At 64.4% G+C, this 110223-nt stretch carries 114 protein-coding genes, 1 tRNA gene and 3 pseudogenes (2 of these 118 running past the window's edge); 58 read left to right on the forward strand and 60 right to left on the reverse strand.

Going from position 1 to position 110223, the window contains the following annotated elements:
* Positions 1–491: the 5' end (the start) of an amidase gene (locus ABIA90_RS17650; protein WP_354117960.1), read on the reverse strand. 754 nt of this gene lie to the left of the window's left edge; the window shows 491 of its 1245 coding nt (coding positions 1–491); the start codon lies at positions 489–491; its stop codon lies off the left edge, out of view.
* 312 nt (positions 492–803) lie between these two features.
* Here ABIA90_RS17650 and ABIA90_RS17655 point away from each other — a divergent pair, with 312 nt between their 5' ends.
* Positions 804–1229 (forward strand): DoxX family protein, encoded by a 426-nt coding sequence (locus ABIA90_RS17655; RefSeq protein ID WP_063982811.1) that lies wholly within the window; start codon positions 804–806, stop codon positions 1227–1229.
* A 106-nt stretch (positions 1230–1335) separates the two neighbouring features.
* Positions 1336–2478, forward strand: a complete 1143-nt coding sequence (dprA, locus tag ABIA90_RS17660; RefSeq protein WP_354117959.1) for a DNA-processing protein DprA — start codon at positions 1336–1338, stop codon at positions 2476–2478.
* Here dprA and ABIA90_RS17665 read toward each other — a convergent pair.
* Positions 2475–2885 carry a winged helix-turn-helix transcriptional regulator gene (locus tag ABIA90_RS17665; RefSeq protein WP_028152772.1) on the reverse strand — a complete coding sequence of 137 codons (411 nt, stop codon included), beginning with the start codon at positions 2883–2885 and terminating at the stop codon, positions 2475–2477. The two genes, dprA and ABIA90_RS17665, sit on opposite strands and share 4 nt — an antisense overlap.
* An 84-nt stretch (positions 2886–2969) precedes the next feature.
* Between ABIA90_RS17665 and ABIA90_RS17670 the strand changes: the two genes are divergently transcribed.
* A complete protein-coding gene (locus tag ABIA90_RS17670; protein WP_014494708.1) occupies positions 2970–3578 on the forward strand; it encodes an FMN-dependent NADH-azoreductase in 609 nt (202 codons plus the stop codon).
* Between the two features lie 58 nt (positions 3579–3636).
* Here ABIA90_RS17670 and ABIA90_RS17675 read toward each other — a convergent pair whose 3' ends face one another.
* Positions 3637–3819 (reverse strand): hypothetical protein, encoded by a 183-nt coding sequence (locus ABIA90_RS17675; RefSeq protein WP_071917406.1) that lies wholly within the window; start codon positions 3817–3819, stop codon positions 3637–3639.
* Between the two features lie 174 nt (positions 3820–3993).
* A pseudogene (locus ABIA90_RS17680) lies at positions 3994–4760 on the reverse strand (SDR family NAD(P)-dependent oxidoreductase).
* Between the two features lie 123 nt (positions 4761–4883).
* Here ABIA90_RS17680 and ABIA90_RS17685 point away from each other — a divergent pair.
* Positions 4884–5351: a winged helix-turn-helix transcriptional regulator gene (locus tag ABIA90_RS17685; RefSeq protein ID WP_071913095.1), complete on the forward strand. Its 468-nt coding sequence runs from the start codon at positions 4884–4886 to the stop codon at positions 5349–5351.
* A 169-nt stretch (positions 5352–5520) separates the two neighbouring features.
* Entirely contained in the window at positions 5521–6075 is a 555-nt protein-coding gene (locus tag ABIA90_RS17690) for a flavodoxin family protein (protein ID WP_354117958.1), read from the forward strand.
* 246 nt (positions 6076–6321) lie between these two features.
* Here the strand turns inward: ABIA90_RS17690 and ABIA90_RS17695 are convergent, their stop codons facing one another.
* Positions 6322–6561, reverse strand: a complete 240-nt coding sequence (locus ABIA90_RS17695) for a hypothetical protein (RefSeq protein WP_247310066.1) — start codon at positions 6559–6561, stop codon at positions 6322–6324.
* Between the two features lie 226 nt (positions 6562–6787).
* Between ABIA90_RS17695 and topA the strand changes: the two genes are divergently transcribed.
* From topA to ABIA90_RS17715, 4 genes are read left to right on the forward strand one after another with little or no spacing between them, the layout of a single operon-like run.
* Positions 6788–9535, forward strand: a complete 2748-nt coding sequence (gene topA, locus ABIA90_RS17700; protein WP_354117957.1) for a type I DNA topoisomerase — start codon at positions 6788–6790, stop codon at positions 9533–9535.
* Positions 9536–9554: 19 nt separating this feature from the next.
* Positions 9555–11912 carry a ribonuclease R gene (gene rnr, locus ABIA90_RS17705; RefSeq protein WP_354117956.1) on the forward strand — a complete coding sequence of 786 codons (2358 nt, stop codon included), beginning with the start codon at positions 9555–9557 and terminating at the stop codon, positions 11910–11912.
* Complete coding sequence (locus ABIA90_RS17710; RefSeq protein ID WP_166097101.1) at positions 11906–12346, forward strand: DUF983 domain-containing protein; 441 nt, start codon at positions 11906–11908, stop codon at positions 12344–12346. Before rnr ends, ABIA90_RS17710 begins: the two co-directional genes overlap by 7 nt.
* A 32-nt stretch (positions 12347–12378) precedes the next feature.
* A complete protein-coding gene (locus tag ABIA90_RS17715; protein ID WP_354096582.1) occupies positions 12379–13128 on the forward strand; it encodes an NUDIX hydrolase in 750 nt (249 codons plus the stop codon).
* Between the two features lie 27 nt (positions 13129–13155).
* On the opposite strand, the gene ABIA90_RS17720 is transcribed toward ABIA90_RS17715, so the two are convergent.
* Complete coding sequence (locus ABIA90_RS17720; RefSeq protein ID WP_354117955.1) at positions 13156–14514, reverse strand: metallophosphoesterase family protein; 1359 nt, start codon at positions 14512–14514, stop codon at positions 13156–13158.
* A gap of 76 nt (positions 14515–14590) precedes the next feature.
* Complete coding sequence (locus ABIA90_RS17725) at positions 14591–15133, reverse strand: hypothetical protein (protein WP_354117954.1); 543 nt, start codon at positions 15131–15133, stop codon at positions 14591–14593.
* A 161-nt stretch (positions 15134–15294) separates the two neighbouring features.
* Here ABIA90_RS17725 and ABIA90_RS17730 point away from each other — a divergent pair, with 161 nt between their 5' ends.
* From ABIA90_RS17730 to ABIA90_RS17745, 4 genes are all read left to right on the forward strand, one after another.
* Complete coding sequence (locus ABIA90_RS17730) at positions 15295–16632, forward strand: amidohydrolase (RefSeq protein ID WP_354117953.1); 1338 nt, start codon at positions 15295–15297, stop codon at positions 16630–16632.
* A 207-nt stretch (positions 16633–16839) separates the two neighbouring features.
* Complete coding sequence (locus tag ABIA90_RS17735; protein ID WP_354117952.1) at positions 16840–18165, forward strand: LLM class flavin-dependent oxidoreductase; 1326 nt, start codon at positions 16840–16842, stop codon at positions 18163–18165.
* A gap of 207 nt (positions 18166–18372) precedes the next feature.
* Positions 18373–18540 carry a 50S ribosomal protein L33 gene (gene rpmG, locus ABIA90_RS17740; protein WP_007603295.1) on the forward strand — a complete coding sequence of 56 codons (168 nt, stop codon included), beginning with the start codon at positions 18373–18375 and terminating at the stop codon, positions 18538–18540.
* A 1201-nt stretch (positions 18541–19741) separates the two neighbouring features.
* Positions 19742–20068, forward strand: a complete 327-nt coding sequence (locus ABIA90_RS17745) for a BA14K family protein (protein WP_063982797.1) — start codon at positions 19742–19744, stop codon at positions 20066–20068.
* Positions 20069–20453: 385 nt separating this feature from the next.
* Here the strand turns inward: ABIA90_RS17745 and ABIA90_RS17750 are convergent, their stop codons facing one another.
* On the reverse strand, positions 20454–21332 hold the full coding sequence (locus ABIA90_RS17750) for a hypothetical protein (RefSeq protein ID WP_354117951.1): 879 nt from the start codon (positions 21330–21332) through the stop codon (positions 20454–20456).
* 434 nt (positions 21333–21766) lie between these two features.
* Here ABIA90_RS17750 and ABIA90_RS17755 point away from each other — a divergent pair.
* The 3 genes and pseudogenes from ABIA90_RS17755 to ABIA90_RS17765 form a co-directional block, all read left to right on the forward strand.
* Positions 21767–22311 (forward strand): annotated as a pseudogene (locus ABIA90_RS17755) (SDR family NAD(P)-dependent oxidoreductase); the annotation flags it as partial.
* Between the two features lie 36 nt (positions 22312–22347).
* The gene (locus ABIA90_RS17760) at positions 22348–22620 is read left to right on the forward strand and encodes a hypothetical protein (RefSeq protein WP_354118385.1); all 273 of its coding nucleotides are present in this window, start codon (positions 22348–22350) and stop codon (positions 22618–22620) included.
* 350 nt (positions 22621–22970) lie between these two features.
* On the forward strand, positions 22971–24101 hold the full coding sequence (locus tag ABIA90_RS17765) for a L,D-transpeptidase family protein (RefSeq protein ID WP_354117950.1): 1131 nt from the start codon (positions 22971–22973) through the stop codon (positions 24099–24101).
* A 41-nt stretch (positions 24102–24142) separates the two neighbouring features.
* On the opposite strand, the gene ABIA90_RS17770 is transcribed toward ABIA90_RS17765, so the two are convergent.
* The gene (locus tag ABIA90_RS17770) at positions 24143–24499 is read right to left on the reverse strand and encodes a hypothetical protein (protein ID WP_223154002.1); all 357 of its coding nucleotides are present in this window, start codon (positions 24497–24499) and stop codon (positions 24143–24145) included.
* 812 nt (positions 24500–25311) lie between these two features.
* Between ABIA90_RS17770 and ABIA90_RS17775 the strand changes: the two genes are divergently transcribed.
* A complete protein-coding gene (locus ABIA90_RS17775) occupies positions 25312–25719 on the forward strand; it encodes a hypothetical protein (protein ID WP_135217314.1) in 408 nt (135 codons plus the stop codon).
* 189 nt (positions 25720–25908) lie between these two features.
* Here ABIA90_RS17775 and ABIA90_RS17780 read toward each other — a convergent pair whose 3' ends face one another.
* On the reverse strand, positions 25909–27147 hold the full coding sequence (locus ABIA90_RS17780) for an MFS transporter (RefSeq protein WP_354117949.1): 1239 nt from the start codon (positions 27145–27147) through the stop codon (positions 25909–25911).
* A 129-nt stretch (positions 27148–27276) separates the two neighbouring features.
* On the opposite strand from ABIA90_RS17780, the gene ABIA90_RS17785 reads away from it, so the two are divergent.
* Positions 27277–27885, forward strand: coding sequence for a TetR/AcrR family transcriptional regulator (locus tag ABIA90_RS17785; protein WP_354117948.1), 609 nt, complete (start codon positions 27277–27279; stop codon positions 27883–27885).
* A 311-nt stretch (positions 27886–28196) separates the two neighbouring features.
* Here the strand turns inward: ABIA90_RS17785 and ABIA90_RS17790 are convergent, their stop codons facing one another.
* Together ABIA90_RS17790 and ABIA90_RS17795 are read right to left on the reverse strand one after the other, a co-directional pair.
* On the reverse strand, positions 28197–29570 hold the full coding sequence (locus tag ABIA90_RS17790; RefSeq protein ID WP_028150565.1) for a PleD family two-component system response regulator: 1374 nt from the start codon (positions 29568–29570) through the stop codon (positions 28197–28199).
* A 14-nt stretch (positions 29571–29584) separates the two neighbouring features.
* Positions 29585–29950 carry a response regulator gene (locus tag ABIA90_RS17795; RefSeq protein WP_008566616.1) on the reverse strand — a complete coding sequence of 122 codons (366 nt, stop codon included), beginning with the start codon at positions 29948–29950 and terminating at the stop codon, positions 29585–29587.
* Positions 29951–30178: 228 nt separating this feature from the next.
* Between ABIA90_RS17795 and ABIA90_RS17800 the strand changes: the two genes are divergently transcribed.
* A complete protein-coding gene (locus ABIA90_RS17800) occupies positions 30179–30490 on the forward strand; it encodes a DUF3572 domain-containing protein (RefSeq protein ID WP_028150563.1) in 312 nt (103 codons plus the stop codon).
* Entirely contained in the window at positions 30487–31779 is a 1293-nt protein-coding gene (locus ABIA90_RS17805; protein WP_354117947.1) for a DNA polymerase IV, read from the forward strand. Before ABIA90_RS17800 ends, ABIA90_RS17805 begins: the two co-directional genes overlap by 4 nt.
* Before the next feature lie 16 nt (positions 31780–31795).
* On the opposite strand, the gene ABIA90_RS17810 is transcribed toward ABIA90_RS17805, so the two are convergent.
* Positions 31796–31951 (reverse strand): hypothetical protein, encoded by a 156-nt coding sequence (locus ABIA90_RS17810; RefSeq protein ID WP_193375984.1) that lies wholly within the window; start codon positions 31949–31951, stop codon positions 31796–31798.
* 202 nt (positions 31952–32153) lie between these two features.
* On the opposite strand from ABIA90_RS17810, the gene ABIA90_RS17815 reads away from it, so the two are divergent.
* Positions 32154–32555 carry an ACT domain-containing protein gene (locus ABIA90_RS17815; RefSeq protein ID WP_354078247.1) on the forward strand — a complete coding sequence of 134 codons (402 nt, stop codon included), beginning with the start codon at positions 32154–32156 and terminating at the stop codon, positions 32553–32555.
* 89 nt (positions 32556–32644) lie between these two features.
* Here ABIA90_RS17815 and ABIA90_RS17820 read toward each other — a convergent pair whose 3' ends face one another.
* Both ABIA90_RS17820 and ABIA90_RS17825 read right to left on the reverse strand, forming a co-directional pair.
* A complete protein-coding gene (locus ABIA90_RS17820) occupies positions 32645–33046 on the reverse strand; it encodes a RidA family protein (RefSeq protein WP_014494674.1) in 402 nt (133 codons plus the stop codon).
* 72 nt (positions 33047–33118) lie between these two features.
* On the reverse strand, positions 33119–33964 hold the full coding sequence (locus tag ABIA90_RS17825; RefSeq protein WP_354117946.1) for a cell envelope integrity EipB family protein: 846 nt from the start codon (positions 33962–33964) through the stop codon (positions 33119–33121).
* A 233-nt stretch (positions 33965–34197) separates the two neighbouring features.
* Between ABIA90_RS17825 and ABIA90_RS17830 the strand changes: the two genes are divergently transcribed.
* The 4 genes from ABIA90_RS17830 (at position 34198) to ABIA90_RS17845 (ending at position 37367) form a co-directional block, all read left to right on the forward strand.
* The gene (locus ABIA90_RS17830; protein WP_354117945.1) at positions 34198–34665 is read left to right on the forward strand and encodes a RidA family protein; all 468 of its coding nucleotides are present in this window, start codon (positions 34198–34200) and stop codon (positions 34663–34665) included.
* A gap of 16 nt (positions 34666–34681) precedes the next feature.
* Positions 34682–35428 carry a glycerophosphodiester phosphodiesterase gene (locus ABIA90_RS17835; protein ID WP_354117944.1) on the forward strand — a complete coding sequence of 249 codons (747 nt, stop codon included), beginning with the start codon at positions 34682–34684 and terminating at the stop codon, positions 35426–35428.
* Between the two features lie 217 nt (positions 35429–35645).
* Positions 35646–36887, forward strand: coding sequence for a GNAT family N-acetyltransferase (locus tag ABIA90_RS17840; protein WP_354117943.1), 1242 nt, complete (start codon positions 35646–35648; stop codon positions 36885–36887).
* A 51-nt stretch (positions 36888–36938) separates the two neighbouring features.
* Positions 36939–37367, forward strand: coding sequence for an HIT domain-containing protein (locus ABIA90_RS17845; protein ID WP_063982784.1), 429 nt, complete (start codon positions 36939–36941; stop codon positions 37365–37367).
* A gap of 120 nt (positions 37368–37487) precedes the next feature.
* Here ABIA90_RS17845 and tsaA read toward each other — a convergent pair whose 3' ends face one another.
* The 4 genes from tsaA to ABIA90_RS17865 all read right to left on the reverse strand — a co-directional run bounded on the left by tsaA (position 37488) and on the right by ABIA90_RS17865 (position 40229).
* Positions 37488–37979 carry a tRNA (N6-threonylcarbamoyladenosine(37)-N6)-methyltransferase TrmO gene (gene tsaA / locus ABIA90_RS17850; protein ID WP_014494668.1) on the reverse strand — a complete coding sequence of 164 codons (492 nt, stop codon included), beginning with the start codon at positions 37977–37979 and terminating at the stop codon, positions 37488–37490.
* Positions 37980–38010: 31 nt separating this feature from the next.
* Entirely contained in the window at positions 38011–38361 is a 351-nt protein-coding gene (locus ABIA90_RS17855; RefSeq protein ID WP_063982782.1) for an AzlD domain-containing protein, read from the reverse strand.
* A complete protein-coding gene (locus ABIA90_RS17860) occupies positions 38358–39098 on the reverse strand; it encodes an AzlC family ABC transporter permease (RefSeq protein WP_248878315.1) in 741 nt (246 codons plus the stop codon). Before ABIA90_RS17860 ends, ABIA90_RS17855 begins: the two co-directional genes overlap by 4 nt.
* A gap of 108 nt (positions 39099–39206) precedes the next feature.
* Positions 39207–40229, reverse strand: a complete 1023-nt coding sequence (locus ABIA90_RS17865) for a lytic transglycosylase domain-containing protein (protein ID WP_283016778.1) — start codon at positions 40227–40229, stop codon at positions 39207–39209.
* Positions 40230–40268: 39 nt separating this feature from the next.
* Here ABIA90_RS17865 and ABIA90_RS17870 point away from each other — a divergent pair, with 39 nt between their 5' ends.
* On the forward strand, positions 40269–41285 hold the full coding sequence (locus ABIA90_RS17870; protein WP_354117942.1) for a TRAP transporter substrate-binding protein: 1017 nt from the start codon (positions 40269–40271) through the stop codon (positions 41283–41285).
* A gap of 81 nt (positions 41286–41366) precedes the next feature.
* Here ABIA90_RS17870 and ABIA90_RS17875 read toward each other — a convergent pair whose 3' ends face one another.
* From ABIA90_RS17875 to ABIA90_RS17900, 6 genes are all read right to left on the reverse strand, one after another.
* Positions 41367–41561, reverse strand: a complete 195-nt coding sequence (locus ABIA90_RS17875) for a hypothetical protein (protein WP_063982779.1) — start codon at positions 41559–41561, stop codon at positions 41367–41369.
* A gap of 42 nt (positions 41562–41603) precedes the next feature.
* Positions 41604–41846: a hypothetical protein gene (locus ABIA90_RS17880; RefSeq protein ID WP_063982778.1), complete on the reverse strand. Its 243-nt coding sequence runs from the start codon at positions 41844–41846 to the stop codon at positions 41604–41606.
* A 59-nt stretch (positions 41847–41905) separates the two neighbouring features.
* The gene (locus tag ABIA90_RS17885) at positions 41906–43204 is read right to left on the reverse strand and encodes a glycoside hydrolase family 130 protein (RefSeq protein WP_166097119.1); all 1299 of its coding nucleotides are present in this window, start codon (positions 43202–43204) and stop codon (positions 41906–41908) included.
* 34 nt (positions 43205–43238) lie between these two features.
* A complete protein-coding gene (locus ABIA90_RS17890; RefSeq protein ID WP_354117941.1) occupies positions 43239–45524 on the reverse strand; it encodes a glycosyltransferase family 4 protein in 2286 nt (761 codons plus the stop codon).
* Between the two features lie 108 nt (positions 45525–45632).
* Positions 45633–45887 (reverse strand): type VI secretion system-associated protein TagO, encoded by a 255-nt coding sequence (locus tag ABIA90_RS17895; protein WP_354117940.1) that lies wholly within the window; start codon positions 45885–45887, stop codon positions 45633–45635.
* 56 nt (positions 45888–45943) lie between these two features.
* A complete protein-coding gene (locus ABIA90_RS17900) occupies positions 45944–46138 on the reverse strand; it encodes a hypothetical protein (RefSeq protein WP_063982774.1) in 195 nt (64 codons plus the stop codon).
* Positions 46139–46433: 295 nt separating this feature from the next.
* Here ABIA90_RS17900 and ABIA90_RS17905 point away from each other — a divergent pair, with 295 nt between their 5' ends.
* A complete protein-coding gene (locus tag ABIA90_RS17905; protein ID WP_354117939.1) occupies positions 46434–47072 on the forward strand; it encodes an HAD family hydrolase in 639 nt (212 codons plus the stop codon).
* On the opposite strand, the gene ABIA90_RS17910 is transcribed toward ABIA90_RS17905, so the two are convergent.
* Both ABIA90_RS17910 and ABIA90_RS17915 read right to left on the reverse strand, forming a co-directional pair.
* Positions 47069–48109 carry a phenylacetaldoxime dehydratase family protein gene (locus ABIA90_RS17910; RefSeq protein WP_354117938.1) on the reverse strand — a complete coding sequence of 347 codons (1041 nt, stop codon included), beginning with the start codon at positions 48107–48109 and terminating at the stop codon, positions 47069–47071. The genes ABIA90_RS17905 and ABIA90_RS17910 overlap by 4 nt on opposite strands.
* Before the next feature lie 28 nt (positions 48110–48137).
* Complete coding sequence (locus ABIA90_RS17915; protein ID WP_354117937.1) at positions 48138–49154, reverse strand: carbon-nitrogen hydrolase family protein; 1017 nt, start codon at positions 49152–49154, stop codon at positions 48138–48140.
* A 196-nt stretch (positions 49155–49350) separates the two neighbouring features.
* On the opposite strand from ABIA90_RS17915, the gene ABIA90_RS17920 reads away from it, so the two are divergent.
* The 5 genes and pseudogenes from ABIA90_RS17920 (at position 49351) to ABIA90_RS17940 (ending at position 53970) form a co-directional block, all read left to right on the forward strand.
* Entirely contained in the window at positions 49351–50307 is a 957-nt protein-coding gene (locus tag ABIA90_RS17920; RefSeq protein ID WP_135216955.1) for an AraC-like ligand-binding domain-containing protein, read from the forward strand.
* Positions 50308–50406: 99 nt separating this feature from the next.
* On the forward strand, positions 50407–50643 hold the full coding sequence (locus tag ABIA90_RS17925) for a hypothetical protein (RefSeq protein ID WP_259257235.1): 237 nt from the start codon (positions 50407–50409) through the stop codon (positions 50641–50643).
* 116 nt (positions 50644–50759) lie between these two features.
* On the forward strand, positions 50760–51785 hold the full coding sequence (locus ABIA90_RS17930; protein WP_354117936.1) for an aldo/keto reductase: 1026 nt from the start codon (positions 50760–50762) through the stop codon (positions 51783–51785).
* A 183-nt stretch (positions 51786–51968) separates the two neighbouring features.
* Positions 51969–53390 (forward strand): MFS transporter, encoded by a 1422-nt coding sequence (locus ABIA90_RS17935; protein ID WP_354117935.1) that lies wholly within the window; start codon positions 51969–51971, stop codon positions 53388–53390.
* 122 nt (positions 53391–53512) lie between these two features.
* A pseudogene (locus ABIA90_RS17940) lies at positions 53513–53970 on the forward strand (PEGA domain-containing protein).
* Positions 53971–54041: 71 nt separating this feature from the next.
* Here ABIA90_RS17940 and clpA read toward each other — a convergent pair.
* A complete protein-coding gene (gene clpA, locus ABIA90_RS17945) occupies positions 54042–56456 on the reverse strand; it encodes an ATP-dependent Clp protease ATP-binding subunit ClpA (protein ID WP_014494656.1) in 2415 nt (804 codons plus the stop codon).
* A 291-nt stretch (positions 56457–56747) separates the two neighbouring features.
* Positions 56748–57080, reverse strand: coding sequence for an ATP-dependent Clp protease adapter ClpS (gene clpS / locus ABIA90_RS17950; RefSeq protein ID WP_014494655.1), 333 nt, complete (start codon positions 57078–57080; stop codon positions 56748–56750).
* A 450-nt stretch (positions 57081–57530) separates the two neighbouring features.
* Here clpS and ABIA90_RS17955 point away from each other — a divergent pair, with 450 nt between their 5' ends.
* A complete protein-coding gene (locus ABIA90_RS17955; RefSeq protein ID WP_354117934.1) occupies positions 57531–57788 on the forward strand; it encodes a hypothetical protein in 258 nt (85 codons plus the stop codon).
* A gap of 144 nt (positions 57789–57932) precedes the next feature.
* Here the strand turns inward: ABIA90_RS17955 and ABIA90_RS17960 are convergent, their stop codons facing one another.
* Entirely contained in the window at positions 57933–58271 is a 339-nt protein-coding gene (locus tag ABIA90_RS17960) for a phasin family protein (protein WP_014494653.1), read from the reverse strand.
* A 389-nt stretch (positions 58272–58660) separates the two neighbouring features.
* On the opposite strand from ABIA90_RS17960, the gene ABIA90_RS17965 reads away from it, so the two are divergent.
* Positions 58661–60511: a serine hydrolase gene (locus ABIA90_RS17965; protein WP_354117933.1), complete on the forward strand. Its 1851-nt coding sequence runs from the start codon at positions 58661–58663 to the stop codon at positions 60509–60511.
* A 218-nt stretch (positions 60512–60729) separates the two neighbouring features.
* Here ABIA90_RS17965 and ABIA90_RS17970 read toward each other — a convergent pair whose 3' ends face one another.
* The 4 genes from ABIA90_RS17970 to ABIA90_RS17985 form a co-directional block, all read right to left on the reverse strand.
* Positions 60730–61455: a DnaJ domain-containing protein gene (locus ABIA90_RS17970; protein WP_063982763.1), complete on the reverse strand. Its 726-nt coding sequence runs from the start codon at positions 61453–61455 to the stop codon at positions 60730–60732.
* Between the two features lie 59 nt (positions 61456–61514).
* Positions 61515–62258: a vWA domain-containing protein gene (locus tag ABIA90_RS17975; RefSeq protein ID WP_354117932.1), complete on the reverse strand. Its 744-nt coding sequence runs from the start codon at positions 62256–62258 to the stop codon at positions 61515–61517.
* Between the two features lie 144 nt (positions 62259–62402).
* Entirely contained in the window at positions 62403–63263 is an 861-nt protein-coding gene (locus ABIA90_RS17980) for an alpha/beta fold hydrolase (RefSeq protein ID WP_071913021.1), read from the reverse strand.
* 342 nt (positions 63264–63605) lie between these two features.
* Positions 63606–64529: a division plane positioning ATPase MipZ gene (locus tag ABIA90_RS17985; RefSeq protein ID WP_063982760.1), complete on the reverse strand. Its 924-nt coding sequence runs from the start codon at positions 64527–64529 to the stop codon at positions 63606–63608.
* Positions 64530–64809: 280 nt separating this feature from the next.
* Between ABIA90_RS17985 and panC the strand changes: the two genes are divergently transcribed.
* Together panC and ABIA90_RS17995 are read left to right on the forward strand one after the other, a co-directional pair.
* Positions 64810–65661, forward strand: coding sequence for a pantoate--beta-alanine ligase (gene panC / locus ABIA90_RS17990; protein WP_354117931.1), 852 nt, complete (start codon positions 64810–64812; stop codon positions 65659–65661).
* 95 nt (positions 65662–65756) lie between these two features.
* Entirely contained in the window at positions 65757–66488 is a 732-nt protein-coding gene (locus tag ABIA90_RS17995) for a COG3904 family protein (RefSeq protein ID WP_354118362.1), read from the forward strand.
* Positions 66489–66497: 9 nt separating this feature from the next.
* Here ABIA90_RS17995 and ABIA90_RS18000 read toward each other — a convergent pair whose 3' ends face one another.
* The 5 genes from ABIA90_RS18000 to ABIA90_RS18020 form a co-directional block, all read right to left on the reverse strand.
* Entirely contained in the window at positions 66498–66938 is a 441-nt protein-coding gene (locus tag ABIA90_RS18000; protein WP_028150535.1) for a DUF1489 family protein, read from the reverse strand.
* A gap of 43 nt (positions 66939–66981) precedes the next feature.
* A complete protein-coding gene (locus ABIA90_RS18005; RefSeq protein ID WP_354115482.1) occupies positions 66982–67974 on the reverse strand; it encodes a hypothetical protein in 993 nt (330 codons plus the stop codon).
* 159 nt (positions 67975–68133) lie between these two features.
* A complete protein-coding gene (locus ABIA90_RS18010; RefSeq protein WP_014494643.1) occupies positions 68134–68325 on the reverse strand; it encodes a hypothetical protein in 192 nt (63 codons plus the stop codon).
* A gap of 205 nt (positions 68326–68530) precedes the next feature.
* Complete coding sequence (locus tag ABIA90_RS18015) at positions 68531–68899, reverse strand: YidB family protein (RefSeq protein WP_354117930.1); 369 nt, start codon at positions 68897–68899, stop codon at positions 68531–68533.
* 89 nt (positions 68900–68988) lie between these two features.
* Positions 68989–69651 carry a glutathione S-transferase family protein gene (locus tag ABIA90_RS18020; protein WP_354117929.1) on the reverse strand — a complete coding sequence of 221 codons (663 nt, stop codon included), beginning with the start codon at positions 69649–69651 and terminating at the stop codon, positions 68989–68991.
* 130 nt (positions 69652–69781) lie between these two features.
* On the opposite strand from ABIA90_RS18020, the gene ABIA90_RS18025 reads away from it, so the two are divergent.
* Positions 69782–70498 carry a DUF599 domain-containing protein gene (locus tag ABIA90_RS18025; RefSeq protein WP_166097134.1) on the forward strand — a complete coding sequence of 239 codons (717 nt, stop codon included), beginning with the start codon at positions 69782–69784 and terminating at the stop codon, positions 70496–70498.
* 521 nt (positions 70499–71019) lie between these two features.
* On the opposite strand, the gene ABIA90_RS18030 is transcribed toward ABIA90_RS18025, so the two are convergent.
* Complete coding sequence (locus ABIA90_RS18030; RefSeq protein ID WP_161495942.1) at positions 71020–71169, reverse strand: hypothetical protein; 150 nt, start codon at positions 71167–71169, stop codon at positions 71020–71022.
* Between ABIA90_RS18030 and ABIA90_RS18035 the strand changes: the two genes are divergently transcribed.
* Positions 71159–71557 (forward strand): hypothetical protein, encoded by a 399-nt coding sequence (locus tag ABIA90_RS18035; RefSeq protein WP_354117928.1) that lies wholly within the window; start codon positions 71159–71161, stop codon positions 71555–71557. The two genes, ABIA90_RS18030 and ABIA90_RS18035, sit on opposite strands and share 11 nt — an antisense overlap.
* A gap of 245 nt (positions 71558–71802) precedes the next feature.
* Here ABIA90_RS18035 and tolA read toward each other — a convergent pair whose 3' ends face one another.
* The 4 genes from tolA to mgtE all read right to left on the reverse strand — a co-directional run bounded on the left by tolA (position 71803) and on the right by mgtE (position 75784).
* The gene (gene tolA, locus ABIA90_RS18040; protein ID WP_354117927.1) at positions 71803–72786 is read right to left on the reverse strand and encodes a cell envelope integrity protein TolA; all 984 of its coding nucleotides are present in this window, start codon (positions 72784–72786) and stop codon (positions 71803–71805) included.
* 49 nt (positions 72787–72835) lie between these two features.
* Positions 72836–73654 (reverse strand): aldo/keto reductase, encoded by an 819-nt coding sequence (locus ABIA90_RS18045; protein WP_354117926.1) that lies wholly within the window; start codon positions 73652–73654, stop codon positions 72836–72838.
* A gap of 145 nt (positions 73655–73799) precedes the next feature.
* On the reverse strand, positions 73800–74135 hold the full coding sequence (locus ABIA90_RS18050) for a helix-turn-helix domain-containing protein (RefSeq protein ID WP_354117925.1): 336 nt from the start codon (positions 74133–74135) through the stop codon (positions 73800–73802).
* Positions 74136–74362: 227 nt separating this feature from the next.
* Entirely contained in the window at positions 74363–75784 is a 1422-nt protein-coding gene (gene mgtE / locus ABIA90_RS18055; protein WP_028150524.1) for a magnesium transporter, read from the reverse strand.
* Positions 75785–75866: 82 nt separating this feature from the next.
* Here mgtE and ABIA90_RS18060 point away from each other — a divergent pair, with 82 nt between their 5' ends.
* Positions 75867–76673: a polysaccharide deacetylase family protein gene (locus tag ABIA90_RS18060; protein ID WP_354117924.1), complete on the forward strand. Its 807-nt coding sequence runs from the start codon at positions 75867–75869 to the stop codon at positions 76671–76673.
* 161 nt (positions 76674–76834) lie between these two features.
* Positions 76835–78148, forward strand: a complete 1314-nt coding sequence (locus ABIA90_RS18065; RefSeq protein ID WP_354117923.1) for a polysaccharide deacetylase family protein — start codon at positions 76835–76837, stop codon at positions 78146–78148.
* Positions 78149–78151: 3 nt separating this feature from the next.
* On the opposite strand, the gene ABIA90_RS18070 is transcribed toward ABIA90_RS18065, so the two are convergent.
* Positions 78152–78526 carry a hypothetical protein gene (locus tag ABIA90_RS18070; protein WP_014494631.1) on the reverse strand — a complete coding sequence of 125 codons (375 nt, stop codon included), beginning with the start codon at positions 78524–78526 and terminating at the stop codon, positions 78152–78154.
* A gap of 215 nt (positions 78527–78741) precedes the next feature.
* Between ABIA90_RS18070 and ABIA90_RS18075 the strand changes: the two genes are divergently transcribed.
* From ABIA90_RS18075 to ABIA90_RS18085, 3 genes are all read left to right on the forward strand, one after another.
* Positions 78742–78999: a hypothetical protein gene (locus tag ABIA90_RS18075; protein ID WP_174770120.1), complete on the forward strand. Its 258-nt coding sequence runs from the start codon at positions 78742–78744 to the stop codon at positions 78997–78999.
* A gap of 225 nt (positions 79000–79224) precedes the next feature.
* Positions 79225–80439: a zinc metallochaperone GTPase ZigA gene (gene zigA, locus ABIA90_RS18080; RefSeq protein WP_354117922.1), complete on the forward strand. Its 1215-nt coding sequence runs from the start codon at positions 79225–79227 to the stop codon at positions 80437–80439.
* Positions 80436–80621 (forward strand): hypothetical protein, encoded by a 186-nt coding sequence (locus ABIA90_RS18085; RefSeq protein WP_049826125.1) that lies wholly within the window; start codon positions 80436–80438, stop codon positions 80619–80621. Before zigA ends, ABIA90_RS18085 begins: the two co-directional genes overlap by 4 nt.
* Before the next feature lie 45 nt (positions 80622–80666).
* On the opposite strand, the gene ABIA90_RS18090 is transcribed toward ABIA90_RS18085, so the two are convergent.
* Complete coding sequence (locus ABIA90_RS18090; RefSeq protein WP_354117921.1) at positions 80667–81842, reverse strand: lipase family protein; 1176 nt, start codon at positions 81840–81842, stop codon at positions 80667–80669.
* A 781-nt stretch (positions 81843–82623) separates the two neighbouring features.
* On the opposite strand from ABIA90_RS18090, the gene ABIA90_RS18095 reads away from it, so the two are divergent.
* Together ABIA90_RS18095 and ABIA90_RS18100 are read left to right on the forward strand one after the other, a co-directional pair.
* Positions 82624–83253, forward strand: coding sequence for a DUF1326 domain-containing protein (locus ABIA90_RS18095; protein ID WP_063982744.1), 630 nt, complete (start codon positions 82624–82626; stop codon positions 83251–83253).
* 49 nt (positions 83254–83302) lie between these two features.
* Positions 83303–84124 carry a DUF2182 domain-containing protein gene (locus ABIA90_RS18100; protein WP_354117920.1) on the forward strand — a complete coding sequence of 274 codons (822 nt, stop codon included), beginning with the start codon at positions 83303–83305 and terminating at the stop codon, positions 84122–84124.
* A gap of 155 nt (positions 84125–84279) precedes the next feature.
* On the opposite strand, the gene ABIA90_RS18105 is transcribed toward ABIA90_RS18100, so the two are convergent.
* A tRNA-Leu gene (locus tag ABIA90_RS18105) sits at positions 84280–84364 on the reverse strand.
* A gap of 196 nt (positions 84365–84560) precedes the next feature.
* Positions 84561–84803, reverse strand: a complete 243-nt coding sequence (locus ABIA90_RS18110) for a FliM/FliN family flagellar motor switch protein (protein ID WP_015685538.1) — start codon at positions 84801–84803, stop codon at positions 84561–84563.
* Positions 84804–84885: 82 nt separating this feature from the next.
* Between ABIA90_RS18110 and lipB the strand changes: the two genes are divergently transcribed.
* Entirely contained in the window at positions 84886–85623 is a 738-nt protein-coding gene (gene lipB, locus ABIA90_RS18115) for a lipoyl(octanoyl) transferase LipB (protein ID WP_354117919.1), read from the forward strand.
* Between the two features lie 199 nt (positions 85624–85822).
* Positions 85823–86536 (forward strand): DNA helicase, encoded by a 714-nt coding sequence (locus tag ABIA90_RS18120; RefSeq protein ID WP_354117918.1) that lies wholly within the window; start codon positions 85823–85825, stop codon positions 86534–86536.
* Positions 86537–86581: 45 nt separating this feature from the next.
* On the opposite strand, the gene ABIA90_RS18125 is transcribed toward ABIA90_RS18120, so the two are convergent.
* Positions 86582–87004 carry a tautomerase family protein gene (locus tag ABIA90_RS18125; RefSeq protein ID WP_039147641.1) on the reverse strand — a complete coding sequence of 141 codons (423 nt, stop codon included), beginning with the start codon at positions 87002–87004 and terminating at the stop codon, positions 86582–86584.
* Positions 87005–87117: 113 nt separating this feature from the next.
* On the opposite strand from ABIA90_RS18125, the gene ABIA90_RS18130 reads away from it, so the two are divergent.
* Positions 87118–87969, forward strand: coding sequence for a LysR family transcriptional regulator (locus ABIA90_RS18130; protein WP_354117917.1), 852 nt, complete (start codon positions 87118–87120; stop codon positions 87967–87969).
* On the opposite strand, the gene ABIA90_RS18135 is transcribed toward ABIA90_RS18130, so the two are convergent.
* From ABIA90_RS18135 to ABIA90_RS18150, 4 genes are read right to left on the reverse strand one after another with little or no spacing between them, the layout of a single operon-like run.
* Complete coding sequence (locus ABIA90_RS18135) at positions 87966–88397, reverse strand: hypothetical protein (protein WP_354117916.1); 432 nt, start codon at positions 88395–88397, stop codon at positions 87966–87968. The two genes, ABIA90_RS18130 and ABIA90_RS18135, sit on opposite strands and share 4 nt — an antisense overlap.
* A gap of 9 nt (positions 88398–88406) precedes the next feature.
* Entirely contained in the window at positions 88407–89843 is a 1437-nt protein-coding gene (locus ABIA90_RS18140; RefSeq protein WP_354117915.1) for a TIGR01777 family oxidoreductase, read from the reverse strand.
* Positions 89840–90505, reverse strand: coding sequence for a DUF4166 domain-containing protein (locus ABIA90_RS18145; RefSeq protein WP_354117914.1), 666 nt, complete (start codon positions 90503–90505; stop codon positions 89840–89842). The genes ABIA90_RS18140 and ABIA90_RS18145 overlap by 4 nt, the downstream gene beginning before the upstream one ends.
* A 16-nt stretch (positions 90506–90521) precedes the next feature.
* The gene (locus ABIA90_RS18150) at positions 90522–91079 is read right to left on the reverse strand and encodes a GbsR/MarR family transcriptional regulator (RefSeq protein ID WP_028153219.1); all 558 of its coding nucleotides are present in this window, start codon (positions 91077–91079) and stop codon (positions 90522–90524) included.
* Positions 91080–91230: 151 nt separating this feature from the next.
* Between ABIA90_RS18150 and ABIA90_RS18155 the strand changes: the two genes are divergently transcribed.
* Positions 91231–92751, forward strand: coding sequence for a PAS domain-containing hybrid sensor histidine kinase/response regulator family protein (locus tag ABIA90_RS18155; protein WP_354117913.1), 1521 nt, complete (start codon positions 91231–91233; stop codon positions 92749–92751).
* A gap of 67 nt (positions 92752–92818) precedes the next feature.
* Here ABIA90_RS18155 and ABIA90_RS18160 read toward each other — a convergent pair whose 3' ends face one another.
* The 4 genes from ABIA90_RS18160 to ABIA90_RS18175 form a co-directional block, all read right to left on the reverse strand.
* The gene (locus ABIA90_RS18160; protein WP_014494616.1) at positions 92819–93118 is read right to left on the reverse strand and encodes an acylphosphatase; all 300 of its coding nucleotides are present in this window, start codon (positions 93116–93118) and stop codon (positions 92819–92821) included.
* The gene (locus ABIA90_RS18165; protein ID WP_354117912.1) at positions 93115–93981 is read right to left on the reverse strand and encodes an isocitrate lyase/PEP mutase family protein; all 867 of its coding nucleotides are present in this window, start codon (positions 93979–93981) and stop codon (positions 93115–93117) included. Before ABIA90_RS18165 ends, ABIA90_RS18160 begins: the two co-directional genes overlap by 4 nt.
* Before the next feature lie 157 nt (positions 93982–94138).
* On the reverse strand, positions 94139–96154 hold the full coding sequence (locus ABIA90_RS18170; protein WP_354117911.1) for an acetyl-CoA carboxylase biotin carboxylase subunit: 2016 nt from the start codon (positions 96152–96154) through the stop codon (positions 94139–94141).
* A 175-nt stretch (positions 96155–96329) separates the two neighbouring features.
* Entirely contained in the window at positions 96330–97400 is a 1071-nt protein-coding gene (locus ABIA90_RS18175) for a zinc-binding metallopeptidase family protein (RefSeq protein WP_354117910.1), read from the reverse strand.
* A gap of 214 nt (positions 97401–97614) precedes the next feature.
* Here ABIA90_RS18175 and ABIA90_RS18180 point away from each other — a divergent pair, with 214 nt between their 5' ends.
* The 5 genes from ABIA90_RS18180 to ABIA90_RS18200 all read left to right on the forward strand — a co-directional run bounded on the left by ABIA90_RS18180 (position 97615) and on the right by ABIA90_RS18200 (position 103504).
* The gene (locus ABIA90_RS18180; RefSeq protein ID WP_354117909.1) at positions 97615–100092 is read left to right on the forward strand and encodes a PAS domain-containing hybrid sensor histidine kinase/response regulator; all 2478 of its coding nucleotides are present in this window, start codon (positions 97615–97617) and stop codon (positions 100090–100092) included.
* Positions 100093–100102: 10 nt separating this feature from the next.
* A complete protein-coding gene (locus ABIA90_RS18185) occupies positions 100103–100543 on the forward strand; it encodes an EamA family transporter (RefSeq protein ID WP_085405512.1) in 441 nt (146 codons plus the stop codon).
* Between the two features lie 68 nt (positions 100544–100611).
* The gene (locus tag ABIA90_RS18190; protein ID WP_354117908.1) at positions 100612–101898 is read left to right on the forward strand and encodes an MFS transporter; all 1287 of its coding nucleotides are present in this window, start codon (positions 100612–100614) and stop codon (positions 101896–101898) included.
* Positions 101899–101923: 25 nt separating this feature from the next.
* Positions 101924–103174, forward strand: a complete 1251-nt coding sequence (locus ABIA90_RS18195; RefSeq protein WP_354117907.1) for an arsenic transporter — start codon at positions 101924–101926, stop codon at positions 103172–103174.
* A gap of 96 nt (positions 103175–103270) precedes the next feature.
* Positions 103271–103504: a hypothetical protein gene (locus tag ABIA90_RS18200; protein ID WP_354117906.1), complete on the forward strand. Its 234-nt coding sequence runs from the start codon at positions 103271–103273 to the stop codon at positions 103502–103504.
* Positions 103505–103550: 46 nt separating this feature from the next.
* On the opposite strand, the gene ABIA90_RS18205 is transcribed toward ABIA90_RS18200, so the two are convergent.
* Both ABIA90_RS18205 and ABIA90_RS18210 read right to left on the reverse strand, forming a co-directional pair.
* On the reverse strand, positions 103551–104915 hold the full coding sequence (locus ABIA90_RS18205) for an MFS transporter (RefSeq protein WP_063982669.1): 1365 nt from the start codon (positions 104913–104915) through the stop codon (positions 103551–103553).
* 25 nt (positions 104916–104940) lie between these two features.
* On the reverse strand, positions 104941–105708 hold the full coding sequence (locus tag ABIA90_RS18210) for a GntR family transcriptional regulator (RefSeq protein WP_028152288.1): 768 nt from the start codon (positions 105706–105708) through the stop codon (positions 104941–104943).
* Between the two features lie 174 nt (positions 105709–105882).
* Between ABIA90_RS18210 and ABIA90_RS18215 the strand changes: the two genes are divergently transcribed.
* From ABIA90_RS18215 to ABIA90_RS18225, 3 genes are read left to right on the forward strand one after another with little or no spacing between them, the layout of a single operon-like run.
* A complete protein-coding gene (locus tag ABIA90_RS18215) occupies positions 105883–107082 on the forward strand; it encodes a mandelate racemase/muconate lactonizing enzyme family protein (protein ID WP_166342234.1) in 1200 nt (399 codons plus the stop codon).
* A gap of 12 nt (positions 107083–107094) precedes the next feature.
* Positions 107095–107862 carry an SDR family oxidoreductase gene (locus ABIA90_RS18220; protein ID WP_354117905.1) on the forward strand — a complete coding sequence of 256 codons (768 nt, stop codon included), beginning with the start codon at positions 107095–107097 and terminating at the stop codon, positions 107860–107862.
* Between the two features lie 25 nt (positions 107863–107887).
* Positions 107888–108919: an L-idonate 5-dehydrogenase gene (locus ABIA90_RS18225; RefSeq protein ID WP_354117904.1), complete on the forward strand. Its 1032-nt coding sequence runs from the start codon at positions 107888–107890 to the stop codon at positions 108917–108919.
* A 14-nt stretch (positions 108920–108933) separates the two neighbouring features.
* Here ABIA90_RS18225 and ABIA90_RS18230 read toward each other — a convergent pair whose 3' ends face one another.
* On the reverse strand, positions 108934–109800 hold the full coding sequence (locus tag ABIA90_RS18230) for a DUF3280 domain-containing protein (protein ID WP_283016808.1): 867 nt from the start codon (positions 109798–109800) through the stop codon (positions 108934–108936).
* 188 nt (positions 109801–109988) lie between these two features.
* Here ABIA90_RS18230 and ABIA90_RS18235 point away from each other — a divergent pair, with 188 nt between their 5' ends.
* On the forward strand, positions 109989–110223 hold the 5' end (the start) of the coding sequence (locus ABIA90_RS18235; RefSeq protein WP_354117903.1) for a HAMP domain-containing sensor histidine kinase. Its footprint extends 1151 nt past the window's final position; 235 of the gene's 1386 nt are visible here — the first part of the coding sequence; it begins with the start codon at positions 109989–109991; the stop codon falls past the right edge of the window.

Below are 110223 nucleotides of genomic sequence, written 5' to 3' on the forward strand. Positions count from 1 at the left end.
CCGCAATAGGCGGCGGGCCGGATCACCGATCCGCCGGTCTGGGTGCCCAGCGCTAGCGGAATCATGCCGGCGCCGACGGCCGCGGCCGAGCCCGAGGACGAGCCGCCCGGCGTATGGCCGAGATTGTGTGGATTGAGCGTCGGGGTCGGATCGCGCGAGGCGAACGCCGTGGTGGTGGTCTTGCCGATGATGGTGGCGCCTGCCCGCTTCAGCATCATCACGACCGGCGCGTCCGAGCGCGGCTGCCAGCCGCGATAGATCTCCGAGCCCATCTCGGTCGGCATGTTGGCGGTGTCGATGATGTCCTTGATGCCGACGGCGATGCCGCGCAGCGGGCCGGAGGCTTGCGCCTTCGCGGATTTGTCGTGACGGACGAAGGCGTGGACGTCCTTCTCCCTGGCCTCGATCGCCGCGTGCGACTGGGCGATGGCGTCATCGGGCGAAAGCTCGCCCGCTTCGATGCGGCGCTGGAGGTCGGCGAGTGAGATCATGGCAATACCCTTCTTATTGCCATCGCTTTTAGCATCGGGACGAGGTCGCGCAAGCGCGCGTGGACGCGGTCGATCCATGCGTGCAGTCGACCGGGACCAGCGGCTCGACCAGAGCATCCGCGTCCGCGGGCGCCGCGCCGATGAGATCAAAAATGGAAACAGTATCTTTCAATTATTTCTATTTTTATCGCGATTCAATCGAGCCAGTGTGAGGTCACAACGCAGGGCCCTGCGGCGCGCACTCTCTTACGAACCACAAACGCCTGGTGCGTCACCGCCGTCGGACCTCAACCAAGCACAGGAGCGATGACCATGGATACGACCCGTTATGCTTCCCTCGTTGGCCGCCTGCTGATCGGCCTCCCGTTTGCAATGAGTGGCTTCAGCAAGCTCACCGCTTATGGTGCGACGACCGCTTACATCGCCGCTGCGGGATTGCCGGTGCCCCCGTTGGCATATGCGATCGCAGTTCTCGTCGAGCTCGGTGGCGGTCTCCTGCTGATCGCGGGCTATCAAGCCCGCTCGGTCGCGCTGGCGCTCGCCATATTCTCGCTGGCCGCGGCAGTCTCGTTCCACAACAACTTTGCCGACCAGAATCAGATGATCCACTTCCTCAAGAACGTGATGATGGCAGGCGGCCTGCTCCAGATCTTTGCCTTCGGTGCCGGTGCGCTCAGCCTTGACGCTCGCGTCTCGCGGAGCGGCGTCGCTGTCGCTCAGGCGGCCCACGCGCGTTGAATCGACGACCTTGCGGAAGACCCGTCGACCACGTCGGGTCTTCCGGCAGCGCCTTTGAAGCCCGATCAAGCGCACGCAACTGTTGCCCACGCCCTCAGGTTGTTCCATGCTGCTCCCACAAGGAGACGCCGTGGACGCCATCAATCCGAGCGTGGAGCTGACCGAGGCTGAACGGATCGACCGCCTGCGGTTGATCCGCTCCGACAATGTCGGGCCGCGCACCTTCCGTTCGCTGGTCGATCATTTCGGCACGGCGCGCGCCGCGCTGGAGCGGCTGCCCGATCTGGCGCGTCGCGGCGGCGCGGCCCGTTCCGGGCGCATCTGTAGTGCCGATGAGGCGAAGGCCGAGCTCGCCGCGAGCCGCAAGTTCGGCATCGCCTGGCTCGCGCCCGGCGAGGACGGCTATCCGGCGCGGCTCGCCACGCTCGACGATGCGCCGCCGCTGCTCGCCGTGCGCGGCGACACCACGACGCTGATGCGTCCGATGATCGCGATCGTCGGCTCGCGCAATGCCTCTGGCGCGGGACTGAAATTCGCCGGTCAGTTGGCCCGTGAGCTTGGCGAAGCTGGCTTCATCGTCATCTCGGGGCTCGCCCGCGGCGTCGATCAGGCCGCGCACCGCGCCAGTGTCGAGAGCGGCACCATCGCGGTGCTCGCCGGCGGACATGACTGCATCTATCCGCCCGAACATGGCGACCTGCTCGCCTCTATCCTCGATCACGCGGGCGCTGCGATCTCGGAGATGCCGCTCGGCCATGAGCCGCGCGCCCGCGACTTCCCCCGCCGCAACCGGCTGATCTCGGGCGCAGCCCTCGGCGTGGTCGTGGTCGAGGCGGCGCATCGCTCGGGCTCGCTGATCACCGCGCGCATGGCGGCAGAACAGGGCCGCGAGGTGTTCGCAGTGCCCGGCTCGCCGCTCGACCCGCGCGCCGCCGGCACCAACGATTTGATCAAGCAGGGCGCAACGCTCGTCACCGAAGCGTCCGACATCGTCAACGCAGTCGCACCGATCATGGAGCGTCCGTTGATGCATCCGGCGAGCGAGCCCGACAGCGAACCGTTCGAGAGCGATCCGCAATCACACGACCGCGACCAGATCACCGGCCTGCTGGGCCCCGTCCCTATCTCGATCGACGATCTCGTGCGGATGTCCGGCGCATCGCCCGCGATCGTGCGCACCGTGTTGCTGGAGCTCGAGCTTGCGGGGCGGCTCGAACGCCACGGCGGCGGTCTCGTCTCTCTTCTCTAGGTGTCGTTGCGCTCATCGAACCGCGTGCGTGCCGCCGCGATCTGCGCCTGGTGCTCCTTCGCCCATAGCCCAAGCGCCATCACGGGCTGCTGGAGCCCGCGGCCAAGATCGGTCAGCTCATAGTCCACGCGCGGCGGAATGGTCGGGAAGATCGTGCGCGTGACCAAGCCGTCGCGCTCCAGCCCGCGCAACGTCAGCGTCAGCATCCGCTGCGAGATGCCGTTGATCATCCGCTTCAGCTCGTTGAAGCGCTTGGGCCCGTCGCTCAGCATCATGATGACGAACACGCTCCATTTGTCGCCGACGCGCGCCAGGATCGAGGCGACCCCGCGGCAGTCCGCGTGGTCGCGATCCGGCATCTGGGGAGCAGGAAAATCGGTGTGTGCAGGTCTCAAAGATGTGCCCATGGCTCAAAAAAGTGCGTTCTTGCGGGGAATTTGACAGTCACTCATGTAGTGCGGGTTACAAATCTATACCATAGGTGAACCCCAATGAAACTCCTCCATATCGACTCCAGCGTGCTCGGCCCCCACTCCGTCTCACGGCAGGTTTCCGCCGCCATCGTCGACCGTCTCAGGCAGGCGACGCCGTCGCTCGACCTCGTCTACCGCGATTTGACGCAGATTCCGCTCGCCCACCTCTCCGGCTCGCACCTTGCGGCCGCGCAAGGCGCGCCGGCGCCGGCGGAACTCGGTCCCGACCTGGCCGCGAGCGCGGCCGTGCTCAACGAGTTCCTCGATGCCGATATCGTCGTGATCGGCGCGCCCATGTACAATTTTACGATCCCGAGCCAGCTCAAGGCCTGGATCGACCGCGTCCTGGTGGCGGGGAAAACGTTCAAATACGACGCGAACGGCCCGCAGGGCCTTGCCGGCAACAAGCGCGTGATCGTGGCGATCTCGCGCGGCGGCTATTACGGCCCGGGCACGCCGGCCGCCTCGCTCGAGCACCTCGAAACCTATTTGCGTGGCGTGTTCGCGTTCATGGGCATCACGAGCCCCGAATTCATCGTCGCCGACGGCATCCAGGTTGGCCCTGAGCATCGTGAGAAAGCGCTGGCCGGAGCGCTTCAGGCTGCCACCAGCCTGCAGGCGGCGTAAGACTTACGCCGACACCAGCCGCTGCCGGAGCCCGGCGGCGGCTGAGAATTCGACAGCGCTAAAACCAGGCGCCCTGAACGCCAAGAATGACGGCGACGAGCGAAATGAAAAGCCCGATGCCTGAGAAAAGTGCCACCCCGATGAACTCGGACGTATCGGAGTGCTTGGCTGGAATGGCGGAATGTTCGGTGTAAATACGTGGTTCTGAAATCGACGAAGAAATGCGAGCTGCTTTTGACATCGCGGGCTCCCTGAAAGTGAGTCTTATGACCCTGCCCGCAAAAGGGTCTTGGCAGCGCAAGCGAAGGTTCAACGCCTCACGGAAGGTTCAGAGGAATACAGCCACCGAGGTGCAGGAACCGGCCGGCGCAACCGATGTCGTCGCGCCGACCGATTCAATTTTCGCAAACGTTGATCAGCCGCGATAGATCGGTGCGCCCGCGGGAGAGGCAACCGCGCCACCATCGACGAAGATCTCCTGGCCCTGGATGTGCCCGGCATCGTCGGAGGCGAGGAACAGGACCGTCTTCGAGATGTGATCCGGTTCAGCAATGCGGCCGAGCGGCGTGGATAGTCCAAGGCGCTTCTCGAACGCCTTCTCCGCTTCAGGCGTTGCGATCGCGGCGCCCCAGATCGGCGTGCGGGTCGCGCCGGGCGCAACGACGTTGACGCGGATGCCGCGCGGCGACAGTTCCGAGGCCATGATCCGCGCTAGCGCGCGCACGCCGGCCTTGGCGGCCCCGTAAGCGGAGTAGCCGGGAACGCCGAGCACGGAGATCACCGAACCGTTGAGGATGATCGAGGCGTTGTCGTTGATATAGGGCAGTGCCGACTGCACCGTGAAGAACACGCCCGTGAGGTTGGTGCTGATCACCTTCTCAAAGACGTCGTCGAGCCCAGCGGCGTGCTGCCGGGGATGCCGGCATTGGCGAACACGATATCGAGCTTGCCGAATTTTTCGGTGCCCTTCTTGATCGCCGCTTCAGTCGCGGCGACGTCGGTCGCGTCCGCAACCAGCGCGATCCCGTTCGGCCCGAGTTCCTTTGCTGCGGCCTCCAGCGTCTCCTTGTTGCGCCCGGTGATGATCACCTTCGCGCCCTCGGCCACGAACAGCTTTGCCGTTGCCAATCCAATTCCGCTGTTGCCGCCGGTGATGAGTGCCGTCTTGCCGCTCAGTCTCATGCTCGCCTCTCCAGTAGTTTCATTATGAAACCGTATTGCAATCTAGGCGAATGGTTTTATGATGCAACCACACAAGCGCGTGATTGGCGCCGACATCGTGCGAATGTGAGGAGACCTCAGACGATGGTGAAACGAACGAGTTTTGAGGGTGACGGCTGCCCGGTCGCGCGGTCGCTGGAGGCGATCGGCGACTGGTGGACGCTGCTGATCATCCGCGAAGCGATGCTTGGTGTGCGCCGCTTTGGCGAGTTTCAGGGCAAGCTCGGCATGGCCAAGAACATCTTGTCGGCGCGGCTGCGCTCAATGCTCGAACACGGCATCCTGGCGACCGCCCCCGCCTCCGACGGCAGCGCCTACCAGGAGTATGTGCTGACGCCGAAGGGACTTGGCCTCTTCCCGATCCTGGTCGCGCTCCGGCAATGGAGCGAGGAGTTCGACGACACGCCCGAGGAGATCGACACCGTCATGGTCGATCGCGTCAAAGGCCGCCCGGTGAAGAAGCTCGAGCTGCACGCCGAGGATGGACGGTTGCTCAGCCTGGCCGACATCACGCTGAAGCCCCGACCGGCACCGCGGCGGCGGTCGGCCTGATCGCGGCACGCTGCCACCACACCGTCATTGCGAGCGCAGCGAGGCAATCCAGAGTTTCACCACGGAGGGATTCTGGATTGCTTCGCTGCGCTCGCAATGACTGCGTGGGGGACTTGTACAAAATATCGACGGCGTCAAAGATGGCTGAACACCCCAAAGTGGCACCGCCATGCCCCTGCTCGCTATCGTCTATTTTTCCATCTCCGGCACCACTGAGAAGCTGGCGCATGCGTTGGCGCGCGGAGCGGATGGCATGGCAGACGTCGCGCTTTGCCGCATCACAGGCGACGACATCGTGTCAGGCCGGTTTCAGAATGAGCGATTGCTGGAGACGATTGACCGCGCCGACGCGGTAGCATTCGGCAGCCCAACCTACATGGGCGGACCAGCGGCTCAATTCAAAGCCTTTGCAGATGCTTCAAGTGATCGATGGAGCCAGCAAAGATGGGCCAACAAGATCGCAGCCGGGTTCACCACGGGCGCCTGCGCAAGCGGCGATCAACTCCACACATTGACCTACTTCTCCATTCTGGCCGCGCAGCACGGCATGCTCTGGTACGGACTGGATATTCCGGGTGGGGAGGATCTGAGTGGCCGGAATCGTTTAGGCAGCCAGCTTGGCCTGGCGACACACTTGGTCGACGCCTCGTTACCGCAAAGCGACCTCAGCACGGCCGAATATCTCGGCCGGCGACTGGCCAAGATGGCAAGCCGTAACGGCTAACCGCACCGGTCACTGAGCGCAGCGAAGCAATCCAGAGTTTCACCGCGGAGGGATTCTGGATTGCTTCGCTGCGCTCGCAATGACGACGTTGATGCGGCGCGCCTCCATATATCGCCGTCACCCTGAGGTGGCCGCTTCTTCAGCGGCCCTCGAAGGGCGACGGCCCGGCTGCAGCATCTCGGCCGCTCATCCTTCGAGGCTCTCTACGCGAGCACCTCAGGATGACGGATTGGATGGTGAGCGCCGCTACGACAGCTTGCGCTTGCTCCGCAGCCGCAGGTGCTCGTCGGCCTCCAGCTTGGTCATCCCCAGGAGATAATGCAGCACATCGAGCTTGTGGCGCTCGGCGAGCTTGCGCAACGCCCCGACCTGCTCGGCGATGAAGGCGACGGCCTCTTCGACGCCGCCCTCCCCTGGTTCCTCACCGCGCGAGCCTCCCGCCACGCCTGACGCGGCGCGCGCCCGTTTCTTTCCTGGCTTAGTCACCAGACCCCACCCGAATCCATGCCCCGGGCGACTCTACGCCGACATTGACCGCAACTCCAAGGTGGTATTTTGCAACTTTCTCGATATGAAACTTTTCCCATTTGGGGTGCTTTCAACACCCCTCGATTTGACAGCGAGGGCCTCACCACCCATGTTCGGGTCGAAACGGCCGATCCGAATCTCATCGAAAGCGGCTCGTAATTTCCCCGTAAGCTACTGGAACTACATGAATATCGTCATTGTGGAGTCGCCGGCGAAAGCCAAGACGATCAACAAGTATCTGGGCTCGTCCTACGAGGTTCTGGCCTCGTTCGGCCATGTCCGCGACCTCCCGGCGAAGAACGGTTCCGTCGATCCGGACGCAAATTTCAAGATGATCTGGGAGGTCGACCCCAAGGCGGCCGGCCGGCTCAACGATATCGCCAAGTCCCTGAAGAACGCCGACCGCCTGATTCTGGCGACCGACCCTGATCGCGAGGGCGAGGCCATCTCCTGGCACGTGCTGGAGGTGTTGAAGGAAAAGCGCGCGCTGAAGGATCAGAAGATCGAGCGCGTGGTGTTCAACGCCATCACCAAGCAGGCCGTCACGGACGCGATGAAGAATCCGCGCCAGATCGACGGCGCGCTGGTCGACGCCTACATGGCGCGCCGTGCGCTGGACTATCTGGTCGGCTTCACCCTCTCCCCCGTGCTCTGGCGCAAGCTGCCGGGCGCCCGCTCGGCGGGCCGCGTGCAGTCGGTGGCGCTGCGGCTGGTCTGCGACCGCGAACTGGAGATCGAGAAGTTCGTCGCGCGCGAATACTGGTCGTTGATCGCGACCCTGCTGACGCCCCGCGGCGACGCCTTCGAGGCGCGCCTCGTCGGCGCCGACGGCAAGAAGATCCAGCGTCTCGACATCGGCACCGGTGCGGAAGCCGAAGACTTCAAGAAGGCGCTGGAAGCGGCCGCCTACGCCGTGACCGCGGTCGATGCCAAGCCGGCCCGGCGCAATCCGCAGGCGCCCTTCACCACCTCGACGCTGCAGCAGGAAGCCAGCCGCAAATACGGCTTTGCGCCGGCGCACACGATGCGCATCGCGCAGCGCCTTTATGAGGGCATCGACATCGGCGGCGAGACCACCGGACTCATTACTTATATGCGTACCGACGGCGTGCAGATCGATCCGTCCGCGATCACCCAGGCGCGCAAGGTGATCGGCGAGGATTACGGCAACGCCTATGTGCCGGAGGCCCCGCGCCAGTACCAGGCCAAGGCCAAGAACGCCCAGGAAGCGCACGAAGCGATCCGCCCGACCGACATGTCGCGCCGCCCCGACAGCATGAGCCGCAAGCTCGATGCCGACCAGGCCCGACTCTATGAGCTGATCTGGAAGCGCACCATCGCGAGCCAGATGGAATCTGCCGAGCTCGAGCGCACCACCGTCGACATCACCGCGAAGGCAGGCTCCCGCACGCTGGAGCTGCGGGCGACGGGTCAGGTCGTCAAGTTCGACGGCTTCCTCGCGCTCTACCAGGAAGGCCGCGACGACGAGGAAGACGACGATTCGCGCCGCCTGCCCGCCATGAGTGCGGGCGACGGCTTGAAGCGGCAGTCGCTCGCCGTCACCCAGCATTTCACCGAGCCGCCGCCGCGCTTCTCGGAGGCCTCGCTGGTCAAGCGCATGGAAGAGCTCGGCATCGGCCGTCCCTCGACCTATGCCTCGATCCTCCAGGTCCTGAAGGACCGCGGCTACGTCAAGCTGGAGAAGAAGCGCCTGCACGGCGAGGACAAGGGCCGCGTCGTGGTCGCCTTCCTCGAAAGCTTCTTCAGCCGCTACGTCGAATATGACTTCACCGCCAATCTGGAGGAGCAGCTCGACCGCATCTCCAACAACGAGATCTCCTGGCAGCAGGTGCTGAAGGATTTCTGGACCGGCTTCATCGGTGCCGTCGACGAGATCAAGGATCTGCGCGTCGCCCAGGTGCTCGATGTGCTCGACGACATGCTGGGCCAGCACATCTATCCGCCCCGCGCCGATGGCGGCGATATCAGGCAGTGCCCAAGCTGCGGCAACGGCCGGCTCAATCTCAAGGCCGGCAAGTTCGGCGCCTTCGTCGGCTGCTCGAACTATCCGGAATGCCGCTACACCCGCCAGCTCGCCGCCGACAGCGAGACCACCGCCGACCGTTCCCTCGGCCAGGACCCCGACACCGGTCGCGATGTCTGGGTCAAGGCCGGCCGCTTTGGGCCCTACATCCAGCTCGGCGAGCAGAAGGATTATGAGGAAGGCGAGAAGCCGAAGCGCGCGGGCATCCCGAAGGGCACCTCGCCGGGCGATGTCGAGCTCGAGCTTGCGCTGAAGCTGTTGTCGCTGCCGCGCGAGATCGGCAAGCATCCGGAGACCGGTCAGCCGATCACGGCAGGACTCGGCCGCTTCGGGCCGTTCGTGAAGCACGAGAAGACCTACGCCAGCCTGGAGAGCGGCGACGAGGTCTTCGATATCGGCCTCAACCGCGCGGTGACGCTGATCGCGGAAAAGATCGCCAAGGGCCCGAGCCGCCGCTTCGGCGCCGACCCCGGCAAGGCGATCGGCGATCATCCGACGCTGGGCACCGTCACGGTGAAGAGCGGCCGTTACGGCGCCTATGTCACGGCAGGCGGCGTCAACGCGACGATCCCGGCCGAGTTCGAAAAGGACACCGTCACGTTGCCGCAGGCGATCGCGTTGATCGACGAGCGCGCGGCCAAGGGCGGCGGCAAGACCAAGGCGAAGGAAGCCGCGAAGCCGGCCAAGGCCAAGAAGGCTGCGGCGAAGGCCACCGACGGCGATGACGCCGCGCCGAAGCCGAAGAAACCGGCCGCGAAGAAGGCGGCCAAACCCAAATCCGAATCCACCAGCAAGGCGCGCGCCGCCGTGTCGTCGACCGCAAAAACGTCGCCGACCAAGGCCGCCGCCCCCAAGGCTCCGGCCAAGAAGAGTGCCGGCAAGACCTAGATCAAGAATTAGAGGTTAAGTGAAACGCAAGAATGACCATGGCTTTCCCGACCGGAGCGCCATCGTCGCCTTCATCAAGGCAAATCCCGGAAAGGTCGGGACCCGCGAAATTGCGCGCGAGTTCGGCCTGAAGAACGCCGATCGCATCGAGCTCAAGCGCATGCTGCGCGAGCTCGCCGACGACGGCACCATCAAGAAAAAACGCCACAAGGTTTCCGAGCCGGACGCGCTCCCGTCGACGCTGGTCGCCGACATCACCGGCCGCGACAGTGACGGCGAGCTGATCGCCTCCCCCACCGAATGGGACGAGGTCGAAAGCGGCGAACCGCCAAAAATCCTCATCGTCATGCCGCGCCGGCCAAAGCCCGGCACCGCGGCCGGTGTCGGCGATCGCGCGCTGCTGCGCGTCGAGCGCTCGGACGAGAACGAAGGTCCGGCCTATCGCGGCCACATCATCAAGGTCTTCGACAAGACGAAGAGCCGCATCCTCGGCGTGTTCCGCGAGCTTCCCGAAGGCGGCGGACGGCTGGTCCCGGTCGACAAGAAGTCCGCCGACCGCGAGCTGAACATCGCCGCGGCCGACACGCACGGCGCCCGGGACGGCGACCTCGTCAGTGTCGATATCGTCCGCACCCGCAGCTTTGGGCTGGCCTCGGGCCGGGTCAAGGAGAAGCTCGGCTCGGTCAAGTCGGAGAAGGCGATCAGCCTGATCGCGATCTACGCGCACGACATCCCCCTGCAGTTCCGGCCCGCGGCAGAGCGTGAAGCCGAAGCGGCAGAGCCGGCCAATCTGAAGGGACGTGAAGACTGGCGCGACGTGCCGCTCGTCACCATCGACCCGCCGGATGCGAAGGATCACGACGACGCGGTGCATGCGCAGCCCGATCCTGATCCGAACAACAGGGGCGGCTTCATCGTCGATGTCGCCATTGCCGATGTGAGCTTCTACGTGCGGCCGGGCACCGCGCTCGACCGCGACGCGCTCGATCGCGGCAACTCGGTGTATTTCCCGGACCGCGTTGTGCCGATGCTGCCCGAGCGCATCTCCAACAATCTCTGCTCGCTGGTGCCGGGCGAGCCGCGCGGCGCGCTCGCGGTGCGCATGGTGCTCGGCCCCGACGGGCGCAAGCGCTCGCACAGCTTCCACCGCATCCTGATGCGCTCGGCGGCGAAGCTGAACTATGCGCAGGCGCAGGCCGCGATCGACGGCCGGCCCGACGACACCACCGGACCCCTGCTCGATCCGATCCTGAGGCCGCTCTATGCCGCCTATGCCTGCGCCAAGCGCGCCCGCGACGAACGCGATCCGCTCAATCTCGATCTGCCCGAGCGCAAGATCCTCCTGAAGAGCGACGGCACGGTCGATCGCGTCGTCGTGCCTGAACGTCTCGACGCGCACAAGCTGATCGAGGAGTTCATGATCCTCGCCAACGTCGCGGCAGCCGAGATGCTGGAGAAGAAGTCTCTCCCGCTGATCTACCGCGTGCATGACGAGCCGACGCTGGAGAAGGTCCACGCACTCGCGGAGTTTCTGGAGACGCTGGACGTTCCGTTCGCGAAAGGCGGCGCACTGCGGCCCGCTTTGTTCAACCGCGTGCTGGCGCAGCTCGAAGGCCACGACCACTTCCCGCTGGTGAGCGAGGTCGTGCTGCGCGCCCAGGCCCAGGCCGAATATTCCGCTGAGAATTACGGTCATTTCGGCCTGAACCTGCGCCGCTACGCGCATTTCACCTCGCCGATCCGCCGCTATGCCGACCTCGTCGTGCATCGCGCGCTGGTCCGCGCGCTCGGCCTCGGCGAAGGCGCCCTGCCCGACAGCGAGACGCCGGAAAGCCTTGGCGAGGTCGCAGCCCATATCTCGGTGACCGAGCGGCGCGCGATGAAGGCGGAGCGCGAGACCGTCGACCGGCTGATCGCCCATCACCTCGCCGACCGCATCGGCGCGAGCTTCCAGGGCCGCGTCTCCGGCGTCACCCGCGCCGGCCTGTTCGTCAAGCTCGCCGAGACCGGCGCCGACGGCCTGATCCCGATCCGATCCCTCGGCACGGAATATTTCAACTATGACGAGAGCCGACACGCGCTCGTCGGCACGCGCAGCGGCACCATGCATCAGCTGGGTGACGTCGTTGACGTCCGTCTGATAGAAGCAGCTCCCATCGCAGGCGCGCTACGCTTCGAGCTGCTGTCGTCGACCGGCGAGACCGCGCCGCGCGGCCGCAGGCCATCCGGTCCGCAACGCCGCCCCTCGTTCAAGGCGCATCCCGGACGCAGTCCGGATAAAAAACGCAAGCCGCCGAAGCAAAAGTCCGGCAAACCCAAGAAGGGCAAGGGCAAGAACAAAGGAAAAGGCGGGGGTCAGAAGGGCAAGGCATGGTGACGACGAGCACGGCCCCAAAGACCTGGACGCGCGAAACCGGTCTCGTCGAGAAGCGCGACGTCTGGACGGCCATGAAGCGCGGCTTTCGCGGCCGCTGCCCGCGCTGCGGCGAGGGAAAGCTGTTCCGCGCCTTCCTGAAGACGGCGGACAATTGCGCGGTCTGCGGCCTCGACTTCACGCCGCATCGCGCCGACGATCTGCCGGCCTATCTCGTGATCGTCATCGTCGGCCACATCGTGGTGCCCACGATCCTCTGGATCGAGACCAACTACACCACGCCGGTCTGGCTCAGCTTCGCGGCCTATCTGCCCTTCACCTTCGTCGCCTCGCTCGCGCTGCTCCAGCCGGTCAAGGGAGCTGTGGTCGGCTTGCAATGGGCTCTGCGCATGCACGGCTTTGACGACAACCCTCCGGATGGTATTCCGCCGGTCTAAGCAAATAATCAAAAAGCGGTTTGGGTGAGGACATGACGGATACGTCGCAGGGAGCCGAGAAGGCCAAGATCCACGAGGGCAAGGAAGCCGACCACCATCCCTATTTCCGCCCCCGCGATGCTGCGACGCTGATCCTGGTCGATCGCAGCGGCAGCATTCCAAAAGTCCTGGTCGGCAAGCGCCACGACAAGGTGGTGTTCATGCCCGGAAAGTTCGTCTTCCCCGGCGGTCGTGTCGACAAGGACGATTACCGCGTGCCGTGTGCTGCACCCATCACCGCCGAGCTGGAAGCCAATCTCGCCAAGGGCAGCCCGAAGACCCCGGCCTCGCGCGCAAAGTCGCTTGCGATTGCCGCAATCCGCGAGGCCTGCGAGGAGACCGGCCTCTGCCTCGGACGCAAGGCCGAGGGAAAAGCAAAACTCGAGGGTGCCTGGAAGCCGTTCGCGGATGCGGGCCTGCTGCCCGACCCCTCCAGCCTGTTCCTGATCGCACGCGCGATCACCCCGCCCGGCCGCGTCAAGCGCTTCGATACCCGCTTCTTCACCGCGGATGCCTCCGCGATCACCCACCGCGTCGAGGGGGTGATCCATGCGGATGCCGAGCTGGTCGAGCTGGTCTGGGTCGAACTCGGCTCAAAGCCGCTCGCCGATCTGCATCCGATGACACGCAACGTGCTCAACGAGCTCGACACCCGGCTTGCCACCGGCCCGCTCCGCCACGATGCCCCGGTGCCGTTCTTCCATTTCTACGGCGGCAAGATGCAGAAGGATATCTTGGGCTGATCCGGCCACCGAACTCTCCAGGCTCGTTCACGCGATCAGCAAACTCAGCGCGGCACCTCTGAAGGCGCGGTCTTCGCTGCCACCTTGTCCGTGGCCGATCGCCCATTGCTGCGGCCACACAAGCTGCTCCAACCCTCGCGCCGTCGCAGAGGTGAAGGACGACCAACGCGTGGAATCGTGACGACGATACAAGAGACCGCCCGGGCCCATGTCCGGGTAGATCGCGACGTGAATATCGAAACCCTCGCCCGCCGGAAGATCAGGTCCAAACCAATAGGTTGGGCTTCGCCCCGGCTCACGAGCAACGATGGCTGTCAGGGTTTGCCTCGGTCCCCGAAGCCCAAGCCAGAACGGCGCGATCGAACCCGGCGCGAAAGCCGTGAAAATCGTCTGGGCCGCTGCGACATCGGTCGCAGCACTTTGCCCCACGAGCCTCAGCTCGATCCGGCGCCCGCTTTCCACACGTCCGCTAAACGGTGCTTCGACATCTCCGGGCCGCAGCTCTCTCCATTTGGCGGGATCAGGATCCGGTAGCGGCCATTCCATCGTCTCCCTGACAACGCCGTCGATATCGAGCACCTGATAACGCAGGCCTTCCTCGTCAAGCGCGGCCTGAATGCAATGCAGATACTCGACGCCTTCCGGCATCCTGTGAGCCGTTCCCGCGCCGGCAGTGCAGATCTGCAGGACACCGCGATGCGCCTGGACATCGAAGGCGAGGATGTGGCTGCACAGATAGGCGAGCACGTTTTCGTTCACCAGGATGTCCCAGAACGGGCGAGCATATTCGTGGCCGATCTCGCGCTGATACGTCCCGGTAAAGCCGTTGACGGGAAACACCGGATGATGACCAAGGACGAGCTTGTGTCGGGCGTCGCCATGCGCTCTGAGCGTTGTTTCGAGCCACGCGAGCTCGACATGGCCCTCACCTCCCAGGCCGCTCCAGAGCGTGTTGACGAACACCATCAGGAGGTCGCCGCGCCGTGCGAAGTAGGAGAGGCCCGCCTGTCCCGGCGGGCCATTTTTCGGCAGCTCGAGCACTGCGCGAAACACCGCCTCGCTCATCAAATCATAGGTCGTGTGGTTGCCGGTTGTGTGCCACATCGGAATGGCCGCACGGTCGAGCCATGCCATTTCCGTATCCAGCCAATAGCGCCACTGCGCGCGGAGCGCGTCCGGATCCGGCGTCAGTCCGATGATTTCATCGCCCGGGAAGAGCACGAATTCAGGCTGCGGCCTCAGGCGTTGAACGACCGCATTGACCGAGGCGAAGGTCTTTTCGTGCAATCCGCCCGGCACGCCCGAACAGGAGTCGCCATACAACAGGAATTGGTGGCCCTTGCCGCGCGGTCGAAGCGCGGGAATGGAGTTATTCGCTGAGGTCATGGCCTTCCATTGCGGTGTTCGGCCGCGAGGATGGCAATTTCCGCAACGGGTAGCAACAGGCCGTGGCTGGACCTAATCAGGAATCATCAGGCTCGGTGCCGACATAATCGCGGGCCGGCAGTTTGAGGACGCGGCCGATCTCGCTTGCGAGCTTGTCCGCCTCCTCGCGCCTGGAGAAGCTCTGAAGCGTGATCGGCTCGGTGCCCCTGTTGCCGCAGAGATTGACGTCGTAGGTCGTCAGATCCGCATCATAGTCGTCGGTGATGCTGACGAAGTGATAGTCGGCGAGATCGCGCTGGCTGCGGATATTGAGCGGGCCGAACTGCCTGGTGATGACGATCAAGCGCAGCGTCTCGTTGAGCACGACGAAAGTGCGGTACGTCAGCAGGATCATTCCGGGGATGCCGACGAGCAGTCCCAACCCCGTGAACACCAGCACCGGCACGAGATCATCGGCGAGCCGGCCGAATCCGGAAAAATCCTGGCGCAGGCCGAGGCCGACATTCCACAAGAGATAACCGCTCGCGGCCAGCAGCGGCAGCGACAGCAGGCGGCCGACCCAGGGCATGGGCCGGTCGATGCGAACGGTGCCGCCGTCCACGGTCATTGCGCCTGCCATGTCGGGTCTCCTCACGAGGTCATGGCTTGGTCGAAGCGAGAGGCGGATTGGTTCGAAGAGACGCCCCGATGCGCCGGTGCCGTTCTTCCATTTCTATCGCGGCAAGATGCGACGAGATGTGCTAGGTGAGGGAATGGGCGCTTAAACGACTGGAGAATCGGATGACGCGGTTCGTAAGGCCTCTGCTCGCTTCCGTGGCGTTGTGCGGCCTGCTCTCCCCGCCCGCCCATGCGGAGCTCGACGTCGCCAGATTGAAGCAAACGATCGAGACCTCCTTCGAGAGCGAATACCCGAAGCTCGACGCGCTCTACAAGGACATCCACGCCCATCCCGAGGTTGCCTACCAGGAAGTGAAGACCGCGGCGAAACTCGCCGCCGAGATGCGTGCGATTGGCTTTGAGGTCACCGAGCACGTCGGAAAGACCGGCCTTGTTGCCATCTACAGGAACGGCGACGGTCCCACCATCATGGTTCGCACCGAGCTCGACGCGCTGCCGATGGAGGAGAAGACCGGCCTGCCCTATGCCAGCCGCGACAAGCAGATCTGGCAGGGCCGCGAGACATTCGTCGCCCATAGCTGCGGCCATGACATCCACATGGCGAGCTGGGTCGGCACAGCGACGACCCTGGTCGGCATAAAGGACCAGTGGCACGGTACGTTGATGTTCATCGCGCAGCCCGCCGAGGAAGAGGTCACGGGCGCAAAGGCGATGATCGACGATGGCCTGTTCACCCGCTTTCCGAAGCCCGACGCGGGTTTTGCCCTGCACGACGGCAGTGGAGCCTACGGCTCCGTGACCTATAGGGTCGGGGTCGGATCGTCGAACGTTGACGGTCTCTTCATCAGATTCGTTGGCCGCGGCGGCCATGGCGCGATACCGCAGGCGACCATCGATCCCGTGATGATGGCATCCCGCTTCGTCGTCGACGTGCAGAGCGTGATCAGCCGCGAAAAGGACCCGACCGAATTCGGCCTTGTCACCATCGGCGCGATCCACGCCGGCACCGCCGGCAACATCATTCCCGACGAGGCCAGGGTGATCGGCACGATCCGCAGCTTCAAGCCGCAGGTGCGCGCCAGGATGCTGGCTGGGATCGAGCGGACGGCGAAGGCGGTGGCGGCGATGGCGGATGCGCCAGCGCCCGAAATCCATCTCGACGAGGGGACCAAGGCGGTGATGAACGATGCCGCTGTCGTCGGCCAGGCCGAGCGGGTGCTGAAAGTGGCCTTCGGCGACAAGTTCAACGTCAGCCCGGCAAACACGACCAGCGAGGACTATTCAGAATATGTCAACGCCGGCGTGCCTTCGATGTTCTTCAACATCGGCGTCTATGAGCCCGACCGCGTCGCCGCCGCGCGTAACGGCAGCGGCCCGCCGCTTCCCGGCAACCACTCGCCGCAATTCGCCCCGGTGCCGAAACCGACCATCCGGACCGGCGTCACCGCGATGACGCTCGCCGTGCTGAGCGCCTTCGATCAAAGGGCGCGGGGGCAGTAGCTTCCTCGCATCAGTGTCTGCGGCTTGATGGGCTTCTCAGATGCGCAATTGCGCATCTGTGCTCACCGCTCCGCGCGGCGCCCCGGAATGACGCGAACGTGCTGAGAGTCGATCAAAAAACGAAAAAATCTTCCTGCCTCCCCCAATGGCGGAGTCCCCAGGCGTCCCTATGTCTTCCCCAACGACACCTAGAACGGATACGGGGCGATGGCACAACGGCAACTCAAGCTTGGCGCGTTCATGCGCCCGATCAGCATCCACACCGGCGCCTGGCGCTATCCGGGAGCCTGGCCGGACGCCAATTTCAACTTCGGCCATATCAAGACGCTGATCCAGAAGCTCGAGGCCGGCAAGTTCGACGCCTTCTTCATGGCCGATCACCTCGCCGTGCTGAACATGCCGGTCAACGCACTTAAGCGCAGCCACACCGTGACCTCGTTCGAGCCGTTCACGCTGCTGTCGGCATTGTCCGCCGTCACCGAGCGCATCGGCCTGATCGCGACGGGCTCGACGACGTTTGACGAGCCCTACCACGTGGCGCGGCGCTTCGCCTCGCTCGACCATCTCAGCGGCGGGCGCGCGGGCTGGAACATCGTCACCACCTCGAATCCGGACGCGGCGCTGAATTTCGGCCTCGACGACCACATGGAGCATGCCGAGCGCTACAAGCGCGCCCGCGAGTTCTACGACGTGGTCACGGGCCTCTGGGATTCCTTCGCCGACGACGCCTTCGTGCGCGACGTCGAAAGCGGCGTGTTCGTCGATCCCGCGAAGATGCACGTGCTCGACCACAACGGCAAATATCTGAAGGTGCGCGGCCCCCTCAACATCGCGCGGCCCGTGCAGGGCTGGCCGGTGATCGTGCAGGCCGGCGCATCGGAGGACGGCAGGCAGCTTGCGGCGGAGACGGCGGAAGCCGTGTTCACCGGCGGCGGCCCGCTCGCCGACGGCCAAAAACTCTATGCCGACATCAAGGGCCGCATGGAGAAGATCGGCCGCGATCCTGAACATCTGAAGATTCTTCCCGGCGTCTTCGTCGTGGTCGGCGACAGCGTCGATGAGGCCAAGGAGAAGCGCGCGCTGCTCGACAGCCGCGTGCATTACGACAGCGCCATCGCCTCGCTCTCGGTCATCCTCGGCACGGACGCCTCGGGCTTCGATCCGGACGGGCAACTGCCGGAGATTCCGGAGACCAACGCCAGCAAGAGCGGCCGCCAGCGTATGGTCGACCTCGCCAGGCGCGACAAGCTCACCGTGCGCCAGCTCGCCCAGCGCGTCGGCGGCTATGGCGGGCTGTCCTTCGTCGGCACGGCCAAGACCATCGCCGACCAGATGGAGGAATGGCTGGTCGGGCGCGGCTCCGACGGCTTCAACATCATGTTCCCGTTCCTGCCCGCCGGCCTCGACGATTTCGTCGACAAGGTGGTGCCGGAGCTGCAGCGTCGCGGGATTTTCCGCAAAGAGTATGAAGGGGCCACTTTGAGGGAGAATCTGGGCCTGCCGCGGCCGAAAAACCGGTTCTTCGAGGCCTAATGGGACCGTTTTGGGTGGTTTTCCGGCCTAGAGCCCCGTTCGGGGCTCTAGGTTGTTGTTTTTGACGCGTTTTCTTGACGCGAACCGGTGCCCACTTCGCTCGAAAACGCTTCGAAACCTTGACATCAGGCGGTTTCTGGCTAGGTTGCCGGCCAACGCGGGCCGTTTGGCCGGCTCCAGATTCCCTTCATTCCTGAGGTTCTGAACATGGCCAAAGCGGTCACCATCAAGGTCAAGCTCGTGTCCTCGGCTGACACCGGCTTCTACTACGTCGCCAAGAAGAATTCGCGCACCATGACCGACAAGCTGGTCAAGAAGAAGTACGATCCGGTCGCGCGCAAGCACGTCGAATTCCGCGAAGCCAAGATCAAGTAAGAAGATCAAGTAAGATCGCGGAATAAGCTACGGACTTTCGACGGGGCCTCACGGCCCCGTTTTTGTTTGTGCCCTCTCCTGTCGGGGCACGAGACCGAAGTTGACGCGCTGCTCCTTCTCCACGCCGTCGTTGCGAGGAGCTCTTGCGACGGAGCAATCCAGAGCCGTTCCGCCGAGGGCCATGCTTTGTGTGGATGGCGAGTTTATAGGCAGACGCCCCCTCAACCCTCGGTTGCCCAATCCGAAATGTATGTTACCGTGCATTTACCGGGGCGGCATCTCCGTCCCGAATTTGGGAAGGACATGCTCATGAAATTCTCGTCAAGCTTTGTCGTGCCCTCAGCCGTCGCTGTCTTATCAACTGCCTTGCTGTGCGCCCCGGCAGCGTCGCAAATCCCGACTGGCTCCGCCGCCACGATTCCCCCTGTCACGGTCGACGCGCCGAAACAGGTGGCAAAGCCGCACGTGTCGGAGCGGGGAGCAAACACAACGGCGCCGCGTCGGACTGCGTCAACCGCTCGAACGTCAACCGCGAGCACGCCTTCGTATGCGCCGGGCTCGGTGATGGGAAGGCTTGCCAGCCTGGAGAAAGTCGCCAGCAGCTGCAACGGTGGCTGTGCATCAAGCTTCCCAAGCGGCAAAGATCCCTGGGTCGGATGCAGCGAGTCGGGCGGCGGTACGAACTATGGACCTTTCTCGCCAACGTGCCGAGACACCATCACCCATACATCCTACGAGGGTTGCGTTGAAACCAAGGTGTTCCTGGGCGAAAACCGAAACAAGGCCCACTGGTTTTGCAGCAGCCTGCAGGCCGGCAACAGGTTTAAAGTCGCCGAACTCAAGCGATCAGGACGTCGCTAGTCCATACCGCCCGCTGGCTTTCTGTTTCAGTTGAACCTGGACCCGATGTCGGCCAGCGCTGGCCGCTGCTAGCCCCAGCGTCGCCCGCCGGTCGCGCGCAAGCGCACCGTCGAGGTGACGCTGCGCTGTGTCCGGGGCACGAGAGCAAAAACAGGCGCGCTGCTGGCGGCGGTGGACCATTCTCTTGCGTTCCGCAAGCAAACGATTCTTTCTGCATTTGAACGACGAGACCGCGTCAGGTCGCGGGTATGCGATCAAGCGAGCTTGTTCAGCGCAGATGTCGATCCAACTCCTGTCGCACCGGCAGCACGATTGCACCGGGCAATGATGGAGATGGACCATGACTGGACTTAAAATTCTCGCTGCCGTGGCTTTGTTGTCGGGCCTGACCGCAAGCGCCGCCTACGCGCAATCCGGCTTTGCGAGCAGCCATCCCGATACGTACGAGGCCGAGAACCCCAATCGCAACCTGAACGGCACGCTGACGCCGGCCGGTCGGCTGGGCCTCGAGTTGCCGGATGGCGCAGCTCCTGCGCAAGGCGCGGACAGCGCCATGGCTCGCGCGGATGGCACTGCTTCACGTTCCTGCGCGGAGCGTTATCGATCCTACGATCCGGCGACGAGCACCTACCTCGGGTGGGACGGCAACCGCCATATTTGCAGGTAACGCAAAGCCGCAAGTCACCGGGTCAAGTGGACGTCGGAACGGATGGCCAGATGACCCGGTTGGATTCGAGGCGCCGTCGAGATGGCGTCTCGAACTTTCCATGACGCGTTGCGCATCACGGTCAACGCGTGACTCTCCTCGGATCCTCATGCTCCTCGTTCTGCCGGAGGAGACGCCTCGGGTGCCGACGCTTGTGACAGCGCGCCCCCCGAAGCGCCGCGTCGCGTCCAAGGCACGAGCGAAGAAGTAGATGTATGCTCCTGAATTGTCGCGTCCGCCATGCGCATAGAAGACGACGTTGATACCTAGTCGCTCCATGTCAACGATGGGCCATAAGCGGAAGTCGAAACATGAAGCTTCAAGACGCGACGTCGGTCACCGAAACTCAGTCGAAGACCGCCAAAGTCTTGTCATCGCGGACCTCGAAGAAGCGAGCCGCGATGACCTCACGCTCCGAGCCGCCGGCCTTTGTCGCCAGCATACAGGCGACATAGTCGGGACGTTTCGCATTCGGCTGCGACGTCATCGATTCGACCCAGGATGCCGCCAGAATGCGGCACACTTTGCGGGAGAGCAGGCGCACCCAGAAACTGGCGTCGACGCGCGCAAAGCCGACCAACGCGGTATACGGGCCCCCATCGGATTGCATCAGGCAAATCGAGCTCGTATCGACACGAAGGTCCGAAGAGTACAACGGAAACCCGAACTCAGGTGGTTTGGGGGAATGGCAGTGAGCCGGCCGCCATTCACGGTTGCCAAATTCAAGCGCCTCCGCCGGGGCCGTCTTCGCGAAGCGAGCCTTGACCTTGTCGACGGTCTGGCCCGGCTCAACAGGATCTTTTGGTTCGATCGAAAGCTCGAACGGAAAGCTCTCCACGTTCGACACCATGAACACGCCAAGAAAGCCGTAAACGGAAAATCCAAAGGGACGTGTTTCGACAACCTTGTCTCCGACACGGGCCACCCATGTCAGCCCATGGGAAGACATCGACGCATATGTCGATGCATCCGGTCCATACTTGGCTTTGGCCGCGCGATTCCATTCGTCGATGTGTGAGAGGTCCGCCTTTTCCGATGTTGTAACATCGAAATAACCAGTCCGGCGCGAATGCGGGACAGGCCAATCCGTCACCAGGAGGGCAGCGGAGATTGCTGCCGCCCCGCAAAGCGCTGCCGCCACGATCACTTTCTTAAGCACCGGCGTCACCGATTGACTGAGCGACAAGACCATTGCGGCAGTTGAGATTCCCGCCGAACGTTGCATGCCCCTTTCGTTGATTGAATCCGTCAACCTAAGCAACCAAAGGTTAAGGTCCGGTATCTGCAGCATGTGACGGTGCTGATGGCCGCTCTGGCTCACAAGCTGCCATCGCGAAGAACCAGCACGGCGTCCGCTGTAAGCTCCCAAGCTGAAGTTAGTGAGCACCGCCCCGCCTCCGCCGTCGGCAACACCGGCGCCGGCGGCCGCGACGGCCGGATCACCGTGAGCCAGATCCCGAAGATATTGAACGCATTTTAGAAGCTCTCAGCGAAGCAGGATTTGGCTTGAGGGAGAGTGAAGCAGGTGACCCTGGCGATGTAGACAGTTGACCACGAACGGACATCCGGCACGCTTCCCAATCGCGCGAAAACGCGGTCATATGGCGTCCGGGTACACTTGGCGTTTTGGGGCGAGAGTGTTCCGCTTGCACAGGGAGAATGCGCGTGAAGGAACTCGCTGGAAAGACTGTGTTCGTAACCGGTGCAGCGTCAGGCATTGGACTGGGGATCGCGACCGCCTTCGCCCAAGCGGGGGCGAAGGTCATGCTTTGCGACATTGAAGAAGCGGCTCTGTCCGCAGCGCTCGAGCAACTGAGGCTCACCAACGTCGATGTCGACGGCGTGAAAGCGGACGTTTCACTCAAAGCCGAACTCGTGGCGGCCGCCGAAGCCACGACTGCCCGCTATGGCAAGGTGCATATCCTCGTCAACAACGCAGGCGTCGGCGCCGGTGGGCCTTATGGCGCCTGGACCGAGGCGTCGTGGAACTGGACCATGGGCGTCAACCTGATGGCGACCATTTGGGGGATCGAGATTTTCGGGCCGTTGATCGAGCAGCATGGCGAGGGTGGACACATCGTCTCCACAGCCTCGATCGCTGGCCTCATTTCAGGGGGAGCAATGCATACAACGTCTCCAAGTATGGCGTTGTCGCGCTGTCCGAGGGCCTGCGGCGTGAACTCGCGCCCCGAGGGATTGGCGTATCGGTGCTGTGTCCCGGGATCATCCGCACTCAAATCATGAACTCAAGACGCAATCTCCCCAAGCGCTTCGAGGGGGCGCTTCCTCCCTTGCCGACTTCGGGCCCACGTGCCGAGTGGATCAATATGCTCCGGGAACGCATCTCTCAGGGCATAGAACCCAACTATGTCGGTGAGCTCGTCCGCGAAGGTGTCGAAAAGGACTTGCCATATATCTTCACCGACCTCGAATTCGAGCCGATGATCGAAGCGCGCTTCGCCGCAATCAAGCAAGGCTTTGACCACATCCGCGGGCGCACCCCGAAACATTGAGCGCGCAGCCCTTCCACCAGCCTTAGCGGCTAACACGAATATTCGGATAGGGCTGAAACCGGCTTCAAAGCCGTTGCGCAGTGGACCGCCAATGTCTCAGTTGGATCAAAATGCGAAGAACTCAGAGTGAGCAAAGTCAGTCCGCTCTACCTCACCAGGCGGACCTCAATGAAAGGTGTCGCCACTTCGCTGATGGGCCAGAAGCGGACGACGAGACCGAGCGTCTTGGCATCCCCAAGGCCAACGATAAGCTCGAACTTCTCCGGTGACTGCGTCCATCTGGGCTTGCCTTACGAACCCACTGACTACACGCTACCCAAATGAGCAGATTCCACGCCCGAGGTAAGGTCATGATCGGCGCCACGGCACTCCGTGCGCTTGTGCTGACTGCAGCTTTTTTCGCGACGTTGTCGCCGGCCACCTGCCTTGGCGAAAACAGCAACCGCTTGCCGGCCAAGGCTACAAAGGAGCTACCACCCGAGTTGCTCTCGCTGCTCCGACAAAAGAAGATGCCAAAATACTCGCCTATCCTTGTGCGCGTCTTCAAGCAAGAGGCGGAGCTCGAAGTCTGGAAACAGGACACCACCGGCCTCTTCCAAATCCTAAAGGTGTACCCGATCTGTCGGTGGTCGGGGGATCTCGGGCCGAAACTGAAGGAGGGTGACCGTCAGGCTCCAGAGGGGTTCTATACGATTACTCCCGAGCTGATGAATCCCAACTCCGATTACCATCTCGCGATCAACGTCGGCTTTCCCAACAGCTTCGACAAGGCAAACAATCGCGACGGCAGCTTACTCATGATCCATGGCGACTGCTCATCGAGCGGTTGCTATGCCATGACCGACGAACAGATAAGCGAGATCTATTCGCTAGCGCGGGACTCCCTCGGCGGCCGACCGTCCTTTCAGGTCCAGGCTTATCCATTCCGCCTCACGCCGGCAAACCTGGCGCAGCATCGAAATAGCCCGAACCTCTCCTTCTGGAAAATGCTCAAAGTCGGCAACGATCACTTCGAGACGACGCATCTCGAACCTAAGGTGGACGTGTGCAATCGACGCTATGTGTTCGATGCGCAAGCTCCACCAAATTCGCCGTATCCTCTCGTGTTCAGTCCCACCGATAAATGCCCCGCGTTTGTCGTGGATTCCAAAATTGCGCGGCGGGCGCTTGAGAAGCAACGTACCGACGAACTCGAATTCGCGCGATTGCTCAATGACAACGTCCCGGCAGCCCCGATCTATAGCGGACTGGACGGCGGAATGAACGAGGCTTTTCTAGCAAAGTATCTGGTCAGAGTGACGCTTGCGAAAGTGATGCCGTATGCATCTTATCTGCCGCAACTGCCGCCAATCCCCTGGGTCACCAACGATAGTTCGTTGACGAGTAGATGGTTTGGCACGTCGATCTCGAAACCGATTGCATGTGATCTGGCTCGTTCCAGCTTCCTGTCGACCGTCGTGGAAGGAGACGACGGGTGCTAGAGCGCCCGGTCTACTTCAGGCATGCATCCCTGCGCTCGCTATCAGCCCATGCTCCCCGGCATGAAGCAGCGCGGCTTCGGATGACCATCTAGGTAGTAAGGCCAGACCATCGTACGGCCAGCGCGGTTCGGTCCATCCACGACAGCTTCGTTCGGAACATCAACCCACTCGCCATCAAGGCGTACGCGATAGTGACCGTCCTTAGTTTCCCAATCGGCGTCATCAACTCGCTTCGCATCACTGCCATCGCAGCAAGGCCCTTTGCCACTGTGCAAGCTCTCATACCAGCTGTTCAACTCGGGGTGCTGATAATCGTGGGCGCGAGCGTGACCGATTGTAAAGATCGGCAGCATGACAGTGAATACAGCAAGCGCTGCATGCCGAAGGTGATTGTTCATCTTACTCCTAATCCCGCAGTGGAAGTCCCACACGCCGAACACGTCAAGGCACGCCAAACTTGGGCCCGTAGTAGCCACTCCAGGGCCACACACATCGCCGCCCCGGTACCGCAGAGTTTAAGCTTGCTCACTCACCACCGGAATGAAAGGCCAACAGTGCTTGTGTTCTCTATGGAGATGGAGAATCGATCGACCGATTAAAGGAATATTTCGTCACATCGTTTTCAACGATGCGCGATGTCGACGCGTCGTATGATCACGAGTTCCGGCGCATGCTGAAGAAGTTGAGTTTGGCCCTAAGCAGGCCCTCCGCATCGCAACGCCCGGTCCGCAATCTCAACGACGCAGCAGTATCTCCGTCCGAGATGACAAATCCGCCTGCTCCGATCGTCAACACGCAATTAATTTCGATGTCGGCACAGTAGGCGGATATCGCTGCGACCACGACGCACGTCCGCTTCGGGTCACACCCCGAAGAACTCGGGCTGAGCATATCAAGTCTGCTTCAGCCCCAAGGAGCGGACATCTAGCGGACATGCCGGGTCGACCGCTTGGGGCCAAATCCGGACCTTCCCGTGGGCCAGGCAGAGACTTCGTTTCACATGTTCCCCAGACTCGTCAGGTGACGTAGAATGTCGTTGCCCTTAAAGTGGGATGTGCCGAAATCACCGTCTGGGCAAACGAGCAGCACTGGTGCCATCGGCAAGCACGCTCTCTTAGAAGCCGTTCTTTTTTCGGTTTCGACCACCGTTCACCACGAACTTTGCGCGCTGCTTATGCGGCGGCTCGTTCGGTAACGTCGGGAGAAAGCGATGAGCAAGATCGATCGAAGGTCCGCACTGGGAATCGCGTTGGCAGCGGCCTCGGCTGCCATGGTCAGGCCAGCCGCCGCTCAAGCCACAGGCTACAAGGATATGACGCCTTGGCCAGGTGTCGTGGTGCGTGAATATGAAGGCGAGACACCATCCCTGATCCCAGGTTTTAAGACCGTCTCAATGCGCGATGTCATCATGCAGCCGGGGGCGAAGACCATGGGGCCCCCGATGATGAATGCCATGATCTGCCATATCACCGAAGGGGAGCTTCGGCTTGAGCAGGACGGAAAGACCTTTACGGGCAAGAAGAATTTTGTCTGGACCTGCAACAAGGAAACAAAAGAACAGGCGTACAACGACGGGAATGTGGTCGCGATTATGCGGATCACGGACCTGAAAGCTTAGGGCCCATGTGGAGGAGCGGATGGCGCACGCGACGACGCGCCATCCGCCTGCAGGATCATGAATTGTTGCAACGTCACAGCCGGAGAAAAGTTCGTCCGCGCGCCAAGCTTCGGGTCACACGCTGCCATCACGACGAAACAGCACGGCGTCCGCTGCAAGCTCCCTCTGACGTTCGCGAGCACCGCCCCGCTACGCCGTCCGCAGCACCGGCGACGGCGGCTGCGACGGCCGGATCAGCGCGAATGCGACCTGGATGATGCCGCCGGCCAGGCCCAGCGCCACGCCGATGCGCCAGGCCATGGTGTAGGAGCCGAGCGTGTCGTAGAGCACCCCTCCTCCGTAGGCGCCGAGGAAGCTGCCGATCTGGTGGCTCATGAAGGCGAGGCCCTGGATCATCGCCTGCCAGCGCAGGCCGAACATTTCGGCGACGGCGCCGGCGACCAGCGGGCCGACACCCATCCAGAGGAAGCCCATGATCGCGCCGAACAGCAGCGTCGAGAACGACGTCGCCGGCAGCATGAAATACCAGGCAAGCGCGAGCGAGCGCAGGATGTAGATGCCGCCCAGCAGCGCCAGCTTGTTCCAGCGCTGGCCCGCCCAGCCGAAGAACAGCGAGCCCAGCACGTTGAAGCCGCCGATCATGCCGAGCGTCTGCGCGCTCAGCATCGGATCGAGGCCGCAGATCGCCAGATAGGACGGCAGATGCGTGGTGAGAAACACGAGCTGCATGCCGCAGACGAGATAGGCGCAGGTCATCACCACGAAGGACGCGTTGCCGAACGCCGTCTTCGCTGCTGTCGCGGCGGTGGCATCCCCGATGTCGTCGGCGGCGGGCTTCGGCAGCGGAATGGTGTCGACACGGCCGGCATACCAGGCCGCAGGGATCATCAGCACCGACATGATCACGAAACCAGCGAGCCCGACGCGCCAGCCAAATCCTTCGTTGAGCAACTGCCCGATCGGCGCCGACAGCAGCGCGCCGAGCGAGCCCGCGCCGGAGACCATGCCGAGCACGGTGGAGCGCACGGTCTCGGGCACAGCGCGCGCGGCCACCGACATCGCGATCGCCGCCGCGGTGCAGGCCAGCGACGTCCCGATCAGCACGCCGGCGCCGATCATGATGCTGACGAGCCCGTTCGCGGTCGCCATCAGGATGAGGCCCACGATGTACATCAGCGCGCCCACGATCATGATCGGGCGGAAGCCGTAGCGCACCGTCATCGCGCCGGCGAGCGGCTGGAGAAAGCCCCAGGCGAGGTTCTGCACGGCCAGCGCCAACGTGAAATCCGAGATCGAGATGTGGATGTCATGCGTCAAAGGCTGCATGAAGATGCCGAGGCTCTGCCGCAGCCCCATGCTCAGCGTCAGCATGATCGAGGCGCCGATCAGGATGGGCAATGTCGGACGCAGGACCTGCAAAAGGGGCATATTTTTCTCCCTCGTCGGCGCGACGCGCGCGCCGGCGTCTGCAATTCTCGATGTTTTTAGTTACACAGACCTGTGTACTTAGGCTATGAAAGGTGCACGCTGTCAAGCGAACAGGACGCACGCTGCCGCATGGCTCCCCCGCCCACACCACAGACGATGAAGGAGCGGATCCTCGAGACCGCCGACAAGCTGTTCTATCTGCAAGGCATTCGCGCCATCGGCGTCGACACCATCGCGGCCGAGATCGGCATCTCCAAGCGCACGCTCTACAACCACTTCCCCTCCAAGGACGCGCTGATCGCGGCCTATCTGGAGCGCCGCTTCGTCAAGCCGCGCCCCTCCGACAAGCCGCCGGCCGAGCAGATTCTTGGCACCTTCGATTCGCTGGAGCGGCGCTTTGCGGCCAAGGATTTTCGCGGCTGCCCGTTCGTCAATGCGGTCGCCGAGCTCGGGCCAAAGGACCGCGCCGTGAAGAAGATCGCAATCGCCTTCAAGGAAAGCCGCCGCGTCTGGTTTCGCGAACGGCTCAACGAGCTCGGCGTCACGGAGGCGGATGCGCTCGCCACCCAGCTCGTGCTCCTGGTCGACGGCTCGATCGCGCAGGACCTCGTGCGCGACGACCCCGCGATGGCCCGCGCCGCGAAGGAAGCGGCGAAGGTGCTGCTGCGGAATGCCGGGGTGGATGTGGGTGATGCGGAGAAGACGGCCGTGACGCACAGCAAGCGCACGCCGCACTAATCAGCATGGCCGTATCGTTCGGTGTCATCACCCGCGAAAGCGGGTGATCCAGTATTCCAGAGGCGGTTGTGATTTGAACCGAGAGGCCGCGGCGTACTGGATTCCCCGCCTACGCGGGGAATGACAGCGGAGCTTGTGGAGAGGACTTCGCGCAACAACCGCGCCCTGCCCGATCCTATCAAAATGCTCCTGTTTTGCCCGACGTGTCAAACGGCTTTGCTGATGCATTTGCTACCCGCATAAGCCATTGATCCAACTAACGCCGGCTACTGTGCATGGGGTTGTTTTCGCAGTTTTTGTCGCAGGCAGCCTCACGCCGCCTGCGACACCACGCGATTGCGGCCGTCGTGCTTGGCGCGGTAGAGCGCGGTGTCGGCGCGCTTGAGGACGTCGGCGACCGCCTCGCCCTTCTGCTCCAGCGTGGTGAGGCCGATCGAGATCGTGACCTCGATGCGCTTGGTGCCCTTGTGGACGGCGAACGGCTCGCCCGCGATCGAGCGGCGCAGGCGCTCGGCGACCATGCCGGCGACGTGGAGATCGGTCTCCGGCATCACGATGACGAACTCCTCGCCGCCGTAGCGGCAGGCCAGGTCGATGCCGCGGATCGACTTGCGGACGCGCACCGCGAACTCGCGCAGCACGTCGTCGCCGGCGTCGTGGCCGTAATTGTCGTTGATCGACTTGAAATAGTCGATGTCCAGAATCATCAGCGCCAGGGGCTTGCCGCGGGTCGAGGCTTGGTCAGCGAGCGTCGCCAGATGGCTCTCCATGTAGCGGCGATTGTGCAGGCCGGTGAGCGCATCCGTGATCGCCATCTCGATCGAGTTCTGCACGTTGTCACGCAAATGATCGGTGTAGCGGCGGCGGCGGATCTGCGTGCGGGCGCGCGCCAGCAGCTCGGTCTTGTCGATGGGACGCAGCAGGTAGTCGTTGACGCCGATCTCGAGACCGCGGAGCAGCCGGGTCGAGTTCTCGGGGTCCGCGATCGCCAGGATCGGCACGTGGCGCGTGCGCTCCAGCGAGCGCGCCTGGCTGCACAGCCGCAGGCCGTCGAAATTGTTGAGGTCGAGCGAGACGATCAGCAGGTCGTAATTGCCTTCGGCGGCGTGGAACAGCGCTTCCGTCGGGTTCGGCTCGACGTCGATGGTGTGCTCCGCGGCGAGGATCGTCGCCAGCCGCTCATAGGAGGACTGACGGTCGTCGACCAGCAGAATGCGGCCGCCCCGGCCGGTGTCGGCCACGGCGCTGCGCTCGGGCGCCTGCATGCCGATCTCGAGCGAGGTGATGGCGCGCATGCGCAGCTCATCGGTCATCATCTTCAGCCGCGTCAGCGAGCGCACGCGCGCGATCAGCACGACGTCGGAGACAGGCTTGGTAAGGAAATCGTCGGCGCCGGCTTCCAGCCCGCGATTGCGGTCGGCGGGGCTGTCGAGCGCGGTGACCATCACGACGGGGATGTGGTGCGTCGCCGGATCGGTCTTGAGGCGGCGGCAGACTTCAAAGCCGTCCATGTCGGGCATCATCACGTCGAGCAGGATGATGTCGCATTCGGCGCGGCTGGCCAGCGCCAGCGCCTCGGTGCCGTTCGAGGCGGTCATCACGTCGAAATATTCGGCGGACAGGCGAGCTTCGAGGAGTTTGACGTTGGCGGGAACGTCATCGACGACCAGGATACGCGCGGACACTTTGAACTCACTTCCTATCCGATAAAACGCCGGACCGTCTCAATGAATTTGCCGACCGAGATCGGCTTGGACAAATAGGCCTCGCAGCCGCCCTCGCGGATGCGCTCTTCGTCGCCCTTCATCGCGAACGCCGTGACCGCGACGACGGGAATGGCGCGCAGCTCCGGATCGTCCTTGATCCAGCGCGTGACCTCGAGGCCCGAGACCTGCGGCAATTGGATATCCATCAGCACGAGGTCGGGCCGCATCTTGCGAACGAGGTCGAGCGCCTCGTAGCCGTTGCTGGTGCCGGAGGTCTGGTAACCGTGTGCCTCCAACAGGTCGCGGAAGAGCTTCATGTTGAGCTCGTTGTCTTCCACGATCAGGACGGTCTTAGCCATCCCGCCCTCCTGATTGGCACGAAGCCGTATACATGTGACGCCTCAGGCGCCGCTCGCCGGCGCTTCGAAAACTGGATTCAAACTAGCCTCAGATTCGCTTGAGTTTCGTTAAACTCGAGGGCCGACTTTCTGCGATGTGGTTTCCAGTTGCTTGTCGGCGGTCTTGAGACTCGGGCATGATGGTTTCAAAGTAGACACCGAAAGTTAACGGAAAGGCAAACCGAACCCTTGAAAAAGCCTGTTCACAACCCTCGCGAAGTCGCTGAAATCGTTGCGATTCAGGCGCTCTCCTTCGTGGCCGGCGATCCGGAGCGGCTTGGCCTGTTCCTGGCTGAGACAGGCGTCGGTCCTGAGACCCTGCGCAATGCCGCCTCGGACCCGAATTTCCTCCTCAGCGTGCTCGATTTCGTGATGCGCGATGACGCCACCGTCAAGGCCTTTGCCTCGACCGCGGAGCTGCATCCGACCAACGTTGCTGCGGCGCGGCAGGTGCTGGGCGACGCGCTCGGCGACCCCTCCTGGGAGCGCGACGTGCCGTGACCGTCCCTGATACGGCCGGACCCCGCTGCTTCTGCCGGGATTGTCTGGCCGATCTGGATATGGGCGTGCGGCGCTGCTACGCCTGCGGTTCCCCTCGCCTCGTCCGCCACCGCGCGCTCGCAGGCCTGACCATCGCCCATATCGACTGCGACGCCTTCTATGCGACGGTCGAGAAGCGCGACAATCCTGACATCGCCGACAAGCCCGTCATCATCGGCGGGGGCAAGCGCGGCGTGGTGTCGGCCGCCTGCTACATCGCCCGCACCTATGGCGTGCGCTCGGCCATGCCGATGTATAGGGCGCTCGAGGCCTGCCCGCATGCGACCGTGATCCCGCCCGACATGGCCAAGTACGTCCGTGTCGGCCGCGAGGTGCGCCAGGCCATGCAGGCGCTGACGCCGCTGGTCGAGCCGCTCTCGATCGACGAGGCCTTTCTCGATCTCTCCGGCACCGAACGGGTGCACGGCATGGTTCCGGCCAAGGTGCTGGCGCGGTTCGCGCGCAACATCGAGCGCGACATCGGCATCTCCGTCTCGGTCGGCCTGTCCTGCAACAAGTTCCTGGCCAAGATCGCCTCCGACCTCGACAAGCCGCGCGGCTTTGCCGCGCTCGATCAGGAGGAAGCCCGTTCGATGCTGGCTGAGAAGCCGGTCGGCTTCATCTTCGGCGTCGGCCCGGCCACGCAGGAGCGCCTCGTGCAGCGCGGCTTCCGCATCATCGCCGACCTGCAAAAGGCCGACGAGATCGAGATGATGCGGCAGTTTCCGAGTGACGGCCGCAGGCTGTGGCGGCTCGCCCGCGGCATCGACGACCGCCGCGTCGAGCCCGATCGGGGCGCCAAGACGATTTCGAGCGAAACCACCTTCGAGACCGACATCCGCGATTTCGCGACGCTGGAGAAGATCCTGTGGCGGCTCTGCGAGAAGACGTCGTCGCGGCTCAAGAGCAGCGAGCTTGCCGGCTCGACCGTGACGCTGAAACTGAAGACTGCCGATTTCCGCCAGCGCACCCGCTCGCAGTCGATCGCAGGCCCGACGCAGCTTGCCGCCAAGATCTTCTCGATCTGCCGCGAGATGCTGGCGAAGGAGATCGACGGCACCGCCTTCCGCCTGATGGGCGCCGGCGTCAGCGCGCTGCGCGAAGGCTCGCCCGCCGACGACACCGATATGCTTGACCGCCGTGCTGCGCATGCCGAGCGCGCGGTGGACAGTCTGCGCAAGAAGTTCGGCAACTCCGCCGTCATTCGCGGCATCGCGTATGATGGCCCTGAAACAGGACAGCAGGAATGATCGAGTCCTGCTCAATTCAGTCGCGTTCGAAGATCCGTGCACCCGGATAGACACGCCTAGCATACTGAATGACCAACTGCCGATCCTGAGTCGCCAGGAACGGAGTTCGGATCTGACAAGACCCGACGATGAGGTGCCACAGGCCGTTGAGCTTTCCAATCATGACGTTCATTTGAGCTTCCTCGCAGTGACCCGAGTAGACTCAAATTGTAAGAATCTCCGGCCGTCGCTCAATTGTACCAGCGTAAGGTCAGCGTATGAGAAGGATTGGAAGAGATATACAAAGGTATGTTGGCGAGGCCCCTGTCAGGTTCCGGCGTTGATGGGTTTCGCAAGGGCTGTACGCATCCGAACGCGCTGAGAGGCTGGCCATCGTGACAGGCGAACGCGACCTCGACGCGCTGTTGAGAAACATGAAGCCGGAGCTGCTGGACGGCACCTTCGTGTTTTGCACGATCCCACCCAGCGAGCCGATTCCCGCAGCGGTCAACCCGCTGCTGACGTTCCGCGAGCAGGAAGGAACCACGCTGGTGATCCTGCGCGAAGAAGCCGAGGCGTCAGGCTTACGCTACGCGTTCGCCTCGCGCCTGATCACCCTGACGGTTCACTCCGCGCTCGATGCGGTGGGCTTCCTGGCTGCGGTCACGGCCCGCCTGGCCGAAGCCGGCATCAGCGTGAATGCGGTGTCGGCCTTCCACCACGATCATCTTTTCGTACCTGCCGACAGGGCCGATGAAGCGATGACTGTTTTGCGAGCTATGTCCGCAGCAAAGTAGGATGGGTAGAGCGAAGCGAAACCCATCGAGCTCTTCCCGCGCAACAAGGGTGATGGGTTTGGCTTCGCTCTACCCATCCCACGGTCGGATCAATCCGCGACCGCCACCGCCTCGATCTCGATCAGCCATTCCGGCGCGGCGAGCGCGGAGACGCCGACGAGGGTGCTGGCCGGCGGCTCCATGCCTTCGAAGAAGGCCGAGCGGGCCTTGCCGATGATAGGGCGCAGCTCCGGCTTGTAGTTCACCACGAAGGTCGTGATCTTGACGATGTTGGCGTAGGTCGCGCCGGCCGCCTTCAGCGCATGGCCGAGATTCTGCATCACCTGCGTCGTCTGCGCGGCAATATCGCCCTCGCCGACGATCCGCCCTTCCTCGTCCACCGACACCTGGCCGGAGATGTAGATCGTACGCGCACCGGAAGCGGTGACGACGTGGGAATAGGCCGGATTGTGATGTAGGCCGCTGGGGCGGAGATGGTCGAGCTTGGGCATGGTGCTTGCCTCCCGGGTTTGTGGTTGGGAGGGAGCGTAGCCGGAGAGCGAGCGGAGGGCTAGTCTCGCCCCTCAATTGCAGGGCTTGCTGTCCTTCGCGTCGAACTTGCCCATCGCGCCGGAAATCACGAAATCGTTGTAATCGAGCACGAGCTGGCGCGAAACGCCGTTTTCGTAGAGCTCGAACGCCATCGCGTAGACCGGCGTCTGCTCGCCTTCCTTCTGCTGGGACTCGCGGTCGAAATAGCTGACGGTAACCGGCCAGCGCTTGAGCGACTTCATGTGCTCGTCCGTGGTCGATGCATCGGGCGAAGCAGTGCGGTCGGCGGGAATCGGCTGACCGATCACGGTCAGCGTGTTGTAGACCTTCTGGCCGTCGTCGGAGCCGTCATACACCGACAGCTCGAGCAGCGACTTGCCATCCTTGGCGGCGGCAATGATGCGCTGGATCTGCTCGGTCGGGAACACGATCTTGCCGTCGAGGGTGAAGCTCTTCGGCGCCGGCAGCTTCAGCTTGACGTTGATGTGGTCGCCGTCGCGCTCGGCCGAACCGTCGACCCGGCCGGCATCGGCCTCGTTCATCCGCGTCTCGATCTTGAAGCGGTAGCTTTTTCCCGCGGCGTCCTCCCAGGAGTTCGAGCGGAGGTCGCTCAGCGTGATCTTGCCCTCGCCGCTGTCGAGCTCGGAGACCTGGCGGAATTCGGAGGTGTAGCCCTCGCACGAACTTCCCGTGAAATTGTAGAGGATGCGGCCGCGCGCGCTGTTGATCGAATTGGAGCGCGATTTGACGAGGCTTAGGTCATAGAGCGCCTGGTGCGCAAGGAACGGACCGCTGGCCGCCTCCGCTCCACCGCCTGCACCGAAAGCAGCCGCCGCGAGCGCCATCACACCAAGCGAAGTCCGGAAAAGGTGCACCATGTGTCATCCCTGGGGAAAGCGCAGATTCGACATTTTAATGACCGTTCCATTGCGTCGCAACTGAGGCCGTTTCACGTAAAGTTGCGGCCCCCGCCTTGAACCTGCTGCCTGACCACAACAAAATGCAGTCGCTCCGGTTGCTTGCATGTGACGGCACGATGGGCGAAACAGGGCGCGCCCGGCCTCCAAACGGACGCGCCCGGGCGGATGAAATTTGGACAACGAGGTCGAACATGGCGGGCACGGTCGAGCAGAAACTGGCGGAACAGGGCACCAAGCTGCACGAGGCCCCTACCCCTGTCGCCAATTACGTGCCGTTCGTGCGCACCGGTAACCTGTTGTTCGTCTCCGGCCAGGTCTGTTTCGACCCCGCCGGCAAGCTGATCGCCAAGGGCAAGCTCGGTGCCGGCGTTTCGATCGAGGACGGTGCCGCGGCGGCGCGCGGCTGCGCCGTCAACCTGCTGGCCCAGGTCAAGGCGGCGCTCGGCGACCTCGACAAGGTCGTGCGCGTGGTACGCCTCGGCGGCTTCATCAACTCGGCACCCGACTTCCTGGACGGGCCGAAGGTGCTCAACGGCGCCTCCGACCTGATGGTCGCCGCCTTCGGTGACAAGGGCCGCCACGCCCGCACCACCGTCGGCGTCGCCTCACTGCCCGCGGACGCAGCGGTCGAGGTCGAAGGCGTGTTCGAGGTCGCCTGACACGGAGCTGACGGCGTTGCGCGCTCCTGATTGGCTGACAGCCCGGCCGGTCGCCCATCGCGGCCTGCATGACATTTCCCGTGGCATCGTCGAGAACATGCCGGGCGCGGTGCAGGCTGCCATTGCAGGCAATTTCTCGATCGAGGTCGACATCCAGCTCTCCGCCGACGGCGAGGCCATGGTGCACCATGACCACGCGCTCGGCCGTCTCACCGAGGCCACCGGCGAGGTGGTGTCGAAGAGCGCGGCCGAGTTGAAGGCGGTCAAGTTCAAGGACACGGACGAGCGGATGATGTCGCTGTCCGATCTCTGCGCCATGGTCGCCAGCCGCGTGCCGCTGGTGATCGAGGTGAAGAGCCATTTTGGCGGCGACCGCAAGCTGGTGAAGCGGATGGCCGAGGTGCTGGCGTCCTATCAGGGGCCCGCCGTCGGCATGTCGTTCGATCCCGACCAGGTGCTGGCGCTGCGCGAGTTGCTCCCCTCCCGCCCGCGCGGCATCGTCGCCCAGCGGACCTACGAGGACGAGTACTGGGCGAAGCTGACGCAGGCACAGCGCGACAGCATGCTGTACCTGCGCCACGGCTTTCAGACCCAGCCGCATTTCGTCGCCTTCAAGGTCGACCACCTGCCGGCCCCCGCCCCCTGGATCGCCCGCAACGTCCTCGGCTGCGCCCTGCTCGGCTGGACCGTGCGCAGCCCGGAGCAGCGGACGCGGGTCGGGCAATATGCGGATCAGATGATCTTTGAGGGGTTCGTGCCGTAGGGCTCCGCGCGTTGCACAGCGCTCGCTCTCGTGTCCCGGACGCGCTGCAACGCGCAGCGTTGCTGTGCAGAGCCGGGATCCAGAAGGCGGCACGCTATGCGGAGAGATGGGCCCCGGCTCTGCATCGCACCGCTGCGCGCTGCGATGCGTCTGGGGCACGAGAGAGCTCGGTTCCCGCCTCTTGAAGTCGCTGCTGCAATGCACGATCTTGGGCACGATGGCATCATCTGAAATCACACTCGAGGCTGTACCCTCGATTGGCGAGGTATCTGCCGAGGATTGGGACGCCTGTGCCAATCCCGACAAGGCTTGCAACGGGCATGGCGCGGGAACTTCATCCGGGCTTCCAGGCGATTCCCTCGGCCTCTCAAAACCCGCTTATAACCCGTTCGTCTCGCACGCGTTTTTATCCGCGATTGAGAAATCGGGTTCAGCAACCATCCGCACCGGCTGGGGGCCGCGGCATCTGGTGGCCAAGGTCGATGGCCGCGTCGCCGGGGTCGTGCCCTGCTATCTGAAATCGCATTCCCAAGGCGAGTACGTGTTCGACCGCGGCTGGGCGGACGCCTATGAGCGCGCCGGTGGACGGTACTATCCGAAGCTCCAGGTCTCGGTTCCCTTCACCCCGGCCACAGGGCCCCGGCTGCTGGTCCGCGACGGCGTCGATCGCGAGCGCATCGCTGAAGCGCTTGCAAGCGGGCTGGTGGCGCTGTGCGGCGTCAGCAAGGCCTCCTCGGTGCACGTGACCTTCGCGCGTGAGGCGGAGTGGAAACGGCTCGCCCGGCACGGATTCCTCCAGCGCACCGATCAGCAGTTCCACTGGCGCAACGAGGGATTTGCGACCTTCGACGATTTCCTCACCACGCTCAATTCGCGCCACCGCAAATCGATCAAGCGCGAGCGGCGCGATGCGCTTGCCGGCGGCATCACCATCCACTGGCTCACCGGCAGCGACATCACCGAGGATGCCTGGGACGCCTTCTTCGAATTCTACATGGAGACCGGGTCGCGCAAATGGGGCCGGCCTTATCTCACGCGCGAATTCTTCTCGCTGATCGGCGAGACCATGAGCCAAGACGTGCTGCTGGTGATGGCCCGCCGCAACGGCCGCTGGATCGCGGGCGCGATCAACTTCATCGGCTCGGATACGCTGTTCGGCCGCAACTGGGGCGCGGTCGAGCATCATCCGTTCCTGCATTTCGAGGTTTGCTACTATCAGGCGATCGATTTCGCGATCAAACACGGCCTCGACAACGTCGAGGCCGGCGCGCAGGGCGAGCACAAGATCGCGCGCGGCTACCTGCCGCGGACGACCCATTCCGCCCACTTCATCGCCGATCCCGGCCTGCGCCGCGCCATCGACGATTACCTCAAGCGCGAGCGCGCCTATGTCGCCGAGGCCGGACGGGAGCTGGCCGAGCTCGGCCCGTTCCGCAAAGGCGTCGACGAGGCGCCTTGACGGTTTGCCACGGCTGATGACAGTAAGCGCAAAATTCGAGGAGCCGCCGCCATGACCGCCTACGACCCCAACAACATCTTCGCGAAGATCCTGCGCGGCGAGTTTTCGTGCCACAAGGTCTATGAGGACGAGCATGTGTTTGCCTTCCTCGACATCATGCCGCGGGTATCGGGCCATACGCTGGTGATCCCGAAGGCCCCTGCCCGCAACATCCTCGACATCAAGCCTGACGACTACGCCCACGTCGCCCGGGGCGCGCACAAGATCGCGGCCGCTGCAATGAAGGCGTTCGAGGCCGACGGCATCACCGTGCAGCAGTTCAACGAGCCCGCCGGCGGCCAGGTGGTGTTTCATCTCCACATGCACGTGATGCCGCGCCACGACGGCGTGGCCATGCTGCCACCCGCCAGCCGCAAGGAAGACGTCAAGGTCCTGGAAGAGAATGCGGCCAAGCTGATCGCGGCGCTGAAGGCGGGATAGCGCCAGATACACTCCGTCATTGCGAGCGCAGCGAAGCAATCCAGACTGCCTCCGCGGAAACAGTCTGGATTGCTTCGTCGCAAGAGCTCCTCGCAATGACGAGGTCAGGGCGAGCGCCCCTCACTCCGTCTGAAAATCCCCTGCCTGCGGGGCGGCCAGCGGCGTGAATTCGCAACGATCTGGCTTGATATCGATCAGCGGCGTGTTGTCGATGCAGTCGAGCCCGCGCACCAGAATGGCATTGCCCTCGATGCCGACGAGCTTGACGATCGAGGTGCCGATCGGGTTGGGCCGGACCGGTGAGCGCAGCGAAAACGTGCCGCGGGTCTTCTCGTTGTTCTTCGGGCTTTGCAGGACGATGTCGCGGCGCGACTTGTCGAGCCAGTAGAGCACCTCGAGATTGCTGTAGAAATCGACGCCCTTGATGGCCGGCACGAACGGCTCGAAGATCTCGAGCCGGCACACCGGGCCGTCCTGACGCCCCTGTCGCGGCGTCTCCATCCGCGAGGTCCAGGGCGTGCGGATGCGGCCGATGAAGACGAGGCCGGCATCCTCCGTCGACGGCAGCTCGATGGCGACCTCGCCCTCGCGGAGCTCGTTTTCGCGAACCATATTTCCCGTTCCTTGCTGTTCGCCGGTGGTTTTAGCCTAACCACCACTTTCCGGCCAGCATGAAGACTTCGCCTGTCACCACGCCTGCGAAGATCGAGCGGCGGGTCAGCAGGAAGGCGACGAGGCCTGCGCCGACCGCGCCATAGCGCAAGACGTCCGGCACGCTGGCGAGCGCCCCCGGCGGCTCCACCACGATCTGGGCGATGACGCCGGCCAGGATGGCGGTGGCGACCGCCCTCACCCAGACCAGCAGCTCCGAGCCCTCGTCGATGCCGCCGCCGAACCACAGGCCCAGCATGCGCCATATCTGGTTGGGAACAACGCCGGCGACGAACAGCACGACGAGTGCGTGCCAGTCGCCGATGAGCTGCGCAAAGCTCATGCGCGCACCTCCCGCCACCAATGCACGCCATAAGCGATCGTGCCGGCCACCAGACCGCTGACGAGAATGTCGAGCCCGGAGTTCATCTTCGCGGCCAGCGGATAGAGCAGAACCCCGAGCGTCAGCGCGACGACGTCGGCGGCCTCCCGGCTGTTGCGCGCGGTCGAGAACAGGAACGACAGCGGCGTCAGCATCAGGATCGCGGCGCCGAGCGTCTGCGTCAGGTTGGCGGCAAGAAAATAGCCGACCGTGTTGGCGGTGAGACACACGGAGACCAGACCAAAACCAAGTCCGTTGACGAAGGCGATGCGCCGCTCGCGCGGCACCTGCGGCAGGAAGCGATGGCATTCGACCCACAGTGTCACCGCCGTAAGATGCGCGGCGAAGAACAGCTCGCGCCGCTTGGTCGTCGGCGTGCGCATCAGGGGCAGCACCGAGACCACCATAGGAAACAGCCGGATCGCGCTGACGGTGACCGCGATCGCCGATTGGATGATGGTCGCGCCGGAGCCGAGCGTGGTGATCAGAATGATCTGCGCGGGGCCTGCCCAGACGAACAGCGTCGAGCAGAGCGCCCAGAGCAGGCTGAAATGGGTGTCATGGGCGAGCGCGCCGATGCCGAGATAGGTCGCGAACAGGACGAGCGTGAGGATCGTCTGCGTGATCGAACGCAGTCCCCACGCAAACGCGCGCCAGGAACTTTGCCATTGAGGGGAATCGAGCGGAGGAAGCGCCACGGGAGTCTTTGGCCGGATTGCGGAATCGTGCCTGCATAACGGGCAATGCCGTGGCCGGCGTCAAGGAAGCGCGCGGCGGGGCTGGCATGCGCGCGTGGGCAGACGCGCCTACCCGCTCACACCCCGGTTCTTCAGCACGAAGCAGGCACCACCGGCCTTGCGGATGCGGTTGCACAGATCATCCGCCTCACTCCGCGTGTCCGCGCCGATGCGCACCTGGTAGAACGCGCGCGTACCGCGGCTGCGCATCACCGAGCTTAGCAGGCTCGGATCGCGGTCGCCGATCACGGTGTTCAGCCGCGTGACGGCGCGGGAATACATCGCCAGCGCCCTGTTGCGGTCGAAGCCGGCAGCGAGCTGTACGCCCCAGACCTTTGCGGCGGCGAGCTCGACATGCTGCTCAAGCTCGGCGACGAAGGCATTCGGCGCGCGCTTGAGAAGCGCCATGAGATCGCGACAGCTCGTCGGCGGCGAACTCGGCGGTCCCTTGCCGGTCGCTCCTGCCTTGGCCCACGCATCAACGCTCGTGCCGGTGATGGCATAGACGTAGTTGCGGGTCTGCTCCGGCATGCCGCCGGTGCCGGCGAGCCATTCCTGCACCCGGCGCGGCCCGGCGTTATAGGCGGCTGCGGCCAAGCCGAGATTGCCGAACTGGTTGCGCAGCTCGTTCAAGAACTCCGCCGACTTCGGCAGCGCCTGTACCGGATTGAAGGGATTGAGCAGCCCGCGCTCGCTGGCAGTGCCCGGCATGAACTGCGCGATCCCCTGCGCATGCTCGCCGCTGCGCGTCATGGGTCCCACGGCATCGGCCTGGAATCGGCTTTCCTGCCAGATCACGCGGGCGAAGAATTCCAGCGGCAGATTGGCATCCCGTGCGGCGGCCTCGACGATCAGGCAGATCGATTCCCGCGTATCGCTCTCGCGCGCAGCGGCCGGATTCGCCGGTGGCATCGCAAGCTCCTCGACGCTGGGGACGGCGATATTGGTCTTCGCGGGCGAGCTGTCCCACGCCACCACCCGTGTCGCCGAGACGAGCAGTGCGGCGATGATGAGTGATGCAATTCGCGTCAGCCGTGCCCAAGCAGCGCTGTGGCGCGCTCCGGCGCGGCATGCAACAAGATGATCTGCCATGTCGTGGCATCGTGCCATGGTTCGACGAGTTGCCAATATATGCTGTTTGACCCGCTTCTCCCAATGCGTTGCCCTGCCCCAGGGATCCGCGCGATCCTCGTCCTCCTAGCCCTCGTCCTGTCCGCCGCGCCCGCCATGGCGCAAGTCAACTGGCGGATGACCACGGAATATCCGCAAAACAACATTTCCGGGATCGGGCTCACCAGTTTCGCCGATCGCGTCGCGGCGCGCACAAACGGTTTCGTGACCGTAGCTAACGCTTTCGACAACGAGCTCAAGATCAACTCGGGCGAAATGCCGCGCGCCGCGCTGGATGGTCGCATCGCCGGCGGCGACGCCTTCGCGGGCGCGCTTTCGGGCCTCGACCCGGTGCTCGGATTGTCCACCCTGCCCTTTCTGGTGCAGTCGGTCGACCTCGCCCGCGCCACCAATCTGCGGGCGCGCCCGCTCTACGAGAAGGCGCTCGCGGCGCGCGGCCTGAAGCTGCTCTACGTCACGATCTGGCCGGCCACGGGCCTCTGGTCGGACCATGCGCTGGAAGGCGCCGACGCCCTGCCGAGACTGAATTTGCGGGCCTACGACGTCAACTCCGGCGAGGTCATGCGCGCAGCCGGCGCGAATGCACAGTTCCTGCCGATGGACGCGGCACTCGCTGGCCTCAGGGAGCACCGGCTGAATGCGTTCCTGACCTCCGGCGACGGCGGCGCGGGACGCAAGCTCTGGGACTTCCTGCCCTACTTCACAGCGATCAACTACGCGATGCCGGTCTCGATCGCCTTCGTCCGCAGCGACGCATTTGCCGAACTGTCCGAGCCGGTGCAGCGCGAGGTCCTGGCCGCGGCGGCCGAGACCGAGCAAAGCCAATTCGCGCTATTGACCCATCGCACCATCGAAAATTATGCGCGCATGCGCGACAACGGCGTCCGCATCGCCGAGCCGGCGCCGGCGTCCCTCGTCGCCGCGCTCCGGAAAGCGGCAACGCCCACGATCGCCACCTGGGAGACGCAGGCGGGCGCCGATGCCGCGGCGATCGTCGAATGGGCGAGACAGCAATAGGGCGAGCCGTGGCGGCCGCCGGCTTGCCACAGCGGTGCTGCATTGAAGTGTCCGCCAGCCCCGCCCTTCACTCTCTCGGTCCTATGCCGAGGCCGGCTTTTCTGCGCTGATTGCGCGGTCCAGGGCATCGATCAGCGTTTGAAGCTCGACGAATTTGTTCCGTGCTCGCTCGGCATTGTCGCGATCAAAGGGAGCGGCCAGCACCTTCGCATGCGTGTCTCTGTCCTCGATCATGCGATCGCGGGCCTTCTTCAATATGTCCAGTCGCTCGTTCATCTGTGCCTCTCCGCCAATATCTGCTCGACCACGATCAGGGCCTCAGTCGAAACCAGCCGGAAGCTCGCCCTTTCGGAAGAACACCGTAGGCTCATCGTCATAGTCGCCCATTTCGGGATCGCCGCTGGACGAAAACGCTACGACGCCGAGTTTGCTCAAGGCCAATCTCTCCGCCGTACGTAGCGCGCCGCTTTCCGACTTGCAGACGATGGGAGAGTCGGCCTTCAGATTTCCACCCTTGCCGGCGTTGAACGCCTGCACCACGTAGGTTGTTTCGCGGACCATGACGGCACCTCTGACCTGTTGACACACGGAGTTGACGTCAACGACCGCGACAGCCGCGCTCAGCCGCGCATCGCTTCGATGAGCGCGGAAATCCTGATCGTTGCAAAGCTGGAGAAGGTGTCCGACACGGCATATGGCAGGATGATCTGATCATTGTGCCTCATCGCACCGCAGGTATAGACGACGTTGGGGACATACCCTTCGCGTTCGGACGGTTCAGGCCGCAGCAGCGGCTCGGCCGAGCGAGCCAGCACCCTGGACGGGTCGCGCTTGTCGAGCAGCGCCGCTCCGATCGAGTATTTCCGGATCGGGCCGACACCGTGCGTCAGCAGCAGCCAACCTTCGTCAAGTTCGATGGGTGCCCCGCAATTGCCGATCTGGACGAACTCCCAGGGAAATTGCGGTTTCAAAAGCACCCGGCCGCCCTCCCATGTGTAGAGGTCGTCCGAATAGACCAGATACAGGTTCTCATTGTCCTGTCGCGCGATCATGGCATAGCGGCCGTCGATCTTGCGTGGGAACAGCGCCATGCCCTTGTTGTGGGCTGCAGCCCCCCGCAAAGGCGTTAGCCGAAACGACATGAAGTCGCTGGTCTCGATCAATTCAGACCGGATCGCCCGTCCGCTATAGGCCGTATAGGTCGCGTAGTAGATCTCCCGATCGCCGTCGTTGAATTTGACGAAGCGCGCATCCTCGATCCCGTTGGATTGGGATTCGGTCACGGGAAAGATGACCCGCTCGCTGAGGTCTTCCTCGGGCCTGAACACCAATTCCACACGGTCGCCGTCCGATCCGGATACGCGATGGCTGATCCGGGGGACCGAGGCAAGGCGCGCCGTCGGATCGACGGCCAGGCTTCCGTCAGCGGCAATCGTTCCGGTTCGAAACGTCAGTGACGACACATGCCCCTCGCCGATGGCCCGGAGGCTGACGATGAATCGCGAACCTCCGTTCGGTGCTCCCGATTGATCGGGGTGCGGGACGATGCTGGGGTTGAACAAGGCAGAGGCTTCGAACGAATACTCACTGAGAAAATAAGCACCAATCAGCTGGCGCTGCGTCTTCGAGAAGACGCCATGCGTGGCGAAAGCGTCCTCCATTTCATCCGCTCGGGTCTCGAACCGCTCCAGGAGGTTACGATGTCGCCCCTGGAAATTGTCGAGCACATCCGCAAGCTGAACTGCAACGGCCTCCGAACTGAGCGCAAGAACCCGGTCGACGATATGATTTGCACGCATCTTGTCGGTCGGGTTCAGGTCGCGGGGTTCGGTTGCCGGCTTGAAGGGCCGCACGATGACTCGCGCTGGATCGGGGCGCAGATTAAGCCCCTGCCGGTTCAGGAAAGAAGCTTGTGACACGGTATCCTCGGCGTGCTGAATGAAAAGATGAAGTTCAGGCGCTCACGGCGCGCAAGGCTGTGGGCCTCGTCAAGCTCGGGTTGACGCGCGCAAGCTGGCGCATCTCGGCAAGCCCGAGGAGATAGCAAACAACGGACTCGCCCCCGCGGTTTTCGTTGGCGCGATCAGCGTGCAAACCATCCCGGCAACTCCCAGTGAGCGGATCGACCAGCGCCACTGAGAGATCGTTGCTGCCTAGGAACCAGGCGAAGGCCCGAGTTGCCATGGCTTTCCATTCGGCATCGCCGTCGGCACGCCACGCAGCGAGGCAGGCGGCGATCGTCGCCGTTGCCTCCACGGGCTGCTGATCAAACGCACGGGGACGTTGCCGCCGCTCGCCGAAGCCGGCGGTGCCGACCGGCCGGAAATGCCCTGCCGCGGTCGTCTGTTGCGTCATGAGCCAGCGCAGAGACCTCAATCCGGCATCGAGATATTGGGGCGCCTGCGTCGCCATGCCTGTGAGGATCAACGCCTGCGGCAGCCGCGCGTTGTCGTAGGCCAGCCCTTCCTCAAACCACACCCAGTCCGACGTCTCGACCGACGCCAGACACGCCATCAACCTGCCGGCAAGGGAATGCCGGACGTCCCTGGCGTGGAGATCGTCCGGAGCCACAGCGCAATAAGCGTCCAAGCCCAGCAGCATGAATGCCCATGCGCGGGGCGAACGAAAGCTCGCCGCGATCGACAATGCCTGGGCGAACAAAGCAGCGGCCCACAGGCGCCGGGAGGGGCTCGCGTCTCTGCGTGCAGCCTCGCCCAAAGCCCATAGCGTCCGCCCGTGACTGTCTTCCGACCCTCTGTCCTCAAGCCAGGTTCGATTGAACCCCATGAAGTTGCGAAATTGCCCGGTGTCGGGATTCCAGGCGTGCTGCACGAATGCCGCAAACCGGCTCGTCAGGATTTCCGACAGCGGCTGTTCGCCTGGACCATTGAGGGCGCAGGCCAGCAGCAGCGCTCGGGCATTGTCGTCGACGCAATAGCCGTGCGCGCGATCCGGCACCGAATGGACCGCATGCTGGAACAGGCCGACATCATCGCACATCGACAGGAAATGGCCGATCTGCATATCGGGCGATGCGGGGCTACGTGGCTCCGGCACATTCATCTCCGAGCACGCGAAGAGTTTAAGCCGATGGCCTTGCCGTACATTCTCGAAGACGGACACGTAGCGCTCGGCCACCCGTTCCCATGTCATCATCCGGCTCGCCGCATAGGCGCGCCGCGACATCGCCTGCCGGCGGGCGTCGTCGGTCAGCAGGCCTGCGATCTCGTTGCCGATCGCCGCGGCGTCGCTGAAAGGCACCAGCACGCCGCACCCGTCGGCAAGCAGCTCGCGGGCGTGCCAGTAAGGCGTCGAGACGACTGGCTTCCCCAGTCCGAAGCTGTAGGCCAGGGTTCCCGACGTCATCTGGGCTTCGTTGAGATAGGGCGTGACATAGACGTCGCACATCGAGATGAATTCGAGCAGCGTGGCGAGATCGGCGAACCGGTCGAAGAACACCACGTGGTCATCAATTCCGAGTTCGCGCACCCGCGCCATCAGGCTCTCGCGATAGGCCTCGCCCTGGTTTCGGACCAGGTTGGGGTGCGTTGCGCCAAGCACGACATACACCGCATTCGCGCAGCGCTTCAGAATCGACGGCAAGGCGTCGATCATGATTTCGATGCCCTTGTTCGGTGACAACAGGCCGAATGTCAGGATGACCGATTTTTGCTCAAATCCAAGCTTGGCCTTCGCTGCATCGGGCTCGACGAAGGCGACATCCGGAATGCCGTGGGCGATGACCTCGATCTTGTCATCGGCCACCCGGTAGACGTCGCGCAGCAGTTCGCGGCCCTTATTGGCCATCACCACGACCTTCGACGACGCCTCGACGATGCGCTCCATGACCGTCCGCTGCGCAGGTGTCGGATCGGCGAGCACGGTATGGAACGTCGTCACCACCGGCATGGCAAGGCGGGACAACAGCACGAGGATATGGGCCCCGGCCTCACCACCGAAAATCCCGAACTCGTGCTGCAAACACACGGCATCGAACCGGCCGGCATTGAGGAAATCCGCGGCCCGCATGTAGTCTTCGATATTGCCGTCCTTGATCTGGAACGCGACCGCCGGAGGATAATCATAGGCTTGACCGCGATCGGTCATTGCCACGATGCAGGTCTCCAGATCCTGGCGCGAAATCGATATCGCGTTCTTCAGGTCGGTCGTATAGGTCGCAATTCCGCATCGTCGAGGCAGCGAGTTGCCGATCACGGCGATACGGCGGAGCGGCGTCATGTCGGCACCTCTATGATTTCGCTTGATGTCGGAGCGTGCACGGCGGGCGGACGCGCCGGCGAATTCTGTCGTCCGTCACCTCTGCCACGCGCTGCTTGATTGCAAACCTCAACAGCCGCGACAGATATTCTTCAGCTTCGCTGCGGTTCTGGCCTCTTCCGCAATGAAGGGGTCCTTGTAGGCGGCCCGCGCGGCGTCTTGTTCGGCAGCAGTGGGTTGCTTCGCTTTCGGCGGAAACGCGGCGTCGTAACAGGCGAGCCGTCCGCTCGTGCTCTCGATTGCGCGGCAGTCCGGCTCTTTCTCTTTCGCGACTGCGCTTTGCACGAATGTGCCAAGCGCCAATGCGACAATAAGGATTTTCATACGGGTATCGTTCCTCGCGGAGGATCCGGGCGCGCCGTTTGACGCCCCTGCGCTCCTCATGCCTCGAACTGGTCGAACTCGTCAGACAGCAGAACCCGGCCCTGCGGCGTGCATATCCGCACGTCGACATAGCCTTCCTGCAACAGCTCCCTCGCCTTCTTCAGAGCGGCGGCCGTCGTGGTGCGGGCCAGGCTGACATAGCCGCTTTGATCGCGTCCGCTCACCAGATATTGGAGCGGCGTCCTATCCATGCAGAAAAGCCGCAGCGGCCACCAGGAGCAACAGAAACAGCGGGACGATCACCGGCGGCACGATCCAGTCGGCCAGATTAAAGCGAGGCATGGGCGCTCCTCCTCGTTCGGCGGGAGCGCTAGTGACCCTCAGTCACCGATGGATGCCATGGGAAGGGCGGTGATCGCAGGACCCTACGCTTATGCCCTGCCAATAGCGAGCCTTAAAACGGCACGCAACGACGCGACGGCGTTGCCTTGAGGAGCGGCCTCGTTTAGGTCAAACAACGGCGATATCAACACGGGCACGGCTGGCATGGCTACAATCTTCTTCGATCTCGATGGCACGCTGACCAACCCGAAGCCCGGGATCACCCGCTCGATCCAATACGCGCTGGAGCGGCTCGACCTTGCCGTGCCGAGCGAGGACGAGCTGACCTGGTGCATCGGGCCGCCCCTGCACGCCAGCCTGAAGAAGCTCACCGGAAGCGACGAGCTCGCCGACCGCGCGCTACTGCTTTATCGCGAGCGATTTGCCGATATCGGCCTGTTCGAGAACGAGGCCTATACCGGCATCATCGACACGCTGTCGACGATCGCCGCAACCAGCCAGCGCATGTTCGTCGCCACCAGCAAGCCCGCGGTCTACGCCATCCGCATCGTCGATCATTTCGGCCTGAAACCGTATTTCGAGCGCGTGTTCGGCTCCGAGCTCGACGGCACGCGTGTCGACAAGCGCGACCTGCTGCGCCATGCGCTCGACGAAACCAAGGTCGATCCCGGCAGCGCGATCATGATCGGCGACCGCAGCCACGACGTGATCGGCGCCCGCACCAACGGCATGACCGCGATCGGCGTGCTCTATGGTTATGGCAGCGAGGCCGAGCTGCGGGATGCCGGCGCACATCACATCTGCGCCGCGCATCCCGAACTGCTCGGTCACTGCGCAGCCTAGGCGCTGACGGTCTCGACCGCCGCCAGCATGCCGGTCTTCGAATGGCAGTTCAGATATTCGAAGAGCTGCTCGTCCGCGGCGGCCACCGTGACCTCGTGATAGAGCCGTAGCTTTGCCGACGGCCCGAGCGTCGACAGGTATTTCATCGCCGCGCCGAATATCTTGACGTGGGTCGGATGTGACTCCGCCCAGCGCTCCAGTGCGGCAAGGCTCTTCCACCAGCTCTGGCCGTAGGACTTTTCGCTCACGCTGCCGTCGGTGGAGAGCACCTGCATGTAGCGGTTGGCGTAGCATCCGATGGCTAGCCCGTCGTCGCGCAGGAAATCCATGCCCTCGCGCAGCACCGGCTCGACATCGTCGAGATAGAGCTTGCGCTCCGATGCCTCCGTATCGCTCCAGTCCTGCCCGGAGCGGATCAGGCAGAGATTGTCATGCGCCTTCACCCGCAGCCGCGCGCCGTCGCGGATCAATTCCGGCGCGCCGCCCGGCGTCATCGGATCGGTCTGCGACAGCGGAATGCGATCGCGCATGCCGCCCCAATAGGCGTGCTCCTGCACCTCGCCGCTCATGCCGTCGGCGATTGCGGCCACGCCCTCGGGCCGGTCGAGCGAGGAGAACAGCGTCTCGTGCCGGGCGACTGTGGGACGCAGCACCTCGATGAAGGTGCCGATGCCCTCGCGCGCCTTCACAGTCCACGCCTCGCGTGCCGGCGCGAACCATGCGTCGAAGCGCGCGATGTCGTCCCAATAGGCAACCGACACGACGGTCTCATAACCGGCGCGGTCGACGTAGCGGGCGCGGTCCCAATGCGAAGGCCCGCCCTCGGCAGCAAACCGCGCCGCGATCTCGGCGAGTGCCGCCGTCGCAGCCGCCGGCGCCGCGCCGCGATACTGCACACCGAAATAGGCCATCACGACGCGGCTCACGGCGGGCTTGTAGCGCGCCACGAACGACGGATATGGCGGCTGGTAATCGTCCGGCACGCGCTTGTGGCGCGTGCGCTGGGTCTCGAGATGCAGAGGAATTGCGGATTCCATGATCGTTCCCTCCCCTTGATCCCGGCGATCAGCTCGCCGCCGCCGCGATGTCCGTGGGCTCAATGGTGTCGACCGGCAGCGCGAACTGCTCGACGCGCTGGTATCGCTTCTTGTTGAGCAGGAGCCGCGTCACGTCGGGCCGCGAATAATGCCCGGCGGGATCGGCAGCGTTCTTGGCAACACCGATGGCACCGAGATCGATCTCGGCAATCAGCAGCCCTTCCTGGTCCGGCGCCAGCTTGTCGCCGATCTGGCTGCCGTCGGGACCGTAGATCGCGGCGAATCCGCCGCCGACATGCAGCAACGCATTCTTGTCCGGACGGTCGCAGAGCTCATCGATCATGGCCTGCGAGACCGTCGCGCACGGCGCGAGCACGAAGCAGGAGCCCTCCACCGCATAGACGCGCGAGGCGGCATTGTTGACCTCGGCGCCGAGCGCCGGCGCAAAGGGATCGTAGAGCGAGAAGCTCGGCCAGGCCGCGACATGCACCTGCTCATTCTGGGCGTACATCGCGTATTTCGACAGTGGCTGGAGATGCTCCCAGCAGCACAATGCGCCGATGCGGCCGATGTCTGGTCTCGCGTGGACGGCGAGATCGCTGCCGTCACCCTCGCCATAGACCGTGCGCTCGGCATGGGTCGGCCGCAGCTTGCGGCGCTTTGCGATGGTCTCGCCGTCCGGCCCGATCAGCCATTGCGCCAGATAGAGACTGCCGCCGTCGCGCTCGGACAGGCCGAGCACGGCGGTGAGTTTTGCCTTGCGTACGGCGTCGCGCAGCCGCTCGGCCTGCGGACTGTCATAGGACAGCGAGTTGTCGAAGTAGCGCTGCACGAAGCCGCGGCCGATCGCCCAGGCGGGCGAGTCCATCCAGATATGCCAGGGGTAGCCGGGGATGAAGGCCTCGGGAAAGGCGATCAGCTTGGCGCCCTTCTCGGCGGCGTCCCTGATCAGCGCGATCGACTTGTCGATCGACGCGTCGAGATCCAGCCAGGCCGGCGCCGCCTGCACCACCGCGACCTTGTATTTCGGATGTTCGATGCCCATTCCCGCCTCCATTGCCGGTTGATCGGAAGCCACGTCCGATGCAGTCTATTTGGCCAAGCCACCCGGCCGGGCGCTCGACCGCAGTGGAACAAAAACTCGACTGGCCGGGATCGCCGACGGGTACGGGACTTGCCTTCGGTCAGGCTGGATCTGCGCCAACATGCGGTTTTGCTGGATGTGACAGGGAGGCTTGCCGATGCCAATCCAGTTCACGACAGACGGCAGCCCCGGCTACCGGCGGCTGGCGCTGTGGCAGGACATCGTCTGCGACGTCTTCGTCGGGCTCGACTGCAAGTCCGACCTCGGCAGCGCCTTTCGCGGCTCGGTCACGCAGGCCCCGCTCGGCAAGGCCGTGTGCTCCGAGGTCTGCTCCGACCGCCAGCACGTGTTCCGGACGCCGTCCCGCATCGCGCGTTCGGATCAGGATTTTGTCCTGGTTGCGCTCGGCAATCGCGGCGACGGAGGCGTGGTGCAGGACGGCCGCGAGACCGTGATCCATCCCGGCGAGTTCGCGCTCTACGACACGACGCGTCCCTATGAGCTGAAGTTCAACCACGCCTTCACGCAAACGATCTTCAAGGTGCCGCGCGAGATGCTGCAGCGCCGGCTCGGCGCCACCGAGACGCTCACCGCGATGTCGTTCGGCGCCGATGTGCCGCTCGAACGGCTCGCCTATGATTTCATCTTCAGGCTTTGCCAGAGCGCGGACCGACTTGCCCCGGACAACGCTGCGGCGTTGTCAGAGCAGGCCGTCGATCTGCTCGCGATGGCGCTGAGCGAACGGCTCGGCAAGACATCGCTGCCGTCCTCCACCCACCGCTCCGCCCTGCTCTATCGCTTGAAGGCCCATATCCGCGCTCATTTGGCGGATCCCGACCTCTCGCTGTCGGAGGCCGCTGCTGCACTCGGCATCTCGCCGCGCTATGTGAACGATCTCCTCGCCGACGAGGATACCTCGTTCCAGCGCCATGTGCTTGCCGAGCGTCTCGCCCAATGCCGGCGAGACCTCGCTTCGCCCGTGCTGGCCCATCGCCACGTCAGCGAGATCGCCTTCGCCTGGGGCTTCAACGATCTCTCGCATTTCGGCCGCGTTTTCCGCGAGCATTTCGGAATGTCGCCACGCGACTTCAGGCAGAGCCAGTTGCGGCACTGACATCCAGCCAGCTATCACCTCGAGCCTTCGCTGCAGGCGAAGGCAAGGCTCGTCAATTCCAGATTGCCTTGTCCGGCTGCGCGCATCAGGCTGGCGTGCATGAGGACTCACGCCACCATAAGCGGATCGGAGCTGTTGCTGGGTGTGATCGCGATCAGGCTCGCGGTGCTGGTCCTGGTGGGCTGGGGCCTGACGCTGCTGCCGCGGCAGGCGCGTGACGGCGAAGCCGCCTGCTTCCCCTCGCCCGCAACCAGGATCGAGGTTCAGTCATCGGTGAAGACGCCAGGCGCGCGCCTTGCCGATGCAGCATTCGATGACATGCGTCTGCACGACTAGGCCATTCCCGAGCAAGGCCGGTATGTGAGCGCGTGATAGGACGCGGCCCGCGCTTGCATTACCATCGCACCCCAAGGCCGCACCGATCAACCAGCGGCCAGCCGAGGAGCATATCGATGGAATACCGACGCTTGGGCCGATCCGGCCTCATGGTGCCCGCTTTAAGCCTGGGAACGGGCACCTTCGGCGGCGTCGGCCGCCTTGCTGCATGGGGTACAACGGACGCGACCGAGGCGCGGCGCCTTCTCGATATCTGCCTCGATGCCGGGGTGTCGATGTTCGACACTGCCAACGTCTATTCGCTCGGCGAATCCGAGCGCGTCCTCGGCGAGGCCATCAAGGGCCGCCGCGACAAGGTTCTGATCTCGACCAAGGCCACCTTCCGCTTCGGCGATGGCCCCAACGACATCGGCTCGTCGCGACAGCATCTGCTCGCGGCCATCGACGGTTCGCTGAGCCGGCTCGGCACCGATTACATCGACCTGTTCCAGCTTCACGGCTTCGACGCCTTCACCCCGCCTGAAGAGGTGCTTGCGACTCTCGACGTGCTCGTGCGCGCCGGCAAGATCCGCTATGTCGGCGTCTCCAACTTCTCGGGCTGGCACCTGATGAAGTCGCTCTCGGTTGCCGACAAGCATGGCTTCCCACGCTATGTCGCCAACCAGACCTACTATTCACTGATCGGGCGCGACTACGAATGGGAGCTGATGCCGCTCGGTCTCGACCAGGGGCTGGGCGCCGTGGTCTGGTCACCGCTCGGATGGGGGCGCCTCACCGGAAAAATCCGCCGCGGCCAGCCGAAGCCCGAGGTCAGTCGCCTGCCCAAGACCGCCGATTTCGGCCCGCCCGTGCCCGATGAGCACGTCTATCGCGTGGTCGAGGCGATCGACGAGGTCGCCAAGGAGACCGGCAAGAGCGTCTCGCAGATCGCGCTGAACTGGCTGCTCCAGCGTCCGACGGTCTCGACGCTGATCATCGGCGCGCGCAACGAGACGCAGCTGCGCGAAAATCTCGGCGCGGTCGGCTGGACATTGACCAAGGACCAGATCGCAAAGCTCGATGCCGCGAGCAAGGTGACGCTGCCCTATCCCTACTGGCACCAGCGCACCACCTTCACCGACCGCAATCCGCCGGCGGTGTAGAGACGGCCAACTGCCCGACCGCTCGGCTGCTCGAGCCCTCTTGAAAGCGGTCCCGACCCGTTTTCCTGTGCCGGAAGGCCTGCTTCCGGCACAGGAACCGTCCGGGTCCTGCCGGGTTGCGATCCATCCTGCAATTTCCCAATCCGGGGATGAATCACGGCTCCAATCAGGCTCGCCTCCATCATGTCGTCTGCCCCGATCGAGCATGCCGACGGCCTGCCGCAGCCGCAGCGCAACCAGGCGGTGCTGACGATTGCGCTCGGCATCATCATGGCGGTCGTCGACAGCGCCATCGCCAACGTGGCGCTGCCGACGATCGCAGCCGACCTCGATGCGAGCCCGGCCTTCTCGATCTGGATCGTCAATGGCTACCAGCTCGCGATCACGATCTCGCTCTTGCCGCTGGCGTCGCTCGGCGAGATCGTCGGCTATCGCCGCGTCTATCTGGCCGGGCTCGTACTGTTCACACTCGCATCCGCCTTCTGCGCGCTGGCGCATACGCTGCCGCTGCTGACGATCGCGCGCATCATCCAGGGTTTTGGCGCCGCCGGCATCATGAGCGTCAACGCGGCTCTGGTGCGCTTCACCTATCCGCGCAGCCAGCTCGGCCGCGGCATCGGGATCAACGCGCTCGTCGTCGCCTTCTCGGCCGCGGTCGGCCCGACGCTCGCCGCGGGCATCCTGGCAGTCGGAACCTGGCCCTGGCTGTTCGCCATCAACGTCCCGCTCGGTGCGCTGACGCTGGTGCTCGGCCTGCGCAGCCTGCCGCACACAAAACCCGCCAGCCGTTCCTTCGACTGGCAGAGCGCAGGGCTGTCCGCGATCACCTTCGGCGTCGGCATCGCGGCCGTCGACAGCGTCGGTCATGGTGAGGCCGCCATCACCTGTCTCGTTCAATTCGCCATCGCCATCGTCGCAGGCGCGCTGCTGATCTACCGCGAAACCCACATGACCTCGCCGCTGCTGCCGGTCGACCTGTTGCGCATCCCGGTATTCGCGCTGTCGATCGCCACCTCGATCGCCTCGTTCTGCGGACAGATGCTGGCCTTCGTCGCGATTCCCTTCTACCTCCAGAGCCGCTTCGGTTATTCGGCGGTGCATATGGGGCTCCTGATCACGCCATGGCCGATCGCGGTGGCATTCGCAGCCCCGCTCGCCGGCCGCCTGGTTGAGCATTATCCGGCTGGCCTGCTCGGCGGCATCGGGCTGACGCTGTTTGCCTGCGGCCTCGGCGCACTCGCCTTCCTGCCTGCAAGCCCGACGCCGTTCGACGTGATCTGGCGGATGGCGCTGGCGGGGGCCGGCTTCGGCCTGTTCCAGACCCCCAACAACCGCACCATGATCGCGGCCGCCCCGCGCGAGCGCGCCGGTGGCGCCAGCGGCATGCTGGGCACGGCGCGCCTGCTCGGCCAGACCACCGGCGCGGCGCTGGTGGCGCTGCTGCTCGGCCGCTATCCGACCGAGGGAACCAGGATCGCGCTCCTTGTCGGCGTTGGATTTGCGCTGTGCGGTGCAGTGCTGAGCATGCTGCGGCTCTCTCCCGCGGGCGCGCGCGGCGCCGAGCACGTCCGGGTACAGGACGACCAGCGCCTGCGCGGCGAATAGCTCACGTCCAAGTTCTGCTGCTCTCGCGCGCAACTTGTGCGTGGCTTAACTATCTGGACCAATTACGTATTGCCCTCCCGCTCCGGTTGCGCTTCATTGACGCGGGGAATAAGGGGCCTTTCATGCGTTCATTTGGAATTGTGGCGCTCAGCGTCATGCTGGGCGGCTGCGCGTCTGTCACGCGGGGCACGACCGAAAACATCAGCATCTCGTCGACACCGTCGGGCGTGGAAGCCGTCGTCAGCGGTATGGAAGTTCCGACCACCTGCACGACGCCGTGCTCCGTGGTCGTCAAGCGGAATGCCGACATTTCGATCACCTTCCAGAAGGAAGGCTATGAACCGCAGATCGTGCCGCTCAGCCGGGACATACCGACCTCCGGGGCCGCCGGCTTCGCGGGAATCTTTTGCTCGGCGGTGTCGTCGGCATGGGCGTCGATGCTGCCACCGGGGCGGCAACCGATCACAAGCCGAATCCTGTCATCGTGACCATGCAGCCGTCAGCCCCTGCCCGAGCACGGCCACCCGCGCCGAAGAAGCCGCGGCCGCCGGCGGCGCCTGCGCCTGACACCGGCACCTAGGGCCTCGCGACCGCCACGCAAACAAAAAGGCCGGCTTTTCAGCCGGCCTTTTCAATTCATATCGCTCGCAATCAAGCCTTGACCAGCGGGCCCTTCGAGGTCGGCCCCTTCGAGCCTCCGGAGCCACCACCGCCCGGCTTGGACTTGCCCGGCGGACGCTTGCGGGCGCCGGGCAGCTTCTCCTGCTTCGGCGTGATCGGACCGTCGAGGAACTCGAACCCGATCTTGTCCTTGGTCTCGTCGGCCTCGTCCTTGACCAGGACGACGCGGACGTGGCCGCCACCCTTGAGCTTGCCGAATAGCACCTCGTCAGCCAGCGGCTTCTTGATGTGCTCCTGGATGACGCGGGCCATGGGCCGCGCGCCCATCTGCTCGTCGTAACCATGCTGGACCAGCCAGGTCTTGGCGGGCTCGGACAGTTCGATGGTGACGTCGCGATCGCCGAGCTGAGCCTCGAGCTGAAGCACGAACTTCTCCACGACCGTACCGATCACCTCGACGCTGAGATGGCCGAACGAGACGATGGCATCGAGACGGTTGCGGAATTCCGGCGCGAACTGCCGGTTGATCGCCTCGTGGTCGTCGCCTTCCCGCTTCGAGCGCGTGAAGCCGAACGCCTGCTTGGCGAGATCCGAAGCACCCGCGTTCGTGGTCATGATCAGGATCACGTTGCGGAAGTTGACCTGCTTGCCGTTGTGGTCGGTGAGCCGGCCGTGATCCATGATCTGGAGCAGCACGTTGTAGAGGTCGGGATGCGCCTTCTCGATTTCGTCGAGCAGAACCACGCAATGCGGATGCTGGTCGACGCCGTCAGTGAGCAGGCCGCCCTGGTCGAAGCCGACATAGCCGGGAGGCGCGCCGATCAGGCGCGACACGGTATGCCGCTCCATGTATTCGGACATGTCGAAGCGCAGCAGCTCGACGCCGAGCGACGCTGCGAGCTGCTTTGCGACTTCGGTCTTGCCGACGCCGGTCGGTCCCGAGAACAAATAGCAGCCGATCGGCTTCTCCGGCTCGCGCAAACCGGCACGTGCCAGCTTGATCGAAGCGGCCAGCGACTCGATCGCCTTGTCCTGACCGAACACGGTGCGCTTCAGGGTCTGCTCGAGATGCTTGAGCACCTCGGCATCGTCCTTCGACACGCTCTTCGGCGGGATCCGCGCCATCGACGCGATCGTGGTCTCGATCTCCTTGATGCCGATCGTCTTCTTGCGCTTGTTCTCGGCCACCAGCATCTGCGCCGCGCCGGACTCGTCGATCACGTCGATCGCCTTGTCGGGCAGCTTGCGGTCGTGGATGTAGCGCGAGGAGAGCTGCACCGCGGCCTCGATCGCCTCATTGGTGTACTTCAGCCGATGGTAGTCCTCGAAGTACGGCTTGAGACCCTTGAGGATCGCGATCGCATCCTCGACCGTCGGCTCGTTGATGTCGATCTTCTGGAAGCGCCGCACCAGCGCGCGGTCCTTCTCGAAGTGCTGGCGGTATTCCTTGTAGGTGGTCGAGCCCATGCAGCGGATCGTGCCCGAGGCAAGCGCCGGCTTGAGCAGGTTCGACGCATCCATCGCCCCGCCCGACGTCGCGCCCGCACCGATCACGGTGTGGATCTCGTCGATGAACAGGATGGCGTTGGGATGCGCTTCGAGCTCCTTCAGCACCTGCTTCAGGCGCTCCTCGAAGTCGCCACGATAGCGCGTGCCCGCGAGCAGCGTGCCCATGTCGAGCGAGAACACGGTCGCAGCCGCAAGAACCTCCGGCACCTCGCTGTCGACGATGCGCTTGGCGAGACCCTCCGCGATCGCGGTCTTGCCGACACCGGCCTCGCCCACGAACAGCGGGTTGTTCTTCTGCCGGCGGCACAGCACCTGGATCGCGCGGTTGATCTCGGAATTGCGTCCGATCACCGGATCGATCTTGCCGTCGCGCGCCTTCTTGTTGAGGTTGACGCAATAAGTCTCGAGCGCTTCGCCCTTCTTCTTGGCGTCCTCGGTACCCTTTGCCTCGGTCTCTTCGTCGACGCCGCGCACCGGCCGCGCCTCGGAGACGCCCGGCCGCTTGGCGATGCCGTGGCTGATGTAGTTGACGGCGTCATAGCGCGTCATGTCCTGCTCCTGCAGGAAGTACGCGGCATGGCTCTCGCGCTCGGCGAAGATCGCGATCAGCACGTTGGCGCCGGTCACCTCTTCGCGACCGGACGACTGCACATGGATCACCGCGCGCTGGATCACACGCTGGAAACCGGCGGTCGGCTTGGCGTCGTCGGCGCCATCCGTCACCAGATTCTCGAATTCGGTTTCAAGGTAATTGACGAGGCTCGTACGGAGCTTGTCGAGATCGACGCTGCAGGCGCGCATGACGGCGGCTGCATCGGAGTCGTCGATCAGGGAGAGCAAGAGATGCTCGAGCGTCGCGTATTGGTGATGACGCTCGTTTGCGATCGCCAGCGCACGATGCAGGGATTGTTCAAGGCTTTGGGAAAAAGTCGGCATTCGCGTCCTCTATGGCCCCCACCATCATGATCGCCATCGCCCGGTCAGGCAACAACAACCTTTGTCACATATAGTTATACAAGACCGCGGCGAAAGACCGGTTCCGCGACTCAAATGGGCATTACGCGCCCACGGCATGCTCGATGCAAAACCCGTTCCGATTTGGGCAGAACTACCCATTTGGGCAGGATTGACGCCGCTGATTTTCGCGGGATCACGCAGCAGGATGTGCTGCCGTCACATACCGCGCAACCAGAACCGATCTAAATAACTCTGGATGTGAACGCGCAGTTATTTCTTTTCCATCACGCATTGCAGCGGATGCTGGTGCTTGCGGGCGAAGTCCATCACCTGCGTCACCTTGGTCTCGGCGATCTCGTAGGTGAATACGCCGCACTCGCCGATGCCGTGATGATGGACATGCAGCATGATCTTGGTCGCGGCCTCGATGTCCTTCTGGAAGAACTTCTCCAGCACATGGACGACGAATTCCATCGGCGTGTAGTCGTCGTTCAGGATCAGCACACGATACAGGTTCGGCCGTTTGGTCTTCGGCTTGACCTTGGTGATGACAGACGTATTCGGCCCCGTCGGTCCGCCCGAACGGTTCTCGTCATTGCTCATACGAGGAGCGTGGGCAGCGGCTTGCGCGGACAGGTCTAGTCTGAAAGTCAGGTGCGGCATGGCTCAGGCGTTCAAATTCCCCACGGAAGCGAGTGACGGTCAGCCGCGCGGCCCCGCCCTTCGGAGCTTTGCACGGGCGCGCCGCCTTGTTGGATCACCGCTTCCAACCGGTCCGGTCAAGCCCGGCTCGATTGTAGGGAATATGGGCCCGCCCCCGGCTCGCCGCAAGCGTGCAACGGTCTGGCCAATATGGTCGAGGCAGTCCCGATTCCCGGTCCGGCGATCCTGACCAAGGTTAGTCAATCCGGACCGATTTGACAAAAGTTTCGGCCGGCACCGTTTAGAACATCTTCACCAGGAATCCGGCCGTTAAGCGGCAGTGGCGATTTCGCGGGAAACCTCCGGTTTTCTACGGTCCAATCGAGCTGCCGTTCGATCGCGTGGCCCCTGGTGCGCATGCGCGTCGCCATGCTGCTCGACAAGGCCGGCTCGATGGCCCAGGACGGCAAGATGTCGACGATGCAGACGGCCGCGAAGAACCTGGTCGATCAGCTCGGTGGCCTCGTGCTCCTCGCCGGCGGTCTCGATGCGCAGAATCGCTGGTGGTACAGCAATGCCTCGCAGATCGACACGCGACGGAAGAAGCTGCGCGACGACGCCAAGGCGGCGAGCATTGCACGAGCGGCATCGACACGTTCTGTCCGGTGATGTCGGCCAGTCCGACCATGTGGGGTTGACGTCGGTACGTCGCTGTCGAAGCTGCGCGTGGCGCGCTGAACCGGATCTCTGTCGCGACAAAAAAAGCCCGGCTGAACCAGCCGGGCTTTTCGATTCCAGGAGTTCCAGAGGACGTTAGTTGGCAGCCGGGGTGAACTTCGAAACGATGGTCTCGACCGGCTTGAACGCCTGCTTGGCGAGGTCGCTGTAAAGGCCGGCGATCTTCTGCGATTCCGCAACGAAGGTCTCGTAGCTGGAACGGGCGAAGTCGGTCTGCGCTTCCACGGCCTTGTCCAGCGACTTCACGCCGGAAAGCTTCTCGACGAAGGACTTGGTGTCTTCAAACGACTTCTTGGTGTAGTCGCCATACGCGCTGGCGATCGCCTGGAGGCCATGCTGCATCGAGGTCGCGGAAGCAACGCACTGCTCGAACTGCTCTTTCCCGTAGCTCTGAAAGTCTTCAACCTTGAACATTTCGGAATCCTTTTTCCCTGGCTTTGGTCCGGAAGCCCCGGCTCCCTGACTCCGCCCAAAAATAGTGCAACGCACAAAAAAGTCAAGAATCTTGTGCGGCGCACAAAATTAGATGCAAATCGCTGAGATTCCCGGGGTTTCCCGCAATGGTTCCTTAAGCTTTTGGAAACCGCGGACCCCTACCCTGATTCCCTGGACGTGTTCAGCTTCCGCGAACGGTCAAAAGCCGTTCGAGAACATCACCTTAGCCAGAACAGCGGCTCAGGCCCAACGTTTCCCGCAGCGAACACCAGCGGAGAGACAGCCTGAGCAGGTAATGATCCCGGGTCGAGTGGGCACAATTTCGCCTCACGGGCCGGTGATCAAGTCAGAAACGGGGACGGGGTTTCATGCTTCGTAAAAACTTGTCTTCCTCGCGCTTGGCGCGGGTTGGCGTTTTCGGGCTTCTTACGGTCACCGCCGTAGTCATCTTCACCGATGCTGCCGAGGCACGGCGTCACCGGCGCAATTACGCGCACCACCGGGTGCAGCGCGATGTGTCCGACAGCTCCAGCCCGAAATTCGCATCGATCATCGTCGACGGCAATTCCGGCTCCGTGCTCCAGGCAACGAGCCCAGACGGAATCCGCCACCCCGCCTCGCTCACCAAGATCATGACGCTCTATCTGCTGTTCGAGCGCCTGGAGTCCGGCAGGATGAAGCTCGACACCGAGATGCCGGTCTCGCAGCACGCCGCCGATCAGGATCCGACCAAGCTGAACCTCCGTGCCGGCCAGACCATCCGCGTCGAGGACGCGATCAAGGGCCTCGTCACCCGCTCCGCCAACGATGCGGCCGTCGTGATCGCGGAAGCGATCGGCGGCGACGAGGACGACTTCGCCACGATGATGACGCGCAAGGCGCGCTCGCTCGGCATGTCCAAGACGGTCTACCGCAACGCCAACGGCCTTCCCAACGACGAGCAGGTCACGACCGCGCGCGACCAGGCCACGCTCGGCCGCGCCATCCAGGAGCGCTTCCCGCGCTACTATCGCTATTTCGCGACCTCGACGTTCAATTGGCGCGGACAGTCGATCCGCAACCACAACCACCTGCTCGGCAGCGTCGAGGGCGTGGACGGCATCAAGACCGGCTACACCCGCGCCTCCGGCTTCAACCTCGTGACCTCGATGCGTCGCGGCAACCGCCACCTGATCGGCGTGGTGCTCGGCGGCCGTAGCGGCGGCTCGCGCGACGCCACCATGCGCAACCTGCTCGCGGAGAACCTCGAGAAGGGCGCCACCACCCACACCGTCGCCGCTGTCACCGAGCGCAACGGCGCAGATGCCAATACCGACGTCGCCGATGCATCGGAGACCCCGGCCCGCCCCGCTCCGCAGGTCCAGCAGGCTGCGGCCGCCCCTGCCCCCGAGACGGCCCCGCAGCGTCTCGCCTCGCGCCTCTCAGCGCTGGCGGCCGCGACCGCCGCGATGCCGCCGGCTCAAGCCAGGCCTGACACCAGCAAGCCTGAGGTTCGGCCGACTGAATCCAGGATCGAGCCCGCGCCGCTCACCAATGGCGTGATCTCCAGCCAGCCGCTCTCCATCATCCCCGGCTCGTCCGAGCCGATGAAGCCGGTCCGGGTGAGGACTGTTCAGGTCAAGGCCGGCACCGTGAAGGTCGCCTCCGCCGCCCCGGCTCAGGTCGCACCGCAGGTCACGAGCACGATTGCGGCCCGCTCCGACGTCGCGGAGACCTCCGGCGCCGTCGTCGCCCGCGCCGATCTCATCAACAAGCCCGAGATGGCGAGCCAGCCGGAAGCGCCGAAGGCCGAACTCGCCCGCACCGAGATGCCCCGTCAGCCGGCGGGCTTCGGCACCGGCAACGGCATCCTCGGCGTGCTGCCGGCCGCAACCGCCGCCGCGCCCACTCCGGCTGCTGCGAAGCTCGCTTCGGCCGATCCTGTGCCGCAGCCGATCCAGATGAGCGCCACCACCAAGCCGGTCGTCACCCATAGCGGCTGGATCGTCCAGGTCGGCGCACTCGAGAGCGAGAACGAAGCCCAGCAGCGCATCGACGCCGCCCGCAGCTCGGCCCGCGGCCTGCTCAGCAAGGCCGACCCGTTCACCGAGCCGGTCCTCGCCAAGGACAATCGCAAGCTTTACCGGGCCCGTTTCGCCGGGCTCGAGCGGGACCAGGCCGAAGCCGTCTGCCGCGCCCTGAAGCGCGCCGACATCTCCTGCATCACCGTCCGCAACTGATCTGTCGTACCGCTCCAATCAAAATGCCCGCGCCTTGCGCGGGCATTTTTGTTTGGGGGATGCGGCGATGCCAGTTCCGCGACAACCTCTCGTCAAGGATTTACGGTTAAAACTTTACTCAAGGGATCGACCACGCCGACAAAGGCGGGCATCGGGGCGACGGCAGACAGAGCAAGCGGAGCTTACGCGGTACGGGCGTTTGTAGCGTAGTGCCGGAGTTAGCCGTTATGCGTGCGAAGCAGAGTATCCTTGGCCTCGTTCACACGGGCAGCGAGATACGTCGAGCCCCCCTGGTCGGGATGGAGTTTCTTCATCAGGGACTTGTGCGCCCGGCTGATGTCGTCGCGCCCCGCGCCCGGCTGCAGGCCAAGGATCTGATAGGCTTCCTCCGCCGTCATTTTGCCGCTCGGCGCCGTGCGGCGCTGCCGCCCTGCCGCATCGCCCTGCGCGTTCTGACGCCAAGCGGGAAACCGGCGGTCCAGATAGCTTTCAAGTAGGGCCACGCTCTCGGCGTCGAACGCCGGAGCCATCGCCAGCAGGCCAGCGAGATCGAACTCCTGGAGATCGCGCCCGGCGTGAGGACCGGCGACGATCTGGCCGGCGAGCTGACCCGAATCGTGGTCGAGCCGCATGTCCAGGAATTGCGAACGTACGCGCGAGGCCTGTCCGGCCGGGCGCGTTGCGCCACCGCCGAACAGCCCGCCGATATTGCCGAAGCCGGCATTGGCCAGCGGCGTCCAGCCCAGGAGCCCGGCGCCGAAAATCCCGAGCGGGATCGCCACCGCCAGCTCGCCCCGCAGGCCAGTGAACGCTGCGACCGCGAGCGCCACCACGCCGCCACCGAACTTGATGGTGCGCGCCAGCACCGCCGGATTGGCGGAGCGGAACATCTGGAGCAGCAGATAAAGCGTGATAACGGCGATGGCGCCGGCGATCAGGGTCATGGCCGGAATATAGTCGCCCTCACGGCAAAATGCATGGCGTCCGTCTCCGACGCGGGCCGCTACTTCATCTGCCCGATCAGCTTGGCCGCACCGCTCGCACTCTTGGCAAGTTTCAACAGCGCCTCGCGGCCGCCGGCGGCATAGGCCGCGGCCGCGCGCAACAGCTCGCGAAGCTGCGCCGCCGCGCCGGGATCGAACCGGCACCAGGCCCCGCCGGTCAGCCGCGCGATCTCGCGAAAGGCCTGCTCGGCCACGGCGTCGGCGCCTTCCTGAAACACGAACACGGGGACCTTGAGCATGCCGAGCTCGCCGGCCTTGGCGCAGAGCTCGTCGACCTTCTCCTCCATGGCATCGCCGACGAAGACGACGGCACGCACGCCCGAGGCGACCGCCTCGCGCCGCACGTCGCTCAGCACCTTGCCGATCTGGGTGTCGCCGCCGCGACAGTCGATCTTGCTCATCAGCGTCGCGAGCTTCGCGCTGTCGGAGATCCAGCCCGTGGCGCGACACTCGTTCAAGCCGCGATAGTAGACGAGCCGGATGTCGAGGCTGCCGATCGCTGCGGCCTCGCGGAACATGTCCGCCTGGAGCGCGCAGGCCATGTCCCAGGTCGGCTGCCGGCTCATAGTCGCATCCAGCGCGAAAATCAGCCGCCCCTTCGCGCCGGGGGCATGCGGCGACAGCGCACGCGCCTTGGCGACGAACGCGGTGATGTCCTCCGCGGTGCTGGCTTGAGGCAGCGTGCCGCCGGTTTGGCTCGAGACGGCATCACGGCCACGCGGTTTGACGGGTTCGCCGGGCATCCCTGCTCGCTTCTTGCGTGAGCGGCTAATGTGGATAGCGCCTGCGGCCCGGTCAATGTGCAAAGCCTCCGCTGGCGGATGCCGGCGGAGGCTTTGCAGGTCGTGCTGACGATCGGAGCGGGTCGGTGTCAGCTGGTGTCGGTGTCAGCTCTTGGCAGGCGCCATCAGAGCAACCGGACCGGGCTCCAGGATATTGGGCGGGGCCGAGCGCGTATCGACGGGCGCCACGGCGCTGTCGCCGTCGCTCAGGAACTTGTCGAGCATGCTCTGGATCGAGTTCTTCGCCGCATCCGGACCGGTGTCGCGCATGTCGTTGTGCTGGAATTCGGTCTTCACGACCTGGATGCCGGCCTTCTCGCATTCCTCATCGGTCGGGATGACACCCGCGTCGGTCTTGAACTGCGGATCCTGCGAACGGAACGACAGGATCTTGAACTTGCCGGCAGTGACGAAGGGCACGCGCAGATTGTCGAGCGTGACGACCTTCTTGACCTCATCGGGATACTGCTTGGCGAAATACATCGTGATGTCGCCGCCCATGGAGTGGCCGACCATCGTCACCCTGTCGTAATCGGCGTTGGGCTGAACCTTCTTCATCTCCTGCATGGCGAGATGGATGTTGGCAACGCCGCGCAGGATCTGCGGCAGCCGGCCGACATAGAGCTCACCGGGCTTCGTCACCATGGGAGGATCGGTCGGCAAATCATGCTGCGGGCTTACGACCATATAGCCGCGCGCCGCGAAGATGTTGGCGAGGAAGCCGTACTCGGTATTCTTGACGGTGTTGCCGTGATTGATCACGGCAACCGGCAGCGTGATCATGCCGGCATTGGCCTGCATTTCCTTGTCGCGGCGGACCGCGATATCGACAGGCACGGGACGGTTGTCGCGCGAGGCGTCGTAGAAGGTGACGGTCTCGTGCTTGATGGCCCACTTGCTCGCCGTGACATAGGCGACGCCGAAGAGGGCACTAACCGAAACCAGAACGGCAATTCCACGCTTCATTTTCGTCCTCAGCCTCAGGCTCTTGCGGCCTGAATCCCTGTTGAAAATCGTGTTCTTCCGGGGCTCTTCGGCCCCTGGTCGCCTATTCCCTAATATATGTCACAGCCGCGTGACAGGAAGCTTAAATATTGTGAACCTTCAGCCCTTTCATTGTGCGGCGCACGCGTTTCTTGGGCATCCCGTTCTCAGGCGGCTACGTCAGGTGCAGGCTACCATCCGACGCAACCGGTCTCGATTGGCTTCAATTTCACGGTAAACACAGGGTGAAACGGCCAAGCCCGCACTCAGTTCCGGCGGGAACCGGCAGCTTCAATCGGCTGGAAGTAGCGATATACCGCCGCCTCAGGCGCCGAGGATGTCGTGGACCTCGAGCGGCTTGTCGACCTGGCTGAACCACTCGGCGCGATTTGCCGCACGGCGGCGGCCACGTTCGTCGAGCGGCAGCTTGAGCTGGCGGAGCAGGCCCGTCACCTCTTCCCGCGCGGTGAGATGGCCAAGGTTGGGCCGCATGCCGAGCGTGGCCTCGTCGATCTCGTCGAGCGCGGTCAGGCCGCGCGGAAAAAATTCGCGATAGACGACGCGCTCGGCAAAGCCGTCGACGTAGCGGAAGCCGAGCCGCAGCGACAAATCCTTGAGGCCCTCGGCGACGAGCTGCTTGTTGCGGGAGCCGAGCATCGACAGGCGGTTGCGCACGACGATCCAATCGGTGCTGGAGCCGTCGAGCTGGCGCCGCTTGCGCCTGACATCCCGCACCATCTCGGCATAGTGGCTCTCGCCAGTCACTGCGTAGTTGGCGGGATCGACGGTGCCGAGCACGTCGAAATCGAGGAAGCTGTCGTTGATCGGCGTGACCAGCGTGTCCGCCATCGAGTGCGCCAAGCGCATCAGATAGCTGTCGGTGCCGGGCGTATCGATGACGATGAAGTCGAAATTGCTCTCGACCGCCGAGACCGCCTCCATGAACTGCTGGAACTCGGAATTCTCGTTCTCGGCGATCTGCATGGTCTCGCCGAGCTTGATGCAGCGATGCACCGGCAGCTCGAGGCCGAGGCCGGTGCGGCGCGCCCAGGCGGAACGGTTGCCGATGTAGCGGGTAAAGCTCTGCTGACGGCAGTCGAGGTCGATCGTGGCGACGCGCTGGCCGGCCTTCAGCAGCGCGACCGCGATGTGCAGGGCGGTGGTCGACTTGCCGGAGCCGCCTTTTTCGTTGCCGAGCACGACGACATGCGCCGAGCCGGATTGGCCTTGGCTAGCCTGCACAAGCATAGCGATCCTCAACACCCCTGATGAATATCTTCGAGTTGGCCGCGTCTGCGGTCAAGTGAAATGCGTGACAGTAAATGCAAATCGCAGCGCGCCGTGTTCGAAATGAATCACGGCACCATCTCTCGCTTGTGATTCAGCCATGTCGCGACATCGTGCGCGGCCTCGCGCGGGATGCTGTGCCGCATCCGAATGCATGGCGTCCACGATCGGCGCTTGTTAAGGTTAGCCGGCCGGGCGCCGGGACGCGCCCGCTTCCCATTCCCAACCCTGTCGAGTCCTGATGTCACGAAGCCCCTTGATCGCCCGCACGGTCCCCGCCTTGCGACGCGCCGTCGACAATCTTCGCAAGCGAAAGGCCACGATCGCGCTGGTCCCGACCATGGGGGCGCTCCATGACGGGCATGTGTCGCTGGTGCGCCTCGCCAGGCGGCGCGCGAGTCGCGTCGTGGTGTCGATCTTCGTCAACCCGACCCAGTTCGCCCCGACCGAGGACTTTGGTGCCTATCCGCGCACCTGGAAGTCCGATCTCGCCAAGCTCGCCGCCGAGGACGTCGACGTCGTCTGGCACCCCGGCGCCGAGGCGATGTATCCGGAAGGCTTTGCGACCCGCATCGTGCCGGAGGGGCCGGCGCTGGCCGGCCTCGAGGACCGCTTCAGGCCGCACTTCTTCGGCGGCGTCGCCACCGTCGTCGGCAAGCTGTTCACGCAGTGCCGGCCGGACGTCGCGATCTTCGGCGAGAAGGACTTTCAGCAGTTGCGGGTGGTGACGCAGATGGCGCGCGACCTCGACCTCGGCGTCAAGGTGACCGGCTCCCGCACCGTGCGCGAGCGTGACGGGCTCGCGATGTCCTCGCGCAACGTCTATCTCTCGCCGGAGGAGCGGCAGACCGCGACCACGCTTTACCGCGCCATGAAGGACAGCGCCGGGCGCATCCGCGCCGGCGAAGCGATCGCATCCGCGATAGCGCGCGGCGCCGGGACGATCACGGCGGCCGGCTTCGCGCTCGACTATTTCGAGGCCCGCCATGCCGAGACGCTCGCGCCGGTCACCTCGCGCAAGGACGGCCCGCTGCGGATCCTGGTGGCGGCCAAGCTCGGCACGACCCGGCTGATCGACAATATCGCGGTGTAACCCGCCAGGGTCGATCTTGCGCGTTGCCTCGCCCGGATGGATGATCGGGGCGAGGAAACGAGCCGGCTGGCAGGGGCATGTCATTCATCCGCACGATGATCGTGAACGGCGTGCTGGCGCTTGTCGCCGCGACTGCCGCCCAGGCACAACAGCGCCCGCCGATCGGCCTCTACGGGTCGCCGCCGGATGCGATGATCTTCTACGTCGCCCATGGCGCCGCCGGGGCCTGCGGACCGGGCTGCTCCGACTGGATCGCCGCCGAGGGCACCGTGCAATGGGACAGCTACAAGCGGCTGATCGCAATTCTCGATCGCCAGGCGGGACACAAGCTGCCGCTCGTCATCCATAGCCGGGGCGGCTCCAACCTCAATGTTGCGGTCAGCATGGGCCGCATCCTGCGCGACCGCGGCCTGGATGCCACCGCCGGCGCGACCGAGGTCGAGGCCTGCGCCGGCAAACCGGAGGTGGATTGTTTTGCGCTGAAGCGCCCGGGCGGGCCGCTCGACGCCAAGGTATCCTTGCCGGATCCGGCGTGCGATTTCGCGTGCGTCCTCATGCTCGCCGGCGGGGTGCATCGCAGCCTCCCGCAAGGTGCGACGGTGGTGCTGACCGGCCGTTCCATCCGCAATCGCCGCGCACCCAACGTTGCGCCCGAACAACGCGAGAGCCTGACGACGATCTTTGGCGAGCAGTATCGCAAGTACCTGCTCGAGATGGGCGTCGAGCCCGAACTGGTCGACATCATCGACGCCATCGGCGAAGGCGGACGTCCGGTCGTGATGCCGCCCTCCGACTGGGCGCGGCTGCACATCGTCACGTCGCCATGAGCGGCCGCGTCAGAGCAGTCCGAGATCGCGCAGTTCGCGCCGCATCGGCTCCGGCATCGCCGCGATCGAGCCGGCGGCCGACTTGCCGAGATCGGGCGGCACGGAATCGTCGCTGAGGTAGCGCCAGCCCTGGAACGGCCGCATCGGCCGCGGCGATACCGTGATCACCTTCGGCTGCATCACGATCCGGCAACGGCCGATGCCGTCCTTGTCGCGGAACGGCTCGATGCCGATGATCTTTTCACGCGCGGCGATCTCGCCCTTGATCACCCAGTAGAGCGATCCGCCCGCCAGGATCTCGGCGTCGCGCTTGGGCACCATGCGGGTGATGTGGATGTGATGTTGCGGCAGACCCTTCTTCTTGGCGGTCTGCATCCGTTCGGCGACCCACCCCTTCAATTCCTTGACGGAGTCGCAGCCGACGGCGAGCTTGATCAAATGTAGCGGCATGGCCCCAGCATTAGCCGGGCAGCCACGTATTTGGAATGCCGAACTATTCGTTATCCGCAGCCGCAGGAGCCGCGGCTGGGGCCGGCGGCGCGAGCGGAACCGGTGCTGCGGCCGGCGCACGCGCGGCCTTCGGCGCTGGCGGCTTCTTCGCAGCCGGCGCCGCTGGAGCAGCGGCCTGCGCCGAGGTCGGAGCGGACACGCGCGGCGCCGCGGCTGCGCCTCCGGCAGGCGCCGCCTGTCGCACCGCCGCCGTGGGCGGCTCCGGATTCATGATGCTCACCGGCGGCGTCGATGACGCGCTCGGGAACTCCGCATTGGTCGGCCTGCCCGTCGGCATCGATGGCGGCATCCCGGCAAGCGCCGCGGTGGCCGGCATCGCCGGGGCCGTTGCGGGCGCGTTCCAGCCCGGCGCATAGCGTGCAACCAGCGTGTCGTAGAGATGGGAATCCATGTTGGCGGCGACCCGCTGCTGATCGGTCAGCGAGCGGAAGGCGGGGCAGTCGAACTGCGTGCAGCCGTCGCGCGCAACCAGCACCTGCGCGACGAGGCCGTAGCGGTCGCGCTCCAGCGCCTTGCGCAGCACCTTCATGTCCAGCGTCAGGCTCTTCTCGGCGGGCGCGGCATCGCCGAGCGCGGTGAGCCGGTCGATCCGTGCGGCGGTGTAGGAGACGGCCGCAGCCGCCGCGTCAGGCGAGCCGAACAGCGCCTTCTCGCAACCAATCGCCACGGCATTGCCGGCGAGATCGTCGAGACAGGACAGCGCCGGCAGGCTGGCGACGACCGCGCTCTGCGCGCGCGCCTCGCCCGGCGGTGCCTCCTCCGCCGGACCATAAACGCGCACGGTGGCAGCTACCGCGATGGCAATGGAAAGCAGCGTGATGACGGTCAGCGCGCCGTTGGCAACCGACCTTTCGGCGCGCACCAGCGTAATCAGGAGAATCAGGCCGAGGAGGCCGGCGGCTACCAGGATCATCCACATCGGAAAGGCCTGCGGGCGCGAGATTTGGTCGAACGAAGTGGCCCATGCCCAGTTCATGCGCGACGTCCCCTCACGCGAGCAAAGAGCGAATGGTCAAAGCGAGCCCCCGCGAGTCGGCAACTGCCCCCCGGGTTCACCATGTCGAGGCGAAGGGGGCCTTTTGACGGCGAGCGAAGCGAATTCGTCCGCGATGTCAACGCGCGGCACCGTCATCCGTCAGGATTGGGCGAGCTGGCTTTCCTTGGCGACGCGCTCGAACGCTTCAGTCGAACTCTTGATGCGGTACTGGCAGTCGTCGCCATCCGTCGGCAGCAGGCGGATGATCTCGTATGAGCCACTCGCAGCCGGGCGCGCGACGTTGCTGGCAGTGAACAGTACGCGCGTTCCCACGGGGAATTTATGCTTCAACGCCCATCTCCATGACTCAAACAGCGCCGGCTGTGCCCAGGGTCCCACTGCGACGGACCGGCTGAAAACCCGGCGTGACATATAGCACGCAATGCGGCGTTTTGGCCAGCGGTATACAGGCATGGCAAATAGGCCGATCCGGCAGTATTTTCAGGACGATAGTGCGGGAACCGGTGGGTGGAGGATACCGCTGGAACCGGCTCCCTCAGACGGTGTGGGGCAGATGCCCCTCCGGGCTTGCCTGGTCCACGGCCTTGGGCAGTTCCTGGGCCAGAATCTGGCCGAGCTGGTCGACCGGGATGTTGTAGCGCGCCGCGAGCTGGCGAACGGTGTCGTTGCCGAGCACGGCACGGAGCTGGTCGGCCGTGATCGGCAGGTTCTGGCCGTTGCCGAGCCAGGATTTGACCTGGTCACCGAAGCCGGACTGCTGGAGCTTCGCGACGATTGCGCTGAGGCCGCCCTGATTGTTGCTGCCGAGCACCCCGTTCAACACCGCCGGCAGGACCGCGGCGCCGAGCTGGCCGAGCGCGCTGCGAAGCGCGGGGTTGTTTTCCAGCGAGTCCAGAATTCCCATGCCCCTGCCCACTCCCAAGCGGTCCTTCCACCGCGATTGAGCGCCGCCAGCCTGCACATCGTCAAGCGGCGCCTGATCACATTCGCGGGTCAGACGTTCTCGAATTTCTCGATGACGAGCGTTTCGGCGATCCCGTCGCGGGTCCATTCCTGGAACGCCGGCAACGTCATCATCGTGTCCATGTAGGCCCTGGTCTCCGGCGTGACCTCGATCGCGTAGGTGCGGAAACGGTGCACGACCGGGGCGTACATCGCATCCGCCGCACCGAAGCGGCCGAACAGGAACGGTCCCTTGGCACCGTAGCGCGCCCGGCACTCCCGCCAGATCTCCTGCACGCGCGCGATGTTGGCCCTGGCGTCCGCCGACAGCGTCACGGCGCCCACGGGGCGGTGCAGGTTCATGCCGCATTCGTTGCGCAAGGCCATGAAGCCGGAATGCATCTCGGCGCACACCGAACGGGCGTGCGCGCGGGCGGCCACATCGTCGGGCCATAGCTTCGCTTCCGGATAGCGCTCGGCGAGGTACTCGATGATGCTGAGCGAATCCCACACCGTGATGTCGCCGTCGACCAGCACCGGCACCTTGCCGGCGCGGCTGAGGGACAGGATCTGATCCTTGTCCGCGGGATTATCCGTGTAGAGCGGAATGACAGTCTCGACGAACGGGATGTCATTGGCGCGCAGTGCGAGCCATGGCCGCATCGACCACGACGAGTAGTTCTTGTTTCCGATCGCGAGCTTGAGCGCTGCCATGTCGCTGGTCCTTCCCTAGGTCCTTTGGATGCGGATGCGGCTGCTTTTAGCGCCATCGCCTGCCGCCAATCAATCGTTGCCGCACCCGGCCGCGCGTGGCAATCGTTGCGATCTTCGCGAGGAGTGAGACATGGGCAGGCATTGGGTCGACATCACCGCGGTCGGCTTCTTCATCATCGAATGGCTGGTCTATGCCCTGACGCTGGAGCACTCGGCCTATGGCCGCGACAGCCTGTCGGCGCGCATGAACCGCTATCGCGAGGTCTGGGTCCGCCGCCTGCTCGACCGCGACACCCGCATGGTCGACATGCAGATCATGGCCTCGCTCCAGAACGGCACCGCCTTCTTCGCTTCCACCAGCCTGTTCGCGCTCGGCGGCGCACTGGCACTGCTGCATGCCACCAACGACGCCATCACCATCCTCGCCAAGCTGCCGATCGATCTCAGCCCCTCGCCCGCGCTGTGGGAGCTGAAATGCGTCGGCCTCGTGCTGATCTGCGTCTACGCCTTCTTCAAATTCGCCTGGGCCTATCGCCTGTTCAACTATGTCGCGATCCTGTTCGGCGGCATGCCGCCGGCTGACCGGCGCGACACGCCCGAGGCCGAGGCCCACGTCATCCGCACCTCGCGCCTGTTCGAATCCGCCGGCCGCCACTTCAACCGCGGCCAGCGCGCCTTCTTCTTCGCACTCGGCTATCTCGGCTGGTTCGTCAGCCCCTGGGTGCTGTTCGTGACCACGGCGGCGGTGGTGATCGTGACCTGGCGAAGGCAGTTCGCGTCCAGTGCCTGGGCGGCGATGGCGCCGGAGGAGATGGATGGTGCGGAGACTCGGAAGCGCGGTTCTTGAGGCATCTGCTGCGCGCGAGCGAAGGGCGGCACGCGTTTTCTCCACACCGCGAGCGCAGCGAAGCACTCCAGGATCTTTTCACGGTGACAGTCCGGATTGCTTCGCTACGTTCGCAATGACGACACGACTGGCTCCGTCATCCCAGGACGCGAGGCCTGCCCACACCGCGATATCCCGGCCTACTTCCTGCGCATCGTCCCGGACCGGCAATCGAATCTGGCCACAGGCCGATCCATCTGCCAGAGCTCCACGTCGCGACCGTCGACGAGCCGCTCCGCGGAGCTGATCGCGGCTTCATCGTCGATGCAATCCATGTGGATCATTCTGATGGGACGATCGTGTAGTCCCACGATCAATGCACGGTAAGCCGACATTTTTGTCTCCAGGCAAGGCGCGGTAACAAGCGCGGGCCGGAAGAATGGCGCTGACGGCATTTGAATGCGATGGGGAGTGCATCGTCTGTTTATAAGCGCGGCGTAAGTTTCCGGCAGCGCGGGGCCGAGGCCGGTCCTATGCCGATCCTATGCAACCGCGATCGCGCCAATCTCGAAATCATACAGCATCCGGCACCATATCCGCTCCGTCGCGCAAGCTCGCGCGGCGTAGCGAACTGGTGAAATGATGTCGAATTCAGGGGTCAGCGACAGGATCATCGATCCGATGATGGCCATCGCGAACTGCTCGACGCGGCAGCGCATCGTCGTGGTCGGCGCGAAGAGCATGGAATTGGTGATTGAGCTGCATCGTCGCGGTTATCTGCTGGCGGCGGCGGCAGGCAATTGCGGCCGGCCGGCGGGTCAATATGAAGTTGCGCTCGTGGATTGGCGGCGACGCACGCTTCACGCACTCGATGCGACAGTGGATTGGCTCGACGATTTCCTGAGCCCCCGCGCCCTGCTGGTGATCTGGCTCGACGCGCAGAAGGCAGCTGCGAAGGACACTCTTCGTGCCGCAGTGACGAAGCGCGGCTTCGTCGTCCTGCAAGGCGCCGAGCATCCATGTGGCAGCGTGCTTCTGGCGCGGCGCTCGGAGGCCATCCCCCTTCGGCAGGCCGCGTGAACATCCACCCGAACTCATGGATTTGATCCGATGCCAAAATCGAACATTCGACGTGCCGTCATTCGCGAGTGGATGGCTCTCGCGCCGGCGCAGCGAGGCTCCGCCGAGCAGGCCGGCGCGTTTGCACGGCGCACCATCGAAAGACATAGCTTGCCACGCAGCCGGAGAACGCCGCAGGCCGTAATCATGGCATGGCTGAAGCCGCGAACCGGGAGGCCTTAGCTCGCAGGATGGGTACGAGCCGCCTACCCTCCGCCAAAATCCCGCGGCGAGAACGGCAGGTCCAAGATCTTCCATTCACCATACTTGTCGGGCGGCAGCATCTTGTAGGGCTGGCAGGCCTGGAGCGCGGCGGTCGCGGATTTCACGATGGCCACGCCCTTCGCGGATGGCGGAGCTTCGATCAGGATCGGCGGGCGGGCCAGCGTGCCGTCGGTGGCGAACACCGTGCGCAGCTTGATGTTGACGTTATCGGTCGGGTCGACCCCGGCCGGCAGTTTGGCGCAGCTCTTCAGGTGGCGACGCAGCTCGGCGATGACCTCGGGTGGCAGCTTGGCTGCGATCGAATCCTTGGCATCGCCGCCATCGTCCTTGGGGGCGTCTTTCGGCAGCTCCGGCGGCAATTCCGGCGGCAAGCCCAGCATGACGCCGTACTTGACCGTCACGTCAGGCTCCGGCGCCTGATAGGCCGGCGGCGCGGCCTGTGGCTGCTGCATCGCTTGCGGCGGCGGCTGTTGCGACGGCGGCTGCGGCATCGCCTGGGGCGGCGGTTGTTGCTGGGGTTGCGGAGGCGGCTGTTGCGACGGCTGCGGCTGTTGAGGCTGCGGCTGCACATTGGCCTCCCGCTGCTTCGGTGCCTGTGAGGGTTGCGGCTGCGGCTGTTTCTGCTGCGGTTCAGGCGAGGCCTGCGGCGACGGCGCCGCAGCCTGCTGCTTGGTCGCAGGCTTCGGCGCGGGTTCCGCCTTGTCCTTGTCGGTGAAATCCAGCTTCGGCAATTTCAGGTCCGGCAGCGGCTCCGGCTTCTCCTTCGCCTGCTCCTGAGCCTTCTCCTCGGCCTTGGCCTCCTCCTCCTTCACCTGCTCCGGCGTGACGATGTCCACCGAAACGGTCTCGGGCGCCGCGGCGTGAAACAGATGGACTTCGCTGATCAGGATGATCAGCGCCACCAGCGTCAGATGCGCGACCGCCGACGCTGCAATGTCCGTCCGTATGATCTTCCGCAGTTCCATCGATCGATCTTGGGTTGCCACGCCGGTCCTAGCATACAGCGGCCCCCTCTCAATCCCATTTTGGCGCGAAGCCGAAATCGGTCAGGCGGCCCTTGGGATTTGCCAGCGCGGCGATCTGGGCCATCTCGTCGTCCGAGAGCTCGAAATCGAAAATATCGATGTTTTCCGACAGACGTTCGACGCGCGAGGTGCGCGGGATCGCGGCGACATTCTGTTGCACCAGCCACCGCAGGCAGATTTGTGCCGGCGTCTTGCGATGCGCGCGGCCGAGCCCGGCGAGCGTCTGGTCGGCCTTGACGCGTCCCCTGGCGATCGGGCTGTAGGCGACCAGCGCGAGGCCATGCTGGTCGCAGATTGCCCTCACCTTCGTCTGGTCGAGATAAGGATGATATTCGACCTGGTTGCAGACGAGCGGCTCCGGCGACAGCGCCACCGCCTGCTCGATCAGCGCCACCGTGAAATTGGAAACGCCGATGTGGCGGGTCAGGCCCATGCGCTTGGCATGCGACAGCGCACCCAGCGTCTCCTCCAGCGGCACGTGCGAATTGGGCCAGTGCAGCAGCAGGAGATCGACGGAGGAGAGTCGCATCCGGGCGAGGCTCTCCTTGACCGAGCGTTCGAGATCATGGGGCGCGAAATGGTTGGTCCAGACCTTGGTCGTGAGGAAGATGTCGTCGCGGCGCACGCCGGAGCCGCGCAGGCCGTCGCCGACCTCGCGCTCATTGTCGTAGACCTGCGCAGTGTCGATGTGGCGATAGCCGAGCCGCAGCGCCTGCTCGACCACGCGGCCGCAAGCGCGCCCGCTCAGCTCCCAGGTCCCGAGCCCGATCGCCGGTATCCTTGCGCCATTGGCCTCGACGAACAGCATGAGGAATCCTCTCTGTTGCGATCGCCTCAAAACATCATCCGGGCGCCATTATGGACCCGGCCCGTGACAGTGCCAACGGACGACGCCGGCGCCGGGCCGGATATTCAGGGCAATGCTAACGGGAGGTTCGCGCCTGGCCTTGACGTCAGGCTTTGGCGAGCGCCTGGAATACGGTGTCCGGCGCATGCGCGATCACGGCGAGCAGCGCGCGGGCGGGTCCTCGCGGGGCGCGCTTGCCCTGCTCCCAGTTGCGGATGGTCTCGACGGGAACGCCGAGCTTGGCGGCGAACTCCATCTGGGTGAGACAGGCGCGACGGCGCAGAGCGCGCACCGCAAGCGAGCTGGCATCTTCGCCAGGGGCGGCATTGGCCGCCGGCTCGACCGGCAACGGCTGGACCGCAAACGACTGGACCGGAAGCTCCTGCCCATCCCGCAACTCGACGACCCGTCCGTCCGCCTTCAGCCGCAACCGCATGTTCATTCCCCCAAGCACGGGCAATGATGCGGCAGGTCGCTTAAGTTCGGATTAAAGATGATGGTGGGCGAAGACGGTCTCGTGCCCCGGACGCAGCGCAACGCGCAGCGGTGCGCTGCTGAGCCGGGGCCCATTTCGCCACCACCTGCCGTGCTGCTTTCTGGGTCCCGGTTCTGCGCAGCAGCGCGAAGGGCGTTGCAGCGCGCCGGGGACACGCGAGGGCATAGCGCGCCTTACCTCAACCCGAACCACAGCGTCGCGATGCCGAGGAAGGAGAAGAAGCCGACGACGTCGGTCACCGTCGTGACGAACGTGCCTGACGCGACCGCCGGATCGGCCCTGACACGTTCGAGCGCCATCGGGATCAGGATGCCGCCGAGCGCGCCCGCGACGAGGTTGCAGATGATCGCAAGCCCGATGACGATGCCGAGGCCCGGGATCTTGAACCAGGCCACCGCCGCGATGCCCGTGATCAAGGCGAAGGCAAGGCCGTTCACGAGCCCGACCAGGCCTTCGCGCATCACCACCCGCCAGGCGTTGGAGGAGCCGAGCTCGCGCGTCGCAAGCGCGCGCACCGCGACCGTCATGGTCTGGGTCGCGGCATTGCCGCCCTGGCTCGCGACGATCGGCGCCAGCACAGCAAGCGCGACCATCTTCTCGAGCTGCCCCTCGAACAGGCCGAGCACCGAGGATGCAAGAAAGGCGGTGGCGAGATTGACCAGCAGCCAGTTGAACCGCGCCCGCGCAATGGTGAACACGGTGTCGGAGAGTTCTTCGTCGCTGTTGACGCCGCCGAGCGCCTTGAGGTCTTCGTCCGCCTCCTCCTCTATCACGTCCACGACGTCGTCGACGGTGATGACGCCGACCAGGCGATCCTGGGTATCGAGCACCGGTGCCGCGACGAGATTGTACTTGCCGAACATGCGCGCCACCTCCTCCTGGTCCTCCAGGACGGAGACGCGGCGACGATCCTCGTCGGTCAGCTCGGCAAGCGCCACCGGGCGGCGGGCGCGGAGCAGGACGTCGAGCGAGACCGCGCCCTGCCAATGCTGGTCCTTGTCCACGACGTAGATCTCGTAGAAGCGGTCGGGCAGATCCGGCGTCTCGCGCATGTAGTCGATCGCCTGGCCGACGGTGAAATCCTGCGGCACCGCAATGAACTCGGTCTGCATCCGGCGGCCGGCGGAATTTTCGGGATAAAGCAGGCTGCGCTCGAGCGCGACGCGCTCCTGCAGCGGCAGCTTCTCGAGGATTTCCTCCTGCTCCGCCTCGTCGAGGGTTTCCAGCAGCTCGACCGCGTCGTCGGATTCGAGCTCGCGGACGCCTTCCGCAACGGTCTCCGGCGGCAGCTCCTCGAGGATCTCCTCGCGCACGCCCTCGTCGAGTTCGTTCAGTGCCGAGAAGTCGAAGTCGCGCCCGGTCAGCTCGACCAGGCGAACGCGGTGGTCGGGCGCGAGAGCTCCGATCAGATCGCCGAGATCGGCCTCGTGCAGCTCGGCAACGCAGGCGCGTAGCGCGGCGCTGTCGCCGGCCTCGATCGCATGGGCAATCTCCTCGACGAATTCATGACGAATTTCGCCGTCTTCATTGCGCATCGGAACGTGGTCGAGTACCGAGGCCTCGGCGGATGGGGCACCGTCCATATGTTCATCCATGGCGCGCCTCGCCGTTTGACAGGTTGGAACGAGTGGTCTGAGCTGACGGTCAGGCAATACCCACAAGCGAACTGCGAGCGCAATGGCAAAGATGCTTCGGCTGAAATGGATGTCGATCTCGGTGGGCGCGGTCTTAGCGGGCCTCACCGGCATCGCTTCTTCGGAGGCCGCGGACTGCCCGCGCAAGGACGCGCTCGGCACCTCGCGCGTTCTGAGCGTCGACGCCAAGACCACGCCGCGCGTCGGCCTGAAGAGCTTTCCGCAGACGCTGCCGCTTGCCGATCACGAGGTCGTGCTGACCTTCGACGATGGCCCGCATCCGCCGACGACGTCGAAGGTGCTGGCGGCGCTGGCGCAGGAATGCGTGCGCGCGACCTTCTTCCTGATCGGCCTGCACGCCTCCGAACATCCTGACATGGTCAAGCGCATTGCCCGCGAGGGCCATACCATCGGCCACCACACCTGGTCGCACCCGTTCATGGCGCGGATCCCGTTCGAGAAGGCGAAGAGCGAGATCGACCGCGGCATCGCGGCCGACGAGACGGCGCTCAAAGGCGTGTCGACGGCGACGCCCTCGACGCCGTTCTTCCGCTTCCCCTATTTCGAGGGGACGCCAGCCCAGCTCGACCTGCTCCAGTCACGCGGCATCGTCGTGTTCGGGGCCGACCTCTGGGCGAGCGACTGGAACGAGATGACGCCGGAGCAGGAATTGAAGCTCGTCACCGAGCGCCTGGCCGCCGCCGGCAAGGGCATCATCCTCTTCCACGACCCCAAGGCACGCACGGCCGCGATCATGCCGGCCTTCCTGCGGTACCTCAGGGACAACGGCTATCGCGTCGTTCACGTCGTGCCGGCGGGCACGTCACAGAAGAGCGCCGATGCGCATTGATGCCGTAATGTCACGGCGGTGCAAAATGGGGTGATTTGGGCCCTATTAACAGTCTGTTCATGCTACGGCATGCAAGGATGTAGAGGGTATTGCGCCTGAACCGTTTCTGGGCGTCTCCGACCAATTAAGGCGGCAGTCGCGTAAGGAGGCAGACGAGGTTCATGATCGGAAGTAGCGTTGTTGTTCGGACGCGATCGTGGATCGTCCTGTGTCTGGGGCTGTTGGTCGTCGGTTCACCGGCGGCCCTTGCGGCGGACTGTCCCGGCCATCCGGATGCACTCGGGACCTCCCGCACCCTCGTGGTCGATCCGCGCGAGCATCCGCGCATCGGCACCATGCAGTACCGCGAAACGCTGCCGCTGAAAGACCATGAAGTCGTCCTGACCTTCGACGACGGTCCGCTGCCGAAATATTCGAACCAGATCCTCAAGATGCTCGACGACGAGTGCATCAAGGCGACCTTCTTCATCATCGGCGAGCAGGCCAAGGCGAACCCGGAAGGCGTGCGCAAGCTGATTGCCGCGGGCCACACTGTGGGCACGCACAGCATGAACCATCCGCTGACGTTCGACCGGATGCCGCTCGACAAGGCCGAGGCGCAGATCAACGGCGGCATCGAGTGGACCTCGGCCGCGATGACAGATCCGTCCAAGCTCGCGCCGTTCTTCCGCATTCCCGGCCTGATGCGCGCCGAAGGCGTCGAAAACCTCCTGATCTCGCGCGGCATCCAGGTCTGGAGCGCCGACTTCCCCGCCGACGACTGGCGCCATGTGTCGTCCGACCGCGTCTACCAGCTCGCGATCCAGCGGCTGGAAGCCAAGGGCAAGGGCATCCTGCTGCTGCACGACATCCAGCCCCGTACGGTGGCGGCGCTGCCGAAGATCATCCGCGACCTCAAGGCGCGCGGCTATCGCATCGTGCATGTGGTGCCCGCGACCGCCGACCGGCCGGCAACGCCGACCACGCCGGTGGAATGGCTGCTGCATCCACCGACCGAGACCGTGCCGATCGCACGCTGGCCGTCCGTGCCGAACTTCGTGTTCGCGCAGACCAAGACACTGCCGGCGCCCTCGCTTGCCGACCTCAACGCGCAGACCGAGCATCAGCCGCTGCTGCCGCGCAAGACCATGGCGCTGGCGAATGTCGCAGCCACCCTGCCCGTGCCCGACCGCGATCTCTTTGCCATCCCCGAGGGCTCGGTCGAGGTCCTGCTGTCGACGACCTTGTCGCGGCGCGCCGCGATGCGGCTGGCAATGGCGGCCGAGACGCCCCATGCGGCCAAGGGCAAGGCCGGCAAGTCGCGCGGACATCGGACCGCACATACGGCGCCGGCCGGAGCGAAGCACACCGCGCAGGCTACGGGCACCGCCCCCAAGAGCATTGCCCCCAAGAGCACGGCGCCCAAGGGCGCCACACCGCGGAGTTCCGCGACGCATCCGACCCGCGTCGCCAGCCTGAAGAAGCGCGCGCAGTAAGCTCTACTGGCGCATGATGTTGGCGACACAGAGCAGCACGATCAGCGCCAGGAAGAACAGGTCCATATAGGACTTGAGCTCGCCGTCGCGGCGCAGCCGGGCAACGTCGGCCACGACCTGCTTGCGCGCGTTCGTTGCGCCCGAACCGTCATTGATCGGAGCCTGCAGGCGCTTGGTCTCCGCCTCCAGCTTCTCGATCTTCTGGAAGAAATAGAACGCGCGCAGCGTCGAGGCCGCGCGCATGCCGGCATAGACCAGCACCAGGATCGCGAGGATCGCCCGGTTCTGGTATTTCTCCATGAAATTCAGGCTGAAATAGACCATCGCCATGAAGGCGAAGTTCGTCACGAAGCGGTAGACGAAGCTAAGAAAGACCATGCTGGCTCCAGCCCTGAGCGATGCGACCCGTCTACGCCATCTTTATTTCGACAAAGATACGATCGCCGGCCGCCTTTTAGCCACGCGCGTTCATAATGCAAGCGAGAGGACCGGGGCCTGCGTGTTCCACGTAAACGCGAGGTTGCCAGCTGCGCGATGGAGATTCGCCGGAAGCTACGGTACATTGGCACAGCCACCGCATGTGGGGTCTGCCGATGCCGAAGAAGGGAATCACGGGCCACGACGACTGGGTGCTGACCGAGGCCCTGGCGACCGCGCTCGTCGCGCTGGAGCAGCTCGAACCAAAACACCAGCCGAGCGCGCATATGGACGACATCCGCAAGATGCTGGCGAACGGCAAGGAGCCGTCGGCGGTGAGCCTGCACCTCGCCCAGGCCAAATGCCGCCTGTTTCCGGACACGGACCCGCTCGAGATCTACCGGGAATACGGGATCGGCGACGAATACGGCTGAGAGGCCCGCGCCGGTCCTTCGAGCGCGCTGCTGCCTGGAGCTGAGCGGCAGCCGATCGTTACAACGATCATCCACCTCAATATTCGCGTGAATTTCAGCTGAGCCGCGAAACGACTTGACGACTGCGTCGCCAACGAATGTAATGTTATAACATTACATACTTGGTCCCAATGCCCATCCCCAAGCGTCGCCGCCCTATCCCCTTGAAAAGGCTATTCGATCTCCATGCAAAAACTCCCCGTCACCGTCTTGTCCGGCTTCCTCGGGGCTGGAAAGACCACTTTGCTGAACCACGTCCTGAACAACCGGCACGGCCTGAAGGTGGCGGTGATCGTCAACGACATGAGCGAGGTGAACATCGATGCGGATCTGGTTCGCGATGGCGGTGCGAACCTGTCCCGGACTGACGAGAAGCTCGTCGAGATGACGAATGGCTGCATCTGCTGCACATTGCGAGACGACCTCCTGAAGGAGGTGCGCGCCCTCGCAGACAATGGCCGCTTCGATTATCTCTTGATCGAATCCACCGGCATCTCCGAACCGCTGCCGGTTGCGGCGACCTTCGATTTCCGTTCCGAGGACGGCGAAAGCCTCTCCGATGTGGCGCGCCTCGACACCATGGTCACCGTGGTCGACGCCGTGAACCTGCTCAAAGACTATTCGTCGACGGATTTTCTCGATCAGCGCGGCGAAGCGCTTGAGAACGACAAGCGCACGCTGGTCGATCTCCTCGTCGAGCAGATCGAATTTGCCGACGTGATCGTTCTCAACAAGGTCGATGACGCGTCGCCCGCACAACGCGAGGCAGCGCGAAAGATCATCCGCGCGCTCAATCCGGACGCGGATCTGATCGAAGCCAACCACAGCCGGGTCGCCTTCGATCGCATTCTCGACACCGGCCGGTTCGACTTCGAGCGGGCGCAGCAGCATCCGCTCTGGTTCAAGGAGCTCTACGGCTTTGCCGATCACGTGCCGGAGACCGAGGAATACGGCGTGACGAACTTCGTCTATCGCGCGCGCCGGCCGTTCGATCCCGAAAAGTTCGACAAGTTCGTCAGGCAGCCCTGGCCCGGCGTCATTCGCGCCAAGGGACATTTCTGGCTGGCAACGCGCCCGCAATGGCTTGGCGAGATCAGCCAGGCTGGCACGATCACGCGCACGCAGGCGCTTGGCTTCTGGTGGGCGGCCGTACCTGCGGAAAGATGGCCGGATGACCCGTCCTGGCGGAAGCAGCTGCGCGCGAACTGGAACGACATCTACGGTGATCGCCGCCAGGAAATCGTGTTTATCGGCACCGGCATGGATGAAGGTTCGCTCCGCGCCCGTCTGGATGCCTGCCTCGTCCCGGGAAAGCCGGCGATGAACGTCACGGAATGGGCGAAGCTCGCAGACCCCTTCCCGGTCTGGCGCCGCGCGGACGAAGCCGCGGAACGCAAATGACCAACGTCGTTCGATTCGTTCCGAAATCCGAGCTCGAGCGGCAGCGCCTCATCCGTGAGGCGCGTGCGATCTACGACAGCATATTCCCGCCGGTCACTTTGACCGGCGGACAAGCTGATGATCGCTTGGACCAACGAGCACCGCGCGAGGCAGTCGCCGAAATCCAGCCAAAACAGCGATAAGGATGAAGGTGGTGCGCTCGGAGGGCGCACGCAGTCCTTCCCGGCTCAGCCGCCATATTGCTGCTTCATGTATTTCAGGTAGTTGCCGAGGTGGTGCTGCCAGAAATAGTCCAGCTTCTGGCATCCCGGCGTCCCATCGGTCGGGTTGCCGCCCGGGTCGGCGAAGAGCGGCAGCAGCGCGCCGACATCAGCATAGTTCAGCGAGGCCTGAATCTGGTCGAGGATCTGTTGGGTCAAATCCGAGATCGTTGATCCCGTGATCGGTGCGGCGGTTGCCGCGCCGAGATCGGCGGCGGTCAAATGGATCGTCTCGGATATCAGTCTCCGAGAAAGACTCTCGACCCGCTGCTTGAGCCGCCTCACCGCATCGTCGCGAACGCGATTGACTGCGCTCTCACCGTCGGTGACCACGCTGCCGAGCGCGATCATTGCTTCAGGATTGGGACTGCCGCCGAACCCACGCAGCGGATTTGGCGTGTTGAGGTCTGATATCCACTCCAGGGCAAACGGTGCCTGCGGCACCCAGTCCTGCGTCGACGTCACGGCCCAACCGTATCCGTCGACGGCGGCAAGCCGCGCGTAATCGTATGCGTAATGGTCGTTGCCGGCCTTGGCAGGCGCGAAGGTATAGGTCTTGTAGGCCGGCCCCTTAAAAACATCCGTCGAGTGCCGGACCAGCGAGGTCAGCAGCGTGGCGATCGAGGCACCCTGGCTATGCCCGGTGATGTAGACGTCGTTGCCCTGCTCCGCGAGCAGCCCCAAGGTCACGAACAACGGGCTATCGGTGGTGAACAGCATGAGCAGCAAACTCAGAGCGAAGCCCGAATGCACACCGGCTTTCACCGCACTGTCACCCTCATCGCGGGCAAGATAGAACGGCAGCGAGATCGGACCGAGCTTCACGTCAAAGCGCGCGTTGATCAGGGGGAACAGCAAGTCGGCCAACACGCTGGCCGCACTTGCGACCGTGCCGCGCACTGCGATCGCGTATTGGGTGGTGTCACTCTGGTTCTGCCAGACCTGCCAGTAATTATCCAATAGCGTGGCACTCGTCGGGGTGAGGTCCTTGCGGATCGCCCAATTTGAGCTTGGATCGGGCACGGAGGGTACGCCGCAGGTTGCCACCGCTTCGGTCAGCGATGGCGTGCCGGCGTAGGCACGCTGCGCCATCTCAAGCAGAAGTTGCGCCTCCGCGAATTGGAATCCCGACTTGAGCGTCATGCTGCCCTCCTTGCAAAGGTGCTCGACTCCAGCCGCCCGTGTTCGGACCCGGAAGCCAGCGACCGATATTTCGTGTCTCTCGGAGTTCATCAATTATAAGATGTGATAGCATAGAAACGCAATAAGAAGGTGTCGATCGACCAGCGCCCCTGGCAGACTACGTCCAGGAACAATTGCGTGAGCAGGGAGGATCCCGCGGGGTGGCCGGTGTTCCAGGCTTTGCCCGCTCCAACTCATTCCAACCGGACGCGCACTGTTCTATCGAAAGCGACATGAGGCATCCGCGGATTCATCGGCCACAGGTTTCGATAATCACGCCGGAGGAAGTCTATAATTTCAGTTTTGCCACAATCGATCGGGGACCGCCGCCGCGCCAGGCTGCCGTGGTCAATCTCGGCAAATCGGATTGGCTGAATAGATTCGCTCAGACGCATCTCGTCCGATGCAGCCACTTTCGTCTGATGTTCTATGATCAGATCATCGACTTGATCAGAGAGGGCACTTCTGCAGAAACAGGTCCCTACCCCGGCTAAACGGCGCGATCCGCCGTTTGGCGCGTTCGGAGGGCGGTCGCATTTATTGAAGTTTCAATGGCTTGCGGAAATGGGCAAAGAGTTCAGGTGGATCTCCAGCTGATAGGTGCTTTTTCCCGTGGATTGACCGAACCTCACAATAGCTTGCGGGACTTCAGCTTGCGGGACTTCGCCCCGCAGCGTAACTTTCAACTCTACGTAGCTCCTTCGAAAGTAATCTGACGGGTTCGGCCTAGCGGGAGATGGCGATGGCAGATGTCCCATGGCACCTTTCCGGCGACTACTTCGAGAATTGCAGTTGCAGCATCGTGTGTCCCTGCCTCGTGTCGGCGGCTCCCCCGCTGACCGCGCGACCGACCGAGGGCTTCTGTAACGTACCGCTGATCTTCCACGTCGAGAGCGGCCGCTATGGCAACATCGAGCTCGATGGACTCAATGTCCTGGTTATCCTCCACGCGCCGGGGATCATGGCAGACGGAGATTGGTCGGTGGCCGCCTATATCGACCAGCGCGCCAACGATGAGCAGACCGAGGCTCTAGCTGCGATCTTCACCGGCGCCGCCGGTGGTCCGATGGCCGCGTTCACACCGCTGATCAGCAAAAACCTGGGGGTTCGCAAGGTCCCGATCACATTCCGAATCGAGGGCAAGACGCGGTCCGCGGAAATCCCTGATATTCTGCACATGTCCGTCGACCCGTTGCCGACCATGCATCCGAGCGGGGAAATGTGGGCCAACATCGGCCATCCAGTCAGCCCTGACAGGATGGTGATGGCAGTCGGCGCCGCCGGTAATACGTTCAGCGATCATGGCATGCGCTGGGACAATTCCGGCAAGAACGGCCTCTATGCGCCGATCCGCTGGTCGAACCAGGCGTGATGCAACTCCTGATCCGGCCTTGCGAGAAGGCCGGCAACACTTATCGCAAATGACCGACGGCCCCCTGGAAACCGTGCTGCGGCGCGATCGCTGGATCGTCGGCGGCGCGATCGGGATCATTGTCGCGCTGGCATGGGGCTATGTGCTCTGGCTCGCCAAGGACATGGACATGGGCGGCATGGACATGACCGGGTTCCGCATGATCCCGGCCGGGATCGGAATCATGTTGCCGGCGAGCGAGCCATGGCGAGCGATCGAGTTCGCGTATGTGTTGCTGATGTGGGTGGTGATGATGGTCGGAATGATGGCACCCTCGGCAGCGCCCATGATCCTCATGTACGCCCGCGTGGGTCGACAGGGGAAAGCGCAGGGCAAGCCGTTCGCTGCGACCGGCTGGTTTGCGGCCGGTTATCTCCTCGCCTGGGGCGGCTTTTCGCTGGCAGCGACCCTACTCCAATGGGCGATCGAGCGGGCAGTCCTGCTGGATTCCCGGATGACGATCGCCAGCAATCTGCTCACTGCAATCGTGCTGATCGCGGCGGGAGTCTATCAATGGACACCGCTCAAGGACGTCTGTCTCGCCCAATGCCAGTCGCCATTTCTGTTCCTGATGCGCCACGGCGGCTTTCGCGACAACCTGCGAGGCTGCCTGCTGCTGGGGCTGCGGCACGGAGGCTATTGTGTCGGCTGCTGCTGGGTCTTGATGGCGCTTTTGTTCGTAGGCGGGGTGATGAACGTGCTTTGGATTGCGCTTTTGGCCCTGCTCGTCCTGTTGGAGAAACTTACGCCGATCGGACGATGGATCGCGCGCGCCGCCGGCATTGCGTGTGCGGCCGCCGGCGTCTGGCTACTGGTGTCGTTGCCGCGGTGATGAGCAACCTGCTTGATGTTCGGTTCGAGTGCCCTGTTGCAAACGGCGATCACGCCGAGCCGCCAGCCCTACACTCGAACCGTCAGGCGGGGACGGCCGAACGGCGAAGACCTGGGCTCCCTGAGCCGGTCTCTCCATCGATCGGCTTTCGAGGTTGGTGCGCTCGGAGGGACTCGAACCCCCACGATTTTACTCACTGCCACCTCAAGGCAGCGCGTCTACCAATTCCGCCACGAGCGCTTTGGGGATGCCGGCTTAGGGCTTGAGGCCTGCCGGATCAACGGCGCCGATCTAACAAATCCATCAGAGGGGTACAAGCCTGCAAAGGCCCAGAATTCCACAAGCTTGGCAGGAAAAATCCGGACCCCTGCCCGGATCGGCCCTATCGAGTGCCCCGCCCTACCGGTACCCGGGCCGCTCCTGCGTGCCCGGGCCGCTACCGCGTGCCCGTCGTGCGCGGCAGCATCTGCTTGACCTCGACCGCGATCCGGTTGCGGTCGACCAGCACGACGCCGGAGGCGACCGGCAGATTGTTGGCGAGAACCTTGACCTCGTCGGCCTCGGTTGCGTCCAGCTCGATGATGGCGCCGCGGGAAAGACGTAATACTTGATGGATCGGCATGGTGGTCGTCCCGAGGACGACCATGAGATCCACGGTGACTTTATCGAGAGTGGGCACTGTCAGGACCGCCGCAACTTGGGACTTAAGCCAAAGGACTTGGCATTTGCTCCCCAGATGATCACCACGTTATGGTTAGCCAATGGTTAATTCGCCTCAAAACCCCCGCCAAGACCTCGATTTGACGTCGTTTTCCGCCTCCACCGGCGAGCCCGTGGAGTGGCGAATCTCGGACGCGCCAGTGCCCTATCCGGAGGCCGTGGCCGCCATGGAGGCGCGAGTCGCCCAGATCGCCGCCGGCGAGGCGCCCGAGCTGGTCTGGCTGCTCGAGCACCCCCCGCTCTACACCTCCGGCACCTCGGGCAAGGAAACCGACCTGCTCGATCCCCGCTTCCCGACCTTTGCCACCGGGCGCGGCGGGCAGCTCACCTATCACGGGCCCGGCCAGCGGGTGGCCTACATCATGCTCGACCTCAAGCGGCGCCGGCCGGACGTCCGGGCCTATGTCGCGAGCCTGGAGGAATTGATCCTGCGGACGCTCGCCGCCTTCAATGTCCGCGGCGAGCGGCGCGAGGACCGGGTCGGCGTCTGGGTGAAGCGCCCGGACAAGGGGCCCGAGCACGAGGACAAGATCGCGGCGATCGGCGTCCGGCTGAAGCGCTGGGTCTCGTTCCACGGCATCGCCATCAATGTCGAGCCGGAGCTGTCGCATTTCGCCGGCATCGTGCCCTGCGGCGTCGCCGACCCCCGCTACGGCGTCACCTCGCTGGTCGATCTCGGCCAGCTCGCGACCATGGCCGATGTCGACGTCGCGCTGCGCCAGGCATTCGAGGAGCTGTTCGGGCCAACCCGCGCACTGGTGGCGGAAGCGACGGTCTAAATTTTCCTGTTCGAGCCTGACCGGCGCATATTCTCCGCTTGCCGCGGAATCGGCTATGCTTGTTTCAGGTGCCGCCCACGCCTCCCCCCTCCGCCGGGAAAGCAGACATCATGCCGGGCGAATGATCATCGGACCGACTGTTCGAGCGCCAGGCATAAGGAGGGATTGCGCTTTCTGCTCGCAATGGGAGGTTTTGACGATGAGACTCTCTGCGCCGATCTATCATCTGAAGCGACGAGCCAAGCGCCTGTCGCGCGAGGAAGGCATTCCGCTCCACGACGCGCTTGACCGCATCGCTGCGACGGAAGGGTTTTCCGCCTGGAGCATGCTCGCGGCAAAGGCCGCCGCACTGACGCCCGCCAATCGCCTGTTTCCGCAATTCCGGCCGGGTGATCTGGTGCTGGTGGGCGCGCGCCCCGGTCAGGGCAAGACGCTGATGAGCCTCGAACTCGCGGTGGAGGCCATGAAGTCGGGCCATCGCGCTGCGTTCTTCTCGCTCGAATACACCGAGAAAGACGTCTTCGACCGCTTGCGGGCGATTGGCGTGGACCCCGCGCAATTCGCCGAGATGTTCGAGATCGACTGCTCCGACGCCATCAGCGCCGACTACGTCGTCAAGCAGATGGCCGCGGCGCCTCGTGGCACGGTCGTGGTGATCGACTATCTGCAATTGCTCGACCAGAGGCGGGAAAATCCTGATCTCGCTGTTCAGGTGCGCGCACTGAAATCCTTCGCGCGCGACGCCGGGCTGATCGTCGTCTTCATCTCGCAGATCGATCGATCCTATGATCCGTCGGTCAAGCCGTGCCCAGACCTCGACGATGTCAGGCTGCCGAACCCGCTGGACCTCAAGCTATTCGACAAGACCTGCTTCATCAACAACGCCGAAGTCCAGTTCCGCGCGGCGAGCTGACGGCTTCAGGCCGCGGGTGAGCTTCTTCACCCGCGGCTTGTGACCTCACGCCGCCTGCAACGCAACTTCGAGCTTGCCGGCAATGTAGCGCCGCTCCTGGGTCAGGCCACCAAAACCGTAGGCATCGCCCTTGACCTCGTCGACGTGCAGATACGTCTCGGGATGCAGCGGGCCCAAAATCTCGGCCATGCGCTTGAACATCGCGGCGAGATAGGCCGCCTTCTCGTCCTTGGTGTTGGTGCCTTCGCTGACATGGATGTCGATCCAGTAGCTGGCCAGTTTCTGCTCGGCGAGCGACTTGCCGCCGGCGAACCAGTCGCCTGCGTCGACCGATTTCACGATGATGGCGGTCACCCTGGGATCCTTGTGCAGTATCTTTGCGGTGAGCTCGGACACGGCGTTGGCGATATCGGCCTTCAGCGACGGCGACTGGCGGGAGGTGGTGTAGGACACGGTGATCAGGGGCATGGTGGTTCTCCTCAAGATGCTGCGCGGCATTTGCGCGGCGTTGGTGAGAAGCTAGACCTTGCTCCGTCATTTTGGTATCTTATCTCTATTGATACCAGTGATAACCATTCATAATGACAGCCACACTCGACATCGCCACCGTCAAGGCCTTCCTGCTGGTCGCCGACCTCCAGAGTTTTACGCGTGCCGCCGAAGCACTCGGCACGACGCAGGCCGCCGTCAGCTTCAAGCTGCAGCGGCTGGAGACATTGCTGGGAAAGCGCCTCGTCGAGCGCTCGCCGCGGGCGGTCCGGCTCACCGCCGACGGCGCCGCGTTCCTCGACCGCGCCCGCGCGCTGATGGAGGCGCATGACCGTGCGCTGTCGGGCGAGGCCCCGGCCGCGCAGTCGCTCTCGCTTGGCATCTCCGATCACGCCGCGGGTCCCGAGCTGGTGCCGCTGCTCGAACGCCTGCACGCGATGTCCTCAAGCCTCACCCTCGCCGTCACCATCGGCTTCTCGCGCGAGATGCAGGACGCTTACGACGCAGGTCAGCTCGATGCCGTGATCGTCCGCCAGGAAGGCAGCCGCCGCGGCGGCGAAAAGCTGGCCGAAGACGAGTTCGGCTGGTTCGCCGCGCGACGCTTCACCCTGCCGAAGGGTGAGCCGCTGCCGCTCGCAACCCTCGCCCCGCCCTGCGGCGTCCGCGCCATCGCCGTGCGCGCGCTCGACAAGGCCGGCCTCGCCTGGCGCGAACGCTTCGTCGGCGGCGGCGTTACGGCGGTCGTTGCGGCTGCGCTTGCCGGGCTCGCAATTGCGCCGCTCGCGCGCCGGATCGCGCCTCCCGGGCTGGTCGACATCGGCCCTGCGCACAAGCTGCCCAAACTCGGCAGCTCGAAGGTGATGCTGCATTCGAAGGTCAGCGATCCCGCCAAGCTGACAGCGCTGCGCGCGGTCGCTGCGACGTTCCGGAGCGTGGCGGCTTAGCTCTTAGGTTGCTCCGTCTCCGCGCCCGCATATCTGCCTGCGATATACCAATAATTCAGCCCGGCGAAGCAACCGGCGGTGACGTATAGCCAGCCCAATTCATTGACAGACCTGTAAAGCACCATCTGGCTCGCGGACCCGATCAAACCACCGGCAAGCACGAAGAACACAAGCGAGCGGATGCAAAGCCGCTCGCTCAGCCAGATCGTGGCGATCGACGGAATGCCGCTGAGCACGCAAACGAAGAACAGGATCAGTGGCACGCCGATCAAGATCGCGAAGACAAAATCCCACGGGGACATTGGGGTGACGCGATTGGCACTAGCCAACGCCAGGATGAACAGAAAGAACAGCTGAATAACGGCCGTCGCCGTGAGGCATCCGCCAAGCCAGCCTCGTGTCGTCCGGGCGCAGGTCTCGCAAGCCATGACATCACCTCACAGGATCGCCTCGAACGCGCTGCGCAGCGTTTCGTGCCTGAACACAAACCCGCGGCTCAGCGCCTTGTTCGGCAGCACGCGCTGGCCGCCGAGCAGAAGCTCGTCGGCAAAGCCGCCGCCGATCCGGCGCAACAGGCCGCCGGGGATACGAAACACCGCGGGCCGGTGCAGACGGCGGCCGAGCTCTTCGGTGAACTTTGCGTTGGTGACCGGGATCGGCGCGGTGGCGTTGACGGGCCCAGTGAGATCAGGCGTCGCCATCACATAGGCAATCAGCCGGATCAGATCGTCGCGCTCGATCCAGGACATCCACTGCCGCCCGGTGCCGAGCGGACCGCCGAGGCCGAACTCGAACGGCGTCAACATGCGCGTGATGAAGCCGCCTTCGGTGCCCAGCACGAGGCCGATGCGCAAACAGACCACGCGGACGCCGAGCTCCTCGGCCGGCCGCGCCGCCTTTTCCCACGCCGCGCACAGCTCGTGGCTGAAGCACGCATGTGACTTCGCCGACTCCGTCAACACCTGATCGGCCCACAGGCCGTACCAGCCGATCGCAGAGCCGCTGACGAGCACCTCGGGCTTACGCTCGAGCCGCGCGATCAGTCTTACGACCTCGCCGGTCATGTCGATGCGGGAGCCGAGAATCTTCTCGCGCTTGGCCTCGGTCCAGAGGCCATTGCCGATCGGCTCGCCGGCAAGGTTGACGATGGCGTCGATTGGCGTGTCCGCGGCGAGCTGATCAAGGCTCGTGATCAGCGTGACCGGCGGCGGCAGCATCTCGGCCTTGGCGGGGTTGCGGATCAGCGCGATGACGTGATGCCCTGCCCCGCTGAAGCTCGCCGCTAGGCGACTGCCAATGAAGCCGGTGGCGCCAGTGATCAGCACGGTCTTGCGGCCGGGGACCTTCTCGACGAGCCCGTGCGCGGGCACGCTCTTCATGCGGCCGAGCCGGCGCATCGCCGCAAAGTCCCTGACGCCGCAGAGCGCTGCACCGACTGCGCAAGCAGTGGCGGCGATGCTGAGCAGGCCCTGATACACGACACTCACGCCGAACGGCTGCATCGCCCATTCGATCAGCACCGGCAGCAGCAGCACCAGGATGGCGCCATAGTTGATCGCAAGCAGCGTGTGGTTGATCCGCTCACTCGGCGGCAGCTTTCGGCTCAGATCTTCCTCGACGAAATCCATCAACGTGATGACGATCTCGGCGACCAGCACCGCGACGATCAGGATCGCCAGCACGCCGTAAACCTCCAACCAGCCGAGCAGCAGGAACAGCAGCGCATAGAGCATGTTGCGGATACCGTGCAGCTTCAATTCGAAGCGCTGCGACGGGCGCCAGGCCAGGCGCTCGGTGAATTCGTGGTGATAGAAAGTGTCGAACACGCCCATCACGATCTGGATGGCGATGAGGATCCACAACAGCGGCGTCATGATACGGCCTCCCTGAAGACGGCGGACTGGTGGATCAGCACGCCGTAACGCGGGTGAGTGACATCGAGGGTGAAACGGAAGGCGCCCTCGCCGAGATCGCTATGCGTCACCGTGAGATCGCCGGGCGTGAGCCATTGCGGCAGCGGGATCCACAAGCGTCCGAGCTGGAGTCCGTAACCGGCACTACGGAAGGTCAGCGCCTGTCCCTCGACCGCGATGCGGAGCGCCATCGAGACGCCGAAGCCGACATACTCTTCGAGCCCGGTCGGACCGGCGAAACGCTTGGCGGAATGGATCACTTGCGGAAAGCAGCGCTTGCGCGCGCAGATGCGGGTCCAGGTCTGGCCGCCGGTCGCGCCGTCCTCGGTGACGGTCACGATCATGGGAACACCGGTGTCGCGGCCGGTCGGCAGCGGTCCGCCGATCAGGCGGGCGGCTTGCGCGAACCACCAACCAATGGCGCTGAATCCGACCTCGTCGACGACGCCGACATAGACGACACTGTCGCCGTCAGCGACGCGTTTCGAAAAGCGCCGCCAGGTCGCGAGCGGCAGCCGGCCCCAATCCTCGTCCGACAGCAACGATCGGAAGCGGCGGTCGTCGAGTAGTTTGACGTGAGCGGAGGGAGATGCGCTGGAGCCTGATAATCGAGCCGACGTCATCGCACCCTCCTCAACGCTATTTGGCCTTGCCCAGCGGCAGCAGGTTGGCGATCTTCTCGCCAAGCCGCATCAGGGCGACCAGCCGCGGCCGCGGCACCTTCAGCATCTGCATGAACCAGTGGTCGGCGAGCTCGGTGAAGGCGAGCATCTCCTTCAGCCGTTTGGCTGCGACCGGATTGATGGTCGGATCATCTGCGGCATCGGACACGCAGGCCCTGAGCGCCGTGATCGCCGGATCGAGCTCCCGCTCCTTGCGCCGCGCCGCGATTCTCGCGGCGACCTCCCAGATGTCCGTCTCGGCCTCGTAATGGTCGCGGCGGTCACCGAGGATCGGCACCCGCCGGATCAGGTTCCAGGCGAGCAGCTCCTTCAGCGAGTTGGAGACGTTGGAGCGCGCCATGCCGAGCGTGTCGGCGATGTCCTCGGCCGTCATCGGCGCCTCGGCGAGATAAAGCAGCCCGTGGATCTGGCTGACCGAGCGGTTGACGCCCCACCCGTCCCCCATGTCGCCCCAATGCAGGATGAAGCGCTCGACGGCGGCAGGCAGTTTCTTCTTTCCGGTAATTTCTGTCATGACAGAAATATCTGACGAGCACGACTGATTGTCAAGAGCGCTCGGCGGCTTGCCTCCTGTATACCGTCCGTCGTATTTGCCTAAAAACGGCCCAGAGAACCGGAACCAAACGCCCTTCCGGGCGTTTGCCCCGGTTCCAGGCGGGTTGAGAATGACGACAAAGTCCAGTCAACAGAGAGACTTGTTCGAAAGCGAGCGCAGTTTTCGGCTGTTGGTGGAAGGAGTCGCGGACTACGCGCTCTACATGCTCGATCCCACCGGGATCATCACGAGCTGGAACATCGGCGGCGAGCGGATCAAGGGCTATTCGCCCGAAGAGATCGTCGGCCAGCATTTCTCGCGCTTCTACACCGAGACCGACCGCGCCAACGGCAAGCCCGCGCGTGCCCTCGGCATCGCGCGGGACCACGGCCGCTACGAGGAGGAAGGCTGGCGCGTTCGTAAGGACGGCACATTCTTCTGGGCGAGCGTCATCATCGATCCGATCTACGAGCACGGCAGCCTGGTCGGCTTCGCCAAGATCACCCGCGACATCACCGAGCGGCGCAATTCGCAGCTCAAGCTCGAAGCGATGCAGAGGCAACTTGCCGAGTCGCAGAAGTTCGACGCGCTCGGACAGCTCACCGGCGGCGTCGCGCACGATTTCAACAATCTCCTGATGATCATCAGCGGCAGCCTTCACATCCTCAAGAAGCGCGATGAGGACGACGCCAAGATTCAGCGCGCGATGTCCGCGATCGAGACCGCAACCAAGCGCGGCGCCGCACTGACCGCCCAGCTCCTGACCTTCGCGCGGCGGCAGAGCGTCAATCCCCAGGCGATCCGCTTCGGCGACCGCATCGAGGCGATCCGCGAAGTGCTTCACGCCGGCGTCGGGAGCGCCGTTCGTCTCGCCTTCGACATCGACCGCGAGGTCTGGTCGGTCAAGGCTGATGTTGCCGAGCTCGAGACAGGGCTGCTCAACCTCGTCATCAACGCTCGCGATGCCATGCCCGACGGCGGTACGGTGACGGTCGGCGCACGCAACGTCGTCCTGAACGATCCGCTCCACAGCGGCGAGTACGTCGCCATCACCGTCGCCGATACCGGGCTTGGCATCCCCTCCGACGTGGTCGACAAGATCTTCGAACCGTTCTTCACGACCAAACCCGTCGGAAAAGGCACCGGCCTCGGCCTGTCGCAGGTGCACGGCTTCGCTCATCAGGCGGGCGGCACGGTCAAGGTCGCAAGCGAGCTCGGCAAGGGCACGACCTTCACCATCCTGCTGCCGCGCGAAACCGCGACCGCACCAATCGATATCCCTGAAGCAGTGCCGGTTCCCGGTAGCGGCACCGTGCTGCTGGTCGAGGACAATCCCGACGTCGCGCTCGTCAGCATCGGATTGCTGGAGCAGCTCGGCTATCGCGTGCACCGGGTTGCCGACGCCGAGTCCGCCTTGCGCGAGCTCGAGAAGAACGGCGTCGACTTCGTGTTCACCGACATCGTGATGCCCGGCAAGATGGACGGGCTCGGTCTCGCCCATCATCTGCGCCAGATCCACCCTGGCCTGCCGATCCTGCTCGCCACCGGCTACAGCGAAGCCGCCGCCGATGTCCGCGGCGACTTCCCGATCCTGCGCAAGCCCTACGAGATTCACGAGCTGAGCGAGGCGATCTCGAAGCTGCCGCGGTGATTTTTCACCTCTCTCCGTAAGAACGGAGCGAGGGAGCGCACCGCCCGCGCGGAAAGAGAATCCGCTCTCACACCGTCGGCAACACCGAAAACGCTTCCCCTGCCCTCCGCAGGTTCAACTCATCCGCACCGGCCGTCTCGCTCGTCACGCTATCCACACGCGATGACGGCGGGCCGTGGCGGCACAGCGCGACCATGTCGGCGACATGTTTCGGTGTGCCTGCGAACAGCGCTTCCACGCTGCCGTCGCGGCGGTTGCGAACCCAGCCCTCGAGGCCACTCGTTGTCGCCTGGTACTCGACCCAGGCCCTGTAGCCGACGCCCTGCACGCGGCCGCGGATCATGACCTGGAGGATCGCCCGGCTCATTTCTTCAGCCCGAGAAGATCGGCGCTGCGCGCCTTGACGTCGGCCTCGCGCATGACGCGGCTGGTCAGGTCCGGCGATGGGAGGCCCTTGAGGTTCTTCGGCGGCGTGCCCTCGCGCAACGCTTTCTGCGTCTCGTAGACGGCCTGCATGGCAGCCGCGATCGGCGCGCGGCCCTGAAGCGCGACGCGGACGCGCTGGCTGGCGAGATAGTCAATCGCGTTCAACTCGTCCGGCGCGCCGCCGAGCACGATGGGGAGATGCGTCGCGGCTACGATGGCTTCGAGCTCAGCGCGCGACTTGACGCCGGTGAAGAACAGCGCGTCGACGCCGGTCGCCTCATAGGCCCTGGCGCGGCGGATCGCATCCTCGATCGAGGTGACCGAGGCAGCTCCCGTGCGGCCCATGATGACGAGCGAGGGATCGCTGCGGCCATCGAGCGCCGCCTTCATCTTGCCGACGCCTTCTTCCAGCGAGATCAGCTGTGTCTTCGCCTCGCCAAACGCGGCCGGCAACAGCGTGTCCTCGATGGTGAGCCCGGCGGCGCCAGCGGTCTCCAGCTCTTGCACCGTGCGGCGCACGTTGAGCGCATTGCCATAGCCGTGATCGGCATCGACCAGCACCGGCAGCGTCGCCGCGCGCGACATCCGCCGCATCTGCTCGGCAAGTTCGGTGAGTGTGATCAGCGTGACATCGGGGTCGCCGAGCACCGCGAGCGAGGCCACCGAGCCGCCGAACATGCCGAGCGGAAAGCCGAGATCCTCGGTGATGCGGATGGAGATCGCGTCATAGACCGAGCCGGGATGAACGCAGGCCGAGCCCGTCAGGATCGAACGCAGTTTTTCGCGGCGGGAACGAAAGGCCATGGTGCCCTCTCAACTGTTGCGACGCAGCCGCAACATACTCCGTCATTGCGAGCGCAGCGAAGCAATCCAGAATCTTTCCGCAGAGGTAGTCTGGATTGCTTCGCTGCGCTCGCAATGACGATGTTGGTGGGGCCAGTGAGGGCCCCACTCACTTGCTTTACGCAAATTCCAGAATCAGCGCGTCCACCGCGAGCGTCGCGCCCGCGCTGGCGTGGATCTTCTTCACCGTACCGTCCTGCTCGGCGCGGAGCACATTCTGCATCTTCATGGCTTCGATCACCGCGAGCGTCTCGCCGGCCTTGATCTCCTGCCCTTCGGTCACCGCAATCGAGACCACAAGGCCGGGCATCGGGCAGAGCAGCTTCTTGCCGGTGTCGGAGGCCGTGGTCACCGGCATCAGCCGTGCCGAGGCTGCTTCCGCCTCGGTCCAGACATAGACCGGCACCTCGACGCCCTGGTGCGCAAGGCGGATGCCGTTGGCGATCGGGCGCGCCTGCACCGCGACGAAATGGCCGTCGATGGTGCCCTGCCAGACCGGATCGCCCGGCTTCCACGGCGACTGCAGCAGATGCGCGTTGCCGGCCTTGCCTTCGGCATCGACGAACCGGATCGCGATCGCCTCGCCCTCGCGTCCGACCTCGAGCAGAATCTCCTGGCGGTCGAGCCAGACCGCGCGGCGACGCTCGCGCTGCACGATGCGGCCGCCCATCTGGCCCGATATCTGTCGCTTGCGCTCCCCTAACACATGGTCGATGGCGGCGCCGACCGCCGCGATCCGACGCGCGACCTCGCCTTCGGGCACGCGCACAGCAAAGCCCTTGGGGAATTCCTCGGCGATGAAACCGGTCGAGAGCCGTCCCTCGCGCCAGCGCGGATGGTGCATCAGCGCCGACAGGAACGGGATGTTGTGCCTGATACCCTCGACATAGAACGAATCCAGCGCGGTGGCCTGCGCCTCGATCGCGGCCGCGCGCGACGGCGCATGCGTGACGAGCTTGGCGATCATCGGATCGTAATAGATCGAGATCTCGCCGCCCTCCTGCACGCCGGTGTCGTTGCGCACTGTGATGCCGTCCTGGCTCGCTTCGGCCGGTGGGCGATACTTCACGAGGCGCCCGATCGAGGGCAGGAAGTTGCGGAACGGGTCCTCGGCGTAGAGGCGGGATTCCACCGCCCAGCCGGTGAGCGTAACGTCCTTCTGGCTGATCGCGAGCTTCTCGCCGGCGGCGACGCGGAGCATCTGCTCGACGAGGTCGATGCCGGTGACGAGCTCGGTGACGGGATGCTCGACCTGAAGGCGCGTGTTCATCTCCAGGAAGAAAAAGCTCTTGTCCTGCCCTGCGACGAATTCGACGGTGCCGGCGGAGTCGTAATTCACCGCCTTGGCCAGCGCGACGGCCTGCTCGCCCATCTTGCGGCGGGTGGCCTCATCGAGCAGCGGCGACGGCGCCTCCTCGATGACCTTCTGGTTGCGGCGCTGGATCGAGCATTCGCGCTCGCCGAGATAGATGACGTTGCCGTGCTTGTCGCCCAGCACCTGGATCTCGATGTGGCGGGGATCGACGATGAACTTTTCGACGAAGACGCGGTCGTCGCCGAACGAGGCTTTCGCCTCGGCCTTGGCAAGGTTGAAGCCCTCGGCAACCTCGCTCCTCGAATGCGCGATGCGCATGCCCTTGCCGCCACCGCCGGCGGAGGCCTTGATCATCACGGGATAGCCGATCTCGTCGGCGATCTTCACCGCGTGCTTGTCGTCCTCGATGACGCCGAGATAGCCCGGCACGGTCGAGACCTTGGCCTTCGCGGCGGCCTTCTTGGATTCGATCTTGTCGCCCATCGCGGCGATCGCGCCCGGGTTCGGGCCGATGAAGACGATACCGGCGGCCTCCAGCGCGCGCGGAAACGCCTCGCGCTCGGACAGGAAGCCGTAGCCGGGATGCACGGCCTCGGCGCCCGTCTTGCGGCAGGCCTCTACGATCTTCTCGATCACCAGATAGCTCTCGGCGGCTGCGGGCGGGCCGATCAGCACGGCCTCGTCGGCCATCTCGACATGGAGGGCATCGCGGTCGGCCTCGGAATAGACCGCAACCGTCTGAATTCCCATGCGGCGAGCGGTCTTGATGACCCGGCAGGCGATTTCGCCGCGATTGGCGATCAGAATGCGTTTGAACATGCTTTTCTTGAGTCTCGACCTTGGGCGGGACCCTTCCCTGGCCGTTGGGGCCTGCGGGGACGGGCCGTGTGACCCCCGTGGTACATCAAAATCGGCCGGAGGCAACGGTCTAAATCCGCGCCCTCTGGCGTACCAGCGCAAGACCGAAATGGGCCCGGTAAGCCCATGAGCGGACCTACGGCTTCGCGGCCTTGGCCACGTCCCTGACCAAGCCGTGAATGAAGCCCAGCTTGCCGACCACCGCCGGGGACAGGATGAACGGATAGAGATCGCGCAGCCCCATGGCGCGGTTGACGCTGTTGATGGCGAAGGTGAAGGGCAGCCATGCATTGACGAGCGCCTCGACGTCCCTCGTCTCATAGGGGTTGAAACGGATGCGCGCCGTCAACTCCCCGTCGCGATCGACCCTGGGGCGCACCTCCATGCCGAACTCCGAGGCCATCTCCAGGGTGTCGACGATGTGGAGGTAGTGCGCCCAGGTCTCGGCGAAATCCTCCCAGGGATGCGTGGTGGCGTAGGCCGAGACGTAGGTCTGCTGCCAGTCCGGCGGCGCGCCTTCGGCATAATGGAGCTGCAAGGCCTGGCCGTAATCGGCGGAATCGTCGCCGAACACGGCGCGGCATTCCTCCAGCCTGCCGCCCTCGCGCACCAGCACGTCCCAGAAGTAATGGCCGACCTCGTGGCGGAAATGCCCGAGCAGCGTGCGGTAGGGCTCGCCCATCTCGAGCCTGCGCCGCTCGCGCTCGATCTCGTCGGTCTCGGTCAGCGCGATCGTGATCAGGCCGTTATCGTGGCCGGTCATGATCCTCTGCCCGCTGTTCGGATCGTCGGCGAGGAAATTGAAGATCAGCCCATGCTCGGGATTTTCCTGCCGCGTCTGGAGCGGCAGCTTCCAGCGGATCAGGGAATAGAATAGCCGGTGCTTCGCCACCTCCAACTCGCGCCAGCCGGCGAGCTGAACCGGATCGGACAGATCGGGCACGATGCCGTTGTGGCGGCAGGCGCGGCAATAGCCGGTGGTGTCGCCCGCATCTGTCAGCCAGTTGCACGCATCGTACTCGGCATTGCGGCAGAGCATCCGCCCCTTGCCCTTGTCGGCGAGCGTCATCCAGGCCTCGCCGTCGGGCTCGATCGCCGACATCGTCTCCTTCTCCGGCAGGAACGCGACGCGGTGGCCGCAGCGTTCGCAGGCGCGGTTCTCGAAATAGAGGACGTTGCCGCAGTCCTGGCAGACAAAGAGCTTCAAGATTTAGCCTCTTCGGGAAGGGAGTCTTATGATTAAGAGTTGCGACGCCTCGCAAATACGCGCGCGGGGGGCTCATCGTTCCAACATTCGGGAACAAATAGCCAGACCGGGCGTTCGTTCATACCCGCCCCTGCGATCGGTGGCGCCTTTCCGTCCTTATCCCCTTTTGAGTAATGGCTATCACGCTTTGTCTGTGGGAATATCGGCCCGGCGCGTGCGCTCTTGCATCACAACGGCCGACACCTTGAACGATCCCTTGCCCGATACCACCGCCGCCGAAAGGCTGCGCCAGCACCTCGAAGAGATCGCGCGCGAGCGCGACAACGCCTATCACGCGCTCCAGGAGCGCGAGGCAGAGCTGGCGCGTATCCAGCGCATCGGCAAGGTCGGCGGCCTCGAGGTCGACTTCCGCGAAGGCTTCAAGAACCGCCGCTCGCCGGAATATCTGATGCTCCACGGGCTGCCGGCGGATGCCACCGACGAGTCGCATGAGGATTGGGTCAACCGCATCCATCCCGAGGATCGCGACGCCGCGGTCAAGCACTTCCTCGATGCGCTGGCCGGGACGAACGAAGACTACACCGCCGAATACCGCATCATCCGCCCCAACGACGGCGAGACCCGCTGGATCCGCGTCGTCGCCAAGTTCGAGCGCGACAGTGATGGCCGCGCCATTCGCCTCGTCGGCGCCCATATCGACATCACCGCCCAGGCACTCGCGCGCGAGACGCTGCGCGAGAGCGAGGAGCGCTTCCGGCTGATCGCCGACAGCGCGCCGGTGCCGATCTGGGTCACGAAGCTCGACCGCACGCGCTCCTTCGCCAACCAGGCCTATGTCGACTTCATCGGCCTGCCCTACGACCAGGCCATCGATTTCGACTGGCGCAAGATATTGCATCCGGACGACCTGCCGCATGTGCTGCAGCAATCCGTCCAGGGCGAAGCGTCGCTGAAGCCGTTCGTGCTGGAAGCGCGCTACAAGAACGCCAGCGGTGAATGGCGGTGGCTGCGCTCGGAATCGCAGCCGCGCTGGGACCCGACCGGCAAGCACATCGGCTTCATCGGCGTCGCCCACGACATCACCGCCGCCAAGCAGGCCGAGATCGAGCTGAGGCGACTCAACGAGACGCTGGAGGAGCGCATCACCGAGCGCACCGCCGAGCTCGAATCCAACGAGGCGCGGCTGCGCGCGATCCTGGAGACAAGCAACCAGTATCAGGGGCTGGTCAATCTCAGGGGCGAGCTGCTCTACGCGAACCGGACTGCGCTCGATGGCATTCGCGTGGAGGCCCGCGACGTCATCGGCAAACCGTTCTGGGACACGCCCTGGTTCAACCAGACCCAGGGCATGAGCGCCGTCGTGCGCGAGGCCTTCGACACCGTGCTCAGAGGCGAAGCGGTGCGGCTGGAGATGCGCCTGCGCCTGCCCATCGGAGAGCGCGATTTCGACTTCGGCATGCGTCCCGTGCTCGACCGCCACGGCAACATCACCGGTGCGGTGCCCGAGGCCGTCGACATCACCGAGCGCCGCCGCGGCGAGGAAGCGCTGCGCCAGTCGCAGAAGATGGAGGCGATCGGCCAGCTCACCGGCGGCGTCGCCCACGACTTCAACAACCTCCTCACCATCATCCGCTCCGCGACCGACTTCCTGCGCCGCCGCGAGCTGCCGGAAGAACGCCGCCGCCGCTATGTCGACGCCATCTCCGACACCGTGGAGCGCGCCTCCAAGCTCACCGCGCAGCTTTTGGCCTTTGCGCGCAGGCAGCCGCTGAAGCCGCAGATCTTCAACGTCGGCAGCCAGGTCGAGGCCGTGGCGCAACTGGTCCGGCCACTGGTCGGCGGCCGCATCGCGATCGCCGTCGAGGTGAACGATGCCGACTGCTTCACGGTGGCCGACATCGCGCAGTTCGAGACCGCGCTGATCAACCTCGCCATCAACGCCCGCGACGCCATGGAGGGCGAAGGCCGCCTCACCATCGCCGTGCGCAAGGTCGCGGGCATCCCGAGCCTGCGTGCGCAGTCGGCGCGCGGCGGCGACTATGTCGCGATCTCGGTTGCGGACACCGGCAGCGGCATCGCCCCTGAAAACATCGACGCCATCTTCGAGCCGTTCTTCACCACCAAGGAGGTCGGCAAGGGCACCGGCCTCGGCCTCAGCCAGGCCTTCGGCTTCGCAAAGCAGTCCGAGGGCGACATCGCGGTGACGAGCACGCGCGGCGAAGGTGCGACCTTCACCATCTACCTGCCGCAGGCGCACAGTCCCGCCGCGGAGAAGGACGCTGCGGCACTGACCAGCGAGGCCGCCACCACCGGGCGCGGCTATCGCGTGCTCGTGGTCGAGGACAATGACGACGTCGGCCAGTTCTCGACCGAGCTGCTGGAAGATCTCGGCTATGTCGTCCGCCGGGTCGCCAACGCCAATGCGGCGCTCGGCATTCTCGGCGAGAACGAATTCGCCGTCGACCTCGTCTTCTCCGACGTCATCATGCCCGGCATGAACGGGGTCGAGCTCGCCGGCGTCATCCGCGAGCGCTATCCGGGCCTGCCCGTCGTGCTCACCAGCGGCTACAGCAACGTCCTCGCCGAGAACGCCCATCGCGGGTTCGAGCTGATCCAGAAACCGTACTCCGTGGAATCGCTGTCGCGTATCCTGCGCAAGGCGATCACCGAGAAGTTGGCGGCGGCAAGGTGAGAGATAATCGATGAAACCCGCCCTCTTCTCCGCCTGGCAGACCTGGGCGCTTTTGTCGGCCTGCTTTGCGGCGCTCACCGCGATCTTCGCCAAGGTCGGCGTCGAGAACATTAATCCGGATCTGGCGACGTTCATCCGCACCATCGTGGTGCTGCTCGCCTTCTCGGTGTTGCTGTTCTTCACCGGCCAATTCGCGGTGCCGTCGGCGGTCTCGTCGAAGACCTGGCTGTTCCTGGTGTTGTCCGGGCTTGCGACCGGCGCGTCCTGGCTGTGCTATTTCCGTGCGCTGAAGCTTGGCCCCGCGACGCTGGTGGCGCCGATCGACAAGCTCAGCGTCGTGCTGGTGGCCCTTTTCGCCTTCGCCTTTCTCGGCGAGCGTCCAACTGGACAGGGCTGGCTCGGCATCGCCATGATCGGCGCCGGCGCGGTGCTGCTGGCCGTGAAGTTTTGAAGGGCGGAACAAAGGTGGCGTGAGATCGGTTTCTGGCTGGTCGCTTCCCAGCCTCAATCGAGAGACCGATGTCGAGCCAGGCCTCCCATCACCCCACCGACCAGACGAGACGCGCCGGCCGCGCGCTGGATGCGGCCAACTTCTTCCTCGCCGACGTCCGCGACGGGCTTGGGCCCTATCTCGCCGTCTATCTCCTCACCGAGCAGCACTGGGACGAGGCGCGCATCGGCCTCGTGATGTCGATCGCGACCGTTGCCGGCATCGTGGCGCAGACGCCGGCCGGCGCGCTGATCGATGCGACGCGGGCGAAGCGGCTGGCGATGGTCATCGCCGCCATCATGGTGACGTTGGCGTCACTGTCGCTGCCGCTGTTTCCCGCCTTCCTGCCGGTCGCGGTCTCGCAAGGCATCGCGCAGGCCGCCGCAGTGATCTTTCCGCCGGCGATCGCCGCCGTCTCGCTGGGCATCTTCGGTCATGCCGCCTTCACCCGGCGGATCGGCCGCAACGAGACCTTTAATCACGCCGGCAATGCAGTCGCCGCCGGGCTGGCGGGACTTTCCGCCTATTGGTTCGGCCCGACCGTGGTGTTCTACCTTCTCGCTGCCATGGCAGTCGCAAGCCTCGTGAGCATTCTCGCGATCCCCGCCCGCGCCATCGACCACGACCTCGCCCGCGGGCTGCACGAAGCCGATACCGGTGACCGGCCGGAGCAGCCCTCAGGTCTCGCGGTGCTCCTGACCTGCCGCCCCCTCCTCGTCTTCGCAGTCTGCGTCGTGCTATTTCACCTGTCCAACGCGGCCATGCTGCCGCTGGTCGGGCAGAAGCTTGCGCTGCAGGACAAGAACATGGGCACCAGCCTGATGTCGGCCTGCATCGTCGCAGCGCAAATAGTGATGGTGCCGTTCGCGATGCTGGTTGGCGCGAAGGCCGACCGCTGGGGCCACAAGCGCTTCTTCCTCGCCGCATTGTTGATCCTGCCCATTCGCGGCGCACTCTATACGCTCTCCGACAATCCGTTCTGGCTGGTCGGCGTGCAGCTTCTGGACGGCGTCGGCGCCGGCATCTTTGGCGCGATCTTCCCCGTCATCGTCGCCGACCTCATGCGCAACACCGGCCGCTTCAACGTCGCGCAGGGCGCCATCATCACCGCCCAGAGCATCGGCGCGGCGCTGTCGACGACGCTTGCGGGCCTCGTCGTGGTCGGTGCCGGCTACAGCGCGGCGTTCATCACGCTTGGCGCGGTCGCCGCGATCGGCGCCATCGTCTGCCTCCTCGCCTTGCCCGAGACCCGGCGTGGCACCTTGCAGGCACAGGGGAAGACAGCGGCTCCAGCATCGGTTATCGCTGCCGAATGAACCGACCCAACCTCAAGGACTGAACGTGCCGTCTGACGCCATCTGGGCCTGGAGCATCATCGTCGCCGCGACCGCAGGCGTCATCATCCGGCCTTTTCGCCTGCCCGAGGCGATCTGGGCCGTGATCGGCGCCGGCGCCCTGGTGCTGCTCGGCCTCCTGCCGTGGCAGGACGCGCTCACGGGCATCGAGAAAGGCGTCGACGTCTATCTCTTCCTGATCGGCATGATGCTGATCGCCGAGCTCGCCCGGCTCGAAGGCCTGTTCGACTATCTCGCAGCGCTCGCCGTCGAATATGCAGCCGGCTCGCCGCAGCGGCTGTTTCTGCTGATCTATCTCGTCGGCACCGTCGTCACCGTGCTGCTCTCCAATGACGCCACCGCGATTGTGCTGACACCCGCCGTCTACGCTGCGACGCGCGCGGCCGGCGCCAAGCCGCTGCCCTATCTCTTCGTCTGCGCCTTCATCGCGAACGCCGCAAGCTTCGTGCTGCCGATCTCGAACCCCGCCAATCTCGTGGTGTTCGGCTCGCGCATGCCGCATCTGACCGAATGGCTGCGTCAGTTCGCCCTGCCCTCGCTCGCCTCGATCGTGCTGACCTATGTCGTACTGCGCATCACCCAGCATCGCGCGCTGAAACAAGAGATCATCGAGCGCCGCGTGCCGCACAAGGTGCTCAGCCGCGGCGGCAAGCTGACCGCGATCGGCATTGCTGCGATCGGCGTGGTGCTGATCACGGCCTCCGCGCTCGACAAGCAGCTTGGCCTGCCGACCTTCATCTGCGGCGCCGTGACGACCGGCCTCGTCCTGCTGCTCAGCCGTCAGTCGCCCATGCCGGTGCTCAAGCACGTGTCCTGGAGCGTGCTGCCGCTGGTCGGCGGGCTTTTCGTGATGGTGGAAGCACTGGTGAAGACTGGCGTGATCGGCCATCTCAGCGCACTTCTGCACGAGGCCGTCGCGCAGTCCGTACCCGGGGCCGGCTGGAGCGTTGGGATCGCCACCGCCATCGCCACCAATATTGCCAATAACCTACCGGTCGGCCTCGTGGCCGGGTCGATCGTGGCCGCCGATCACCTGCCCACCTCGGTCGTCAGCGCCATCCTGATCGGCGTCGACCTGGGACCGAATTTCTCGATCACCGGTTCGCTCGCGACCATCCTGTGGCTGGTCGCGCTCCGCCGCGAAAAAATCGAGGTCGGTGCGTGGCCGTTCCTCAAGCTGGGCCTGCTGGTGACGCCCCCCGCCTTGATCGCAGCGCTTGCGGCTGCGATCTGGTAATCGCGCGCAATTTGCGGCGCATCAATGTCGCCGCCAAAGCCGGACCTATGCTTCTTCGCTCGCGCAGTCTCATACGGCGCGGCACGGAGGTCCATCATGCAGATTCAATCAAAGGCATTGCCGCAGAGTTTTTCCCTACGTCGGTCGTTTCGGAGCTTCACCGCGCCGGAACAAGGTGGCGGGACATATCACCCCCTGCTCGTCGTCTCGGTCGTGGTGCTGCTGACCCTGTTCGCGATCGTGGAGATCGACCTCCACAGCGCCCAGCTTCAGGCGATCGGCCTGCTCGGCCATGGGTCCGGGCTCAATCCCGTCTTCCTGAGCCCGTAGCGGGAAAAGCCCGATCGCGGCCACAAGGCCGCGACCGGGCAACGCGTTAGTCGTTCTCGTAGCCGTAGACTTCCGGCAGGATGAAGATTGCAGCGAGCAATCCGATCAGCGGGAAGATCGCGACCATCAGCGTGGCATTGGCCTGGCCGATCGCGGCGAACACCGTCGGGAACAGGAAGATCGCCAGGAACGATGGCAACTTCACGAACATGTAGGCGAAGCCGCTGGCCGTGCCGCGATACTTGGGCTTCGCAACCATGGTCGGGATCGTCATGCAGTTCGACGCGTCCCAATAATGGCCCCACAACATGGCGGCCGCTGCGAACGGCAGCAGGATCTTGTTGTCGGTGTAGAGCGCGAAGGCCGCGACCAGCAGCGAGGCCAGCACGATGCTGAAGCCGGCGATCGAGATGCCGCGGTGGCCGATCTTCGGCGTCAGCAGCGGACCGACCCAGCCGGACAGGGCCGCGAAGGAGAACAGCGCCATCGTCACCAGGTTGATGCCGAGCACGCTCGACACGCCGACCATCACGAACAGCACCGGCAGATAGAATGCGAAGGTCGAGAACTCGCTGCCTTGCGCGAAACAGGCGATCCAGCCGTAGATCGTGGCGCGCCAGCGGATCGGGTCCTTCCTGAGGTCGGCGATGAAGGCACGTGTGCTGACCTTCGGCACCTTCACGTCCTGGTCCGGCAACATATCGAGATTGTCGTTGAACATCTCGCGCGCGACCTTCTTGGCCTCGCGGTAACGTCCCTTCTGCACCAGCCACACCGCCGTCTCCGGCACGTCGTGACGCATGATCAGGATGATCAGCGCCGGCACCGCGCCGAGACCGAGCGTCACGCGCCACAGCATCTCGTGCTGCATGTCGATCAGCAGGAAGATCACGATAACACCGATGGTGAGAACTTCACCGACGGCGAACATGAATTGCCAGCGATTGCCCATGACCTCGCGCTCACCCTTGGCCATGGATTCCATGATGTAGGTGTAGCCGGTCGAAATATCCGAGCCGAGCGGAATGCCGAGCAGGAAGCGGATCACGATGAGCCAGGTCACGTTCGGCACGAAGGCCTGCGCCAGCGCGAGCACGATGAACAGCACCATCGTCACCAGGAACATGACGCGGCGGCCGATCTTGTCGGAGAGCCAGCCGCCGAGCAGCGCGCCGATCAGGGCGCCGCCCTGCGTGCCGGCTGCAGCGAGACCGAGCATCAGCGGATCGGGATTGTACTGCTCCTTGATGAAGATCAGCACGAAGGCGATCGAATAGAGATCCCAGGCTTCGACCAGGATCGAGGCCATCATCAGCCAGCCGACCTTGTTGCCCTTGGGACTGTAGTTCGTGATGAGGTAGCGGACCGCGGCTTCGCTCGCGGTCGGTTGTGGCATCGCCGTCGTTAACATCTTTGGTCCTCTCTTAGAAACTTTCTTACGTGCCGAGCAGCGGCTCGATGCTGCAATCGAGCAGGCGCGGATCGATCCCCGCCTCCATGCCCGTGAACATGTGGTCCATGTAGTCGATCAACGCATCGCTCGCCTTCACGGCGTCCTCGACATGGCGGCCGGCGACCGCAACGAGAATGGCGAGGTGGCGATCGATCGTGCCCGACAGTTCGGCCTGTCCCGGCATGAAGCGATGGTGGATGTAGCCGATGCGGCGGTACAGCGTGTGCAACGGCCGCAGCGTGTGCACCAGGAAGGGCTCGCCGGCCGCTTCCAGCACCAGCGCGTCGATGCGGCGATCTATGCTGTTGAATTCGTCGAGGGTCAGGGTCGCGCGGCGTTCGCGCAGTAGACGCTCGATGTGCAGCGCCTGATTGCGATGCGACAGGCTGGCGCGATCCGCCGCGAGCCGCACGACAAAGCGCTCCATGTCGCGGCGCAAGGCCAGCAGCATCCGCTCGCGCGCAAGATCGATCGGCGCGATGTGCAGGCCGTGGCGCGGACGGATGATGATGAGCGTGTCGGCGGAGAGACGATTGACGGCGTGATGCACCGGTGTGCGCCCGAAGCCGGTGATGTGCTGCAATTCCAGCATCGTCATGAATTGTCCGGGCTTGAGCTCGCAGTGAACGAGCAGCTCTTCGATCCTCTGGTAAGCCAGCTCGAAGAAGTTGAGCCGGTTGCGCCGGGAGGGCTTGCCCTCGCCGTCGTCCTCGTTTCTCACCACCTCGAGCGCGCGCTTGCGCCGTGCCATGTCGTCCTCCTGTCAGCCGCGCTCTCATTGCTGGATGGCGCCTTAGTTGTGGGACCCTTAAAACATGTTGTGATATATTACAAGCAAGCGTAAGACGTTCGCGCGAGCTGCAGCATGCTGCAGTGCAAAATGAGACGTCGGGCGCGAGGCGCCTGTGATGGGAGGATTGTTGCCGTGAAGATCACGTCAATCGAGACGCTGCGCACCGAGGAATTTTCCAACGTCATCTGGGTGCGCGTTCACACCGACACGGGCATGATCGGTCTCGGCGAAACCTTCTATGGCGCGGGCGCGGTCGAAGCGCAGATCCACGACACCTTTGCCGGCCGCCTGCTCGGCCGCAATCCGCTGCACATCGAGGCGATCCATCGCGACATGCTGAACCTGCCGATGGCGCAGTCCTCGACCGGCGTCGAATACCGCGCGGCCTCCGCAATCGACATCGCGCTATGGGATCTGTTCGGCAAGGTCTGCAATCAGCCTGTGCACCAGATGCTCGGCGGCCTCTGCCGCGACAAGCAGCGCATCTACAACACCTGCGCCGGCACCCAATATGTCCGCTCCACCAATATCAGCCCCGTCGCCAACTGGAATCTCGGCGCCTCCAAAGGCCCCTACGAAGACCTCGACGGCTTCATGCACCACGCCGACGCGCTGGCCGAAAGCCTGCTGGAGAGCGGCATCTCCGCGATGAAGATCTGGCCGTTCGACCCGGCGGCACAGGAGAACAAGGGGCTCTACATCACCGCAGCCCAGATGAAGCGGGCGATCGAACCGTTCGAGAAGATCCGCAAGGCCGTCGGCGACAAGATGGAGATCATGGTCGAACTCCACTCGCTCTGGAACCTGCCGACCGCCAAGCAGATCGCGCGCGCGCTCGAGCCCTACAAGCCGACCTGGTACGAAGACCCGATCCGGATGAACTCGCCACAGGCGCTGGCCGAATATGCCCGCTCGACCGATGTCTGGGTCTGCGCCAGCGAGACGCTGGGCTCGCGCTTCCCCTACAAGGACATGCTCGACCGCGACGCCATGCATGTGGTGATGGCGGATCTGTGCTGGACCGGTGGCTTGACCGAAGGCCGCAAGATCGCGGCGATGGCCGAGACCTATCACCGCCCGTTTGCGCCGCATGACTGCATCGGCCCGATCGGCTTCATCGCCGCCATCCACATGTCGTTCAGCCAGCCCAACACGCTGATCCAGGAATCGGTACGCGCCTTCTACAAGGGCTGGTACAATGAGCTCGTCACCACGATGCCCACGATCAAGGACGGCTTTGTCTATCCGATGGAAGGACCCGGCCTCGGCGTCGACCTTCTGCCCGCCGTATTCGACCGCTCCGATCTGACCGTGCGTCGCTCCAACGTCTGAGGATTTCTTGAGATGAGCACCGCCCTCTTCGACCTTTCCGGCCGCACCGCGCTCGTGACCGGCTCCTCCCGCGGGCTCGGCCGCGCCATTGCCGAGGGCATGGCCAAGGCCGGCGCCAAGATCATCATCAACGGCGTCGACTCCAAGCGCGTCGAGCAGGCCGTGGCCGAATTTCGCGCCGCCGGTCATCAAGCCGAGGGCGCCGCGTTCAACGTCACCGACGAGCCGGCGATCGTCGCCGCCTTCGAGCGCTTCGACCGCGAAGGGCTCGCGGTCGACATTCTCGTCAACAATGCCGGCATCCAGCACCGCAAGCCGCTGGTCGAGTTCACCACCGACGAATGGCGCAAGGTGATCGAGACTGACCTCACCAGCGCCTTCGTGATCGGCCGCGAGGCCGGCAAGCGCATGATCCCGCGCAAGCACGGCAAGATCATCAATATCGGCTCGCTCGGCAGCGAGCTCGCGCGTCCCACCATCGCGCCCTACACCGCGGCCAAGGGCGGCATCAAGAACCTGACCCGCTCGATGGCGGTGGAATGGGCCCCGCACGGCATCCAGGCCAACGCGATCGGCCCCGGCTACATGCTGACCGACATGAACGAGGCGCTGGTCAACAACACCGACTTCAACAACTGGCTGATGGGCCGCATCCCCTCCAAGCGCTGGGGCAGGCCGGACGAGCTGGTGGGCGCGGCGATCTTCCTGGCGTCGGACGCTTCGACCTACGTCAACGGACAGATCATCTATGTCGATGGCGGCATGATCGCCGCGATGTAATCGCGAAAGCCAAGGGAACGAGACCATGCGCGCCGTCGTCATCCACGCCCCGAAAGACCTGCGGATCGACAGCTATCCCGATCCAGCCCCCGCCCCGGGCGAAGTCCGCGTCAAGATTGCGAACGGCGGCATCTGCGGCTCCGACCTGCACTACTACCATCACGGCGGTTTCGGCGTCGTGCGCATCCAGCAGCCGATGGCGCTGGGCCACGAGATCGCGGGCGTGGTCGCGGCGGTCGGTGACGGCGTCACCAATGTGAAGCCGGGCGCGCGCGTCGCCGTCAATCCGAGCAGACCGTGCGGCCAGTGCCTGCATTGCCAGGAAGGCATGCGCAACCAGTGCCTCGACATGCGCTTCCTCGGCAGCGCGATGCGCTTTCCCCACGTGCAAGGCGGGTTTCGCGAGTTCATCACGGTCGATGCCACGCAGGCCGTGCCGATCTCCGACAAGCTGTCGCTGGCGGAGGCCGCGGTCGCCGAGCCGCTCGCAGTGTGCCTGCATGCCGGCAAGCAGGCCGGCCCCCTCCTCGGCAAGCGCGTGCTGATCACGGGTTGCGGGCCGATCGGTGCGCTGATGATCCTGGTCTCGCGCTTCGGCGGCGCGTCCGAGATCGTGGTGACCGATGTCGCCGACGCGCCGCTCGCGGTTGCAAAGAAGCTCGGCGCCACCCACGCCATCAATGTCGCGACCGATGCCACAGCGCTCGATCCCTGGCGCGCCGGCAAGGGCGTGTTCGACACCCTGTTCGAGGCCTCCGGCAACCAGGCCGCGCTTCGCACCGCGCTCGACGTGCTTCGGCCCGGCGCGACGCTGGTGCAGCTCGGTCTCGGCGGCGAGATGACGCTGCCGATCAACTCCATCGTCGCCAAGGAATTGCAGCTCCGCGGCACCTTCCGCTTCGACCCCGAATTCGAGCTCGCGGTGCGGCTGATGGGCGAAGGGCTGATCGACGTGAAACCGCTGATCACGGCCACCATGCCGTTCGAGAACGCGGTCGCCGCGTTCGAACTCGCCAGCGACCGCTCGCAGTCGATGAAGGTGCAGCTGACGTTCTAGGGCGAGTATCGCCGCTACTGGCTCCCGATCAGCTTATCGCTGACCAGCCGGACCGCGCCCCGTTTCCACGAATAGTCGGCCCCCATGCGCAGGCCGCTGTCGCCACGCGACAGCACCGCACCGGTCCTGGCATCGCGGACCTGGAAGCCGAGCGTGTATTCGGTGCGGCTGACCCGCCGCACCACGCCGATCAACGACTGATCCGCGCCGAGCTTTTGCGCGATCGCCGCCTCGCAGCCACCGCAATCCCGCAAGGCGCGCGCCTTGACCGCCTCGCCGCCGGCATCAACGATGCGGTAGCGGCCGGATTGGCCCAGCGCCTCGCGCACGCTGGCGGTAACTTCGGCCAAGTATGACGTATCCGACGTGGCTGAAGCGCCGGCCGAGGCGGCGGTCGTATCCTCAAGCTCGAAATCGAACACGGCCAACGCGACCGGCGCGGGCGTGGCGAGCGCGGCCATGACCTCGCGAGACACGAAAATCTCGGCGCGCTCCCATGATTCATCATTGTCGCCGCGGAAGGTGTAGAGCTTGTCCATCACGAGCTTTTTGGCGCCGACGTCGATCACGGCGACCTTGGCCCATTGCACCAGCGTGCTGGTCTTCTGGATGCCGCCGATGACCTTGAATGCGGCGCCGTCCTGGGCAGACGGCACTGGCCGGTAGCGGCCGTCCGCACTGATATCCCGCCTGAGCGCGGCCATGAACGCCGACAGCCGCCGCTCATGGGCGGCGGTCTGGTTGGCCGGCTCGGCGGACGTATCGGTGTAGCTGAAATCGTCCATGGCAACGCCGATGGCATCCTCGGCGCCGGCAGGCGAGGAGGCCGCCGGGAGGACGAAGAGGAGGAAAGCAGAGAGGATCAAGCTGATACGGCGCATGCGGGCCTCGTGTGATGGAGCGGCGGCGCAATCTGGACGGCAGCCTCAGGTCATGCAGCTGCGCTGGTCCCGACCAAGGCCGGGAAAATTTCACGACGTTGCACCGCGGTATGCGCAGTGCTTTCCGCCGCTCGCGTTCTGCCGTTTAATGCGCCGGCGACAATTCCGTTCGCGCCAGGTGCCCGCCGATGTGGAACCGCCCGAGGTTCGATCTCAAGGTCCGTCTGACGTTGCGCGTGGCCGCCATATCGGCCGCGTGCTTCGCCGCGATCTCCGCCTATTTCCTCATCACCGCCGACCGCGCGGCCCATGCGCGCCTCGACGACATCGCCGCCATCGTGGCCAAGACGCTGGAGCTGCAACAGGGCAAGATCCAGTGGGTGGCTAGCCCGCGCTCGGACTTTCCCAACCTCGACCCCGTTT

It is taken from the genome of Bradyrhizobium sp. LA6.8, assembly GCF_040547935.1.
GTDB classification, from domain to species: Bacteria; Pseudomonadota; Alphaproteobacteria; order Rhizobiales; family Xanthobacteraceae; genus Bradyrhizobium; species Bradyrhizobium barranii.

Coding starts and splice junctions, on each gene's coding strand:
- ABIA90_RS17655 (WP_063982811.1), top strand. CDS start 804: ATGGATACGACCCGTTATGCTTCCCTCGTTGGCCGCCTGCTGATCGGC.
- dprA (WP_354117959.1), top strand. CDS start 1,336: ATGCTGCTCCCACAAGGAGACGCCGTGGACGCCATCAATCCGAGCGTG.
- ABIA90_RS17665 (WP_028152772.1), bottom strand. CDS start 2,885: ATGGGCACATCTTTGAGACCTGCACACACCGATTTTCCTGCTCCCCAG.
- ABIA90_RS17670 (WP_014494708.1), top strand. CDS start 2,970: ATGAAACTCCTCCATATCGACTCCAGCGTGCTCGGCCCCCACTCCGTC.
- ABIA90_RS17675 (WP_071917406.1), bottom strand. CDS start 3,819: ATGTCAAAAGCAGCTCGCATTTCTTCGTCGATTTCAGAACCACGTATT.
- ABIA90_RS17685 (WP_071913095.1), top strand. CDS start 4,884: ATGGTGAAACGAACGAGTTTTGAGGGTGACGGCTGCCCGGTCGCGCGG.
- ABIA90_RS17690 (WP_354117958.1), top strand. CDS start 5,521: ATGCCCCTGCTCGCTATCGTCTATTTTTCCATCTCCGGCACCACTGAG.
- topA (WP_354117957.1), top strand. CDS start 6,788: ATGAATATCGTCATTGTGGAGTCGCCGGCGAAAGCCAAGACGATCAAC.
- ABIA90_RS17710 (WP_166097101.1), top strand. CDS start 11,906: ATGGTGACGACGAGCACGGCCCCAAAGACCTGGACGCGCGAAACCGGT.
- ABIA90_RS17715 (WP_354096582.1), top strand. CDS start 12,379: ATGACGGATACGTCGCAGGGAGCCGAGAAGGCCAAGATCCACGAGGGC.
- ABIA90_RS17720 (WP_354117955.1), bottom strand. CDS start 14,514: ATGACCTCAGCGAATAACTCCATTCCCGCGCTTCGACCGCGCGGCAAG.
- ABIA90_RS17725 (WP_354117954.1), bottom strand. CDS start 15,133: ATGGCAGGCGCAATGACCGTGGACGGCGGCACCGTTCGCATCGACCGG.
- ABIA90_RS17730 (WP_354117953.1), top strand. CDS start 15,295: ATGACGCGGTTCGTAAGGCCTCTGCTCGCTTCCGTGGCGTTGTGCGGC.
- ABIA90_RS17735 (WP_354117952.1), top strand. CDS start 16,840: ATGGCACAACGGCAACTCAAGCTTGGCGCGTTCATGCGCCCGATCAGC.
- rpmG (WP_007603295.1), top strand. CDS start 18,373: ATGGCCAAAGCGGTCACCATCAAGGTCAAGCTCGTGTCCTCGGCTGAC.
- ABIA90_RS17745 (WP_063982797.1), top strand. CDS start 19,742: ATGACTGGACTTAAAATTCTCGCTGCCGTGGCTTTGTTGTCGGGCCTG.
- ABIA90_RS17750 (WP_354117951.1), bottom strand. CDS start 21,332: ATGCAACGTTCGGCGGGAATCTCAACTGCCGCAATGGTCTTGTCGCTC.
- ABIA90_RS17760 (WP_354118385.1), top strand. CDS start 22,348: ATGAACTCAAGACGCAATCTCCCCAAGCGCTTCGAGGGGGCGCTTCCT.
- ABIA90_RS17765 (WP_354117950.1), top strand. CDS start 22,971: ATGATCGGCGCCACGGCACTCCGTGCGCTTGTGCTGACTGCAGCTTTT.
- ABIA90_RS17770 (WP_223154002.1), bottom strand. CDS start 24,499: ATGAACAATCACCTTCGGCATGCAGCGCTTGCTGTATTCACTGTCATG.
- ABIA90_RS17775 (WP_135217314.1), top strand. CDS start 25,312: ATGAGCAAGATCGATCGAAGGTCCGCACTGGGAATCGCGTTGGCAGCG.
- ABIA90_RS17780 (WP_354117949.1), bottom strand. CDS start 27,147: ATGCCCCTTTTGCAGGTCCTGCGTCCGACATTGCCCATCCTGATCGGC.
- ABIA90_RS17785 (WP_354117948.1), top strand. CDS start 27,277: ATGGCTCCCCCGCCCACACCACAGACGATGAAGGAGCGGATCCTCGAG.
- ABIA90_RS17795 (WP_008566616.1), bottom strand. CDS start 29,950: ATGGCTAAGACCGTCCTGATCGTGGAAGACAACGAGCTCAACATGAAG.
- ABIA90_RS17810 (WP_193375984.1), bottom strand. CDS start 31,951: ATGAACGTCATGATTGGAAAGCTCAACGGCCTGTGGCACCTCATCGTC.
- ABIA90_RS17820 (WP_014494674.1), bottom strand. CDS start 33,046: ATGCCCAAGCTCGACCATCTCCGCCCCAGCGGCCTACATCACAATCCG.
- ABIA90_RS17825 (WP_354117946.1), bottom strand. CDS start 33,964: ATGGTGCACCTTTTCCGGACTTCGCTTGGTGTGATGGCGCTCGCGGCG.
- ABIA90_RS17830 (WP_354117945.1), top strand. CDS start 34,198: ATGGCGGGCACGGTCGAGCAGAAACTGGCGGAACAGGGCACCAAGCTG.
- ABIA90_RS17840 (WP_354117943.1), top strand. CDS start 35,646: ATGGCATCATCTGAAATCACACTCGAGGCTGTACCCTCGATTGGCGAG.
- ABIA90_RS17845 (WP_063982784.1), top strand. CDS start 36,939: ATGACCGCCTACGACCCCAACAACATCTTCGCGAAGATCCTGCGCGGC.
- tsaA (WP_014494668.1), bottom strand. CDS start 37,979: ATGGTTCGCGAAAACGAGCTCCGCGAGGGCGAGGTCGCCATCGAGCTG.
- ABIA90_RS17855 (WP_063982782.1), bottom strand. CDS start 38,361: ATGAGCTTTGCGCAGCTCATCGGCGACTGGCACGCACTCGTCGTGCTG.
- ABIA90_RS17865 (WP_283016778.1), bottom strand. CDS start 40,229: ATGGCAGATCATCTTGTTGCATGCCGCGCCGGAGCGCGCCACAGCGCT.
- ABIA90_RS17870 (WP_354117942.1), top strand. CDS start 40,269: ATGCTGTTTGACCCGCTTCTCCCAATGCGTTGCCCTGCCCCAGGGATC.
- ABIA90_RS17875 (WP_063982779.1), bottom strand. CDS start 41,561: ATGAACGAGCGACTGGACATATTGAAGAAGGCCCGCGATCGCATGATC.
- ABIA90_RS17880 (WP_063982778.1), bottom strand. CDS start 41,846: ATGGTCCGCGAAACAACCTACGTGGTGCAGGCGTTCAACGCCGGCAAG.
- ABIA90_RS17890 (WP_354117941.1), bottom strand. CDS start 45,524: ATGACGCCGCTCCGCCGTATCGCCGTGATCGGCAACTCGCTGCCTCGA.
- ABIA90_RS17895 (WP_354117940.1), bottom strand. CDS start 45,887: ATGAAAATCCTTATTGTCGCATTGGCGCTTGGCACATTCGTGCAAAGC.
- ABIA90_RS17900 (WP_063982774.1), bottom strand. CDS start 46,138: ATGGATAGGACGCCGCTCCAATATCTGGTGAGCGGACGCGATCAAAGC.
- ABIA90_RS17905 (WP_354117939.1), top strand. CDS start 46,434: ATGGCTACAATCTTCTTCGATCTCGATGGCACGCTGACCAACCCGAAG.
- ABIA90_RS17910 (WP_354117938.1), bottom strand. CDS start 48,109: ATGGAATCCGCAATTCCTCTGCATCTCGAGACCCAGCGCACGCGCCAC.
- ABIA90_RS17915 (WP_354117937.1), bottom strand. CDS start 49,154: ATGGGCATCGAACATCCGAAATACAAGGTCGCGGTGGTGCAGGCGGCG.
- ABIA90_RS17920 (WP_135216955.1), top strand. CDS start 49,351: ATGCCAATCCAGTTCACGACAGACGGCAGCCCCGGCTACCGGCGGCTG.
- ABIA90_RS17925 (WP_259257235.1), top strand. CDS start 50,407: ATGAGGACTCACGCCACCATAAGCGGATCGGAGCTGTTGCTGGGTGTG.
- ABIA90_RS17930 (WP_354117936.1), top strand. CDS start 50,760: ATGGAATACCGACGCTTGGGCCGATCCGGCCTCATGGTGCCCGCTTTA.
- ABIA90_RS17935 (WP_354117935.1), top strand. CDS start 51,969: ATGTCGTCTGCCCCGATCGAGCATGCCGACGGCCTGCCGCAGCCGCAG.
- clpA (WP_014494656.1), bottom strand. CDS start 56,456: ATGCCGACTTTTTCCCAAAGCCTTGAACAATCCCTGCATCGTGCGCTG.
- clpS (WP_014494655.1), bottom strand. CDS start 57,080: ATGAGCAATGACGAGAACCGTTCGGGCGGACCGACGGGGCCGAATACG.
- ABIA90_RS17960 (WP_014494653.1), bottom strand. CDS start 58,271: ATGTTCAAGGTTGAAGACTTTCAGAGCTACGGGAAAGAGCAGTTCGAG.
- ABIA90_RS17965 (WP_354117933.1), top strand. CDS start 58,661: ATGCTTCGTAAAAACTTGTCTTCCTCGCGCTTGGCGCGGGTTGGCGTT.
- ABIA90_RS17970 (WP_063982763.1), bottom strand. CDS start 61,455: ATGACCCTGATCGCCGGCGCCATCGCCGTTATCACGCTTTATCTGCTG.
- ABIA90_RS17975 (WP_354117932.1), bottom strand. CDS start 62,258: ATGCCCGGCGAACCCGTCAAACCGCGTGGCCGTGATGCCGTCTCGAGC.
- ABIA90_RS17980 (WP_071913021.1), bottom strand. CDS start 63,263: ATGAAGCGTGGAATTGCCGTTCTGGTTTCGGTTAGTGCCCTCTTCGGC.
- ABIA90_RS17985 (WP_063982760.1), bottom strand. CDS start 64,529: ATGCTTGTGCAGGCTAGCCAAGGCCAATCCGGCTCGGCGCATGTCGTC.
- panC (WP_354117931.1), top strand. CDS start 64,810: ATGTCACGAAGCCCCTTGATCGCCCGCACGGTCCCCGCCTTGCGACGC.
- ABIA90_RS17995 (WP_354118362.1), top strand. CDS start 65,757: ATGATCGTGAACGGCGTGCTGGCGCTTGTCGCCGCGACTGCCGCCCAG.
- ABIA90_RS18000 (WP_028150535.1), bottom strand. CDS start 66,938: ATGCCGCTACATTTGATCAAGCTCGCCGTCGGCTGCGACTCCGTCAAG.
- ABIA90_RS18005 (WP_354115482.1), bottom strand. CDS start 67,974: ATGAACTGGGCATGGGCCACTTCGTTCGACCAAATCTCGCGCCCGCAG.
- ABIA90_RS18015 (WP_354117930.1), bottom strand. CDS start 68,899: ATGGGAATTCTGGACTCGCTGGAAAACAACCCCGCGCTTCGCAGCGCG.
- ABIA90_RS18020 (WP_354117929.1), bottom strand. CDS start 69,651: ATGGCAGCGCTCAAGCTCGCGATCGGAAACAAGAACTACTCGTCGTGG.
- ABIA90_RS18025 (WP_166097134.1), top strand. CDS start 69,782: ATGGGCAGGCATTGGGTCGACATCACCGCGGTCGGCTTCTTCATCATC.
- ABIA90_RS18035 (WP_354117928.1), top strand. CDS start 71,159: ATGATGGCCATCGCGAACTGCTCGACGCGGCAGCGCATCGTCGTGGTC.
- ABIA90_RS18030 (WP_161495942.1), bottom strand. CDS start 71,169: ATGGCCATCATCGGATCGATGATCCTGTCGCTGACCCCTGAATTCGAC.
- tolA (WP_354117927.1), bottom strand. CDS start 72,786: ATGGAACTGCGGAAGATCATACGGACGGACATTGCAGCGTCGGCGGTC.
- ABIA90_RS18045 (WP_354117926.1), bottom strand. CDS start 73,654: ATGCTGTTCGTCGAGGCCAATGGCGCAAGGATACCGGCGATCGGGCTC.
- ABIA90_RS18050 (WP_354117925.1), bottom strand. CDS start 74,135: ATGAACATGCGGTTGCGGCTGAAGGCGGACGGACGGGTCGTCGAGTTG.
- mgtE (WP_028150524.1), bottom strand. CDS start 75,784: ATGGATGAACATATGGACGGTGCCCCATCCGCCGAGGCCTCGGTACTC.
- ABIA90_RS18060 (WP_354117924.1), top strand. CDS start 75,867: ATGGCAAAGATGCTTCGGCTGAAATGGATGTCGATCTCGGTGGGCGCG.
- ABIA90_RS18065 (WP_354117923.1), top strand. CDS start 76,835: ATGATCGGAAGTAGCGTTGTTGTTCGGACGCGATCGTGGATCGTCCTG.
- ABIA90_RS18070 (WP_014494631.1), bottom strand. CDS start 78,526: ATGGTCTTTCTTAGCTTCGTCTACCGCTTCGTGACGAACTTCGCCTTC.
- ABIA90_RS18075 (WP_174770120.1), top strand. CDS start 78,742: ATGCCGAAGAAGGGAATCACGGGCCACGACGACTGGGTGCTGACCGAG.
- zigA (WP_354117922.1), top strand. CDS start 79,225: ATGCAAAAACTCCCCGTCACCGTCTTGTCCGGCTTCCTCGGGGCTGGA.
- ABIA90_RS18085 (WP_049826125.1), top strand. CDS start 80,436: ATGACCAACGTCGTTCGATTCGTTCCGAAATCCGAGCTCGAGCGGCAG.
- ABIA90_RS18090 (WP_354117921.1), bottom strand. CDS start 81,842: ATGACGCTCAAGTCGGGATTCCAATTCGCGGAGGCGCAACTTCTGCTT.
- ABIA90_RS18095 (WP_063982744.1), top strand. CDS start 82,624: ATGGCAGATGTCCCATGGCACCTTTCCGGCGACTACTTCGAGAATTGC.
- ABIA90_RS18100 (WP_354117920.1), top strand. CDS start 83,303: ATGACCGACGGCCCCCTGGAAACCGTGCTGCGGCGCGATCGCTGGATC.
- lipB (WP_354117919.1), top strand. CDS start 84,886: ATGGTTAATTCGCCTCAAAACCCCCGCCAAGACCTCGATTTGACGTCG.
- ABIA90_RS18120 (WP_354117918.1), top strand. CDS start 85,823: ATGAGACTCTCTGCGCCGATCTATCATCTGAAGCGACGAGCCAAGCGC.
- ABIA90_RS18125 (WP_039147641.1), bottom strand. CDS start 87,004: ATGCCCCTGATCACCGTGTCCTACACCACCTCCCGCCAGTCGCCGTCG.
- ABIA90_RS18130 (WP_354117917.1), top strand. CDS start 87,118: ATGACAGCCACACTCGACATCGCCACCGTCAAGGCCTTCCTGCTGGTC.
- ABIA90_RS18135 (WP_354117916.1), bottom strand. CDS start 88,397: ATGGCTTGCGAGACCTGCGCCCGGACGACACGAGGCTGGCTTGGCGGA.
- ABIA90_RS18140 (WP_354117915.1), bottom strand. CDS start 89,843: ATGACGCCGCTGTTGTGGATCCTCATCGCCATCCAGATCGTGATGGGC.
- ABIA90_RS18145 (WP_354117914.1), bottom strand. CDS start 90,505: ATGACGTCGGCTCGATTATCAGGCTCCAGCGCATCTCCCTCCGCTCAC.
- ABIA90_RS18150 (WP_028153219.1), bottom strand. CDS start 91,079: ATGACAGAAATTACCGGAAAGAAGAAACTGCCTGCCGCCGTCGAGCGC.
- ABIA90_RS18155 (WP_354117913.1), top strand. CDS start 91,231: ATGACGACAAAGTCCAGTCAACAGAGAGACTTGTTCGAAAGCGAGCGC.
- ABIA90_RS18160 (WP_014494616.1), bottom strand. CDS start 93,118: ATGAGCCGGGCGATCCTCCAGGTCATGATCCGCGGCCGCGTGCAGGGC.
- ABIA90_RS18165 (WP_354117912.1), bottom strand. CDS start 93,981: ATGGCCTTTCGTTCCCGCCGCGAAAAACTGCGTTCGATCCTGACGGGC.
- ABIA90_RS18170 (WP_354117911.1), bottom strand. CDS start 96,154: ATGTTCAAACGCATTCTGATCGCCAATCGCGGCGAAATCGCCTGCCGG.
- ABIA90_RS18185 (WP_085405512.1), top strand. CDS start 100,103: ATGAAACCCGCCCTCTTCTCCGCCTGGCAGACCTGGGCGCTTTTGTCG.
- ABIA90_RS18190 (WP_354117908.1), top strand. CDS start 100,612: ATGTCGAGCCAGGCCTCCCATCACCCCACCGACCAGACGAGACGCGCC.
- ABIA90_RS18200 (WP_354117906.1), top strand. CDS start 103,271: ATGCAGATTCAATCAAAGGCATTGCCGCAGAGTTTTTCCCTACGTCGG.
- ABIA90_RS18205 (WP_063982669.1), bottom strand. CDS start 104,915: ATGTTAACGACGGCGATGCCACAACCGACCGCGAGCGAAGCCGCGGTC.
- ABIA90_RS18210 (WP_028152288.1), bottom strand. CDS start 105,708: ATGGCACGGCGCAAGCGCGCGCTCGAGGTGGTGAGAAACGAGGACGAC.
- ABIA90_RS18220 (WP_354117905.1), top strand. CDS start 107,095: ATGAGCACCGCCCTCTTCGACCTTTCCGGCCGCACCGCGCTCGTGACC.
- ABIA90_RS18225 (WP_354117904.1), top strand. CDS start 107,888: ATGCGCGCCGTCGTCATCCACGCCCCGAAAGACCTGCGGATCGACAGC.
- ABIA90_RS18230 (WP_283016808.1), bottom strand. CDS start 109,800: ATGCGCCGTATCAGCTTGATCCTCTCTGCTTTCCTCCTCTTCGTCCTC.